This window comes from Microtetraspora sp. NBRC 13810, assembly GCF_030268685.1.
GTDB lineage: Bacteria > Actinomycetota > Actinomycetes > Streptosporangiales > Streptosporangiaceae > BSRQ01.
In genome coordinates this window covers 170590-285270 of the sequence record NZ_BSRQ01000010.1, presented here as the reverse complement: position 1 = coordinate 285270, position 114681 = coordinate 170590, and the positions used below count along the sequence as shown (strand labels likewise).

At 72.8% G+C, this 114681-nt stretch carries 101 protein-coding genes and 1 pseudogene (2 of these 102 cut by a window edge); 62 read left to right on the top strand and 40 right to left on the bottom strand.

Features of this window, described 5'->3' with window-relative positions:
* Positions 1 to 894, bottom strand: the 5' portion of a protein-coding gene (locus QSK26_RS21955) for a Clp protease N-terminal domain-containing protein (protein WP_285777092.1). 48 nt of this gene lie to the left of the window's left edge; only the first 894 of its 942 coding nucleotides appear in the window; it begins with the start codon at positions 892 to 894; its stop codon lies beyond the left edge, outside the window.
* A 349-nt stretch (positions 895 to 1243) separates the two neighbouring features.
* Here QSK26_RS21955 and QSK26_RS21950 point away from each other — a divergent pair, with 349 nt between their 5' ends.
* The 3 genes from QSK26_RS21950 to QSK26_RS21940 all read left to right on the top strand — a co-directional run bounded on the left by QSK26_RS21950 (position 1244) and on the right by QSK26_RS21940 (position 3905).
* On the top strand, positions 1244 to 2530 hold the full coding sequence (locus QSK26_RS21950; RefSeq protein ID WP_285777091.1) for a protein kinase domain-containing protein: 1287 nt from the start codon (positions 1244 to 1246) through the stop codon (positions 2528 to 2530).
* Positions 2531 to 2710: 180 nt separating this feature from the next.
* Positions 2711 to 3595 carry a TIGR03620 family F420-dependent LLM class oxidoreductase gene (locus tag QSK26_RS21945; RefSeq protein ID WP_285777090.1) on the top strand — a complete coding sequence of 295 codons (885 nt, stop codon included), beginning with the start codon at positions 2711 to 2713 and terminating at the stop codon, positions 3593 to 3595.
* Between the two features lie 97 nt (positions 3596 to 3692).
* Positions 3693 to 3905 (top strand): EF-hand domain-containing protein, encoded by a 213-nt coding sequence (locus tag QSK26_RS21940; RefSeq protein WP_285777089.1) that lies wholly within the window; start codon positions 3693 to 3695, stop codon positions 3903 to 3905.
* On the opposite strand, the gene QSK26_RS21935 is transcribed toward QSK26_RS21940, so the two are convergent.
* Genes QSK26_RS21935 through QSK26_RS21915 form a run of 5 tightly spaced genes read right to left on the bottom strand, consistent with a single transcriptional unit; the run spans position 3895 to position 8370 of the window.
* Positions 3895 to 4896, bottom strand: a complete 1002-nt coding sequence (locus tag QSK26_RS21935; RefSeq protein ID WP_285777088.1) for a branched-chain amino acid ABC transporter permease — start codon at positions 4894 to 4896, stop codon at positions 3895 to 3897. The two genes, QSK26_RS21940 and QSK26_RS21935, sit on opposite strands and share 11 nt — an antisense overlap.
* Positions 4893 to 5756, bottom strand: a complete 864-nt coding sequence (locus QSK26_RS21930) for a branched-chain amino acid ABC transporter permease (RefSeq protein ID WP_285777087.1) — start codon at positions 5754 to 5756, stop codon at positions 4893 to 4895. Before QSK26_RS21930 ends, QSK26_RS21935 begins: the two co-directional genes overlap by 4 nt.
* Complete coding sequence (locus QSK26_RS21925) at positions 5753 to 6427, bottom strand: ABC transporter ATP-binding protein (protein WP_285777086.1); 675 nt, start codon at positions 6425 to 6427, stop codon at positions 5753 to 5755. The genes QSK26_RS21930 and QSK26_RS21925 overlap by 4 nt, the downstream gene beginning before the upstream one ends.
* Complete coding sequence (locus tag QSK26_RS21920; RefSeq protein ID WP_285777085.1) at positions 6424 to 7179, bottom strand: ABC transporter ATP-binding protein; 756 nt, start codon at positions 7177 to 7179, stop codon at positions 6424 to 6426. The genes QSK26_RS21925 and QSK26_RS21920 overlap by 4 nt, the downstream gene beginning before the upstream one ends.
* Positions 7180 to 8370 (bottom strand): ABC transporter substrate-binding protein, encoded by a 1191-nt coding sequence (locus tag QSK26_RS21915; protein WP_285777084.1) that lies wholly within the window; start codon positions 8368 to 8370, stop codon positions 7180 to 7182.
* 366 nt (positions 8371 to 8736) lie between these two features.
* Between QSK26_RS21915 and QSK26_RS21910 the strand changes: the two genes are divergently transcribed.
* Both QSK26_RS21910 and QSK26_RS21905 read left to right on the top strand, forming a co-directional pair.
* The gene (locus QSK26_RS21910; RefSeq protein WP_285777083.1) at positions 8737 to 9441 is read left to right on the top strand and encodes an HNH endonuclease family protein; all 705 of its coding nucleotides are present in this window, start codon (positions 8737 to 8739) and stop codon (positions 9439 to 9441) included.
* Between the two features lie 136 nt (positions 9442 to 9577).
* On the top strand, positions 9578 to 10417 hold the full coding sequence (locus tag QSK26_RS21905; protein ID WP_285777082.1) for a universal stress protein: 840 nt from the start codon (positions 9578 to 9580) through the stop codon (positions 10415 to 10417).
* Positions 10418 to 10424: 7 nt separating this feature from the next.
* On the opposite strand, the gene QSK26_RS21900 is transcribed toward QSK26_RS21905, so the two are convergent.
* The gene (locus tag QSK26_RS21900; RefSeq protein WP_285777081.1) at positions 10425 to 11096 is read right to left on the bottom strand and encodes a pyridoxamine 5'-phosphate oxidase family protein; all 672 of its coding nucleotides are present in this window, start codon (positions 11094 to 11096) and stop codon (positions 10425 to 10427) included.
* A 40-nt stretch (positions 11097 to 11136) separates the two neighbouring features.
* Positions 11137 to 11871, bottom strand: a complete 735-nt coding sequence (locus tag QSK26_RS21895; protein WP_285777080.1) for an HAD family hydrolase — start codon at positions 11869 to 11871, stop codon at positions 11137 to 11139.
* A 134-nt stretch (positions 11872 to 12005) separates the two neighbouring features.
* On the opposite strand from QSK26_RS21895, the gene QSK26_RS21890 reads away from it, so the two are divergent.
* The gene (locus QSK26_RS21890; RefSeq protein WP_285777079.1) at positions 12006 to 14333 is read left to right on the top strand and encodes a phosphoketolase family protein; all 2328 of its coding nucleotides are present in this window, start codon (positions 12006 to 12008) and stop codon (positions 14331 to 14333) included.
* A gap of 215 nt (positions 14334 to 14548) precedes the next feature.
* On the opposite strand, the gene QSK26_RS21885 is transcribed toward QSK26_RS21890, so the two are convergent.
* Positions 14549 to 14716 (bottom strand): hypothetical protein, encoded by a 168-nt coding sequence (locus tag QSK26_RS21885; RefSeq protein ID WP_285777078.1) that lies wholly within the window; start codon positions 14714 to 14716, stop codon positions 14549 to 14551.
* A 197-nt stretch (positions 14717 to 14913) separates the two neighbouring features.
* Positions 14914 to 16407 (bottom strand): ArnT family glycosyltransferase, encoded by a 1494-nt coding sequence (locus QSK26_RS21880; RefSeq protein WP_285777077.1) that lies wholly within the window; start codon positions 16405 to 16407, stop codon positions 14914 to 14916.
* Between the two features lie 190 nt (positions 16408 to 16597).
* Here QSK26_RS21880 and QSK26_RS21875 point away from each other — a divergent pair, with 190 nt between their 5' ends.
* Positions 16598 to 17875, top strand: a complete 1278-nt coding sequence (locus QSK26_RS21875) for a monooxygenase (RefSeq protein WP_285777076.1) — start codon at positions 16598 to 16600, stop codon at positions 17873 to 17875.
* A 101-nt stretch (positions 17876 to 17976) separates the two neighbouring features.
* The gene (locus QSK26_RS21870; RefSeq protein ID WP_285777075.1) at positions 17977 to 20301 is read left to right on the top strand and encodes a xanthine dehydrogenase family protein molybdopterin-binding subunit; all 2325 of its coding nucleotides are present in this window, start codon (positions 17977 to 17979) and stop codon (positions 20299 to 20301) included.
* A gap of 3 nt (positions 20302 to 20304) precedes the next feature.
* Here QSK26_RS21870 and QSK26_RS21865 read toward each other — a convergent pair whose 3' ends face one another.
* Positions 20305 to 20850 carry a hypothetical protein gene (locus QSK26_RS21865; protein WP_285777074.1) on the bottom strand — a complete coding sequence of 182 codons (546 nt, stop codon included), beginning with the start codon at positions 20848 to 20850 and terminating at the stop codon, positions 20305 to 20307.
* A 30-nt stretch (positions 20851 to 20880) separates the two neighbouring features.
* Positions 20881 to 21330: a type II toxin-antitoxin system PemK/MazF family toxin gene (locus tag QSK26_RS21860; protein ID WP_285777073.1), complete on the bottom strand. Its 450-nt coding sequence runs from the start codon at positions 21328 to 21330 to the stop codon at positions 20881 to 20883.
* 183 nt (positions 21331 to 21513) lie between these two features.
* On the opposite strand from QSK26_RS21860, the gene QSK26_RS21855 reads away from it, so the two are divergent.
* From QSK26_RS21855 to QSK26_RS21845, 3 genes are read left to right on the top strand one after another with little or no spacing between them, the layout of a single operon-like run.
* Positions 21514 to 22716, top strand: a complete 1203-nt coding sequence (locus QSK26_RS21855) for a LolA family protein (protein ID WP_285777072.1) — start codon at positions 21514 to 21516, stop codon at positions 22714 to 22716.
* Positions 22713 to 23792 carry an ABC transporter ATP-binding protein gene (locus QSK26_RS21850; protein ID WP_285777071.1) on the top strand — a complete coding sequence of 360 codons (1080 nt, stop codon included), beginning with the start codon at positions 22713 to 22715 and terminating at the stop codon, positions 23790 to 23792. The genes QSK26_RS21855 and QSK26_RS21850 overlap by 4 nt, the downstream gene beginning before the upstream one ends.
* On the top strand, positions 23779 to 24714 hold the full coding sequence (locus tag QSK26_RS21845; protein ID WP_285777070.1) for a DUF2705 family protein: 936 nt from the start codon (positions 23779 to 23781) through the stop codon (positions 24712 to 24714). Before QSK26_RS21850 ends, QSK26_RS21845 begins: the two co-directional genes overlap by 14 nt.
* Before the next feature lie 46 nt (positions 24715 to 24760).
* Here the strand turns inward: QSK26_RS21845 and QSK26_RS21840 are convergent, their stop codons facing one another.
* Together QSK26_RS21840 and QSK26_RS21835 are read right to left on the bottom strand one after the other, a co-directional pair.
* A complete protein-coding gene (locus QSK26_RS21840; protein WP_285777069.1) occupies positions 24761 to 25516 on the bottom strand; it encodes a YcnI family copper-binding membrane protein in 756 nt (251 codons plus the stop codon).
* 98 nt (positions 25517 to 25614) lie between these two features.
* Entirely contained in the window at positions 25615 to 26181 is a 567-nt protein-coding gene (locus tag QSK26_RS21835; RefSeq protein ID WP_285777068.1) for an MFS transporter, read from the bottom strand.
* Between the two features lie 200 nt (positions 26182 to 26381).
* On the opposite strand from QSK26_RS21835, the gene QSK26_RS21830 reads away from it, so the two are divergent.
* From QSK26_RS21830 to QSK26_RS21815, 4 genes are all read left to right on the top strand, one after another.
* Positions 26382 to 26843 (top strand): hypothetical protein, encoded by a 462-nt coding sequence (locus tag QSK26_RS21830; protein WP_285777067.1) that lies wholly within the window; start codon positions 26382 to 26384, stop codon positions 26841 to 26843.
* A gap of 137 nt (positions 26844 to 26980) precedes the next feature.
* Positions 26981 to 28108 (top strand): alpha/beta hydrolase, encoded by a 1128-nt coding sequence (locus tag QSK26_RS21825; protein ID WP_285777066.1) that lies wholly within the window; start codon positions 26981 to 26983, stop codon positions 28106 to 28108.
* A gap of 198 nt (positions 28109 to 28306) precedes the next feature.
* Complete coding sequence (locus QSK26_RS21820) at positions 28307 to 29929, top strand: serine/threonine-protein kinase (RefSeq protein ID WP_285777065.1); 1623 nt, start codon at positions 28307 to 28309, stop codon at positions 29927 to 29929.
* Positions 29930 to 30276: 347 nt separating this feature from the next.
* Positions 30277 to 31104, top strand: a complete 828-nt coding sequence (locus QSK26_RS21815; RefSeq protein WP_285777064.1) for an ABC transporter ATP-binding protein — start codon at positions 30277 to 30279, stop codon at positions 31102 to 31104.
* Between the two features lie 305 nt (positions 31105 to 31409).
* Here the strand turns inward: QSK26_RS21815 and aceA are convergent, their stop codons facing one another.
* Positions 31410 to 32702: an isocitrate lyase gene (aceA, locus tag QSK26_RS21810; protein ID WP_285777063.1), complete on the bottom strand. Its 1293-nt coding sequence runs from the start codon at positions 32700 to 32702 to the stop codon at positions 31410 to 31412.
* 238 nt (positions 32703 to 32940) lie between these two features.
* On the opposite strand from aceA, the gene QSK26_RS21805 reads away from it, so the two are divergent.
* The 16 genes from QSK26_RS21805 to QSK26_RS21730 all read left to right on the top strand — a co-directional run bounded on the left by QSK26_RS21805 (position 32941) and on the right by QSK26_RS21730 (position 55551).
* The gene (locus tag QSK26_RS21805; RefSeq protein ID WP_502888730.1) at positions 32941 to 34410 is read left to right on the top strand and encodes an XRE family transcriptional regulator; all 1470 of its coding nucleotides are present in this window, start codon (positions 32941 to 32943) and stop codon (positions 34408 to 34410) included.
* Positions 34411 to 34638: 228 nt separating this feature from the next.
* Positions 34639 to 38511: a WD40 repeat domain-containing protein gene (locus tag QSK26_RS21800; protein WP_285777062.1), complete on the top strand. Its 3873-nt coding sequence runs from the start codon at positions 34639 to 34641 to the stop codon at positions 38509 to 38511.
* Positions 38512 to 38826: 315 nt separating this feature from the next.
* Complete coding sequence (locus tag QSK26_RS21795; RefSeq protein ID WP_285777061.1) at positions 38827 to 39600, top strand: IclR family transcriptional regulator; 774 nt, start codon at positions 38827 to 38829, stop codon at positions 39598 to 39600.
* 82 nt (positions 39601 to 39682) lie between these two features.
* On the top strand, positions 39683 to 40738 hold the full coding sequence (locus QSK26_RS21790; protein WP_285777060.1) for an ABC transporter substrate-binding protein: 1056 nt from the start codon (positions 39683 to 39685) through the stop codon (positions 40736 to 40738).
* 62 nt (positions 40739 to 40800) lie between these two features.
* Positions 40801 to 41646, top strand: a complete 846-nt coding sequence (locus QSK26_RS21785) for an ABC transporter ATP-binding protein (RefSeq protein WP_285777059.1) — start codon at positions 40801 to 40803, stop codon at positions 41644 to 41646.
* Between the two features lie 3 nt (positions 41647 to 41649).
* A complete protein-coding gene (locus QSK26_RS21780) occupies positions 41650 to 42447 on the top strand; it encodes an ABC transporter permease (protein WP_285777058.1) in 798 nt (265 codons plus the stop codon).
* Positions 42444 to 44153, top strand: a complete 1710-nt coding sequence (locus tag QSK26_RS21775) for a dihydroxy-acid dehydratase (RefSeq protein WP_285777057.1) — start codon at positions 42444 to 42446, stop codon at positions 44151 to 44153. Before QSK26_RS21780 ends, QSK26_RS21775 begins: the two co-directional genes overlap by 4 nt.
* Before the next feature lie 21 nt (positions 44154 to 44174).
* A complete protein-coding gene (locus QSK26_RS21770; protein ID WP_285777056.1) occupies positions 44175 to 45464 on the top strand; it encodes an FAD-dependent oxidoreductase in 1290 nt (429 codons plus the stop codon).
* A gap of 8 nt (positions 45465 to 45472) precedes the next feature.
* Complete coding sequence (locus QSK26_RS21765) at positions 45473 to 46753, top strand: aconitase X (RefSeq protein WP_285777055.1); 1281 nt, start codon at positions 45473 to 45475, stop codon at positions 46751 to 46753.
* Positions 46750 to 47160 carry an aconitase X swivel domain-containing protein gene (locus QSK26_RS21760; protein WP_285777054.1) on the top strand — a complete coding sequence of 137 codons (411 nt, stop codon included), beginning with the start codon at positions 46750 to 46752 and terminating at the stop codon, positions 47158 to 47160. The genes QSK26_RS21765 and QSK26_RS21760 overlap by 4 nt, the downstream gene beginning before the upstream one ends.
* Before the next feature lie 306 nt (positions 47161 to 47466).
* Positions 47467 to 47556, top strand: coding sequence for a K(+)-transporting ATPase subunit F (gene kdpF / locus QSK26_RS21755; protein ID WP_285777053.1), 90 nt, complete (start codon positions 47467 to 47469; stop codon positions 47554 to 47556).
* Positions 47557 to 49218: a potassium-transporting ATPase subunit KdpA gene (gene kdpA, locus QSK26_RS21750; protein WP_285777052.1), complete on the top strand. Its 1662-nt coding sequence runs from the start codon at positions 47557 to 47559 to the stop codon at positions 49216 to 49218.
* Positions 49218 to 51398, top strand: a complete 2181-nt coding sequence (gene kdpB / locus QSK26_RS21745) for a potassium-transporting ATPase subunit KdpB (RefSeq protein WP_285777051.1) — start codon at positions 49218 to 49220, stop codon at positions 51396 to 51398. Before kdpA ends, kdpB begins: the two co-directional genes overlap by 1 nt.
* On the top strand, positions 51399 to 52268 hold the full coding sequence (locus QSK26_RS21740; RefSeq protein WP_285777050.1) for a potassium-transporting ATPase subunit C: 870 nt from the start codon (positions 51399 to 51401) through the stop codon (positions 52266 to 52268).
* An 8-nt stretch (positions 52269 to 52276) separates the two neighbouring features.
* A complete protein-coding gene (locus QSK26_RS21735) occupies positions 52277 to 54841 on the top strand; it encodes a DUF4118 domain-containing protein (protein ID WP_285777100.1) in 2565 nt (854 codons plus the stop codon).
* On the top strand, positions 54838 to 55551 hold the full coding sequence (locus tag QSK26_RS21730; RefSeq protein WP_285777049.1) for a response regulator: 714 nt from the start codon (positions 54838 to 54840) through the stop codon (positions 55549 to 55551). The genes QSK26_RS21735 and QSK26_RS21730 overlap by 4 nt, the downstream gene beginning before the upstream one ends.
* Positions 55552 to 55813: 262 nt before the next feature.
* Here the strand turns inward: QSK26_RS21730 and QSK26_RS21725 are convergent, their stop codons facing one another.
* Positions 55814 to 57319, bottom strand: a complete 1506-nt coding sequence (locus QSK26_RS21725; protein WP_285777048.1) for an amidohydrolase family protein — start codon at positions 57317 to 57319, stop codon at positions 55814 to 55816.
* Positions 57320 to 57513: 194 nt separating this feature from the next.
* Between QSK26_RS21725 and QSK26_RS21720 the strand changes: the two genes are divergently transcribed.
* From QSK26_RS21720 to QSK26_RS21700, 5 genes are all read left to right on the top strand, one after another.
* Positions 57514 to 58338 (top strand): IclR family transcriptional regulator domain-containing protein, encoded by an 825-nt coding sequence (locus tag QSK26_RS21720; RefSeq protein WP_285777047.1) that lies wholly within the window; start codon positions 57514 to 57516, stop codon positions 58336 to 58338.
* A 179-nt stretch (positions 58339 to 58517) separates the two neighbouring features.
* Entirely contained in the window at positions 58518 to 59675 is a 1158-nt protein-coding gene (locus QSK26_RS21715; protein ID WP_285777046.1) for a CaiB/BaiF CoA transferase family protein, read from the top strand.
* Positions 59672 to 60490, top strand: coding sequence for a citryl-CoA lyase (locus QSK26_RS21710; RefSeq protein WP_285777045.1), 819 nt, complete (start codon positions 59672 to 59674; stop codon positions 60488 to 60490). Before QSK26_RS21715 ends, QSK26_RS21710 begins: the two co-directional genes overlap by 4 nt.
* Positions 60491 to 60521: 31 nt before the next feature.
* The gene (locus QSK26_RS21705; RefSeq protein ID WP_285777044.1) at positions 60522 to 61382 is read left to right on the top strand and encodes a DODA-type extradiol aromatic ring-opening family dioxygenase; all 861 of its coding nucleotides are present in this window, start codon (positions 60522 to 60524) and stop codon (positions 61380 to 61382) included.
* The gene (locus QSK26_RS21700; RefSeq protein WP_285777043.1) at positions 61379 to 61741 is read left to right on the top strand and encodes a hypothetical protein; all 363 of its coding nucleotides are present in this window, start codon (positions 61379 to 61381) and stop codon (positions 61739 to 61741) included. The genes QSK26_RS21705 and QSK26_RS21700 overlap by 4 nt, the downstream gene beginning before the upstream one ends.
* A gap of 70 nt (positions 61742 to 61811) precedes the next feature.
* Here QSK26_RS21700 and QSK26_RS21695 read toward each other — a convergent pair whose 3' ends face one another.
* The 6 genes from QSK26_RS21695 to QSK26_RS21670 are packed head-to-tail and all read right to left on the bottom strand — an operon-like array spanning position 61812 to position 72807.
* Positions 61812 to 64586, bottom strand: coding sequence for a discoidin domain-containing protein (locus QSK26_RS21695; protein WP_285777042.1), 2775 nt, complete (start codon positions 64584 to 64586; stop codon positions 61812 to 61814).
* 58 nt (positions 64587 to 64644) lie between these two features.
* Complete coding sequence (locus QSK26_RS21690; RefSeq protein WP_285777041.1) at positions 64645 to 65388, bottom strand: DUF7158 domain-containing protein; 744 nt, start codon at positions 65386 to 65388, stop codon at positions 64645 to 64647.
* Complete coding sequence (locus tag QSK26_RS21685; protein ID WP_285777040.1) at positions 65385 to 69641, bottom strand: glycoside hydrolase family 38 N-terminal domain-containing protein; 4257 nt, start codon at positions 69639 to 69641, stop codon at positions 65385 to 65387. Before QSK26_RS21685 ends, QSK26_RS21690 begins: the two co-directional genes overlap by 4 nt.
* A 49-nt stretch (positions 69642 to 69690) precedes the next feature.
* Positions 69691 to 70524: a carbohydrate ABC transporter permease gene (locus QSK26_RS21680; protein ID WP_285777039.1), complete on the bottom strand. Its 834-nt coding sequence runs from the start codon at positions 70522 to 70524 to the stop codon at positions 69691 to 69693.
* A complete protein-coding gene (locus QSK26_RS21675; RefSeq protein WP_285777038.1) occupies positions 70521 to 71504 on the bottom strand; it encodes a carbohydrate ABC transporter permease in 984 nt (327 codons plus the stop codon). The genes QSK26_RS21680 and QSK26_RS21675 overlap by 4 nt, the downstream gene beginning before the upstream one ends.
* Before the next feature lie 16 nt (positions 71505 to 71520).
* Positions 71521 to 72807, bottom strand: coding sequence for an ABC transporter substrate-binding protein (locus QSK26_RS21670; protein WP_285777037.1), 1287 nt, complete (start codon positions 72805 to 72807; stop codon positions 71521 to 71523).
* 175 nt (positions 72808 to 72982) lie between these two features.
* Between QSK26_RS21670 and QSK26_RS21665 the strand changes: the two genes are divergently transcribed.
* The gene (locus QSK26_RS21665; protein WP_285777036.1) at positions 72983 to 74005 is read left to right on the top strand and encodes a LacI family DNA-binding transcriptional regulator; all 1023 of its coding nucleotides are present in this window, start codon (positions 72983 to 72985) and stop codon (positions 74003 to 74005) included.
* Between the two features lie 3 nt (positions 74006 to 74008).
* On the opposite strand, the gene QSK26_RS21660 is transcribed toward QSK26_RS21665, so the two are convergent.
* Complete coding sequence (locus QSK26_RS21660; protein WP_285777035.1) at positions 74009 to 74461, bottom strand: hypothetical protein; 453 nt, start codon at positions 74459 to 74461, stop codon at positions 74009 to 74011.
* A 191-nt stretch (positions 74462 to 74652) separates the two neighbouring features.
* On the opposite strand from QSK26_RS21660, the gene QSK26_RS21655 reads away from it, so the two are divergent.
* From QSK26_RS21655 to hypE, 12 genes are read left to right on the top strand one after another with little or no spacing between them, the layout of a single operon-like run.
* Positions 74653 to 75669 (top strand): NADH-quinone oxidoreductase subunit B family protein, encoded by a 1017-nt coding sequence (locus QSK26_RS21655; RefSeq protein WP_285777034.1) that lies wholly within the window; start codon positions 74653 to 74655, stop codon positions 75667 to 75669.
* A gap of 14 nt (positions 75670 to 75683) precedes the next feature.
* Positions 75684 to 77489: a nickel-dependent hydrogenase large subunit gene (locus QSK26_RS21650; RefSeq protein ID WP_285777033.1), complete on the top strand. Its 1806-nt coding sequence runs from the start codon at positions 75684 to 75686 to the stop codon at positions 77487 to 77489.
* Positions 77490 to 77499: 10 nt separating this feature from the next.
* On the top strand, positions 77500 to 78033 hold the full coding sequence (locus tag QSK26_RS21645; RefSeq protein ID WP_285777032.1) for a NifU-related iron-sulfur-binding protein: 534 nt from the start codon (positions 77500 to 77502) through the stop codon (positions 78031 to 78033).
* Positions 78026 to 78703, top strand: coding sequence for a DUF5947 family protein (locus QSK26_RS21640; RefSeq protein WP_285777031.1), 678 nt, complete (start codon positions 78026 to 78028; stop codon positions 78701 to 78703). Before QSK26_RS21645 ends, QSK26_RS21640 begins: the two co-directional genes overlap by 8 nt.
* The gene (locus QSK26_RS21635) at positions 78700 to 78912 is read left to right on the top strand and encodes a hypothetical protein (RefSeq protein WP_285777030.1); all 213 of its coding nucleotides are present in this window, start codon (positions 78700 to 78702) and stop codon (positions 78910 to 78912) included. The genes QSK26_RS21640 and QSK26_RS21635 overlap by 4 nt, the downstream gene beginning before the upstream one ends.
* Positions 78909 to 79589 carry a DUF6084 family protein gene (locus QSK26_RS21630; protein WP_285777029.1) on the top strand — a complete coding sequence of 227 codons (681 nt, stop codon included), beginning with the start codon at positions 78909 to 78911 and terminating at the stop codon, positions 79587 to 79589. Before QSK26_RS21635 ends, QSK26_RS21630 begins: the two co-directional genes overlap by 4 nt.
* A gap of 3 nt (positions 79590 to 79592) precedes the next feature.
* Positions 79593 to 80870 (top strand): hypothetical protein, encoded by a 1278-nt coding sequence (locus QSK26_RS21625; protein ID WP_285777028.1) that lies wholly within the window; start codon positions 79593 to 79595, stop codon positions 80868 to 80870.
* Between the two features lie 5 nt (positions 80871 to 80875).
* On the top strand, positions 80876 to 81799 hold the full coding sequence (locus QSK26_RS21620; protein WP_285777099.1) for a hydrogenase maturation protease: 924 nt from the start codon (positions 80876 to 80878) through the stop codon (positions 81797 to 81799).
* On the top strand, positions 81792 to 82151 hold the full coding sequence (locus tag QSK26_RS21615; protein WP_285777027.1) for a hydrogenase maturation nickel metallochaperone HypA/HybF: 360 nt from the start codon (positions 81792 to 81794) through the stop codon (positions 82149 to 82151). Before QSK26_RS21620 ends, QSK26_RS21615 begins: the two co-directional genes overlap by 8 nt.
* On the top strand, positions 82129 to 82401 hold the full coding sequence (locus QSK26_RS21610) for a HypC/HybG/HupF family hydrogenase formation chaperone (protein WP_285777026.1): 273 nt from the start codon (positions 82129 to 82131) through the stop codon (positions 82399 to 82401). The genes QSK26_RS21615 and QSK26_RS21610 overlap by 23 nt, the downstream gene beginning before the upstream one ends.
* Positions 82402 to 82413: 12 nt before the next feature.
* The gene (gene hypD, locus QSK26_RS21605; RefSeq protein ID WP_285777025.1) at positions 82414 to 83541 is read left to right on the top strand and encodes a hydrogenase formation protein HypD; all 1128 of its coding nucleotides are present in this window, start codon (positions 82414 to 82416) and stop codon (positions 83539 to 83541) included.
* Complete coding sequence (hypE, locus tag QSK26_RS21600) at positions 83538 to 84644, top strand: hydrogenase expression/formation protein HypE (RefSeq protein WP_285777024.1); 1107 nt, start codon at positions 83538 to 83540, stop codon at positions 84642 to 84644. Before hypD ends, hypE begins: the two co-directional genes overlap by 4 nt.
* A gap of 11 nt (positions 84645 to 84655) precedes the next feature.
* Here hypE and hypF read toward each other — a convergent pair whose 3' ends face one another.
* The 8 genes from hypF to QSK26_RS21560 form a co-directional block, all read right to left on the bottom strand.
* The gene (hypF, locus tag QSK26_RS21595) at positions 84656 to 87088 is read right to left on the bottom strand and encodes a carbamoyltransferase HypF (RefSeq protein WP_285777023.1); all 2433 of its coding nucleotides are present in this window, start codon (positions 87086 to 87088) and stop codon (positions 84656 to 84658) included.
* 27 nt (positions 87089 to 87115) lie between these two features.
* Positions 87116 to 87784 (bottom strand): D-sedoheptulose-7-phosphate isomerase, encoded by a 669-nt coding sequence (locus QSK26_RS21590; protein ID WP_285777022.1) that lies wholly within the window; start codon positions 87782 to 87784, stop codon positions 87116 to 87118.
* On the bottom strand, positions 87781 to 88038 hold the full coding sequence (locus tag QSK26_RS21585; protein WP_285777021.1) for a HypC/HybG/HupF family hydrogenase formation chaperone: 258 nt from the start codon (positions 88036 to 88038) through the stop codon (positions 87781 to 87783). The genes QSK26_RS21590 and QSK26_RS21585 overlap by 4 nt, the downstream gene beginning before the upstream one ends.
* Positions 88035 to 88613, bottom strand: a complete 579-nt coding sequence (locus QSK26_RS21580) for a D-sedoheptulose-7-phosphate isomerase (protein WP_285777020.1) — start codon at positions 88611 to 88613, stop codon at positions 88035 to 88037. Before QSK26_RS21580 ends, QSK26_RS21585 begins: the two co-directional genes overlap by 4 nt.
* The gene (locus tag QSK26_RS21575; RefSeq protein WP_285777019.1) at positions 88519 to 88992 is read right to left on the bottom strand and encodes a helix-turn-helix transcriptional regulator; all 474 of its coding nucleotides are present in this window, start codon (positions 88990 to 88992) and stop codon (positions 88519 to 88521) included. The genes QSK26_RS21580 and QSK26_RS21575 overlap by 95 nt, the downstream gene beginning before the upstream one ends.
* Before the next feature lie 90 nt (positions 88993 to 89082).
* Entirely contained in the window at positions 89083 to 91074 is a 1992-nt protein-coding gene (gene ftsH, locus QSK26_RS21570; RefSeq protein WP_285777018.1) for an ATP-dependent zinc metalloprotease FtsH, read from the bottom strand.
* Between the two features lie 138 nt (positions 91075 to 91212).
* On the bottom strand, positions 91213 to 91908 hold the full coding sequence (locus QSK26_RS21565) for a response regulator transcription factor (protein WP_285777017.1): 696 nt from the start codon (positions 91906 to 91908) through the stop codon (positions 91213 to 91215).
* A 41-nt stretch (positions 91909 to 91949) separates the two neighbouring features.
* Positions 91950 to 92423 (bottom strand): DUF1003 domain-containing protein, encoded by a 474-nt coding sequence (locus QSK26_RS21560; RefSeq protein WP_285777016.1) that lies wholly within the window; start codon positions 92421 to 92423, stop codon positions 91950 to 91952.
* 103 nt (positions 92424 to 92526) lie between these two features.
* Between QSK26_RS21560 and QSK26_RS21555 the strand changes: the two genes are divergently transcribed.
* The 5 genes from QSK26_RS21555 to QSK26_RS21535 all read left to right on the top strand — a co-directional run bounded on the left by QSK26_RS21555 (position 92527) and on the right by QSK26_RS21535 (position 98560).
* Entirely contained in the window at positions 92527 to 93870 is a 1344-nt protein-coding gene (locus QSK26_RS21555; protein WP_285777015.1) for a sensor histidine kinase, read from the top strand.
* A gap of 66 nt (positions 93871 to 93936) precedes the next feature.
* A complete protein-coding gene (locus tag QSK26_RS21550) occupies positions 93937 to 94461 on the top strand; it encodes a 2Fe-2S iron-sulfur cluster-binding protein (protein ID WP_285777014.1) in 525 nt (174 codons plus the stop codon).
* Positions 94458 to 95441 (top strand): FAD binding domain-containing protein, encoded by a 984-nt coding sequence (locus tag QSK26_RS21545; protein ID WP_285777013.1) that lies wholly within the window; start codon positions 94458 to 94460, stop codon positions 95439 to 95441. The genes QSK26_RS21550 and QSK26_RS21545 overlap by 4 nt, the downstream gene beginning before the upstream one ends.
* Positions 95438 to 97522 carry a xanthine dehydrogenase family protein molybdopterin-binding subunit gene (locus QSK26_RS21540; RefSeq protein ID WP_285777012.1) on the top strand — a complete coding sequence of 695 codons (2085 nt, stop codon included), beginning with the start codon at positions 95438 to 95440 and terminating at the stop codon, positions 97520 to 97522. The genes QSK26_RS21545 and QSK26_RS21540 overlap by 4 nt, the downstream gene beginning before the upstream one ends.
* 81 nt (positions 97523 to 97603) lie before the next feature.
* Positions 97604 to 98560 (top strand): cation diffusion facilitator family transporter, encoded by a 957-nt coding sequence (locus QSK26_RS21535; RefSeq protein WP_285777011.1) that lies wholly within the window; start codon positions 97604 to 97606, stop codon positions 98558 to 98560.
* A 10-nt stretch (positions 98561 to 98570) separates the two neighbouring features.
* Here the strand turns inward: QSK26_RS21535 and QSK26_RS21530 are convergent, their stop codons facing one another.
* The 4 genes from QSK26_RS21530 to QSK26_RS21520 form a co-directional block, all read right to left on the bottom strand.
* On the bottom strand, positions 98571 to 99218 hold the full coding sequence (locus tag QSK26_RS21530; RefSeq protein WP_285777010.1) for an HD domain-containing protein: 648 nt from the start codon (positions 99216 to 99218) through the stop codon (positions 98571 to 98573).
* Between the two features lie 161 nt (positions 99219 to 99379).
* The gene (locus QSK26_RS21525) at positions 99380 to 100675 is read right to left on the bottom strand and encodes a hypothetical protein (protein ID WP_285777009.1); all 1296 of its coding nucleotides are present in this window, start codon (positions 100673 to 100675) and stop codon (positions 99380 to 99382) included.
* 17 nt (positions 100676 to 100692) lie between these two features.
* Positions 100693 to 100944, bottom strand: a complete 252-nt coding sequence (locus QSK26_RS41850) for a PfkB family carbohydrate kinase (RefSeq protein ID WP_352244370.1) — start codon at positions 100942 to 100944, stop codon at positions 100693 to 100695.
* A 532-nt stretch (positions 100945 to 101476) separates the two neighbouring features.
* Entirely contained in the window at positions 101477 to 102469 is a 993-nt protein-coding gene (locus tag QSK26_RS21520; protein WP_285777008.1) for an alpha/beta hydrolase, read from the bottom strand.
* Between the two features lie 76 nt (positions 102470 to 102545).
* On the opposite strand from QSK26_RS21520, the gene QSK26_RS21515 reads away from it, so the two are divergent.
* On the top strand, positions 102546 to 103124 hold the full coding sequence (locus QSK26_RS21515; RefSeq protein ID WP_285777007.1) for a TetR/AcrR family transcriptional regulator: 579 nt from the start codon (positions 102546 to 102548) through the stop codon (positions 103122 to 103124).
* Positions 103125 to 103228: 104 nt separating this feature from the next.
* On the opposite strand, the gene QSK26_RS21510 is transcribed toward QSK26_RS21515, so the two are convergent.
* Complete coding sequence (locus QSK26_RS21510) at positions 103229 to 103828, bottom strand: TetR/AcrR family transcriptional regulator (RefSeq protein ID WP_285777006.1); 600 nt, start codon at positions 103826 to 103828, stop codon at positions 103229 to 103231.
* A gap of 134 nt (positions 103829 to 103962) precedes the next feature.
* On the opposite strand from QSK26_RS21510, the gene QSK26_RS21505 reads away from it, so the two are divergent.
* From QSK26_RS21505 to QSK26_RS21475, 7 genes and pseudogenes are all read left to right on the top strand, one after another.
* A complete protein-coding gene (locus QSK26_RS21505; protein WP_285777005.1) occupies positions 103963 to 104784 on the top strand; it encodes an SDR family NAD(P)-dependent oxidoreductase in 822 nt (273 codons plus the stop codon).
* 186 nt (positions 104785 to 104970) lie between these two features.
* A complete protein-coding gene (gene trpB / locus QSK26_RS21500) occupies positions 104971 to 106176 on the top strand; it encodes a tryptophan synthase subunit beta (RefSeq protein WP_285777004.1) in 1206 nt (401 codons plus the stop codon).
* A complete protein-coding gene (trpA, locus tag QSK26_RS21495; RefSeq protein WP_285777003.1) occupies positions 106173 to 106988 on the top strand; it encodes a tryptophan synthase subunit alpha in 816 nt (271 codons plus the stop codon). Before trpB ends, trpA begins: the two co-directional genes overlap by 4 nt.
* The gene (locus QSK26_RS21490; RefSeq protein ID WP_285777002.1) at positions 106985 to 107740 is read left to right on the top strand and encodes a GntR family transcriptional regulator; all 756 of its coding nucleotides are present in this window, start codon (positions 106985 to 106987) and stop codon (positions 107738 to 107740) included. Before trpA ends, QSK26_RS21490 begins: the two co-directional genes overlap by 4 nt.
* Before the next feature lie 90 nt (positions 107741 to 107830).
* A pseudogene (locus QSK26_RS21485) lies at positions 107831 to 108725 on the top strand (IS5 family transposase).
* A 214-nt stretch (positions 108726 to 108939) separates the two neighbouring features.
* A complete protein-coding gene (locus tag QSK26_RS21480; RefSeq protein ID WP_285777001.1) occupies positions 108940 to 109680 on the top strand; it encodes a hypothetical protein in 741 nt (246 codons plus the stop codon).
* A gap of 395 nt (positions 109681 to 110075) precedes the next feature.
* A complete protein-coding gene (locus tag QSK26_RS21475) occupies positions 110076 to 111026 on the top strand; it encodes a carbohydrate kinase family protein (protein ID WP_285777000.1) in 951 nt (316 codons plus the stop codon).
* A 217-nt stretch (positions 111027 to 111243) separates the two neighbouring features.
* Here QSK26_RS21475 and QSK26_RS21470 read toward each other — a convergent pair whose 3' ends face one another.
* The 4 genes from QSK26_RS21470 to QSK26_RS21455 all read right to left on the bottom strand — a co-directional run.
* A complete protein-coding gene (locus QSK26_RS21470) occupies positions 111244 to 112101 on the bottom strand; it encodes a DUF3618 domain-containing protein (RefSeq protein ID WP_285776999.1) in 858 nt (285 codons plus the stop codon).
* A complete protein-coding gene (locus QSK26_RS21465) occupies positions 112098 to 112667 on the bottom strand; it encodes a phage holin family protein (protein ID WP_285776998.1) in 570 nt (189 codons plus the stop codon). The genes QSK26_RS21470 and QSK26_RS21465 overlap by 4 nt, the downstream gene beginning before the upstream one ends.
* Positions 112668 to 112936: 269 nt before the next feature.
* A complete protein-coding gene (locus tag QSK26_RS21460) occupies positions 112937 to 114112 on the bottom strand; it encodes an ROK family transcriptional regulator (protein ID WP_285776997.1) in 1176 nt (391 codons plus the stop codon).
* 6 nt (positions 114113 to 114118) lie between these two features.
* Positions 114119 to 114681, bottom strand: partial view of a carbohydrate ABC transporter permease gene (locus tag QSK26_RS21455; protein WP_285776996.1) — the 3' portion only. The gene runs 283 nt beyond the window's last position; only the last 563 of its 846 coding nucleotides appear in the window; its start codon lies beyond the right edge, outside the window; it ends in the stop codon at positions 114119 to 114121.

The window sequence follows — 114681 nt, the reverse complement described above, 5'->3', positions numbered from 1 at the left end:
CTCGACCAGGGGCCGCACCTCCTGGCGTACGGCTGCCGCCAGGGCCTTCGCGGCCTCGGGTGGCACCGCCGTACCGGCCGCCCCCTCCTGGGCCTGGCCCTGGGCGCGCAGGTGGACGTATCCGGCCAGGGCGGCCACCACGGCCCGCCGGGTCAGTCTCGGCTCGGCGCCGAGCGCGCGCAGCGCCCGCCCGCCCGCGCCGTCGGGCTCGGTGACCAGGCCGAGCAGCAGGTGCTCGCAGCCGATGTAGTTGTGCCCGAGCCCGGTCGCCTCCGTGACGGCCAGTTCCAGCGCGTTGGCGGCGTCACCGTCGAAGTGCCGCGCCACGTCCCCCTCCACCCCGGCGGCCTCTGCCCCGGCGGCGTCACCCTCGGAGGCGTCGGCCCCCGAAGCCCCGGCGACGTGATCGGACGCGGGGCCGGACGCGGGGCCGGACGCAGGGCCGGACGCGGGGCCGGACGTGGGGGCGGGGGCGGGCGCCGGGGCGGACGTCGGGGTGGCGGGGGGCTCGTTCCCGGGGTGAGGGGTGCGGCGGGTGAGTTCGGCGGCGACCTGGGCGGGGTCGATCTCCATGGCGCGCAGGACGTGCAGCGCGAGGTTGGTGCCCTCCTGGAGCATCGCGCCGAGGAGGTGTTCGGTGCCGACGCCCGGTGCGCCGCCCTCCCGGGCCCGCTGCACGGCGAGCTTCAGCACGACGCGGGTCCGCGGCGTGAAGTGGGCGAGGTGGGAGGTGGGGTCGTCGGCCTCCAGGTCGCCGAGGACGGTCTCCCGGATCGCCGTCACCCGCCGCACCGCCTGCTCCAGGGCGCGCTGGCACACCGCCGACACCGGCACGCCGGCCGCCCGCACGGCGTCGGCCAGCTCGTCCGGCAGATACACGTTGATCTTCGGCATCACATAGACCTCCACATCTTGGGGTTATGCCAGGGTTATAACCCCTGTATACCCCCACAAGGAAGCCCTGTCCATCGACACTCGACGTCTTGGAGCCCCTGAGGACCTTCACCGCCGCCAGGACTCTCGCCGTCTGAGCGCAGGAGTACGGCCCCGCCCGCTTTTGCCGACCGCCGTCGTGGGACGCCGGTCCGCGCACCTCGTGACGCGTGGCCGGACCATGCCCCGACGAACCGCGTCAAAAGCCGGAACACTTCCCGGCCACAGGATTTCCTGCCACGATCTGCTGGGGCGGAGAAACGAAACTCACGCGGTCACACGCTCATTTCCCGCGGTGAAAGGAGTGCGGATGCGGATTCTCTCCGGCAGGTATGAGTTGCTGGAAAGTCTGGGCCAGGGCGGGATGGGCGATGTCTACCGGGCCCGCGATCTCGAACTGGAGAGATCGGTGGCCGTCAAGGTGCTCCCGTCGCAGTTCGTCCGGCATCCGGAGTTTCGCACCCGATTCCGGCGCGAGGCGAGAGCCGCCGCCGGTCTGACCCATCCGGGCATCGCCATGATCCACGATATCGGCGAGGATACCGGCGGTGAACAGCCGACCCCTTATCTGGTGATGGAACTCATCGAGGGCCGGACGCTCGCCGAGGTTCTCCAGGAGCGAGGTCCCTTTCCACCGGCCGAGGCGGCGCAAATCGTGATCGCCGTACTTGACGCGCTGGAACACAGTCACAGTCGCGATATCGTGCATCGGGACATCCAACCGTCGAACATCATGCTGACCGGGAATGGGATACCCAGGGTCAAGGTGATGGACTTCGGGATCGCGAAACTGTTGCCCGACACCGTGACGGGTCTCACGGCGACGGGCTCCCTCCTCGGCGCCCCGTCCTACCTGTCCCCCGAGCAGGCCAGAGGAGAGCGGACGGACCACCGTACGGACCTGTACTCCCTGGGCTGCGTCTATTACGAGTTGCTGACCGGACGGCCGCCGTTCGTCGGGGAGAACATCTCCGTCGTCCTTTTCCAGCATCTGGAGCGCAGGGCCGATCCGCCTTCGGCGCATCGGCGGGGCATCCCCGCCCGGTCCGACTCGACGGTGCCGCGTTCCCTGGAGAAGGATCCGCGCCGCAGATACCAGAACGCGGGTGAAATGCGCGCGGCGATCTCCGCCCGGGGCGGCCCGGATCCGGACGCCGTCGCTTTTCCGGCAGGCCGCCACGCGGGCGCTTTCGAGCGGCCACGCGACGGGCGGTCCGCGTCCGGGCCGAGGCTCGCGGCTTTCGGGCGGACGGCCGCGGAGCGCGTGGCCACGCGGATGTTACGGCTTGCCACGATCATGCTCATCCTGGCCAGTCCGGGAGCCGGGAGGGAATCCCTCATCGTCCTGCTTCTGGCACTGGTGCCCACGGCGTTTGCCGTATACCAGTCCTATCGCATGTCCCGGCCCGGCTATCGGAACCTGGACGCTTTGGTGACAGGGCTGGTTTTCGTCTTCGCGTTCTATTTAGGCGCGATCGCGATCGACGGCGGCGGAGTCTTCGTGCTCGCGTCCGGTGTTTTCCTGTTGATCACCGGCGGAATCCGGGTGACCAGGTTGCTCCGGGGCCGGAATCGGTTGCGGACGCCGGCCCGCTAGCCGCGGACGGGGCCCGCCGCCGGGGCGCGGTACTCCCAAGGGGGCATTCTCCCGGCTACCGGCGGTGACCGGGGATAGAGTGATTCTTGATCGCCAGTGTCGCGATCCCAGTGTCGCGATCCCAGTGTCGCGATCCCAGTGTCGCGATCCCAGTGTCGCAATCATGGATCGGAGGATCCGATGAGCATCGGCAGGATCGGAGTCTGGCACCCCCTGTTCGGGCGCGCCCCGGTGCAGGCTGTACGGCAGGCCGCGGCGGAGATCGAAGGGCTCGGTTACCAGGCGCTCTGGTTCGGCGAGTCGTTCGGCAGCAGGGAGGCGTTCACCACGGCCGCGATCCTGCTCGCCGCCACGGACAGGATCGCCGTGGGCAGCGGGATCGCCAGCATCTGGGCGCGGGACGCCACCGCGACGGCGGCCGGGGCGGCGGCGCTCGGCGAGGCGTATCCGGGCAGGTTCGCGCTCGGCATCGGCGTGAGCCACGCGCCGCTGGTCAACGTGCGCGGTCACGAATACGGGCGCCCGCTCGCCGCGATGGACGCCTACCTGGACGCGATGGCCGCCGCCCGGCCGAGCCTGGCGATGACGGCCGACCCGCCCGTGCCCACCCTGCTCGCGGCGCTGCGACCCCGGATGCTGGAGCTCTCCAGGGACAAGGCCGACGGCGCGCACCCCTACTTCGTGCCGCCGGAGCACACCGCGCTGGCCCGGAAGATCCTCGGCGCCGGCCCGACGCTCGCGCCGGAGCAGGCCGTCCTGCTGGAGACCGACCCGGCGAAGGCCCGGCAGATCGCCCGCGAGCACATGAGCCTCTACCTCACCCTGCCCAACTACCTCAACAACCTGCGCCACCTCGGCTTCGGCGACGACGACCTCGCGGACGGCGGCAGCGACCGCCTGGTGGACGCGATCGTCGCCTGGGGCGACGCGGACAAGGTGGCCGCCCGGGTCCGCGAGCACTTCGACGCCGGAGCCGACCACGTCGCCGTCCAGCCGCTGCCCACGGACCTCGGAGGCGCCGTCACCCAGCTCGCCGAGCTGGCCCCGGTCCTGGGCGTGCGCTGAGCCCGCGGCATATGCCGGGCCGGCCGGCGGTCGAACGGCGAGGCGTGTCTGGGTTACCGTTGTCGGCGGCGGTTTGCCGGGATCGAAAGGTGACACCTTGTCCGAAGAACTCGTGGGGGAACGGCTGGCGCGGCTCAGGGGCGACTTCGCCGCCATCGACGCGGACGGCGACGGCTACATCACCGAGCGGGAGTTCCGGGAGCACTTCCCCGGGCTGCCCGCCGAGGCGCTCGGCGCGCTGAGCCGGGACGGCGACGCCGACGGGGACGGGCGCTTCTCCCTGGAGGAGTTCCTGCGCCTCATGTCCTGAGGTCCGGGTCAGGGCGGGCCGCTCGGGGGCGCGAGCGGCCACGGCGCGCGGGCAGGCGGCCGGCGACCGACGGCACCAGCCCGCGCGGCAGGAACAGCACGACCACGATGAGCACCAGCGCGTAGACCGCGTAGGACAGCACGCCCGGCGCGTAGGACGGCATGCCGGGCAGCGTCCCCACCACGTTGAGCACCTGGACGAGCAGCGTGATCACCGCCGCGCCGGCCACCGCGCCCCACACGGTGCCGAGACCGCCGACGACCGCCATGACGATGTACTCGACGGACAGCAGCACCGGGAACGACCCGGGCGCCACATAGCCGACGTAGAACGCGTAGATCCCCCCGGCGAGCCCGGCGAAGGCGGCCGACAGGGAGAACACCGCCAGCTTGTAGCGCCCCACCGGGACCCCGCTGGACGCGGCGGCCGTCTCGCTGGTGGCCAGCGCGCGCAGCCCGCGGCCGGCCCGGGAGGCGATGACGTTGCGGGTCACCAGCATCACCAGCGCGAGCCCCGCCCAGGTCAGGTACGCGTAGCCCGCCGCGCCGCCCACCTCGAAGGAGCCGGCGGAGAACTGCGGGATCCCCTGGAGCCCGATGTCCCCGCCGGTGAACTCCAGCTGCCCGGCCAGGGACAGCAGGATGAGCTGCGTGGCCAGGGTGGCGAAGGCCAGATGGTGACCGCGGAGCCGGAGCAGCGGCACCCCGACGACCAGCGCGAACGCCGCCGCGGCGACCGGCGCGGCGAGCAGCCCGGCGAGCGGCGGGCCGCCCTGGACGGTGAGGAGCCCGGCGGTGTAGGCCCCGACCGCGTAGAACGCGCCCTGGCCGAGCGAGACCTGCCCGGCGTAGCCCATCAGCAGCGAGACGCCCACCGTGACCATGGCCGCCAGGCCGAGGAAGATGTAGACGGCCAGCGCGCTGTCGTCGAGGAAGGCGGGCAGCGCCAGGGTGACGGCTCCGGCGAGGACGCCGGGCAGGGCGCGCTTCACACGGCCTCCTCGTGGATCGTCGCCCGGCGGCTCGCCTGGACGACCATGACGACCAGCATGAATCCCAGCGCGATCTCGGTCTGGTAGGCGGCGTACCCGTACCCCGCGGCCAGCGTCTCCGCGACGCCGAGCAGCAGCGCGCCGGCCAGCGCGAGACCGGGGCGCCGCAGCGCGCCGAAGACCGCGGCGGCGAAGCCGTTCACCATGAGCAGCACGTCGGTGTCGAAGGAGATCGGCCGCAGCGGCGTCACGAGCACGCCGGCCAGGCCGCCGAGCAGCCCGCCGAGCAGGAAGGCCAGCAGGCCCATCCGGGTGACGTCGATGCCGATCACCCGGGCCGCGTACGGGTTGGAGGCGCACGCGCTCAGCGCCTTGCCCGGATAGGTGCGCTCGAAGAACAGCGTCAGCAGCACGAACGTCGCGGCGGTGGCGGCCACCACCAGCAGGTGGTGGCGCTGGATCTCCGCGCCGCCCGGCAGCGTCACCGACCCGGGCAGCCCGGGGAAGGACCGGGGCTGGTCGCCCCAGGCGACGATCTCGACCGCGTAGGCGAGCACGGCCACGCCGAGGGTGATGATGAGGGAGGACTGCGGGGCGGTGCCGCGCCGGCCGATCGCCACCAGGCCGGTCAGCAGCCCGGCCGCCGCCGCGATCAGCACCGCGGCGAGCTCCGCCGCCCCGTGCGGCAGTCCCGCGCCGAGCAGCCACGACGCGCTCAGCCCAGCGATCACCGCGAACGTGCCCTGGGCGAAGTTGACCACCCCGGTCACCCGGTGGATCGCGACCAGCCCGCTCGCGATCAGCGCGATGCCGCAGCCGACCGCCAGGCCGTTGACGAGGTAGGTGAGGAACTCGCTCACGACCGGGTCCCGCCGCCGATCGCGCCGCCGAGGTAGGCGCGGACCACCCGCGGATCCCCGGCCAGCTCGGCGCACGGTCCCTGCGCCACCACCCTGCCCGCCTCCAGCACGTAGGCGCGTTCGCACATGCCGAACGCGAGCCGGGCGTTCTGCTCGATGAGCAGCACCGTGAGGCCGCGCTCGGCGTTGAGCCGGACGATGTGCCCGGCGAGGTCGCGGGTCACGTTGGGGGCGAGACCGAGCGACAGCTCGTCCACCACGAGCGCGTCGGGGCGGGACATCAGCGCCCTGCCGACCGCGACCATCTGCTGCTGCCCGCCGGACAGGACGCCCGCGCGGCGGCGGCGCGCCTGCGCGAGGGCCGGGAACAGCTCGTAGACGAAGGCGGTGTCCCGCTCGCCCGAGCGCCAGCCACCCAGCAGCAGGTTGTCCTGCACGGTGAGGTCGGGAAAGAGCTGGCGGCCCTCGGGCACGTGCGCGAGCCTGCCGCCGATCCGCACCGTGCCGGCCGCGGGGGACAGGATGCCGGACAGCGTGTCGGCCAGCGTGGACTTGCCCGCGCCGTTCGGGCCGAGCAGGGCGACCATCTCGCCGCGCCGTACGGACAGCGAGACCTGGTCCAGCGCCGTCGCCGAGCCGTGCCGCACCACCAAATCCCTGGTCTCGATCACGTGCTCTCCCCGAGGTAGGCGGAGACCACGGCGGGCTCCGAGCGGATCCGCTCCGGTGTCCCCTGGGCGATGATCCGGCCGAGGTCGAGCACGGTCACCCGGTCCACCAGCCGGGCCACGAACGCGACGTCGTGCTCGATCAGCATGATCGTCAACCCGGTGGCGCGCAGCTCCTCGACGAGCACGGCCAGCGCCTCCCGCTCGCCGGCGCGCAGCCCGGAGGCCGGCTCGTCGAGCAGCAGCAGCCGCGGCCCTGCGCACAGGGCGCGGGCGAGCTGCATCGCCCGCTGCCGGCCGAAGGGCAGCGAGCCGGCGGGGTGGCCGGCCCACTCCGTGAGGCCCACCCGGGCCAGCTCGCGGTCCGCGCGCTCGGCGATCTCGCGCTCCTCGCGCCGGTGCCGGGGCAGCCGCAGCGCCGCGGCGGCGAAACCGGCCCGGGTACGGCTGTGCGCCCCGACCATGACGTTCTCCCGGACCGTCATGCCGTGGAAGACCCGGGCGCCCTGGAAGACGATGGAGACGCCCAGCGCGGCCCTGCGGTGCGGCGGCATCCGGTCCACCCGGACGCCGTCGAAGGAGATCGTCCCCCGCTCGGCCGCGAGATGGCCGGTGATCAGGTTGAACAGCGTGGACTTGCCCGCCCCGTTGGGGCCGATGACGCCGTGCGCCTCGCCCTCGGCGACGCCGAGGCTGACGTCGCGCACGGCGTAGACGCCGCCGAAGGACCGGGAGACCCCGTCGATCCGGAGCATCTAACCGGCGGAGACGGTCTTGGCCAGCTGCTCCATGGCCCACTCGGTCGGCACGAACTTCCCGTTCTCGACGGTGTTGACGGAGATGAAGTCGGGGCTCAGCCCGGAGTGGTCGGTGGCGGAGTAGCGGAACCGGCCGTTCGGGGTGACCAGGTCCATGGTCTCCAGCGCCTGCCGCACCTTGGCGGAGTCGGTGCCGCCGGCCTTCCTGATCGCCTCGAACAGCAGCAGGCTCGCGCTGTACCCGTCCTGGGCGAACTGCGGCGGCGGGTAGCCGTGCCGCTGCTCGAACGGCCCGGCCATCTGGTCGATGACGTCCTTCTGCCGCCCGGCGGGGAGGTGGTCGCCCACCACGCCGATCGCGCTCTGCACGGTCATCCCCTCGGCCGCCGCGCCCATCGGCTCCAGCCACAGGCTGCTCGCCTGGGAGCCGGTCAGGAACAGCGGCACGTCGAGCCCGGCGGCGGCGTACTGCTTGCCGGCCGTGACGCCGGGCGCGCCCGAGCCCCAGAAGACCAGCGCCTCGGCGTCGGAGCCGGCGACGTGGGTGAAGAGCGGGCTGAAGTCGGCCGTGGTGGTCTCGTAGGGCTCGTCGACGACGATCCGCACGCCGTACCTGGGGGCCAGCCGGACCGTCCACTCGTGCCCGGAGACGGAGTAGGCGCTCTTGGAGTCGTACGCGACGGCGATCCGGGTGATGCCCTCGGCCCGCATGTACTGGAGGTAGCGCTCGGCGTACATGCTGGACAGCGCGGGGACGACGAAGACGTGCGGCCGGATCGGCTCCACCTGCTCCTGCACGGGCGCGAGGGACAGGTAGGGCAGCTTCTCGCGTTCGGCCAGCGGCTCGATGGCCAGCGCGGAGTTGGAGAAGACCGGGCCGATGAGCGCGTCGATGTCGTCCTTGATCTGGTTGAACGCGACGACGCCCTGGTCGGGTGCCGTCTTGTCGTCGCGCTGGACCAGCTCGACCCGCCGCCCGAGCAGCCCGCCCTGGGCGTTGACCTGCTCCACGGCCAGCTCGACGGCCTTCTTGTCCTCGCTGCCGAGCGGGGTGTAGTTGCCGGTCAGCGAGACGATGAGGCCGATCCTGATCGGGTCGTCGCCCGCCGATCCGCCGCCGGAGCCGCCGCCGGACCCGCAGGCGGCCACCAGGGCGAGGCAGGCGAGGGCGGGAAGGAGTCTGCGCACGTGTACCCCCTGGAGGTCCTTTCGTGGCACGGCCTCCGGCACGGCGATGGCCTCCACACCCGGACACCGATCGCCCCGAATGTAGGCAGATGAATGACGCCTGTCAATGAGATGCCTGCTGTTGACCGGCCTTCACGACGACATAAGTCCTTGTCAGCCGGGATATGGCGAAATTTCCTCCTCTGAGGGAAATGGCGTGGAGATCGCGGCATTCTTGGCAGTCGTTTTCGCGGTCGTCCGGATATATGTGTTTCGGAAAGGCGTGGGGGTGGGCATGTCAGGGGGCGGGAATCCGGGTACTCGCCGCACCGGGGTGGTCGCGGCGGGGCCCGCGGGGGATGGGAGGCGGCGCTGGGCACGCGTGGAGTGGTCATCGCGCTGGTGGCGGGCGCGATCGCGGTGTCGCTGCCCGCGAGCCGGGACGGCGGCGCGGGCAAGGCCGCGGGAGCCGTGCCGCTGGACAACCCCGACGGCACCATGCCCGGCCTGGCGCCGGTCGCCTCCGACGCCCACCGGGCCGAGGCGCTCGACCTGATCAAGGGCCTGCCCGTCGCGCAGCCCGGCGCGGTCTCCGGCTACGAGCCCGCGCGGTACGGCGAGACCTGGTCCGACAACGCGCCGGACGTGCCGTTCACCGGGAACGGCTGCGACACCCGTGACGACCTCCTCGCCAGGGACGGCGCCGACGTGCGCTACCAGGCCGGCTCCCGGTGCGTGGTGACCGCCATGACGCTCGGCGACCCCTACACCGGCGACACCGTCACCTGGCGCCGCGGCGGCTCCGCCGGCGTCCGGGTGGACCGCGTGGTCCCGCTGTCGTACGGCTGGCGGATGGGCGCCTCGGGGTGGCCGGCGGCCAAGCGGCTGCGGTTCGCCAACGATCCGCTCAACCTGCTCACCGTGGGCCGCTCGCCCGGCACGCCCAAACGCGGCGGCGGCCCGGCCGCCTGGCTCCCGCCGCTGCCCGAGGCCCGCTGCGCCTACTCCGTGCGGTTCGCGCAGGTGGCGGGCAAGTATGATCTTCCGGTGACCACGGCCGACCGGTCGGCCATGCTCGCCCAGTGCTTCTGACCGGGACACCGCCACCGGTGAAGCTACCGGTGCGTAGCGAATCCCTGTGACCACTATGACCCAAAGGGGCGCGCCCGCGATGGGGACATGTCATCGTTGGCCCCGGGCGATCTAGGCGGAGCAGCGGGAGGATTTCATGATCGTTGTGGGCGTCGACGGTTCGCGTGCCGGTCTGGAGGCCGTCGCGTGGGCGGCCGGTGAGGCCGCGCTGCGGCGCCGCGCCCTGCACATCGTGCACGCGCTGCCGGGCTGGGCGCACGAGAAGCCGGCGAGCGGCCCGTACGCGGAGGTCGCCCGGTGGATGCGCGAGTGCGCGGTGTCGGTGCTGACCGAGGCCCTGGACCGGGCCCGCGCGGACCACCCGGACCTCCCGGTCACCACCGTGATGCTGCCCGGCGACCCGCGCCCGGTCCTGGTGGACGCGGCGGCCGGAGCCGAGCTGCTGGTCGTCGGCGACCACGGGCTCGGCGGCTTCCGCGGGCTGCTCCTCGGCTCGGTGGCGCTCGGCGTGGCCGGCCGTACGCCGTGCCCGGCCGTGGTCGTCGGCGGCGTCTCCTGCCCGCCCAGGGACGAGGTGGTCGTCGGCGTGGACGGCTCCGCGGCCAGCGCGGCGGCGGTCGGCTTCGCCTTCGCCGAGGCGGAGGCCAGGAAGGCCGACCTGCGCGCCGTGCACGCCTGGAACTCGCTGGCCCCCGGCGCCGGCGTGGACCCGTTCCCGGCGGTCCAGCAGGACGGCGCCGAGCGCCGGCTGCTGACCGAGGCGCTGGCGCCGTGGCGGGAGCGGCACCCCGGGGTGAACGTCATCGAGCAGGCCGACCGCGGCCACCCGGTGGACGTCCTGCGCAAGGCGTCGGCGGGGGCCGACCTCCTCGTCGTCGGCTCGCGCGGCCGCGGCGAGGTCCCCGGCCTGGTGCTCGGCTCGGTCGGGCACGCCCTGCTGCACCACACCGAGTGCCCCATCGCGGTCGTCCCCTGAGCGGGACTCAGGAGTTGCGGATGCGGCGGCCGGACACGGTGACCGGCCGGACCCTGATGTAAAGATCGCGCCGGCCGCCCGCCCAGGAGCTGAGGCCGGTCGCGGTGCACCTGGCCAGCTCGTCCTCCTGGGAGACGTGATGGGCCGGCCCCCGGACCAGCACGTGCCACCCTTCCCGGTTCGCCTCGTCGATCCGGTCCACCTCGAAGGCGACCATGCATTCGACGCCCTCGACTCCGGTACGCAGATCGGCGTCGAGCGGGCCGCCGAAGGCGGTGCGGAACAGCACGGTCCCCAGGTGCAGCCGGTAGTTGACCGGCATGATCGTCATACCGGCGCAGCCGGTGAAGGCGACCCGGCCGATCCCGCCCGGGGTGAGCAGCCGGAGGCACTCGTCGAATTCGAGTTTCTCCAGATGGGCCCGGCAGCCGGCCCGGCCGCGGCCGGGCGGGAAGTTCACCGAGCGGCCGAGCAGATCGTCGACGCTGGTGGTGAACACCGAGGCCAGCCGGCGCATCGCGGCCATGGTGGGGGAGGCGGCGTTCAGCTCCAGGTACTCGACGTAGCCGGGGTCCATGCCGGTGAGCTCGCCCAGCTCCTCGCGGCTCAGGCCGAGCGACTCGCGGTGCCGGGCTATGCGGCGGCCCAGGTCGCCCGGGGCCGGTGTGCGTGCGGACATCGGGACAACCTCCTCACCGGGCGGTGAGCGGCGCGCGCTCTCACAGCGCGTTCACGGGCACCCGCCCGATCACTTTCAGCTCGCCGAGGTCGGCGACGAGCACGTCCGCCCCGTGGCCGGGGCCGGGCCGGCGGCCGGCGCGGTCCACCCCGACGACGAGGCCGAACCCGCGCCTGCCCGCCTCGGCGACGCAGGCGGCGTCCTCGACCAGCGCGATCCGCTCCGGGGCGGCGCCGAGAAGCCGGGCGGCCTCCCGCAACTGCGCGGGGCCGGGCCGGCAGGGACGGCCGGGCGCGGCGTCGCCGTCCACGAGCACGTCGAACAGGTGGGCCACCGCCGCGGCCGTGACGATCCGCGAGCAGTCCCCGTCCCCGGAGACGGCCGCCGTGCGGGCTCCGCGCCTGCGCAGCTCGTGCAGGAGGCCGACCGTGCCGGGGAAGGCGGCCACGCCGTAGCGCGCCAGGTGCCCGGCGAACAGGTGCTCCTCGGCCCGCGCCAGCGACCGCACGCTGGGCAGGCCGGGCGGGCCGTCCTCGGGCAGGTGCACGCCGCGGGTGGCGAGGAACGCCCGCACGCCGTCGGCCCTGGACCGCCCGTCCACATGGCGCAGGTAGTCCTCGCGGATGTCGAACGGCGCGTACGGCTCGGCGCGGCCGGCGAGGAAGGTGTCGAAGACGTGTTTCCACGCCGCCGCGTGCGCCCGTGCGGTGTCGGTCACCACACCGTCCGCGTCGAAGATCACGGCAGTGGTCGAAGTGAGGTCTATGGCCGGCATCTCGCCGCCTTTCAGTCACTGTGACATGGCTTCAGCATTCCCCGTCAGACCGGTCCAACACCCTGCTATACCCGCTCTGACCTGGGCATAGGCATCCAGGCGCCGGCGTCAGGGCCGATGCCACCGCTGATCCGGTGAATCGGGGGAAGGAGCGTGTCATGGACGTTTTGGACAGAATCGACGCCTACTGGCGGGCGGCGAACTACCTGTCGGTCGGCCAGATCTACCTGCGGGACAACCCCCTGCTGACCGAGCCGCTGGAGCCCCGGCACATCAAACCGCGGCTGCTCGGCCACTGGGGCACCACGCCCGGCCTGAACTTCTGCTTCGCCCACCTCAACCGGGTGATCAAGGAACGCGGCCAGGACATGATCTACATCGCCGGGCCGGGACACGGTGGCCCCGCCGTGGTGGCGCACGCCTGGCTGGAGGGCACGTACTCCGAGCTGTACCCCTACGTGTCCCAGGACGCGGAAGGGATGCGCCGGCTGTTCCGGCAGTTCTCCTACCCCGGCGGCATCCCGAGCCACGCGGCCCCGCAGACCCCCGGCTCCATCCACGAGGGCGGCGAACTCGGCTACTCCCTCGCGCACGCCTACGGCGCGGCCTTCGACAACCCGGGCCTGGTCGTGGCCTGCGTGATCGGCGACGGCGAGGCCGAGACCGGGCCGCTGGCGGCGAGCTGGCACTCCGGCAAGTTCCTCGACCCGCGCCGTGACGGCGTGGTGCTGCCGATCCTGCACCTCAACGGCTACAAGATCGCGAACCCGACCGTGCTGGCCAGGATCCCCGAGGACGAGCTGCGCAGGCTCCTCGAAGGGTACGGCCACCGCCCGCACTTCGTCACCGGCGACGACCCCGCCGCCGTGCACGAGGCCATGGCCGCCGCCCTGGACGCCGTCTTCGGCGAGATCACGGCCGGGACCGGGCAGCGGCCGATGATCGTGCTGCGCACGCCCAAGGGCTGGACCGGGCCGCGCGAGGTGGACGGGCTGCCCGTCGAAGGCACCTGGCGGTCCCACCAGGTGCCGCTGCCCGAGGTCCGGGAGAACGAGGAGCACCGGGCGATGCTGGTCGAGTGGATGCGCTCGTACCGGCCGGAGGAGCTCTTCGACGCCGCCGGGCGGCCGGTGGCGGAGATCCGCGGGCACGTGCCCCCCGGGCGGCGCAGGATGAGCGCCAACCCGCACGCCAACGGCGGCGAGCTGCTCCGCCCGCTGGCGCTGCCCGGCTTCCGCGACTACGCCGTGCAGGTGAAGAGCCCCGCCACGGTCACCTCGGAGCCGACCCGGGTGCTCGGCGCGTTCCTGCGCGACGTCATCACCGCCAACCCGGACAACTTCCGGCTCCTCGGCCCGGACGAGACCGCGTCCAACCGGCTGTCGGCCGTCTTCGAAGCCACCGGCCGGGAGTGGAACGCGGAGATCCTGCCCACCGACGAGCACCTCGCCCCCGGCGGGCGGGTCATGGAGGTGCTGAGCGAGCACCTGTGCCAGGGGTGGCTGGAGGGTTACCTGCTCACCGGCAGGCACGGGCTGTTCAACTGCTACGAGGCGTTCATCCACATCGTGGACGCGATGTTCAACCAGCATGCCAAATGGCTGGAGTCGGCGAACCGGATCCCCTGGCGGCGGCCGGTGGCCTCGCTCAACTACCTGCTGTCCTCGCACGTGTGGCGGCAGGACCACAACGGCTTCAGCCACCAGGACCCGGGCTTCCTCGACGTGGTGCTGAACAAGAAGGCCGAGGTCGTCCGGGTCTACCTGCCGCCGGACGCCAACACGCTGCTCTCGACGGCCGACCACTGCCTGCGCTCGCGCGACTACGTCAACGTGATCGTGGCGGGGAAGCAGCCGGTGCTCGACCTGTTCCCGATGGAGGACGCGGTCACCCACTGCACCCGCGGCCTCGGCATCCTGCCGTGGGCGAGCACCGACGCGGGTGACGATCCGGACGTCGTGCTGGCCTGCGCCGGCGACGTGCCCACCCTGGAGACGCTCGCCGCCGCCGCGCTGCTCCGGGAGCACCTGCCCGGCCTGCGGGTGCGGGTGGTGAACGTGGTGGACCTGATGCGCCTGCTCCCCGACACCGATCATCCGCACGGCCTGCCGGACCGCGGGTACGACGCGCTGTTCACCACCGACAAGCCGGTCATCTTCAACTTCCACGGCTATCCCTGGCTGATCCACCGCCTCACCTACCGCCGGCACGGTCACGACCAGCTGCACGTGCGCGGCTACAAGGAGGAGGGCACCACCACGACGCCCTTCGACATGGCGATGCTCAACGACATCGACAGGTTCCACCTGGTGATGGACGTGATCGACCGGGTGCCGGGGCTCGGCGTCCGGTCGGCGCTGCTGCGCCAGCGGATGGCGGACGCCAGGCTGCGCGCCCGCGCGTACACCAGGGAGCACGGCGAGGATCCCGCGGAGATCGCGGACTGGACCTGGCCCGGCTGAGCGAAGCCGCCGGCCGGAGCAGGTCCGGTTCGGTGCGCGCCTGGGTTCGGCGCACGCCTGGGTTCGGTGCGCGCCTGGCTTCGGTGGGCGTCCTGCGTTGAGTCCGCGCCGAGGGGGAACGGGGGGACGCCGGTCCGGGGCGGCGGGGGCCGCCGCCTCCGCCGGTCAGGGGCGCCGCGCCACGCGGGCGCGGCCGGGGCGCGGGCTCATGGGGGTCACGGCTGCGCCGCGCCGCCCTGCGGGGGTCTCCCTCCCTCCACGGCCCGGGTCAGCGCCCTTACGGCGTCGGTCAGCATGCTGATCTGCTTTTCCAGCCGGTTGATCCGTCCTTCGAGGACGGCCAGCTCGGGGGACTGGAACGCGATGCCGATTTGCCTGCTCATCACCACTCCTCACGGCCTTCTCTCCAGGTTGGTCCCTTGCAAGGATATTTGACAGCCTTCTGACCAATCATTTGCGGTTACCGGCCGTGAAGGAAACTCAACCGCTCTCAGAATCCCGCTTCCGTGGCCCAGGGCGCGCGGGGAGGCGGCCGGGCAGGCCGTATGGTCAGCCCGGGGCGCCCGCACGATAAGGAAAGTCAGCCGTAATGGTGAGAGTGGCGGAACTTCGGCCAGAGCTGTGACCACGGGCGTCTGAGGTCCCGGCACACCAGGATCGGGCGGCCCTGCTCCCGGTTGTCCAGGCCGGTGCCGTTGTCCACCCGGCCCGCCCGGTCGCATGCGGTGAACGCCTCGGCCCGCAGGGCCTCCGTCGTGCCGACGACGACCGCCGTCGTCGCGTGTTCGGGGGGCGGGCCGAACCTGTGCAGCTCGTTGTGGCCGCTGTAGACGGCGGGCAGGCCGAGGCGGGGGCCGTACAGGTCCAGCGCCCCCGCCTCGCCGTAGTTGCCGGCCAGCAGGATCGTGCGCGCGCGGTCCCGCGGCGGCAGGCCGCGGTAGACCCGGGCCACCTGCTCGGCCAGCCTGGGCCAGCCCACCGAGTCACGCACCGCCAGGTTGACCGGCAGCGGCGTCCTGAGCAGCACCTCCAGCGGCAGCACCGACAGCCCGGCGACCACGGCGATCGACGCGTTCACCGCCACCCCGGCGCCGACGAGCAGCCGGCGCCACCGGACCGCGGCCAGCCAGTCGTCGATCACGACGCAGCCCGCGACGAGGCAGAACGCCAGCAGGCTGTAGACGTAGTCGGGCCGGCCGCCGGTCGCGAAGACCAGGACGGAGCAGAACAGCGTCCCCACGGCGAAGGCGCGCAGCGTCCGGTCCCGCAGCAGCCGCACCCACCCGGCGAGCCACAGTACGGCCAGCGGCGGGCCGGGGAAGAACAGGAACTGGTCGCGCACGTAAATGGCGCGGAACTCCGTCCCCCGGTCCTCCGCCAGCGCCCCGGCCATCGTGAGCTGCGGCCAGTCGTGCGCCGCCTGGTAGAGCAGGTTCGGCGCGGCGACCACCAGGGCGAGCAGCAGCCCGAGCCACAGCCACCGGTCGAGGAACACCCGGCGCGGCCCGGCGAGGAGGAGTCCCGCGAGCAGCGCGAGGGGCAGCAGGACGATCAGGTACTTGTTGTAGGTCGCGAGCCCGCACGCGGCGCCCACGGCGAGCCACCACCGCCCGTCGCCGCGGCGGAGCGCCCGGACCGCGCACAGGATCGCCGCGGTCCACAGCGGCAGGTCGAAGACGTTGGTGATCAGGTAGTGCCCGATGCCCAGCACCCAGGGCGTGGTGCCCGCGGCGGCCGCGGCGAGGACCTGCGCCCGCCGCCCGCCGCCCAGCTCACGGGCCACCAGCCCGGCGAGCACGATGTACACGCCGACCGCGATCGGGGACCACACCCACAGGGCGCGCAGGTTGTCGCCGAAGATCTCGGTACCCGCCCAGGCGAGAAAGGGCACCAGCGGCGGCTGGTCGAAGTAGCCCCAGTCCAGATGGTCACGCAGCATGCGGAAGTACAACTCATCGCGGAGATAGCCGTACCGGACGTCGAAGACGAGCAGACCGGCGGTCACGATCGACGCCACGACGGCCACCTGCGCGCCGGCGAACCGGGGAAGGGGCCGCTGATCTTTTCCGGGCATCGGACCTCCATGCCGCCGGAGGGGGAAAGGCCGGAGCCGTCGAAGAGGCTCGGCGGGATTCGGGCGCACGCCGATGATCCTCGTTTGGGATATTACGCGGGGAAACACGAGAAGCCTGTACCTCTTTAGACGCATAAAGCCTGCTGAGAATGGCAAGTCGCGTCCGCGGTGCAGGACATAGCGTGGGGTCATGACTGGAAGCGCCGGAAGGTTTTCCGCACTTCTCCCGCCGGTCGTCAGAGCGGTAAGGCGCGGGTGGTGGCCGGCGGCGCTGGCCCTCGCCGCCCTGCTGGCGACCGCCTGCTCCCCGGCCGGCGACACCCGGGGCGCGCCGGGCGCCGCGCCTCCGGCCACCGCGTCCGGCCGGACACCACAGCCGCCGGGGACGCCGCCGGAGACCACCCGGTCCGCCCCCGCGCACGCCGGTCACGGATCCCCGGCGAAGCCGCCGCGGAGCGCGCCGCTGCGGGCCGGTGAGGAGTTCCGCACCCTCCAGCCGGCCCGCGCCTACACGCCCCGGCCGCCCAGCGGCGGAACCGACGACTACCGCTGCTTCCTCGTCGACCCCGGCCTGCGTGACCGGATGTTCCTGACCGGCACCCGGTTCACGCCGCAGAACACCGGGATCGTGCACCACGCGATCTTCTTCAGGCTCGGCCCCGAACAGGTGGCGCCGGCCAGGGCTCTCGACGCCGGCACCCCGCAGGAGGGCTGGACCTGTTTCGGCGACGCCGGTCTCGGCGGCGCCACCTGGGTCGCCCATTGGGCCCCGGGGACCGGCGAGGCGCTGCTCGACCCGGCCTACGGGCACGAGCTGCCGGCCGGCAGCGCGCTGGTCATGCAGGTGCACTACAACACGCTGGGCGCCGGCGGGCGACCGGTGGGCGCGGACCGGTCCGGCATCCGGCTGCGGCTGTCGGGCGAGGCGCTGCGACCGCTGCGGACCGACCTGCTCACCGCCCCGGTCGAGCTGCCCTGCACGGCACGGGAGTCCGGCCCGCTGTGCGACCGGGAGGCCGCGCTCGCGGACGTCGCCCGCCGGTTCGGCCCGCGTTCCCTGGGCATGGTCGACTACCTCAACCGGCTCTGCTCGGACGGCGGGCCGCCCCGCGCGGGGGCCGTCCAGCGGTGTGACCACGCCGTGTACCGCCCCGCCACCGTGCACGCCCTCGCCGGGCACATGCACCTGCTCGGCCGTTCGATCAGGATCGAGCTCAACCCCGGCACGCCGCGGGCGCGCACCCTGCTCGACGTCCCCTCCTACGACTTCGACGACCAGAGCGCGCGGATCCTCGACCGGCCCGCCCGGATCGGGCCCGGCGACACCCTGAGAGTGACCTGCACCCACGACGCCGGGCTGCGCGCGATGCTGCCCCAGCTGAGCGGCACCCCGCCGCGGCACGTCGTATGGGGCGAGGGCACCAGCGACGAGATGTGCCTGGGCGTCGTCATCGCGTCCGACCCCTGACCCCGTCCGGCGACCCGTCCGGCGACCCGCCCGGTGCCCCCGGTGACTCCGCCTGGTCGCGCCCGCTTGGCGGCGGCCGCCGGAGCGCACACAATCGGGCCATGAGCGAGGGCCTTCCTGACAACGAAGACCGGACCTACATCGGAACGCGGGCGCCCCGGCGGGAGGACGCCCGCCTGCTGACCGGGCGCGGCCGGTTCGTCGGCGGCGTCCGGCCGCCGGGCACCGCGCACGCGGTGGTGGTGCGCAGCCCCATCGCGCACGGCAGGCTGGTGCGGTGCGACGTGAAAGCCGTCGGCGCGGCGGACGGCGTCCTGGACGTGATAACACCGGCCGAGGCGGGGGCGGTCCGGCTGCCCTGCGTCTCGCTCTCCCCGGCCCAGCCGTCGGTCTCCTACCCGGTGCTGGAGGAGACGATCCGCTACGTGGGCCAGCCGGTCGCCGTGGTGGTGGCTCGCACGGCCGAGGAGGCCAGGGACGCCGCCGACCTGATCGACCTGGAGTTCGACGAGCTGCCCGCCGTGGTCGGCGTGGAGACCGCGCTGCGGCCCGACGTCCCGGTGCTGCACCCCGAGTGGGGCACCAACCTGGTCGCCGACTTCGAGCTCGGGGACGGCGCCGCCGCCTGCGAGGAGGCGTTCGCGGGGGCCGAGCACGTGGTGGAGATGACGTTCCGGATCGGCAGGGCGTCGCCGTACCCGCTGGAGCCGCGCGGACTCGTGGCCCGCTACACCGAGGGCGAGCTGACGATCTGGGCCTCCTCACAGGCCCCGCACCACGTGCGCGAGCACGCCGCGGAGGCCCTCGGCCTCACCCAGGACCGGGTGCGGGTCATCACCCGCGACGTCGGCGGCGGGTTCGGCCTCAAGGAGCACCTGTACCCGGACGAGACGCTGATCTGCCTGGCCGCCATGCGGCTCGGCGTGCCGGTGAGCTGGACCGAGGCGCCCGCCGACCGGCTCGTCGCGAGCCTGCCCGCCCGGGACGCCGTGCACCGGGCCAGGCTGGCGCTGGACGGCGAAGGGCGGTTCGTCGCCCTGTACGCCGACCTGCTCGGCGACCTCGGCTCCCACCCGTCCAACGTGGGCACGTCCCCGCTCGCCGTCTGCGCCACCATGCTGCCCGGCCCCTACCGCTTCGACCGGGCCGGCGCCAGGGTGCGCGCCGTCGTCACCACCACCACGCCCACCGGCTCCTACCGCGGATTCGGCCAGCCCGAGGCCGCCTGGACCAGGGAACGGCTGATCGACGAGGCGGCCAGGCGGCTCGGCCTCGACCCGGTCGAGCTGCGGCTGCGCAACATGATCACTCCTGGCGAGCTGCCCTGCTCCACCCGCACCTGGCAGTCCTACGACACCGGCGACTACCCGCGCGCCCTGCGCGCCCTGCGCGACCTCGTCGCCGCGCGGCCGGCCGCCGCTCCCGGCGACGGGCGCAGGCGCGGCGTCGGATACTCCTGCCACGTGCAGTCCACCGGGCTCGGCCCCTCGTCGGAGATGAAGGCGATGGGCATCCTGGCCGGCGGGTACGAGACGGCGATCGTGCGGATGGAGCCGGACGCCTCCGTCGTCGTCACCGCCGGGGTCGCCGGAATGGGCCAGGGCATCGAGACCACGCTCGCCCAGCTCGCCGCCGACCGGGTGGGAGTGCCGCTGGACCGGGTCAAGGTGGTGCTCGGCGACACGCTCGCCACGCCGTACTCCTCGCTCGGGTCGATCGCCAGCCGTTCCCTGGTGGTCGGCGGGGGAGCGCTGACCCGCGCCGCCGTACGGCTGCGCGCCAGGATCCTCGCCGTCGCCGCCCACCACCTCGAAGCCGCGCCGGACGACCTGGAGATCACCGGCTCGGCGGTGCGGGTGAAAGGCGACCCGGCGGCCAGGATCGAGCTCTCCGACGTCGCCACGGCGGCGTGGCGCGGCTGGGACCTGCCCGAGGGCGCGGAACCCGGCCTGGAGGAACGGGTCACCTACGACCCCGTCGCCAGCACCTACGCCTACGGCGCGCACGCGGCGGCCGTGGCCGTCGACCCCGAGACGGGGGCGGTCGAGGTGGAGGGCTACTGGGTGGTCAACGACTGCGGGGTGATGGTCAACCCGGCGATCGTCGAAGGGCAGATCAGGGGCGGGGTCGCGCAGGGGATCGGCATGGCGCTCACCGAGGAGGTGGCCTACACCGCCGACGGGCAGCCGTCCGCCGAGTACCTGCTCCCGACGGCGCTGGAGGTGCCGGACGTCGAGATCGTGCTCCTGGAGACCCCCTCGCCGCACACGCCGGGCGGCATGAAGGGCGTCGGAGAGGCGGGCACCATCGGCCCGCCGGCGGCCATCGGCAACGCGGTCGCCGCCGCCCTGCCGGAGATCGCGGGCGGCCTCACCGACACGCCGATCACGCCGTTCGCCGTGTGGTCGCGGCTGGACGGCGCCTGAGGTTCAGGCGGCGCGGCGCCAGCGCGGGTCGCGGTAGAGCACCACGGAGGCGCCGCGCAGGAGCTCGTCCGGCGCGGACAGCAGGACGAGCTCGCCCGCCGCCTCCAGCTGGTGCAGCACGTCGCGCACCCGCGGGCCGACCGGGAGGCGGCCGGGACGCAGGCCGAGCGTGGCGCGCACCGCGTCGGCCACCTCCGACAGCGTGAACGTGGCGGACGACTGGGCGACGATGCTCCGCACCAGGGACACGGTGATCGTCGTCTCGGCCTGGTTGTAGGCGAGCTGCCAGATGAGCTGGTCGCGCCGCCGCCCTGTGCCGGCGCACGCGACGCAGCGCCGGACGTAACCCGGCACGATTTCCTCGGTGGCCGCCCCCAGGCAGGAGGAGCACCGGTCGTGCTCCATGGCGTGCAGCTCCGCGGCGACCCGATCGGGCAGGGGCGTGCCGCACGCGCAGCCGAAACTGCGGTATCCGCCCTGGACCAGGACGAGATCGTCGGCGTCCGCCGGGATGTCGTCCCAGACGGTGGAGATGGTGTGCGTGGTCACCACCGTCACTCTAGCCGCGATCGGCGGACGTCAGCCCGCCGCCGCCCAGCCGTACTGCTCCATGAGCACCAGGGCGACCTGGACGAAACGGTCCTCGTCCAGCACGGCGCCCTCGCGCCGGATGCCGTCGTCGTCGAACTCGTAGATGCGGTCGAGGCGCAGGTAGGAGACCCGGTCCCGGCGGTCCCACGGCCCGGCGCCGAGCTCCAGCCAGTCGGCGGCCTGGTCGCGGTGGTCGCCGCCCCGGCTGGACAGCATCATGCCGAGCAGGCCGTGCCCGCTGCGGCCGATCACCAGCAGCGGCCGGTCCTTGCCGCGCGCCGGGTCGTCCTCGTAGGGCACCCAGGCCCAGACGATCTCACCGGGGTCGGCCCGCCCGTCGAGATCGGGAGAGTATTCCAGGGCCACCGCGCGCTCCACGGTGTGCACCTGCCGCACCGCGCCCCGCGCGGGCCGGGGGTCGTCCTCGAGATTCCGCACCCGCGCAGCCTACCGATCAACCCCCGCCCCGGTCTTCCCCCGGTCCGGGACCGGCCACCGCGACGGCGTCCTGAGCGGTCTCTCAGTCTCTGAGGGAGTTCTCAGCCTGTCTCAGCCTCGGCACAGGACATACCGCGCAGGCTGCTGGCAGACAGGTGAAACGACATACCGTGAAGGAGTGAGATGCCGACCTATACGAGACGAGGCCGGATCGTGAGATGGGGAGTGCCCATCGCCGCGGTGGCCGTCGTCGCGGGAGCCGTCACGGCCGGCCCGGTGATCGCCGCCGTCCAGGGCGACCCGGTGCTGCCGGAGCGCAGCGCGGGGCAGCTGCTCGCCGAGGCGGTCCGCGCCGGGCAGAGCGGCGACGTGCCGCCCATGTCGGGGACGGTCGTCGAGACCGCCTCCCTCGGCATACCGGGGCTGCCGGAGGTGACGGGCGACACCGGCTCCCCGGCCGCCCTCCTGGCCGGCTCGCACGAGGCGCGGGTCTGGTACGGCGACGCCGGGCGGGTCCGGGTCGCGCTGCCCGGCCGGATGAGCGAGACCAACCTGATCGTCAACGGCGACCAGGCGTGGCTGTGGGAGAGCGCCGGCAACCGGGCGACCAGGATCAAGCTCCCCGAGGGGCACGCCGGGGCCAGGCCCACGCCGCTGCCGTCCGTGGTCACCCCGCAGGAGGCGGCCACCCGGATGCTGGCGGGGGCCGAGGAGCACAGCGCGGTCAGCGTGACCAACACCGAGCGGGTCGCCAACCGCCCCTCCTACCAGCTCGTCCTCACCCCGAAGGACGACCGCTCGCTGGTCAGCGAGATCAAGCTCGCGCTCGACGGCGAGACGTTCGTCCCCCTGAGGTTCCAGGTGTACGCCAAGGGGTCGCTGGAGCCCGCCTTCGAGGTCGGCTACACCTCGGTCACCTTCTCGCCTCCCGCGCCGGAGAACTTCACGTTCACCCCGCCGGCGGGTGCGAAGGTCGAGGAGCAGACCCTCGGCGCGGACGCGAAGCGCGTGCCCGGCGGCCTGACCGAGGAGGGGCGCGGCGAGGTCAGGACGGTCGGCTCGGGCTGGACCACCGTCGTGGTGCTGCCCGCGCCCGACGCGGACACCCTCCGGCGCCAGGCGTCGCAGGCCCAGGCCCCGTCGTCGGCCCCCTCGTCGGACCCGTCGCCGGGGCAGGGTGAGGCGGGGCAGGCCGGGCAGGGTGAGGCGGGCGCCGGGCAGCTCGTCGCCGCCGTGCTCGACTCCGCCGAGCGGGTGCAGGGCGAGTGGGGAAGCGGCAGGCTGCTGCGGACCAAGCTCGTCACCGCCCTGCTCACCGACGACGGCCGGCTGCTGGCCGGCGCGGTCCGTCCCGAGGTGCTGTACGAGGCGGCGGGCCGGAAGTGAGCACGGCGAAGCCAGGGGAGACGCCGCTCCTGGCGGGGGATCGCGGGACCGTGGGCACGGCCGTGCCCGCGCGGTCCCGCGGCACGGGCCTCGACGAGGTCCGGGGGACGTCCGAAGGGGCGTCCCCGCCCTCCCCGCCCGCGCAGGACTGCTCGATCGTCACGCGTGGCCTGACCAAGCGTTTCCGCGGCGGCCAGGTCGCCGTGGACGATCTCCACCTCGCCGTGCCGCGCGGCTCGGTGTTCGGCTTCCTCGGCCCGAACGGATCGGGTAAGACGACCACCATCCGGATGCTGCTCGGCCTCGTCACCCCCACCTCCGGCGGGTGCGAGGTGCTCGGTGAGGAGCTGCCCGGCGGTCTCGGCGCCGCGCTGCCCAGGGTGGGCGCGGTGGTCGAGGGGCCGGCGTTCTATCCGTACCTGTCCGGCGCGGCCAACCTGCGGCGCTTCGACGCCGCCGACCCGGCCGCCGACCGCCGCACCGCGCCGGACCGCATCGGCGCGGCCCTGGACCGGGTCGGCCTGTCCGCCGCCGCGGGCAAGCGCTACCGCGCCTACTCGCTCGGCATGCGCCAGCGCCTGGCCATCGCCGCCGCGCTGCTCCGCCCGCGTGACCTGCTCATCCTGGACGAGCCCACCAACGGCCTGGACCCGCAGGGCACCAGGGAGGTGCGCGCGCTGGTCCGCGAGATCGCCGCCGACGGCACCACGGTGTTCGTCTCCTCGCACCTGCTGGCCGAGGTGGAGCAGATGTGCACGCACATCGCCGTGATGCGCACCGGCCGGCTCGTCGCCCAGGGGCCGCTCGCCGAGCTGCGCGGCGGCGCCGCCCCCAGGATCCGGATCGAGACCCCGGACGCGGCGCGGGCGGCGGCCGTGCTCGGCCGCCTCGGCCTGGCCGCGGTGCGCGCGGGGGAGGGCGAGGCGAGCGCGGAGCCGGGCGAGGTGCCCACCGAGCGGATCTGCGCCGAGCTCGTCGGCGACGGCGTCGCCGTACGCGGCCTGGCCGTGCAGCGGCCGAGCCTGGAGGACGTCTTCGTCCGCCTGACCGGGGAGGGGTTCGATGTCGACGGTTGAGGCGCGGGCCGGTGCGGAGATCGTCACCGGCGGGCCGGGAGGTCCGGCCGGTCCGGGCGCCGCACGGGCCGCGGTGCCGCGGGACGCCGGGCGGCGCGTCCGGGGGAACACCTGGCGGCTGCTCGGGTCGGAGGTGGGGCTGACCTTCCGGCGTCCGCGCAATCTGGTGATGCTGGCGGTGCTCGCCCTGGTGCCGGCGGTCATCGGGGTGGTGCTCCGCACGGTGAGCGCCGGGGGCGCCGAAGGCGACGCCGGGGCGATCATCGGTGCCGTGGCGGGCAACGGGATGCTGCTGGCCTTCGTCTCGCTGTTCGTGCTGGTGCCGCTGCTGCTGCCGGTGGCGGTCGCGGTGGTGGCCGGCGACGCTATCGCGGGGGAGGCGAGCCTCGGCACGCTGCGCTATCTGCTCGCCGCCCCGGCCGGCCGTACCCGGCTGCTGGCCGTGAAGTATGTCAACGCGGTCGTCTTCGGGCTGGCCGCGACCGCGGTCGTGGCGGCCTCCGCCCTGGTCACCGGGTTCGCGCTGTTCCCGATCGGGCCGGTCACCCTGCTGTCGGGCTCCACGATCCCGGTCGCCGAGGGGATGCTGCGGGTCCTGATCGCGGTGGCGTACGTCGGGGCCGGGATGGCCGCCCTGTCGGCCCTCGCGCTCGCCGTCTCCACGCTGACCGAGGCACCGATCGGGGCCATCGCGGGCACCGTCGTGTTCGTGATCCTGACCCAGGTGCTCTCCACGATCCCGCAGCTCGCGGTGATCGAGCCCTACCTGCTGACGTCGTACCTGCCGCGGTTCGACGGCGCGCTGCGTGATCCGGTGGCGACCGAGGAGATGACCCGCGGCCTGCTGGCGTTCGCCGCCCACATCGCCGTGTGCGGCTCGTTCGCCTGGGCGCGGTTCCACAGCCGCGACGTCACGTCCTGACCGCGCGGGCTCCCCCGGGTGCGCCCGGGGGAGCCCGCGGGGGCGGTCAGGCGCGGGAGCGGCGGAAGCCCAGGACGCCGACGACCGTGCCGATCAGGCCGACCAGGATGCCGGCCGCGGCGAGCACCCGGGCGGTGGTGTCGGAGGCGGCGGCGGCCGAGGAGGAGGCGGCGGCGACGGGGGTCACCGACGGCGCCGCCGCGCCGGAGGGCGCGGCGGCCGGGGCCGCCGCGCCGTGCCCGCCGTCACCGGACGGCGGGACCAGCTTGAGCACGGGGGCGGGACGCTCGGGCTCCGACCCGTCGGCCTTCGGCTCGTCGGCCCACTTGACGACCTCCCCGTTGGAGTACGTCTGCGTGGTGGGGAAGATCAGCTGGTCGGTGTCCTTCGGGACGCCGCCGATGGACACCTCGAACTCCTGGAACTGCCCGGGGTCGATCTCGCCCCCGGACCAGGTGATCCTGGTGACCGCCTCGGTGATCTCGCCGTACTCGCCGTTGACCGGCTTGGGCAGCTTGCCCTCGTGGACGTCGATCTTCCAGCCGTCCACCGGGCGGACGGAGACGAACGGCAGCGGGTGGTCGGTCGGGAACTCCACTTCGAGCTTGGTCGTCCTGGCGTCGTCGCGCTCGTTCGGCACCCGGAAGGCGACCTTGCTGAACGAGCCCTGCTCGACGCTGTTCGGGTTGATGGTGACGTGCGCGAGGGCGGGCAGGGCGAGGCCGAGGGTGAGGGCGGTGACGGCGGCGGTGACGGCCAGGACGCGGCGGCCGGCCACGGCGCACACGGAGGAAAGGGACAACGGATTCTCCACTTGTGAACAGGGCATGGGGACACCCGGCCCGGCTTGGACGGGCGGGCCGCGGTGGAAGGGAACGTCCTCGGAGCGAGGGATCGGGGTCAGGCGGCGGGAAGCGGAGGACCGCGCCGGATGACCGTGTGCCGCAGCACCGCGGCGGGGGAGGCGGCGGGCCGGCGGCCCGCGGCGGGGACGGGCGGGAGCGGCCGGGGGGCCGATCCCGTACGGCGCAGCAGGGCGCCGAGCCGGCGGGTGACCGCCGAGCCGAGCCGGCGCAGCAGCGACCACAGCGCGGCCTCGCCGCGGGCCAGCCACCAGCCGGTGATCAGCGTCGCGGTGAGGTGGGCGGCCAGCATGCCGACGCTCTCGCCCAGCCCCGAGCCGCCGCCGTGCAGGTGCGTGGACAGGGAGGCGGTGGAGCCGTCGAGGGCGAAGAGCTCGTGCAGGAAGAGCTGGGTCGCGATCAGGCCGACGCTGATCACGGCGGCGGAGCGCTCCCGGCCGGCCGTCGCCGTGGCGAGGAGCATGACGACGGTGCCGCCCGCCGCCACCGCCCACGCCGCCGGACCCGTGCCGCCCGCCAGGCCGTGCCCGAGGGCGGCCAGCGCCACGCAGACGACCGAGAAGGCGGCCGACCGCGCGAGGCGGAGGGGGAGACGTGCGCGCATGACGGCCACATGTTCTCACGCGGGGCGGCCGGTGTGCTCGGCCGTGGGTGACCTGTCGGGATTGACGGAGTTGGCGGGAACTAGCGGTGAAGGGGGTGTTTGTCGCTAGGGTTGCGGCGAGCGTCGGACCCGCTCGGCGAACCTCGCCCACGGGTCCGCCGCGCCTCCGGCACGCTAGGTGGTGGCTCATGCGGCATTTCATGGGATTGCTCGTAGGTGTGGTGGTCACCGCCGTCCTGCTGGCGGGCGGTGGCTGGGCGACTCAGGAGGCGATGGCGCAGGCGGCCACCCCCGCGCCCGGCGGCGCGCCGCTCTGGATCGCCCTCGGCTCCATGGCGGGGGTCGGCCTGGTGCTCGGCCTGGTGGTCGCGGGCCGGATCTCGCCGCTGGCCGCGTTCGTGCCGTCGATGGTGCTGCTGGCCTGGACCGTCGTCTACGCCCTGGACGCGAACCGCGCCCTGTCCCTCGTCCCCGGCGACCCCACCCTGCACGAGGTGATCCTCCAGGCGGCCAAGGGTGCCACGGCCCTGCTGACCACCGGCGTCCTCGGCCTGGTCGGCGTCGCGCTGTTCGTTCCGGTCCTGATGCCCTCCCGCTGGTCCGGCCGGGAGGAGGCGGACGAGGAGGACTACGAGGAGTCCACCGAGGCGGGCTACTACTAAGCGGTTCCCGGTGGACGTGCCGGAGCCGGCGATCACGCGGGACCGGGACAGGCCGCTCACCACTTGGTAGAACCCGTTCTACGAAGGGAAGGTATCCGGGAGAGGGGAATGGCTCCGTCCGGTTCGGAGGTCCAGCCATGCACCGCGAGATCGACAGGGACGTGCATCCCGACTATCCCGTGAGCTGGCAGGCCCTGGCCGCGAACACGCTGCTGCGGGGGACCATGAAACCCGTGTCGGCGGTGTTCCTGCGGCATCCGGCGGCCCTGACCGTGCTGGGGCGGGCGGTGGAGGTGGCCCAGCGCGTCCCGGTGCGCCTGCCCGGGCACGTGCGCGTCGCCACCGAGCGGTTCGGCGCCTGCGGCGGGGAATGGGTGCGCGCGGGCCGGGCGCCCGACGAGCGGAAGGTGGTGCTGTACTTCCACGGCGGCGCCTATTTCATCTGCTCGCCGGCCACCCACCGGGCGATCACCTGGCGGATGTCGGCGGCGGCCCGCCGTCCGGTGCTCGCGCTGGACTACCGGCAGGGGCCGGTGCACTCGCTGGCCGAGTCGCTGAGCGACGCGATGGCGGCCTACCGGTGCCTGCTGGAGCGGGGTTACGCGGGCCGGGACATCGTGCTGGCCGGCGACTCGGCGGGCGGGCATCTCACCCTCGCCACGCTGCTGTCGCTGCGCGACCGGGACCTGCCGCTGCCCGCGGCGGCGATCTGCCTGTCCCCGTGGACCGACCTCACCGACACGCCGCGCCGGGCCAACCGGTGGCTCGACCCGATGCTGCCCGTGGGGCGCATCGAGTGGCTCGCCCGCCGGTGGACCGACGGCCTCGACCCGCGTGACCCGCTGGTCTCCCCGGCCTACGGCGACTACACCGGGCTGCCGCCGCTGATGATCGTCACCGGTTCCACCGAGGTGCTGAGGGACGAGGGGCGCCGGGTGGCCCTCCAGGCACGGAGGGCGGGCGTGCCGGTCACGTACGAGGAGTGGCACCGGATGCCGCACGTGTTCGCCATCCTGGCCGACGTGGTCCCCGAGGCCCGTCTCGTCTTCCGGCACATGTCCCGGTTCCTGGCCGCCGTCCAGCACACCCGGGCCGGCGCCGGCCTGGACTCCGCCGGCGACCCGCTGCCGGACGCCCTGCTTGACCCGGCCCCCGCCTCCGCTTCGGCCTCCGCTTCGGACGCCGCCTCGGCTCCCGCCCCCGCTTTGGACGCCGCTTCGGACGCCGGACCCCGGCGCACCGGCCCCGGATCGGCCGCCGCCTGACCCGGGGGAGGGAGCGTGACGCCGCTGGTCACGACGGTAAATCCGGCACCTGTCACCCATCTGGTAACAGCCGTGACTATCCCTGAGGTATCAGTCGCCTTACCTGCCATACCCCTTGCCGCCACTTAGCGGCAAATATCCCCCTTATCCAGCCACAGTGTGCTTGCCGTACCCCCATGAAGGAGAGGCAATATCCGGATGGCAGGCGGTGGAACCGGTCCGAAGAACGGCATGCCGCCGGGCGTGCGACCGCTCACGGTGGGTGATCCGGTCATCATCGGACGCTATCTGCTCCTCGGCAGGCTGGGCACCGGCGGGATGGGCGTCGTCTATCTCGCCGAGCATCCCGAGGGAGGGCTCGTCGCCCTCAAGACTCCGCACGCCGTACACCTCGGCGACCCCGTCCTGCGGGCGAGGTTCACCGAGGAGGTCGCGTTCTCCCAGCGGGTGGTCCCCTTCTGCACCGCGGCCGTGGTCGAGGACGGCGCCGGGCGGGAACGTCCCCACCTGGTCACCGAGTACATCCCCGGCCCGGCGCTGTCGGAGGTGGTCACCGCCCGCGGCCCGCTCACCGCCGACCTCGCCTACGGCGTGGCGCTCGGCGTGGCGGCCGCGCTGTCGGCGGTGCACGAGGCCGGGCTGGTGCACCGCGACCTCAAGCCGGGCAACGTGCTGCTCTCCCCGCGGGGGCCGCGTCTCATCGACTTCGGGATCGCCAGGGATCTCACCGGGTACCCCGACCCGGCCGCCGCGCACACCCAGGCCGGTCAGGTGATGGGCAGTCCGGGCTGGGTGGCGCCGGAACGGCTCACCGGCGGCCTCGCCGTACCGGCCTCCGACGTGTTCTCGTGGGGGTGCGTGGTCGCCTACGCGGTCACCGGGCACCATCCCTTCGGGTCGGGCGAGCCGGACGTGGTGACCCGTCGCATCATGGTCGAGCCGCCGCGGCTCACCGGGGTGCCCGCCCTGCTCACGCCGGCCGTACGGGCCGCGCTGGACAAGGACCCGGCGGCCCGGCCGGGCGCCGCGGACCTGCTCGGCGCGCTGCTCGCGGCCGGCGGGGTGGGGGCGCCGGGCGATCCGCGCGAGGCCGTCGCCGCCGTCATGGAGGAACTGTGGGCGCCCGTGCCCTACCCCGCGGCGCGGGTCAGGCCGGCATCCGGGGGCGGCCCGGGGCCGAGGGACGAGCGCACGGGACCGGGAGCGCGGGAGGAACGGACCGGCGGCAGGCGGGGACGGGAGGAGCGGACCGGCGGCAAGCGGGCGCGGCGGCGTCCCGCCCACCTGTCGCATGCCAGTTTCGCCGCCCTGGCCACCGTGTCCATCGCCGCGGTCACCGTGATCGCCGCGAGTGGCGGCGCGACCCTGGGCGAAACCGGCCGGGAGGCGGCGCCGTACGCCGTCACGCCGGACGGCACCGCGCTGTCCACCGCCCGCCCCGCCGAGACCGGCCCGCCCGGCTCGTCCTTCGCCCCCGCGCCCGTGGCCGGACGGCGCTCGCCGCCCGCCGCCGTGGTGATCACCACCCGCCGGACGCAGGGGGAGCCCCCTTACACCACGCCGCACGGCACCTGGTCGGCGCCGCCGCCTCCGCAGGAGTCCGCGCCGCAACGCCCGGATCCGGTCCCCACCGACGAGGAGGTCTGCCTCAACCGCAAGGGCAAACCACGCCCCTGCCCCTCCGCCACCCGCACCCGCCCGCGCCCCAGCGGCGGCATCACCACCGAACCCCAGTGGGGCGGCGGCGAGTCCCCTTCCCCCACCCCCACCGACACCACCGTCCCCACCACCCCGGCCACAACGGAGTCCGCAACGTCCTGACCCCCGCCGGCGAGGGGCGGGGGAAAGACCTCCACGACTCCCCACCCGGCCCTGCCCTCGGGCGCGGCCGAAACCTCCACCACCCCCCGCCCACCCCCGCCCGGCCCTGCCACCGGGCGGGGCACTCTTCCCCGCCCGCGCCCCACCCGCCCCCCGCCTGCCACCGTTCCCGCACAGCCTCCGCCCTTCCCCGGCTGGGCGTGCGGCCGTTTCCGTCCGGCTTCCGCCCCTCCCCGTCCGGGCCTGGCACCTTCCCCGTACGGCCTGCGCCTGCGCTCCCCTGCCTGGCCCCGCCGGTCGGTGGTGGATGGGGGATCTCCTATCCTGCATGCCGGGAAGGAGCGTGGATGAGCGACGTGATCGTGCCGGATCGGTCGGGGGTCGCCCTCGACATCGCGGGGGCGGGTGTCCGGGTGAGTGGCCGGTGGCTGCTGAGTGACATCGACTGGCGGGTGGAGTACGGCCAGCACTGGGTGATCCTCGGGCCCAACGGCGCGGGCAAGACCACCCTGCTGTCGGTCGCCGCGTCGGTCCGCCACCCCAGTACCGGGACCGCGACCGTCCTCGGCCACCGGCTCGGCCGGGTGGACCTGCGCGAGCTGCGCCGGCACATCGGCCTGGTCGCCGCCAGGGGGCTGGTCGACGAGGCCCTGATGGAGGAGGAAGGGGCCACCGCGCACACGGTCGTGCTGACCGGGCACACCGGCACCGCCGCCCCGCTGTGGGACCGGTACGGCCCGGCCGAGCACGAGCGGGCGCACCGGCTGCTGGCCGACCTCGGTTGCAAGGATCTCGCGGAACGACCGTTCGGCGTGTGCTCCCAGGGGGAGCGGGCCAGGATCCGGGTGGCGCGGGCGCTGATGGCCGACCCGGCGATCGTCTTCCTCGACGAGCCGTCGTCCGGGCTGGACCTGCCCGCCCGGGAGGACCTCATCGTCGCCGTCGAGGACCTCGCCGCCGCCAGGCCCGAGCTGACCACGGTCACCGTCACCCACCACCTGGAGGAGGTGCCCGCGACCACGACGCACGCGCTGCTGATGCGCGACAGCCGGATCCTCGCCGCCGGCCCTGCGGAGGAGGTGCTCAACGGCGCGAGCCTGTCGGAGTGCTTCCAGCGCCCCCTGCACCTCGACCGCGTCGACGGCCGCTGGTACGCCCGCGCCCTGCGCGTCTGACCCGCCCGAGCGCCACATCGGCGTCATGCCCGGGCGTCACGTCGGCGTCCTCGCGGCGCCACGCCCCGCCTCGGCTGGACGTGCTCGCGCGCCACGCCCCCGCCTCGGCCGGACGTCCTCGCGAGGCCACGGCCCCGCCTCGGCAGGACGTGCTTGCAACGCCACGGCCCCGCCTCGGCCGGACCACGGGGGGCAGTGGAGTGGTCCGGTCGTGGCGGGGCCGTTTCGACCTGGTCGTGAGCCTGGCGGGGGTGAACCGTCCCATGCCCTGGAGGTTCGTTCCGCCAGGCCCGGTCAAGGCGTGGTCAGTGAGCCGCCTTGAACTGCTCCTCCTCCGTGGAGCCGGTCAGCGCCGTGGTGGAGGAGTCCGGCGAGATGGCCGTGCTGACCAGGTCGAAGTATCCGGTGCCGACCTCGCGCTGGTGACGGGTGGCGGTGTAGCCGCGCCGCTCGGCGGCGAACTCCGCCTCCTGCAGCCCGACGTAGGCGGTCATGCCGTCCTCGGCGTAGCCGCGGGCGAGGTCGAACATCGAGTGGTTGAGCGAGTGGAAGCCGGCCAGGGTGATGAACTGGAACTTGTACCCCATGTGGCCCAGTTCGCGCTGGAACTTGGCGATGGTGGAGTCGTCCAGGTGCTGTCTCCAGTTGAACGACGGTGAGCAGTTGTAGGCGAGGAGCTGGTCCGGGTACTCCGCCCTGATCGCCTCGGCGAACTCGCGGGCCACGTCGAGGTCGGGGGTGGAGGTCTCCATCCACAGCAGGTCGGAGTAGGGCGCGTAGGCCAGGCCGCGGGCGACGCACGCGTCCACGCCGTTGCGGACCCGGTAGAAGCCCTCGGCGGTCCGCTCGCCGGTGGTGAAGCGCTGGTCGCGGGGGTCCACGTCGCTGGTCAGGAGCGTCGCGGCCTGGGCGTCGGTCCGCGCGATGACGAGGCTGGGGACTCCGCAGACGTCCGCGGCGAGGCGGGCGGCGTTGAGCGTCTTGACGTGCTGGGAGGTCGGGATGAGCACCTTGCCGCCCAGGTGCCCGCACTTCTTCTCCGAGGCGAGCTGGTCCTCCCAGTGCACGCCCGCCGCACCGGCGGCGATCATGCCCTTCATCAGCTCGAAGGCGTTGAGCACGCCGCCGAACCCGGCCTCGGCGTCGGCCACGATCGGCGCGAGCCAGTGCGGGGCCGAGGCGTCGCCCTCGGACCAGCTGATCTGGTCGGCGCGCAGCAGCGCGTTGTTGATCCGGCGCACGACGGCCGGCACCGAATTGGCGGGGTAGAGGCTCTGGTCGGGATAGGTGTGCCCGCCGAGGTTGGCGTCCGCGGCGACCTGCCAGCCGGACAGGTAGATCGCGTTGAGGCCCGCTCGCACCTGCTGCACTGCCTGGTTACCGGTCAGCGCGCCGAGCGAGGCCACGAAGTCCTCCGTCTGGAGGAGGCTCCACAGCCGCTCGGCGCCGAGCCGGGCGAGGGTGTGCTCCTCCTGCACCGAGCCGCGAAGCCTGATCACGTCCTCGGCGGTGAAGGTGCGTTCGATCCCGGCCCAGCGAGGGTCGGTCTCCCACTCCCTCCGAAGCTCCTCGGCTGCTCCCTTGAGGCGATCCATCATCAATCACTCCTTCGTCGTCCCCTGGGGGCCTGCTTCTCAGTTTGTGCAGATTTGCGAAGAGATAACAGCTTGGGATCGAGAAAGATGTCCATATTTTCCGTTATACGCAAGATGCGCCGGTCTTACCCTGTGAAGAAAGCCGAAGTTTTCGCTTTGGACTAGACCAATCTTCCGATGGGTGCGGCCATCGCCGGAGGGACGCTAGAAGATGGCACGAAATTTCGCTTAGGATCGTGTTATGGGATCCTTGGTGAGCGAAGAACCGCTGTCTTTGACGCAGGAGATCGACCTGATCGCCTTCGGACAGCGGCTGCGTCACCTGCGCAAGCAGCGCGGTCTCACCCTCTCCGACCTGGGCGGGCGGGTCAGCCGCGCGCCCAGCCAGCTCTCCCTGCTGGAGAACGGCAAGCGTGAGCCGAAGCTGTCGCTGCTCAAGGCGCTCGCCGCCGCGCTGAACGTCCCGGTCGAGGAGCTGCTGCGCCGGCAGGCGCCCAACCGGCGCGCGCAACTGGAGATCGCGCTGGAGGAGGCCCAGCGCGACCCGATCTACGCCGGGCTCGGCCTGCCCAGGCTCAAGGTCTCCGCCCGGGTGCCCAACGACGTGCTGGAGCACATCCTCGCGCTGTACGAGGAGCTGCGCGCCCGGCAGGCGAAGGGCACCGCCACGCCGGAGGAGGCCAGGGCGGCCAACGCCGAACTGCGCCGCAAGCAGCGCGAGCAGGGCAACTACTTCGTGGAGATCGAGCAGGCCGCCGCCGACGCGCTGGCGGCCGTGGGCTACCGCACCGGAGCGCTCTCCCAGGGCACGGTCCAGGCCCTGGTCGCGCACTTCGGCTACACGGTGCACACCGTGCAGGACCTGCCGCGCACCGTGCGGTCGATCACCGACCTGCGCAACCGCCGCATCTACGTCAAGCACGAGCAGCTCGGCATGCACACCCCGCGCACGATCCTGCTGCAGACCCTCGGTCACCTCACGCTCGGCCACCACCGCCCGCGCGACTTCGCCGACTTCCTGCGCCAGCGCACCGAGGCCAACTACTTCGCGGCCGCCGTGCTCGTCCCCGAGCGGGCCGCGGTGACCTACCTCAAGGAGGCCAAGCAGAACCGGGCGCTGTCGGTCGAGGACCTGCGCGACGTCTTCGCCGTCTCCTACGAGATGGCCGCCCACCGCTTCACCAACCTGGCCACCCACCATCTCGACCTGGTCTGCCACTTCGTGCGCAACGACGCCGGCGGGATCATCTACAAGGCGTACGAGAACGACGGCATCGTCTTCCCCGCCGACGAGCAGGGGGCGATCGAGGGGCAGCGGATGTGCCTGCAGTGGTCCGGCCGCCAGGTCTTCCTGTCCCCGGACCGGTTCTCGGTGCACTACCAGTACTCCGACTCGCCGACCGGGACCTACTTCTGCATGGCCCACGTCGACCCGTCCAGGGAGCGCGACTTCGCGATCACGCTCGGCGTGCCGTACCGGGAGTCGCGGTGGTTCCGCGGCAGGGAGACGACCAACCGGACCCGGTCGGCCTGCCCGAACGGCGACTGCTGCCGCCGGCCGCCCGCCGAGCTGACGCAACGCTGGGAGGGCTACGCCTGGCCCTCGGCGCGGGCCAACTCGCACGTGCTGGCCGCTCTCCCGCCGGGGTCCTTCCCCGGTGTGGACGAGGCCGACGTCTACACGTTCCTGGAGCGCCACGCCGGTCTGTGAACGGCGGGCCGGAAACGGCGCCAGCTGAGCCGCGGGACATTTCCGATCATGGCCGCGGCCCGGTTTCCGCGGAGGCGCGCGGGCGGAACGCCGTGCCGCGCGGGTGGTCATGCGTTCATGAAATTGACCACTTACTCGCCATATCACCTGCTATATAGATGATGACGCGGCTCATTCGGAAGAGATTGATATTGGCAGGGAACAACTCTTCGCACGGCATCGGGGCCCATGGGGCGTCCTGAGCGTGACCTCGATCCGGACCGGGATCCGCTGCACCGGTTCGCCTTCGAGCTCCGGCAACTGCGGATCGCGGCGGGCAAACCGAGCTACCGGGAACTCGCCAAACGCGCCTACTTCTCGGTGACGGCGCTCTCCGAGGCCGCGGGCGGGCAGGTCGTGCCGAGCCTTCCCGTCACGCTCGGCTACGTGGAGGCGTGCGGCGGCGACCGGCCGGCCTGGGAGGCGCGCTGGCGGCGGCTGCTGGAGGAGCTCGACGAGGCGGCCCCGCCCGCCGAGCACGACGCCGCGCCTCCGCCGTACCTGGGGCTGATGACCTTCCAACCGGCCGACGCGCGGCGCTACTTCGGGCGCGAGCGGCTCGTGGCGGAGCTCTCCGAGAAGCTCGCGCAGACCCCCTTCCTCGCGGTGTTCGGCGCCTCGGGGAGCGGGAAGTCCTCGCTGCTGCGCGCCGGCCTGCTGCCCGCGCTGCGGGCTGGGCTGGGCACGGCCGGCGGCGGCGCCGAGTGGCCCGCCGTCGTCATGACCCCGGGCGAGCACCCGGCGCGCGAACTCGGACGCCACCTGGGAAACCCGGAACACCCGTTCCCCAGCCTGCCCGGAGCCGGAGCCGATGCCGGAGCCGGAGCAGATGCCGACACCGACATCGATGCCGAAATCGGAGCAGACGCCGACGCCGATACCGAAACCGGAGCGGACGCCGATGCCGGAGCCGATGCCGACGCCGTCGCGGCGGCACTCGGGCGGCTCGTCGCCGGACGGCCGCCCGCGGCGCACGTGGTGATCGTCGTCGACCAGTTCGAGGAGGTCTTCACCGTCTGCCGGGACGAGAGGGAGCGCGCCGCCTTCGTCTCCGCGCTGCTCGCCGCGGCGAAGGAGCCGCGCGTCCGGGTCGTGCTGGGCGTGCGCGCCGACTTCTACGCCCAGTGCGCCGAGTTACCCGCGCTCGCGGCGGCGTTGCAGGACCACCAGATCCTGCTCGGCCCGATGGCGGAAGCGGACCTGCGCAGGGTCGTCACCGGCCCGGCCGAGCACGCCGGCCTCGCCGTCGAGCCGGAGCTGGTCGAGCTGGTGGTGGACGAGGCGCAGGGCCAGGCCGGGGCGTTGTCGCTGGTCTCGCACGCGCTGCTGGAGACGTGGCGGCGGCGCAGGGGGAAGTCGCTGACGGTGGCCGCCTACCGGGCCGCGGGCGGGGTGCGCGGCGCGATCGCGCAGACCGCCGAGCGGGTGTACGGCGAGTTGGACGGGGCCGGGCGGGAGATCGTCCGGCAGGTGTTCCTGCGGCTGACCGTCCCCGGCGACGGCACCGAGGACACCCGGCGGCGGGCGTGCCGCGAGGAACTGCTGAGCGGCGCGGACGGCGAGCCGGTGGCCGCCGTGCTGGACCTGCTCATCGCCGCCCGGCTGCTCGTCGCCGACGAGGACAGCGTGACGATCGCGCACGAGGCGCTGATCCGCGGCTGGCCCCGGCTGCGCTCCTGGCTGGGCGAGGACCGCGAGGTGCTGCGCGCCCACCGGCGGCTCACCGAGGCCGCGGCCGAATGGGAGCAGCACGACCGCGACGACGCCTTCCTCTACCGGGGAGCGCGGCTGGCCGCCTGGGAGGGGGCGCTGCCCTACCGGCTCAACTCGCTGGAGGAGGCGTTCCTCGCGGCCGGACACCGCCGCGAGGCCGCCGCGCGCCGGGCCGGGCGCAGGCGGGTGCGGCTGGCGCTGACCGGGCTCGTCTCGGCCGTCGTCGCGGTGAGCGTGCTGGCCGGGGTGGCCGCCGGGCACGCCAAGGAGGCCGGGACGCAGCGGGAGGTCGCGGTGTCCCGGCAGATCGCCGCCGAGGCGCGCAGCGAGCTGCAACTCGCCCCGGAACGCGGGCTGCGGCTGGCCAGGCAGGCGTACGCGCGGTGGCCGACCGCCGAGGCGGAGTCGGTGCTGCGGCAGGGGGTCGCCGACGACCATCTCGCCGGCACGCTCAAGGGCCTCGGACGGGTGCTCGGGGTGGCGTTCAGCCGCGACGGCAGCCGGCTGGCCGCCTCGACCGCCGACGGCCTGGTGCGGGTGTGGTCCTGGTCGGGGGACCGGGTGTCGGCCGACCCGCCGGTCGTGCTGCGCGGGTACGAGGGGGAGTTGTGGAGCCCGGTGTTCAGCCCGGACGGGCGCCGCCTGGCCGCCGCCGGGCTGGACGGCGCGGTCCGGGTGTGGGACCTGGAGGGCGACGCCGGCCCCCTGGAGCTCACCGGGCACCGCGGCCCGGTGTGGGCCGTCGCCTTCGCCCCGGACGGCCGCCGGCTGGCGAGCTCGGGGGACGACGGCACGATCCGGATCTGGGACGTCGCGGACGGCGGAACCGGCGAGGGCGAGGAGCCCGGCGGGGGCGAGGAGCCCGGCGGGGGCGAGGAGACGGGCGGGGGCGAGGGGACAGGCGGCCCGGCGGGCGGCGCCTCCGTGATCCTGCGCGGGCACGAGGGCGGGGTCATCGGGGTGGCCTTCAGCCCCGGAGGGCGGACCCTGGCCAGCGGCGGCCGGGACGCGACCGTGCGGATCTGGGACCCGGCGGGCGGGACGGAGCCGCGGGTGCTGCGCGGGCACGAGGGCCAGGTGAAGCACGTGGCCTTCGGTCCCGACGGGCGGCACCTCGTCAGCGCCAGCATCGACGGCACCGCCCGGGTGTGGCCGACCGGCGGGCAGGACGCCCCCCGGGTGCTGCGCGGCCACGAGGGCACGGTCGAGAACGTGGCGTTCAGCCGTGACGGCCACCGGATCGCCACCACCGGGGACGACTCCACGGTCCGCGTCTGGTCGCCCACCGGCAGCGGGCATCCGCTGGTGCTGCGCGCCCACCAGCGGGTGGTGTGGGGCGCGGCGTTCAGCGCGGACGGGCGGCGGCTCGCCACGGCAGGCGAGGACGGCACGGTCCGGGTCTGGGACCCGCGCGGGATGGGCGACGCGTCGGTGCTGCGCGGGCACGCGGGGTCGGCCTGGACGGTGGGGTTCGGTCCCGGCGGGCAGCGGGTGTTCAGCGGCGGCGTGGACGGCACCGTCCGGGTCTGGGATCCGGCCACCGGCGCGCATCGCACGCTGCGCGGCCACGAGGGCGAGGTCCTGGGCCTCACGGTGAGCCGCGACGGCCGCCGCGTCGCCAGCGCCGGGCGGGACGGCACGGTGCGGGTCTGGGACGTCGCCGGTGAGGAGGAGCCGCTGGTCCTGCGCGGCCACGACGGGGTGGTGTGGACCGCCGCGTTCAGCCCCGACGGCCGCCAGGTGGCCAGCGCGGGCATCGACGGCACCCTGCGGGTCTGGGACACCACCGGCGCGAAGCCCCCGCTGGTACGGCGGGCCGACGCCGCCCAGATCCGCTATGCCGCGTTCGCCCCCGGCGGGCGGCACATCGCCACCGGCGGCCACGACGGCACCGTCCGGATCTGGGACACCACCGGGGCGGCCCCGCCGGTGGTGCTGCGCGGCCACGAGGGACTCGTCTGGGCGGTGGACTTCAGCCCCGACGGCCGCCGGCTGGCCAGCGCGGGCACCGACGCCACCGTGCGGATCTGGTCCACCTCCGGGCAGGGCGCGCCGCTGGTGCTGCGCGGGCACCAGAACATGGTGTGGCACGTCGACTTCAGCCCCGACGGGCAGTGGGTGGCCGGGGCGGGGAACGACGGCGTGCGGATCTGGCGGGCCGACGCGAGCGGCCCGCCGATCGCGGTCGGCGGGTTTGCCGCCTCCGTGGAGGGGGTCGCGTTCGCGCCCGACGGCCGCAGCATCGCCTCCGCGCACGGCGACGGCACGGTACGGCTGTGGCGCTGCGACGCCTGTGAGCCGGTCGGCCGGCTGCTGCGCCGCGTGGACGAACGCCTCGCGGCGGACTGACCGCCCTTCCGTTACCAGGTTGAGAGGGCTTCTTGTCCTGAAAAATCCGATAACTGCCAGAAGGTACTGAAACAGGTTCTCGCTGCGAGCACGTCGAGTCCCGGCCCGGCGACCTGGGCACGGCTCTCGCCGGATCGCGGTGCGACCGGGCGTGACGTGAGGCCGGACGTGACGTGAGGCCGGACGAGGCCGGACGAGGCAGGACAGGGCCGGGCAGGACAGGGCCGGGCAGGACAGGGCCGGGCAGGGCTGGGCGGGGCCGGCAGGGCTGGGCGGCGGGACGAGGCGGTGTGCATGGCGGGCGAGCGTCGGTCCGTGTTGCGGCGTGCGCTGCAGATTCTGGACACGTGCAAGGACGCGGCGGCGGGCCTGAGCCTTTCCGAGATCAGCCGCAGGTCGGGCGTCCCGCTCACCACGACGCACCGCATCGTGCACGAACTGCACGAGTGGGGCGCGCTGGAACGCGACGACTCCGGCGACTACCGGATCGGGCTGCGGCTGTGGGAGGTCGCCGCGCTCGCGCCCCGGTCGGTGGGCCTGCAACGGATCGCGCTGCCGTTCATGCAGGACCTCTTCGAGACGACGCACCGCGGGGTGCACCTCGCCGTGCGGGAGCAGCACGAGGTGGTGTTCGTCGAGCGGTTCGTCAGCCCGGAGACGGCGGGCGAGCGCCCGCGGGTCGGCGGGCGCGCCCCCATGCACGCCACCGCCGTCGGCCTGGTGCTGCTCGCCTTCGCGCCGCCGGACCTCCAGGAGGAGGTGGTCAGCGGGCCGCTGGAGTCCTACACCTCGCGCACCTACGCGAGCGAGCGGGAGCTGCGGCAGGTGCTCGCCGAGGTACGGCGCTCCGGGTACGCGATCAGCGACCGGCAGATCAACCCGGACTACGCCTCGGTCGCCGCGCCCATCTACGACCCGGGGAACACCGTCGTCGCCGCGCTCTCGCTGATCGTGCCGTACACCGAGTCGCACGGGCAGAACCTCGCATACCTGGTCCAGGCCACCGCCCGGGGGATCTCCAGGGCCCTCGGGGCGACTCCTCGGCAAACTCGCCCGTACGCGTCTTCCGATATGCGGAAACGTGGGTAGCCGCTACGGCGATGTGGCGGGAATCTCATTTTTGTCAGCGATGGAGTGTGAAGCTGACCTGACCGAAACTAGGAGACAGACCGTGACCCCAACCCCCCTCAGCCGCCGGTCCTTCCTCCAGCGCTCCGCTCTCACCGTGGCCGCGGCGGCCGCGGGGCCTGCGTTCCTGGCCGGATGCGGTGCGGACGACGCCTCCGGTGCCGGCGACGGCGGGAAGGTCACGTTCCTGAGCTATCTCCCGCTGGAGACGCTGTCTCTGGCGACCGAACTGCTCGCCGTCGCCGGCGGTCACTTCAAGAAGCACGGGCTCGACGTCACGCTGCAGCCGGTCAAGGGCTCGCCGCAGGCCATGCAGACGCTCCTCGCGGGCATCGCGCCCATCACCCGCCTCGGCCAGATCGACGTCATGACGGCCGTCGCCGAGACCGGCCAGCCGCTGGTCAGCATCGGCACGCTCAGCCGCGGCTCGGCCCTGCGCGTGGTCTACAGCAAGAAGACCCACCCGCTGGCCAGGCCCGAGGACTTCGTGGGCCAGACGATGGGCGTCCCGTCCGAGGGCGGCACCAGCGACAAGGTGGTCTCGCTGGTGCTGGCCAACGCCGGGCTGGACCCGGCCCAGACCAAGCGCCAGGTCGTCGGCCTCACTCCGGGCACGTTCAACCTGGTGGAGCAGGGCCGGCTGGCCGGGTACGTCGTCAGCGTCGACACCGCGAACATCCTGACCGCCCAGAACCCCGACGTCGGCCTGTTCAACCCCGGCGAGACCGTCAAGTCCGACCTCCAGGTCTACGTGACCAGCAAGGACGCGCTGCAGAAGGACAAGGAGGTCCTCCAGGCGTTCATGGCGGGCATCCGGGACTCGCTGGCGGCGATGGTGGCCGACGAGTCGCTGGACGAGACGATCAAGCAGTTGCGCGGCCAGTACTCCTTCGCCACCCTCGACGACGACAAGATCGCCAAGGCGAGCCTGACCATGTTGCGCGACACCTGGACCGGCGGCGACGCGAGCAAGCCGCTGCTCGTCACCGACGAGGCGGCGTGGACCGCCGGGTACAAGGAGCTGACCGACGCCGGCCTCGCCAAGCCCGGCGGCGCCGCCGCCTCCTGGTTCGACAACAGCCTGCTCCCCACGGCCTGAGCCCCCGTCCCCCCGTCTGGGCACCAGTCCGCGCACGGGCCCGACGTATTCAAGGAGGTCAGATGCCCGCTCACAGCACAGAGACGCTTGAGCAGGACAAAGGCGCCCAGCGGGCGCCGCGGCCGGCCCCGGCCAAGCTCGAACTGGCCGGGATCGGCAAGGAGTTCCGCACGAAGCGGACCGTCACCCAGGCCCTGTCCGGAATCGACCTGACGATCGGGGACGGCGAGTTCGTCTCCCTGATCGGGCGGTCCGGGTGCGGGAAGACGACGTTGCTGCGCATGCTGGCCGGGCTGCTGAGCCCGTCCAGCGGGCAGATCCTCGTCGAGGGCAGGTCGCTCTGGAACGGCGCCAAGGTCGACTCCTCCGTGGTGTCCCAGCTCGGCGTGGTGTTCCAGGAGGCCAACCTGTTCCCCTGGTACTCCGTGGCCGACAACATCTCCCTGCCGCTGCGGCTGCGCGGCGACGGCAAGGAGGAACGCAGGGAACGCGCGCACGAACTGGCCGAACTGGTCGGCCTCAAGGGGTTCGAGAACTCCTACCCCAGGGAGCTGTCCGGCGGCATGCGGCAGCGGGTCGCGATCGCCAGGGCGCTGAGCATCCGGCCGAAGCTGCTGCTGATGGACGAGCCCTTCGGCGCGCTGGACGCGCTCACCCGGGAGCGGATGAACCTGGAGTTGCAGCGCATCGCGCTGGCCACGAACGCGACCGTCGTCTTCGTCACCCACGACATCACCGAGGCGGTCTTCCTCGGCGACCGGGTGGTGCACCTGACGCCGCGGCCGGGCCGGATCCGGCAGGTCAGGTCCATCGACTTCGACCGGCCGCGCAGCATCGACGTGCAGACCGAGCCGGCGTTCGGCGCGATCGTCCGCGACCTGCGCCACGCGCTCGACGAGGAGGGGTGACCGATGAACCGGGAACGCTCGAAAAGGCTGCTGCCGTGGATCAGCACGCCACTGATCCTCATCGCCTTCTTCGTCGCCTGGGACCTGTTCGTCCGGATCAACGACGTCTCCGAGCTGGTGCTGCCGCCGCCGCTGACCGTGTTCGAGAGTCTCGTCGAGGTGGTCACCGAGGCGTCCACCTGGGAGCACGCGCTGGTCACCGCCACCGAGACCATCGGCGGGTTCCTGATCGCGCTGGTGTCCGGGGTCGCCGTGGGCGTCGTGCTCGGCAAGGTGGCCTGGCTGGAGAACAGCCTCCGCCCGCTGATCGTCGCCTCCCAGGTCGTGCCCAAGGTGGCGCTGATCCCGCTGTTCGTCATCTGGTTCGGCTTCGGCATGACCTCCAAGGTGATCATGTCGGCGATGCTGGCGTTCTTCCCGATCATGCTGAACGTGCAGCTCGGCGTCCGCTCGGTGGAGGCCGGCCAGCGTGAGGTGATGCGCAGCCTCAACGCCAGCAGGTGGCAGACCTTCCTGCACCTGGAGCTGAAGAGCACCATGCCGTACGTCTTCGCCGGGCTGGAGGTCGGCATCGTCTTCGCGATCATCGGCACGATCGTCGGCGAGTACCTCGGCGGCAGCGAGGGGCTGGGCTACCTCGTGGTGCGCACGCTCAACGAGCTGGACGCCCCCGCGCTGTTCGCCGTGATCATCCTGCTGTCCGTGCTGGGCCTGCTGCTGTACTTCGTCGTGCACGGCCTCAAGCGGTTCTTCATCCCCTGGCACGAGTCGGTCTACGGCCAGCAGGACGTGAACCGGTGACCCTGCGCAGCAACCTGCCCCCGGGAAGCCCCCGCTGGGCCACCAGGCGCGCCCAGTGGCACGCGCTCGGGCTGGGCGAGGAGGACCTCGTCAAACCCAAGATCGCGATCGTGAACTCGTCATCCGGGCTGGCCCCCTGCTTCAGCCACCTGGACCCGATCGCCGCCGCGGTCAAGGAGTCGGTCCGGGCGGCCGGCGGCGTCGCGTTCGAGGTGCGCACGGTCGCGCCGACGGACTTCATCATGGCCGCCGGCGGCGGTGGCGGCTACGTGCTGTCCAGCCGCGACCTGCTGGCCGCCGACGTCGAGGCCGTGGTGGAGGGCGCCCAGCTCGACGGGATGGTGTGCCTGGCCTCCTGCGACAAGACGACCCCCGGCCAGCTGATGGCCGCCGCCCGGCTCGACGTGCCGGCCGTGGTGGTGCCCTGCGGCTACCAGAGCAGCGGCGTGCTCGACGACGGCGAACGCGTCGACATCGAGGACGTCTTCCTGCGGGCCGGGCGGCTCAGGTTCGGCGGCATCACCTTCGAGGGCCTGTGCGACCTGAGCGACCGGGCGATCACCGGGCCGGGCGTGTGCACCGGGATGGGCACCGCCAACTCGATGCACATCGTCGCCGAGGCCCTCGGCATGACCGTCCCCGGCGCGGCTCCGGTGCGGGCGAACAGCGAGCCGATGTGGCGGGCCGTGCGGGCGAGCGGCGAGGCGATCGTGGCCGCCGTGCTGGCCGGCCGCACGCCGCGCTCGATCCTCACCCGGGCCGCGTTCGGGAACGCGGTGATGGCGGTGCTCGCGGTCAGCGGCTCGATCAACACCGTCAAGCACCTCCAGGCGATCGCCCGCGAGGCGGGCACCGACGTGGACGTGTACGCGCTGTTCGAGAGGTACGCCGACACGATCCGGCCGCTGGCGGCGGTGCGCCCCAACGGCGAGGACACCATCGAGGACTTCGAAGACGCAGGAGGCGCGCTCGCGGTCCTGGCGCAGCTCGGCGGCGTCCTCGACGCCGGGGCGGTCACCGTCACCGGGGAGAGCATGGGGGAACGCCTGGCGCGGGCCGCGGCTGCCGGCGTCGTCCGCGACGAGCGGGTGATCCGGCCGCTGTCCGACCCGAAGGCCGCCCACCCGACGGTCGTGGTCGTGCGCGGCTCCCTCGCGCCCGGTTCGGCGATCGTGAAGCTGTCGGCCGCAGAGGACCGGGCGATGACCTTCGAGGGCACCGCCCGCGTCTTCGGCGACGCGCCCTCCTCGATCGCCGCCGTCGAGGGCGGCCTCGTGCGGCCGGGCGACGTCCTGGTGCTGCGCGGGCTCGGCCCGGTCGGCACGCCGGGCATGGGCATGGCCTCCCAGACCGTGTTCGCCCTCGACGGCGCCGGCCTGACCGGCCAGGTGGCGGTGGTGACCGACGGGCAGCTGTCCGGACTGGTCAACAAGGGCGTCGTCGTCGGCGAGGTGCAGCCGGAGGGCGCGCTGCCCGGCCCGCTCGGCGTGGTGGCGGACGGCGACCGGATCGCCATCGACCTGCACGAAAGGCGCGTGGACCTGCTCGTCGAGGACGCGGAGCTGGCCCGCCGCCAGGCCGGGCGCGCGCCGCACCACGTCCCCGGCGGGGAATCCGGCTGGCTTCCGGTCTACGCGCGGTCCGTCGAGCCACTCGCTCGCGGCGCCACGCTGCGCGGCAACGACCTGCCCGCGACCCGCGCCTGATCGACCACACCAGGAGTAGCAATGCCTCACCCGCTCACCGAGCTGAAGATCAATACCCTGACCAAGCCGGGAGGAGATCCGGCCGAGGAGCTGACCGCCGACGTCTGCGTGGTCGGCGCCGGCATCGCCGGCCTGTCCGCGGCCGTGGAGGCCCGCCGGCTGGGCCGGTCCGTCGTGCTCGTGGACGCCCTGCCGGTGCTCGGCGGCCAGTGCGTGAACTCGCTGATCGGCCTGTTCTGCGGCGTGTACGGCAACGGCCCCGCCTACCGCAGGCTCACCCACGGCATCTTCGACCCGATGTTCGAGGACCTCGCCAGGACCGGCGACATCCACTTCAACCGGACGCACACCATCACCGTCGCCTACGACGAGGTGGCGCTGAGCCGGTGGATCGAGAACCTCGTGCACGAGCTGGGCATCCAGGTCGTGCTCGGCTCCTCGGTGCTGTCGGTGGACGCGGACCAGGGCCACATCCGCTCCACCACCTTCGCCTCCCGGCACGGCCTGGTCCGGGTGCGGGCCACCGGCTTCGTGGACGCCAGCGGCGACGCGTCGCTGACCTGGGAGGCCGGCATGCCGTGCCGGGTGCCGGAGCGCACCGTGTGGGGCTCCCAGCAGATCCGGCTGGAGAACCTGCGCGAGGAGTTCAGGCCGGAGCCCGCCGAGCTGGCCGCCAGGGTGGGGGAGAAGGCCGAGGAGTACGGGCTGGTCCGGCGGGACGGGCTGGCGTTCTTCTTCCCCGGCAGGAACACCGCCGTGATGAACATGACGCACGTCGAGGCGCCGCTGTCGGCGGTCAGGGCGGCGCGGGCGCAGCTGGAGGGGCGCGCGCAGGCCGACCGGGTGGTGGAGTTCCTGCGCAAGGAGTTCCCCAGGGCGTTCGGCGAGGCGAAGGTGCGCCTCTACGGGTTCCCCGGCCGCCGGCAGACCCGCTGGATCGCCGCCGAGCACCAGCTCACCGTGGACGAGGTCAGGTCCGGGTTCCGGTTCGAGGACGCGGTCGCCCGCACCGCGTGGCCCATCGAGCTGCACGACCGGATCGAGGGCTACGTGTGGGAGACCTACGACGCCGACCACGTGCACTACGTGCCGCTGCGCAGCCTGATCCCGATCGGCGCGCACAACGTGGTCGCGGCCGGCCGGTGCGTGGACGGCGACGCGGCGGCGCTGTCCAGCGTCCGGGTGATGGGCCCCTGCGCGGCGATGGGCTTCGGCGCGGCGCACGCGCTGGACCTCGCCGGCGAGGGCAGCGTCCGCGAGGTCGACCCCGCCGAGCTGCGCGCCCGGGTGCACGAGAACGTCGACAGCTAGGAGGCGCGATGAGACTCGCCGACGACGAGAAGGCGATGCTGGACGGCGCCGAGGGCCCCGCCGTGGCCGCCGCGATGGACCTGCTGGTCAGGTACGGCGAGGCGCTGGGCGCCGCGCGGCTCTGCGACACCCGCAACGTCGCCGGCACCATGACCCAGCCCTCCCCGGTCAAGGCGCGGCTGGTCCGCGAGCACGGCTGGGACAAGGCGTTCTCGGTGATCAACCTGGACAGCGACGGCGACTTCCCGATGCCGCGGATGCGGGTGCCCATGTGCCAGCTCCAGCACGGGTTCGGCGACGACGCGCTCGGCGTCGCGCCCTACCCGGCGGAGATGGTGGCCCTCCAGGGCGACGCGGAGGCGTTCTACGCGGGCCACGGGGTCAACATCCTCGCCACCTGCACGCCGTACCAGGTGGGCAACCTGCCGGTGCGCGGCGAGCACGTGGCCTGGATGGAGTCCTCGGCGGTGGTGTACGCCAACTCGGTGCTGGGGGCGCGGACCAACTGCGAGGGCGGCGCCTCGACCGGCGCGGCCGGGCTGACCGGCAAGATCCCGTGCTGGGGCAACCATCTGGCCGAGAACCGGCACGGCACCCATCTCATCGAGGCGGGCGTGCCGGTGGAGGGGTTCCTCGACTGGGGGATGTTCGGCTATTTCGTCGGCGACGTCGTACAGGAGAACCGGCCGGTGGTCACCGGCGACCTGCGGCAGCCGGACCTCGCCGACCTCAAGCACTTCGGCGCGGCGACCGCCTCCTCCGGCGGCGTGGAGCTCTACCACATCCCCGGCGTCACCCCCGAGGCGCCGACCCTGGAGGCCGCCTTCGGCGGGCGGCCGGTCCCGGAGAAGGTCACGTACGGCGAGCGGGAGCGGCGCGCGGTCTACGAGACCCTGAACAACCAGGGGGAGTCCGCCGACGTGGACTTCGTGCTGCTCGGCTGCCCGCACGCCTCCCTGGACCAGATCGCCCGCGCGGCCCGCGCCCTGGAGGGACGCAGGCTCCACCCGGGCACCGAGCTGTGGATCATGACGCCGCGCGCGCTGCGGTCGGTGGCGGACCGCAACGGCTACACCGAGATCATCCGGCGGGCGGGCGGCCAGGTGCTGACCGACTCCTGCCCGGCCATGTCGAGGTCGGCCCCGGAGGGCACCCGGGTGTTCGCCACCGACTCGGCCAAGCAGGCGCACTACCTGCCCGCCATCCTCGGCATCGAGGCGTGGTTCGGCACCCTGGAGGAGTGCGTCGACGCCGCCGTCACCGGAACCTGGCGAGGGGAGCTGCGATGACCTTCGAACTCCGCGGCCGCGGCATCGTGCCCGGCCGCGCCGAGGGGGAGGCCCTGGTCTCCAGGGAGACCATCTCCGGCTGGGGCGGCATCGACCCGGCCACCGGCACCGTGATCGAACGCAGGCACGAGCTGTTCGGCGTCTGCTTCACCGGGAAGGTGCTCGTCTTCCCCGGCGCCAAGGGCTCGTCGGGCTGGTCGGGGTTCTTCCAGAGCACCCGGCTGCTCGGCACCGCGCCGCTCGCCATGGTGTTCACCACGCTGTCCACGAAGTCGGCGCTGGGCGCGGTGGTCACCCGGGTCCCCGCCGTCTCCGAGCTGGACCGGGATCCGGTCGAGGCGATCCGCACCGGCGACTGGGTCGTCGTGGACGCCGACAGCGGCGTCGTCACCGTCACCTCGCGTTAGACCGCGCACGCCCTCGCGCCCCGGCCCCGTCGGCCGGGGCGCGACGCGTTTCCCGGCGGTGTCCGGCCGCTTCGCGCGACCGCGTACGGATCACGTCAATTCTGAGCGGGAGTTCGTATGAAACCCGTCAAGAGTGACAAAAACTCCTCGATCTCCGGCTTTGCTGGTCTTGTTGCTGCCCGTCTTGGGCACGCGAATGACATCTGTCCGGATATGAGGAGTGGGGATGGCCGACGTCATCTTCGTCGTCCTGACGATCGCGATCTTCGTGATCTTCGGGCTTGTGGTGCGGGCGGTGGAGCGCCTGTGAGCGCGATCAACGCCACCGGTCTGGCGGTGACCGTCGGCTTGGTGATCTTCATGGTCGCGGCGCTGCTCTTCCCGGAGCGATTCTGAATGAGCGACAACACGGCCGGAATCCTCTTCATCGCGTCGCTCGTCGTCGCGCTGGTGCTGACCCACAAACCGCTCGGTGACCACATGTACCGGGTGTACTCCGGGGTCAGGCACAGCGCGGTCGAGCGCGTCGTCTACCGCCTTCTCGGCGTGCGCCCCGAGGCCGAGCAGAAGTGGGGCGTCTACGCCCGCAGCCTGCTCGCGTTCTCGGTCATGTCGCTGCTCTTCCTGTACGGCCTCCAGCGGTTGCAGGACAAGCTGTTCCTGAGCCTCGGCTTCCCGCCGGTCACCGGCCACCTCGCGTGGAACACCGCGGTCAGCTTCGTGACCAACACCAACTGGCAGGCGTACTCGGGCGAGTCCACCATGGGCCACCTGGTGCAGATGGCCGGCCTCGCGGTGCAGAACTTCGTCTCCGCCGCGGTCGGCATGGCCGTCGCCATCGCGCTGGTGCGCGGCTTCGCCAGGAAGAAGTCCGAGACGATCGGCAACTTCTGGGTGGACCTGGTGCGCGGCACGCTGCGCATCCTGCTGCCGATCGCCTTCGCCGGCGCCATCGTCCTGATCGCCGGCGGAGTGGTCCAGAATTTCTCCGCCCCGCACACGGTGACCACCCTCACCGGCGGCGTCCAGCACATCACCGGCGGCCCGGTGGCCAGCCAGGAGGCCATCAAGGAACTCGGCACCAACGGCGGCGGCTTCTACAACACCAACTCGGCGCACCCGTTCGAGAACGCCACCTCCTGGACCAACTGGGTGGAGATCTTCCTGATCCTGCTGATCCCGTTCGCGCTGCCGCGCACCTTCGGCAGGATGGTCGGCCAGCTCCGGCAGGGGTACGCGATCGTCTCCGTGATGGCGATCCTCGCCCTGGCCGGCGTCGTCCTGACCAATGTCTTCGAGCTGTCCGGCGACGCCACCGTCCCGCAGGCCGTCGGCGCGGCCATGGAGGGCAAGGACGTCAGGTTCGGGGTGTCCAACTCGGCGACGTTCGCCGCCGCCACCACGCTCACCTCGACCGGCGCGGTCAACTCCTTCCACGACTCCTACACCCCGCTCGGCGGCATGATGACGATGTTCAACATGATGCTGGGCGAGGTCGCGCCGGGCGGCGTCGGAGCCGGCCTGTACGGCATGCTGGTCCTCGCCGTGATCACCGTCTTCGTGGCCGGGCTCATGGTCGGCCGCACGCCCGAGTACGTCGGCAAGAAGATCGGCGCCCGTGAGATCAAGCTGGCCTCGATGTACTTCCTGGTCACGCCGGTCCTGGTGCTCGTGGGCACGGCCGTGGCGATGGGCAACCGGGCGGGCCTGGCGGCCATGCTGAACACCGGCCCGCACGGCCTGTCGGAGATCCTCTACGCCTTCACCAGCGCCTCCAACAACAACGGCTCGGCGTTCGCCGGCGTCACCGTCAACACGCCCTGGTACGACGTGGCGCTGGGACTGTGCATGATCTTCGGCCGGTTCCTGCCGATCATCTTCGTGCTCGCGCTGGCCGGCTCGCTGGCCGGGCAGGCGCCGGTTCCCGAGTCCGCCGGCACGCTGCCGACCCACCGGCCGCAGTTCGTCGGCATGGTCGTGGGCGTGACGGTCATCGTCGTCGCGCTGACCTTCCTCCCCGCTCTCGCGCTGGGACCGCTCGCGGAAGGAATCCACTGATGTCCACCCCAGTGCTCGAAGCCCCGGGCCGCGCGAACCCGGCGCGGGACCACGGCAGGATCGGCGGCGGGCTGCTCGACCCCAGGCAGCTCCTCACCTCGCTGCCCGGCGCCGTCAAGAAGCTGAACCCGGGCACGCTGTGGCGCAACCCGGTCATGTTCATCGTCGAGATCGGCGCGGTCTTCACCACCGTCCTCGCCGTCCTGGATCCCTCCTTCTTCGCCTGGGCCATCGTCGGGTGGCTGTGGCTGACGGTGGTCTTCGCCAACCTGGCCGAGGCCGTCGCCGAGGGGCGCGGCAAGGCGCAGGCCGCCACGCTGCGCGCCGCCAAACGCGACACCACGGCCCGGCGGCTGAAGAACCGGTCGGCCCCCGGCCAGTGGGACACCGTCGGCTGGGACACCGTCGGCGCCGGCGAACTGCGGCAGGGTGACTTCGTCGTCGTCGAGGCGGGCGAGACCATCCCCGGAGACGGCGACGTCGTCGAGGGCATCGCCAGCGTGGACGAGTCGGCGATCACCGGCGAGTCCGCGCCGGTGATCCGCGAGTCCGGCGGCGACCGGTCGGCGGTCACCGGCGGCACCAAGGTGCTGAGCGACCGGATCGTCGTCCAGATCACCCAGAAGCCCGGCGAGAGCTTCATCGACCGGATGATCGCCCTGGTCGAGGGCGCGTCCCGGCAGAAGACGCCGAACGAGATCGCGCTGAACATCCTGCTGGCCGCGCTGACGGTCATCTTCCTGGTCACCACCCTGGCCATGCAGCCGCTGGCGATCTACTCCAAGGCGCAGAACCCGGGCGTACCCGACTCACTGGCGCTGACCGCCGACGGCGTCAGCGGCATCGTGCTGGTCTCGCTGCTGGTCTGCCTGATCCCGACCACGATCGGCGCGCTGCTGTCCGCGATCGGCATCGCCGGCATGGACCGGCTGGTACAGCGCAACGTGCTCGCGATGAGCGGGCGCGCGGTCGAGGCCGCGGGCGACGTCAGCACCCTGCTGCTGGACAAGACGGGCACCATCACGCTGGGCAACCGGCAGGCGTCGGAGTTCGTCCCCGCCACCGGGGTGGGCGCCGACGAACTCGCCGCCGCGGCGCAACTGGCCAGCCTGGCCGACGAGACCCCCGAGGGCCGGTCGATCGTGGTCTACGCCAAGCAGTGGTACGGCCTGCGCGAAAGGCAGCCGGGCGAGCTGGCGCACGCCGAATGGGTGCAGTTCACCGCACAGACCCGGATGTCCGGCGTGGACCTCGCCCCGGACCCGGGCACGCCAGGCGCCGGCGCCCGCCTGGTGCGCAAGGGCGCGGCCACCGCCGTCATGAAGTGGGTGCGGGAGAACGGCGGGCACGCCACCGAGGAGGTCGGCCACATCGTGGACGGCGTCTCCGCCTCCGGCGGCACCCCGCTCGTCGTCGGCGAGATCAGCGGCGGCAAGGCCCGCGTGCTCGGCGTCATCCACCTCAAGGACGTCGTCAAGCAGGGCATGCGCGAGCGGTTCGACGAGATGCGCCGGATGGGCATCAGGACCGTCATGATCACCGGGGACAACCCGCTCACCGCCAGGGCGATCGCGGAGGAGGCCGGCGTCGACGACTTCCTGGCCGAGGCCACCCCCGAGGACAAGCTCGCCCTGATCAGGAAGGAGCAGGAAGGCGGCCGGCTGGTCGCCATGACCGGCGACGGCACCAACGACGCCCCCGCCCTCGCGCAGTCCGACGTCGGCGTGGCCATGAACACCGGGACCAGTGCCGCCAAGGAGGCCGGCAACATGGTCGACCTCGACTCCAACCCGACCAAGCTCATCGAGATCGTCGAGATCGGCAAGCAGCTCCTCATCACCCGCGGCGCGCTGACCACCTTCTCCATCGCCAACGACATCGCGAAGTACTTCGCGATCATCCCGGCGATGTTCGCGGCGGTCTACCCCGGTCTGGACACGCTGAACATCATGCGCCTGACCAGCCCGCAGTCGGCGATCCTGGCCGCGGTCGTCTTCAACGCCGTGGTCATCGTCGTCCTGATCCCGCTGGCCCTGCGCGGGGTCCGCTACCGGCCGTCGAGCGCCTCCAAGCTCCTCAGCCGCAACCTCTACATCTACGGCCTGGGCGGGATCATCGCCCCGTTCATCGGCATCAAGGTGATCGACCTGCTCATCCAGTTCCTTCCGGGGATGTCATAAATGGAACGCCTGCCAGGCTGGCTCCGCCGGCACCTCGCCGCGATCCGCGCGGTCATCGTCCTCACCCTGGTCACCGGCGCCGTCTACCCGCTGGCGGTGACCGGGATCGGCCAGGCGCTGTTCCACGGCGACGCCAACGGCTCGATCGTCCAGAAGGACGGCAGGGACGTCGGCAGCGCGATCGTCGGCCAGAACTTCACCGCCAAGGACGGCGCCGCCGTCCCGGCCTACTTCCAGAGCCGCCCCTCGGCGGCCGGAGACGGCTACGACATGCAGTCCACCGCGGCCAGTAACCTCGGCCCCGAGGACGTCGTGGACGTGCTGCCCAACCCGGCCGGCGCGGACAAGGCGGCCAGGGAGGGCAGGCGGTCGCTGCTCACCCAGGTCTGCGCCAGGTCCAGGGAGATCGGCGAACGGGAGGGCGTCAGCGGCGCCCGGCCGTACTGCACGCCGGACGGCGTGGGCGCGGTGCTCAAGGTCTTTCCCTTCGCCGGCACGCCGACCCGGGTGGTCAGCGTCAACCAGGCGTGCCCCGCGGCCCCCTTCGTCGCCGAGTACCGGGGCGTCAAGGTGGAGTGCGGCAGGCCCGGCGAGGACTACTCGGCCGGCCGTACCGTCCCGGTCCGGGGCGAGGTGACCGGCGTCAGGGTGCCCGCCGACGCGGTCACCGCGAGCGGCTCGGGGCTCGACCCGGACATCTCCGTCGCCTACGCCGAGCTTCAGGCGCCCCGCGTGGCCAGGGAACGCGGCCTGCGGCCGGACCGGGTCCAGGCGCTCATCCGGCAGAACACCACGGGCCGCGCGCTCGGCTTCATGGGCGCCCCCGCGGTGAACGTGCTGCAGCTCAACCTGGCCCTCGACAAGGAGTAGTGGTCGCCGTGCCGCGCGGGCGGCTGAGGGTCTACCTGGGCGCGGCCCCGGGCGTCGGGAAGACCTACGCGATGCTCAGCGAGGGGCGCAGGGCGCTGGAGCGCGGCAGGGACGTGGTCGTGGGTCTCGTCGAGACCCACGACCGGGCCCGCACCGCCGAACTGCTCGACGGCATGGAGGTGGTCCCCCGCAGGAAGCTGCTCCACCGGGGAGCCACGTTCACCGAACTCGACGTGGACGCCGTCGTCGCCCGCCGGCCGAAGGTCGTGCTGATCGACGAACTGGCGCACACCAACGTGCCCGGCTCGAAGAACGTCAAGCGCTGGCAGGACATCCAGGACGTCATCGACGCCGGGATCGACGTGATCTCCACGGTCAACATCCAGCACCTGGAGTCGGTCAACGACGTCGTGCAGGAGATCACCGGCATCCCGCAGCGGGAGACCGTGCCCGACGAGGTGGTACGGCGGGCCGACCAGGTCGAGCTGGTGGACATGTCCCCGGAGGCGCTGCGCCGCCGGATGGCGCACGGCAACGTCTACCTGCCGGAGAAGGTGGACGCCGCGCTGTCGAACTACTTCCGGATCGGCAACCTCACCGCGCTGCGCGAGCTGGCCCTGCTCTGGGTCGCCGGCAAGGTGGACGACCAGCTCGACCGCTACCGCGCCGAACACGGCATCGCCACCACCTGGGAGGCCCGCGAGCGGGTGGTGGTCGCCCTCACCGGCGGCCCGGAGGGCGACACCCTGGTACGGCGGGCCGCCAGGATCGCGGCCCGCAGCAAGGGCGCCGACCTGCTCGCCGTCCACGTGACCAGGGCCGACGGCCTGACCGGCGGCGACCCGGCCAACCTGACCCGGCAACGGGGACTGGTGGAGAACATGGGCGGCACCTACCACCAGGTCGTCGGCGACGACGTGCCGCGGGCGCTGCTCGACTTCGCCCGCGGCGTCAACGCCACCCAACTCGTGCTCGGCGCCTCCCGGCGCGGCAGGTTCGCCCAGGTCTTCGCCCGCGGAGTGGGGGTGGAGGCCACGGCGCTGTCCGGCTCGATCGACGTGCACATGATCACCCACGAGGGGGTCAGGAAGGGGCGCAGGCCGGCCCGTTCCCGCGCCGCGCTGACCCGGACCCGCCGGCTGTCGGGCTGGGCCGTCGCCCTCGCCGGGGTGCCGCTGCTGACCGCCGCGCTGGTCCCGTTCCGCGACGTGCTCTCGCTGCCGAGCGAGATCCTGTTCTTCCTGGTCATGGTGGTCGTGGTGGCGCTCGCCGGTGGCATGTGGCCGGCGATCACCGCGGCGGTCGGCGGCTCCCTGCTGCTCAACTACTTCTTCACGCCGCCTATCAACGAGTTCACCATCTCCGACCCGGAGAACTTCTTCGCCCTGACGGTCTTCGTCGTGGTCGCCGCCGCGGTGAGCGCCATCGTGGACCTCGCGGCCCGCCGTACCAGGGAGGCGGCGCAGGCGGGGGCGGACGCCGAGCTGCTGTCCACCCTGGCCGGGCACGTGCTGCGCGGCGAGGCCGCGGTGCCCTCGCTCCTGGCCCGGATCTCCGAGACCTTCGGGCTCGGCTCGGTCACACTGCTGGAGCGGCGGCCGGAGAGCGGGCAGGGGCCCGCCGACCTGTCGGACCCGGAGGCGTGGCGGATCGTCGCCACCTCCGGCGGCTCCCCGTGCACCTGCCCCGCCGTGGCCGACACCGACGTGGTCATCGACGACAACCTCGTGCTCGCGGCGCGCGGCCGGCTGCTGGACGCCGCCGACCGGCGGGTGCTGGAGGCGTTCGCCGCCGAGACCGCCGTGGCCCTGCGGCAGGAGCGGCTGGAGGAGGAGGCCGAGCAGGCCAAGCCGCTGGCCCGGGCGGACAGGATGCGCACCGCGCTGCTCGCCGCCGTCAGCCACGACCTGCGCACGCCGCTCGCCTCGGCCAAGGCCGCGGTGGAGAGCCTGCGCAACACCGACATCACCTGGTCCCCGTCCGACCGCGCCGAACTGCTGGCCACCGCCGAGGAGTCGCTGGCCAGGCTGGACCGGCTGGTCGTGAACCTGCTGGACATGAGCCGCCTCCAGGCCGGGGTGCTCGGCCTGTCCCTCCAGCCGGTGGGCCTGGAGGAGATCCTGCCCCGGGCGATCGACGACCTCGGCCACGCCAGTGACCGGATCGAGGGCGACGTTCCGGTGGATCTGCCGGAGGTGGTCGCCGACCCGGCCCTGCTGGAACGGGTGCTGGTCAACCTGATGTCCAACGCCGTCCGCTACAACCCGCCGGACAGGACGGTCCTGGTCACCGCGAGCTGGCACGGCGACAACGTGGAGATCCGGGTCATCGACCGGGGACCGGGCATCCCGCCGGAGGCGCACGACCGCGTCTTCATGCCCTTCCAGCGCCTCGGCGACCGGGACAACCACTCGGGCGTCGGCCTCGGCCTGGCGCTCTCCCGCGGCCTGTCCGAGGCGATGGGCGGCACGCTGGTGCCCGACGAGACCCCAGGGGGAGGACTCACGATGATCCTGACACTGCCGATGACACCGCCGATCTCGGCCCGCTCGCAGGCCGTGGTGGAGCCATGACCCGCATCCTGATCGTGGACGACGAACCGCAGATCCTGCGCGCGCTGCGGATCAACCTCGCCGCCCGCCGCTACGAGGTGGGGGTCGCGCCGGACGGCGGCGCCGCGCTGAGGCAGGCCGCGGACTGGCATCCGGACCTCGTCGTCCTCGACCTCGGCCTGCCCGACATCGACGGCGTGGACGTCATCCACGGCCTGCGCGGCTGGACCGACATCCCGATCATCGTGCTGTCCGGCCGGGCCGGCAACCAGGACAAGGTGGACGCCCTCGACGCCGGCGCCGACGACTACGTCACCAAGCCCTTCAGCATCGACGAGCTGCTGGCCAGGGTACGCGCGGTCTCCCGCAGGGCCGCCGTGCACGAGGCCGAGCTGGCACACATCCGGATCGGCGACCACGTCGTCGACCTCACCGCCAGGACCGTCTTCGGCGAGACCGTCTTCGGCGAGACCGTGTCCGGCGAGACCGTGTCCGGAGAGGTACGGCTGACGCCCACCGAGTGGCACATCCTGGGAATCCTGCTGCGCAACCCCGGCAAGCTGATCAGCCAGCGCTACCTGCTGACCGAGGTGTGGGGCGCCAAGTTCGTCAAGGAGTCCCACTACCTGCGCCAGTACATGGCCCAGCTGCGCCGCAAGCTCGAACGCGACCCCGCCCACCCGGCCCATCTGATCACCGAGCCGGGCATGGGCTACCGCTTCGTCCCGTGACCGGCCCCTCCGGTCCCGTCAGCCCGCGGTCGTCTCCCGCGTCCGTGCCCGCGATCGTCGCCTCCGCCTCATGCCCGCGGTCGTCGCCTGCACCCCGTGCCCGCGGGCCGGAACACCGAGGACCGGCACCGGTTGACGGTCGTCGGCGGCCCGGCCGCCCGCCCACCCGAACGGGCAGGCCGCCCGCCCACCCGGCGCCCTGCCCGCCCACCCGAGCGTCCTGGCCGCCCGCCCGCTCGGCGCCGGGGACTCCGTGGGCGGATCAGCCGGCCTCGGGCGCGGGGGAGGGCGGGGCGCCCTTCCACCGGGCGTCGCGGGCGTCCCAGTCGGTGTAGGTGTAGGGATTGTCCTGGATCTTCGTCTCCGGGACGTCCGGGTTCATGCCCTTGGCCCAGGCCTCCTCGCCCAGGGTCTCCCGCAGGTAGCCCACGGTCTCCTCGACCGAGCGCCTCGCCCGCGCGAGGTCCACGCCGAGCAGGCGGTGCTCGTGCTTGACGACCCTGCCGTCCACCATGACGGTGTGCACGTCGCCGCGCTGCGCCTGGAAGGCCACGTGCCCGTAGGGGTTGAGCAGCGGGAACATCACCGGCGACCGGTCGTTCTTGATGAGCACGACGTCGGCCTTCTTGCCGGGTTCGAGGCTGCCGATCGCCGAGTCGAGGCCGAGCGTCCTGGCGCCGCCGCGGGTCGCCCACTCCACGACGTCCTCCGCCCGCAGGTGGCAGTGGGTGACCGTGCCCTGCCCGGCGTGCGCCTCCATGTGCTCGCGGGAGCGGTCGGCGCCGAGGGTGGCGCGCATCGCGGAGAACAGGTCGCCGCTCCACCACACGCTGGTGTCCATGGACAGCGACACCGGGATGCCGTGCCGGCGCAGCCGCCAGGTGGGCGGATAGCCCTGGCCCGCGCTCTGCTCGCTCTCGGTGGACACCGACACCGATCCGCCGGTGGCGGCGATCCGGTTGTAGGAGTCGGCGGTGAGGGTGGCGGCGTGCACGTACACGGTCTGCGGGGTCATGAAGCCGTGGTCGTACATCAGCCGGATGCCGTCGTCGTTGGTGGCGCCCCACACGCCGGCGTGCGTGGTGACCGGCACGCCGAGGTCGCGGGCCACCTCGAAGGCGGCGCGCTCGGGGAAGGCCGGGTCGCCGGTGACGTCGAAGGCCATCTGGAAGCCGAGCATGTCCCCGCCCCCGTGCATCCGCCGGGACACGAAGTCGCGGAACTCCGGCGTCGCCGACCACTCCCACGGCCCCTGCTGGATGTTGCCGTAGGCGAGGACGAACCGGCCGGGGACCGCCTCCAGCGCGTCCACCGCCGCGTCCGCGTGCTCGACCGTCCGCAGCCCGTGCGACCAGTCCACGGTGGTGGTCACCCCCGCGTCCAGCGCCTCGACGGCGCCGAGCACGTTGCCGGCGTGGATGTCCTGCGGCCGGAAGACCCTGCCCCACTCCAGGTAGTACCAGACGAAGTACTGGGTGAGCGTCCAGTCGGCGCCGTAGCCGCGCATCGCCGTCTGCCACAGGTGCCGGTGGGTGTCCACCATGCCGGGCATCACGATGCCGTCGCCGGCGTCGATCTCCAGCGTCCCCTCCGGGACCTCCAGCCGGTGCCCGACGGCCCGGATCCGCTCGCCCACCACGAGCACGTCGGCGCCGGGCAGCACGCTGCGCCGGTCGTCCATGGTCAGCACGAGTCCGTCGCGGAACACGACGGGGCGGCCGGCCGGGATCCCATCGTCGCGCCCGCTGTGGGCGGTGGTGGCGCTCAAGATGCCCCATCTCCTACGGACATTCGTCCGTATGGCGGTCACAGGAAACGTGGATGCAACAATGAGGGCCGTCGCCGCCGCTGTCAAGGGCGCCGGAAGCGGGATCGCGGCCATGCCGGAACCGTTGCCGCCGCTGTGCGGACAACCGGTCGGTAGAGTCGGACCCGCACGCAGCCGAGCAGGAAAGAGCCACCATGGCCCGCACGCAGACCGGACCGGACTTCATCGAGGCGCTCGCCCGCGGGCTCGACGTGATCAAGGCGTTCCGGCCCGGCCGCCCGGTGATGTCGCTCACCGAGGTGGCCGCCGCGGCGGACCTGGCCAGGCCGACCGCGCGGCGGATCCTGCTCACCCTCCAGGAGTTGGGTTACGTCCGCGCCGGCGAGGGCGGTTTCGCGCTCACCCCGCGGGTGCTGGAGCTCGGCGTGTCCTACGTCCGCTCGCTGGGGCTGTGGGAGGTGGCCAGGCCGCATCTGGAGCGGCTGGTGGCGCAGACCGGGGAGTCCTCCTCGATCGCCCAGCTCGACGGGTCCGACATCGTCTACGTCGCGCGGGTGGCGGTCCCGAAGATCGTCACCCTGTCGGTCACCATCGGGACCCGCTTCCCCGCCCTGCAGACCTCGCTGGGCAAGGTGCTGCTGGCCGGGCTCTCCCCGGGGGAGGTGGAGCGGGTGCTGGCCGAGCCGAGCAGGTCGGGGATCGAGGCCCGCTGGCGGCCCGACCCCGCCGAGCGCGAGGCGGCGCTGCGCGAGGTGCGGGCCAGGGGGTGGGCGCTGACCGACGAGCAGCTCGCCCCGGGCATCCGCTCGGTGGCCGCGCCGCTGCGCGACGGGCTCGGCCGGGTCGTCGCGGCCGTCAACGTCAACGCGCACGCCGCGGAGACCTCGCTGGACCGGCTGATCGAGGAGCATCTGCCGCCGCTGCTGCGCGCCGCCGGCGCGATCAGCGCCGACTGGGCGCTGTACGAGTCCGTCCCCCAGGCCACCGCCCCCGTCGCGGGCGCCGCCACCGTGTCCTGAATGCCGCCTCCTGAAGCCGCGTCCTGAGAGCCGCCCCCTGAAAGCCGGGCCTTCTTCCCGAAAGAGCTCCCCGGCTTTCCGGAAAGAGGGCGCCGCCCTTGACACCTCATCGGCGGCCACACAGACTCTTCCCTGTCGGACACATGTCCGTCACGCGGACGAGAGGATCTCACCCGTTCATGTCAGCCTCCAGCCCTTCCGGCCCGCTGGCCGGCCTCCTCGTGGCCGACTTCTCCCGGGTCCTGGCCGGGCCGTACGCCACGATGCTCCTGGCCGACCTCGGGGCGGAGGTGATCAAGGTGGAGAGTCCCGGCGGTGACGACACCCGCAACTGGAAGCCCCCCGTGCACGACGGCGTGTCCACCTACTACCTCGGCGTGAACCGCAACAAGCGGTCCGTCGCCCTGGACCTCGCCGACCAGGCCGACCTCGCGGCGGCCAGGGAGCTCGCCCGCCGCGCCGACATCATGGTGGAGAACTTCCGGCCGGGCGGGCTGCGCAGGTTCGGCCTGGACTACCCGTCGGTGCGGGAGGCCAACCCGGCGGTCGTCTACGCCTCGATCAGCGGCTTCGGCTCCGGCGGCGGCGCGGCCCTGCCCGGGTACGACCTCATCGTGCAGGCGATGTCCGGCCTGATGAGCCTGACCGGCGACCCCGACGGCCCGCCGTACCGCGCCGGGATCTCGGTCTTCGACGTGATGGCCGGGCTGCACATGACCATCGGAGTGCTCGCCGCGCTGCGCCACCGGACGGAGACCGGGCAGGGCCAGCACGTCGAGGTGAACCTGCTGTCCTCGGCGCTGTCCGGCCTGGTCAACCACTCCAGCGCCTACGTCGCCGCGGGCGTGGTCCCCTTCCGGATGGGCAACTCCCACCCCAGCCTGTTCCCCTACGAGCCGCTGCCCGCCGCCGACGGCGACCTCATCGTCGCGGCGGGCAACGACGGGCAGTTCCGCAAGCTGTGCGACGTGCTCGGCGCGCCCGAGCTGGCCGCGGACCCGAGGTTCGCGAGCACGCCCGACCGCAACGCGAACCGCGAGGCCCTGCGCCCCCTGCTGGTGGAGCGGCTGCGCAGCCGCCCGAAGATGGAGTGGTTCGCCGACCTGACCGCCGCCGGCGTGCCGTGCGGCCCGATCAACACCGTGGACGACGGCATCGCCTTCGCCCGGGAGCTGGGCCTGGACCCGGTGGTCCGGCCGGGCGAGGGCGACGAGGCCGTCCCCTCGGTGCGCAACCCCATCACCTTCTCCGAGACGCCGCCCGGCTACCGGCTGCCGCCCCCCGGACTGGACGAGCACGGCGCCGAGATCCGCGCCTGGCTGGCGGAGGAGCGATGACCACCCAGGAACGGAGCACCAACGTGGACGGCCCGACCTTCCCCACCTCGATCGGCACCTCCGACGCCGACACGATCCACCTGCTCGGCCAGGACCTCGCCGCCGACCTGATGGGCAAGGTCGGCTTCGGCGAGCTGGCCTTCTGGCTGGCCGCGGGCCGCCGCCCGACGCCGGGGCAGACCCGGGTCTTCGAGACCGTGCTCGTCGCGCTCGCCGACCACGGCTTCACGCCCACCGCGATCGCCGCGCGGCTCACCTACCTGAGCGCGCCGGAGTCCGTGCAGGGGGCGCTCGCGGCCGGGCTGCTCGGCGGCGGCTCCCGCTTCCTCGGCGTCACCGAGGACTGCGGGCGGTTCCTCGCCGACGCGCTCGCCGAGGCCGGGGGGCCGCCGCCGGAGACCGACGAGGGCTGGGACGAGATCGCGCTCACCGCCGTCACCGCCGCACGGAAGGCCGGGCGGCTGGTGCCGGGACTTGGGCACCCCGTGCACAAGGTCCGCGACCCGCGCACCCCCGCCCTGCTCGCCGTCGCCGAGGAGGAAGGGCTGCGCGGGCCGCACCTGCGCCTGCTGGAGGCGGTCGGCCGGGTGCACCCGCGGGTGCTGGGCCGTACGCTGCCGCTCAACGGGGCCGGGGTGTGCGGCGCCGCGCTGGCCGACCTGGGCCTGCCGGTGGACCTGCTGCGCGGCTTCGCGCTGCTGGCCCGCGCGGCCGGGCTGCTCGGCCACCTCGCCGAGGAGCGCCGCCGGCCGATCGGCATGGACGCCTACCTCACCATCGACAGAAACGCGACCTACGTGCCGGACGAGAGCTGAGTCTCGCCCTGCCCGACCACGGGAGGTTCCCATGGCCACGCTGGCCGCCGTGATCGCATCGACCCACCATCCGTTCTACTACCGGGCCAGTACCGCCGTCGGGGAGGACCGCCCGCCGTTCGCGGACGAGTGGGTCGCCAAGATCACCGCCTTCCGGGAGACGCTCACCAGGGCGGCCCCCGACGTGCTGGTGATGGTCGGCTCCGACCACTTCCACCAGCTCTGGCTGGACAACATGCCGCAGTTCCTGGTCGGCAAGGCGCCCTTCTACGACGCGAACTTCTACAACGAGGAACGCGAGTTCGGGCTGCCGAGAATGCTGCTGAAAGGGCAGGAGGACCTCTCGGCGCACCTGCTGCGCGAAGGGCTGGACGCCGGGTTCGACCTGGCGTTCAGCAACGAGCTGCGGATCGACCACAGCATCACCTGCCCGATCATCACGCTGCGGCCGGAGGCGGACCTGCCGATCGTGCCGGTCTACACGAACATCTTCGCCCCGCCGCTGCCCAGGCCCGGCCGCTTCGTCGAACTGGGCAGGGCGATCCGGCGGATGGTCGAGTCCTGGCCGGCGGACCTGCGGGTCGCCGTGATCGGCACCGGCCATCTGTCCCTGGAGCTGGGCGGCCCGCGCCAGTTCGGCGCGCACGGCCCCGACCCCGAGTTCGACCGCAGGGCGGTGGAGTGGATCTCCACCGGGGACATCGAGGGCTGCCTGTCGGAGGTGACCCTGGACAGCCTGTGGACGCCCGGCAACGCCACGCACGGCTTCATGGACTTCATGCTCATGATGGGCGTCGCCGGCGAGGGGGCCAAGGCCGACTACGTGGACACCCTCGACCTGTTCCACACCATGGAGGCCTACTTCACCTGGTACCCGGGAGCGCGCGCATGAGCAGATACCTCGTCGACAAGTTCCTGTTCACGGTGGACCGCGACCCCGAACTCGTCGAGCGTTACCGGGAGGACCCGGCGGGCACGGTCGCCTGGTGGGAGCGCGACCTGGCCGGCAGCCTGCTCAACTGCCACTCCGGGGAGGCGACCACCTGGCTGCGGTTCGAGGACGCCGAGCGGGAGGCGCTCGCCGCGCACGACTACGTGCGGCTGTTCGAGCTGGGCGCCCACCCGTTCCTCACGCTGACGCTCTTCATCGCCATGTTCGAGCGCGACCACGACGAGCCGCTCGGCTTCCAGAAGGAGTACGCCCGCAGGCTCGCGCACTTCGGCCTGCCGTATCCCGACATCGCGACCTGAGCGCGTCCCGGGAGGCCCCGGGCCGCCCCGGGCCGCCGCCCGCGCGCGCGGACGGCGGCCCGGGCCCCGCTCAGGCGGGGGTGACGCCGTAGGTGCTCCCGGCCTGCGCCGGGAAGGAGATCACGTCACCGGCGACGGTGTGCGCCACCGTGCCGCCGCCGACCCTGGTGACCACGACGTTGCGGCCCTGCCACGGGTTGCGCAGCCGTACGGTGCCGCCCGCCTCGGCCGTGATGTCGGCGTAGGTGACCTGGCCGCCGGCGTACGCGCTGGAGACGACCAGGCCGCCCTTCTCGCGGAGCTTGACGAAGGAGGCGTCCCGTCCGGCCGGCCACACCGGGAACAGCCGCAGCACGCCGCCGTCGCTCTGCAGCAGCAGGTTGTCCACCGCCTCGATCGCGCCGGCCTTCTCCAGGCCGTGGTGCGGGTCCACCACCCGCAGGTTCGCGGCCGTCTTGGCGTTGAGCTGCGCCTTGAACCGGTCGATCAGGCTCTGGGCCGGGTAGCCCACCCGGGCCGCCTGGGTGAACACCTTGGGGAAGCTGTTGTCCTGCCCCCAGGAGTTCATCACGTCGAGCGTCGTGATGGCCACCTGCCGGTCCGCCGCCGGGGAGTTGATGCCTAGTTGCTCGGCGGGGTGGATGAACTCCAGGTTGACCGTGTTGTCACCCGGCCGGATGTTGCGGGTGTCGCCGCCGGTGACGGTGCCGGGATCGGCCAGCGCGTACACCGTCTGCCCGTTGTACGTGGTGCGCGGGGTGGCCGGCAGCCGGTTCAGGATGTCCTGCCAGACCGGCCGGTCCGCGGCGTCCACGCCGAGCTTCACGCTCGCGTCGATCAGCGCGGTCAGCAGGCGCTTGAGCAGCGCGACATCCGGGCTGGAGTTGCGCGACCAGGTGCCCTCGTGCGGCCCCGCGTACAGGTTGTAGCGCTGCGCCCCGGCGTCCCACTCCAGGTAGTGCCGGAAGAACGTGGCCACCTCCTTCATGAACGGGTAGCCCCGCGAGGACAGGAACGCGCGGTCCTGCGTGTAGTCGTGGTAGGCGATGTACTGCGTGACCGTGAACAGCGCGTTCGCCACCTGCTGGTGGTAGTTGTCGTCCGCGGTCGCCCCGAACGGCGCGATGCCCACCGGGAAGAGCACCCCGCCCGGCACCCCGCCACTCGGGAAACGCGCGCCGATGTAGTCGGGCTTGACCCGGTTCAGGTCCTGCTGCGCCCGCCGCCTGGCCTCCGGCAGGTAGGCCGACACCAGGTCGAAGTACGGCAGCGCCAGCTCGGGCCGGTTGCTGGAGTAGACGCCGTAGAAGTTGGCCATCCAGTTGTAGTTCAGGTGCATGTCACCGCTGAACTGCGGGAAGTCCGTGGTGGCCCAGATGCCGTACAAGCCGGGAGCCGTCTTGCCCGCCCGCGACGCCGAGCCGAGCAGGTACAGCGACCCGTAGTAGAACCGTTCCAGCACGTCGTCGCCGAGGTCCACGTAGGACTTGAGCCAGTACTGCTTCCACCACTCGACGTGCCGGTCGTACAGCGTGGTGAGGCCGCCCGCGTTCTGCGCGCCGGCCAGGGTCCGTGCCGCCGGGGCCGGGTCGGGCGGGTTCTGGCCGCCGCCGGCGACCGCGGTGACCACGTGCGCGGTCTGGCCGGGCGGCAGGTCGAAGGTGATCCGCCCGGCGGCCCCGCCCGCCGTCGGGGCGCCCACCGGGGTGCCGCCGACGATCCGGGTGGCCAGCGAGGCCCGGGAGACCCACCGCGAGCCGGACGCCGTCTGCCGGGTCGCCCACACCGTGTCCCCGGCCACGCCGGAGGTGCTGGTGAACCCGCTCCGCGCGTCCGGCGAGCCGGTCGAGGTCTGCGCCTGGAGCCGGACGGTCGACGAGCCGAGCGACTGGATCCTGGTCACCATCAGGTTGTCCGAGGCGGCGGTCCAGGTCCGCATCGACACCGGCGTCCCGCCGATCGTCATCGACGTGTCGATGTCGCCCTTGAGGATGTTCTGCTCCTCGGTGAACGGCGCCGCCGGCGGAGGCGTCGTGCCGCCCCCGGCGTACAGCTCGAACTGGCCGATGCGGGCGCGCGGGTTCGCGGCCGAGTCCGGGGTGGTGCCCTGGGTCGGCTCGGTGACGGTCAGCCGCACGTACCGGGCGCCGACCTGGGCGATCGTCCGGTCGGTGACCGCGGCGGTGTTGCCGGTGACGGTGTCGCGGGTGGTCCACGCCGAGCCGTCGGGGCTGGTGGCGAGGGAGAAGTTCCTGGTGTTGTGCGCCGTCTCCGCCGGGCGGGCCGCCGCGTCGTGCCGCAGGACGTAACGGCTGAACGTCTTGGCCGAGCCCAGGTCCAGGGTGAGCGTCTGCGGCTTGCCGACCTGCGACACCCAGCCCTCGTAACCCGGTCCCCACTGGCCGCTGACCGCCCTGCCGGGCGGGAAGGCGCCGTCGGAGCTGGACGCCGTCGCCGTGGCGCCGAGCGCGAGGTTCGCCGGGCCGGGACCGGTCCCGGACGCCGGGGTGATCGTCACCGCGCCCAGTGCGACCAGGGACGGGTTGGGGTTGCCCGTCCAGAAGTCGTTCTTGGACACGTAGAAGGTCTTGTACCCGGTCCCGCCGCCGGAGGTGACGCCGATGTCGCCGTTGCCGAGCAGCGCGGTGTCCGGCATCGTCCGGCTGATCGCGCCGGTGTAGGACTGGTTCGTCCATCGGCCCTTGATCGCGCCGACGAGTTGCTGCACCTGGGCCCACTGCTGCTCGGGGGTGGGCGTCGCGGCCGCGACGGGCCCTGCGGTGAGCGTCGTGCCCAGCAGGGCCGCGGCCAGTGCCGCGGGTAACAGCCTGGTGGTGATCCTCATGCGATGGCCTTTCGGTTGGGGGGTGATCGCCGGAAGGTTCGACAGTGGTCGGTTCGGGTCAGTGCCGGTGGGTGTGGTCGGGGTTGTCGATGTCGGCGGGGTGCTCGAAGCCCGGCATGAGGACGGCGCGGGCGCAGCGGCCGTCGGCCCACAGCGCGAAGCGCCGCCGCCGCCGGGCTTCCAGCAGGGCGGCCCGGATCGCCGGCGCGGCGTGCTCGAAGGCGACCACGCGCGGCCGGTGCGGCCCGACCGTGAACGTGTGCCGCTCGATCGGGCCGACCGTGGCGCCCTCCGGTGCCGCGAAGACCGCCCGGTCCACCGGCCCGGCGAGCTCCCCGGCCGCCACCAGGTAGCCGCGCCCGCCGTTGACCGGGCGGCCGTCGTACCAGTGGGTCACCAGGCGGGCGGGCGGCAGCCGGTACAGGTCGGGGTTGGCGGCGAAGTAGCGGCGCACCTCGGTGCCGGAGACGGTGACGTCCGCGGTGAGGTCGCGGTACAGCGCCTGGGCGAGCGGGTCGCCGGACAGCACGGCGGCGACGACGCTGCCGAGCTCCAGCCGGGCGGTGGCGTCCAGCTCCAACGGCGGGACGCCGGGGAGCGCGGTGACGCCGCGCGCGGCGGCCTCCGCGGCCACCACCCGCTCGGCGACGAGGATCTGCACGACCCACCGCCGGAGCTGGCGCCCCTCGGTGGTGCCGTCGGCCGGCAGCAGCGGCCCGCGCGGCCCGCCGCGCAGCAGCCGCATCCGCTCCTGGACCTCCGCCACCGTGACGGGAACCCCGTCCACCACGGCCGCGATCATCGGACGCCCCTGACCAGCAGCGGCACGGCGGGGGAGTACGACACCCGGCCGAACCACATGCACTTGACCAGCAGCCACCACGAACCCGGCCGGGCCCCCGGCGGGACGTCCACCCGCACGGCCAGCTCCGCGGCGGATCCCGCGGGCACCGCCACCGGGTGCACGGCCGGGCCCACCAGGTCCCACGTCCCCCACGGGCTGATCACCTGGGCCTCGCCCCTGATGTCGAAGCCGGCCAGGTTGCGCAGGCCGACGGTGAACCGGCCGTGCTCGCCGGGGGCGAGCGCCACCCCCCGCGCGGGCACGTCCACGGCGAGCAGCTCGCCGCCACCGGCCCGCGCGGGCCGGCCGCGCCCGTCCACGAAGATCACATCCTCGTACGCCTGGCCGCCGTGGGTGAGCCGGACCGCGACCGGCCACGGTCCCGGCGCGGCGCCGGGCGGCGGGGCGAGGGCGACGTCGAAGGCGGTCCAGCCGCCGGGGCGCAGCCGTACCGGCCGGTCGGAGGGGGAGGCGTCCCAGCCGGCCGGCGGCAGCACCAGCACCTGGCCCTCGGCGTCGGCGTCCACGAGGTCGCTGGCCACCGACACGCGCAGCCCGGCGGCGGTGCCGTCCCGGTCCGGCGCGGGACGCACGTGCACGCTCATCGGCTGGTAGCCGAGCGGAGCCGAACCCCTGTTGTGCAGCCAGAACCGGGAGTAGACGGGCTGCGCCGGCTCCGTCTCGCGGCCCAGCCGCTCGCCGGGCCCGGCCGGGTCGCCCGCGCCGGTGCGCAGCACGAACGTCGCCACCTGGGAGGGGCCGAGGCCGGCGTGCAGCACGCCGTCGCGGACCTTCGCCTCGCTGCTCTCCACCTCCAGCACGTCGGCGACCGCCGCCTCCACGAAGGGCACCTGCGAGCCGAGCCGGACCGACGCCTCGCGGCCGTGCGGCTCGTACAGCCGGACGCTCACGCCGCGGCGCGGGTCCGCGGGCACCGCGCGCCCGTGCGCGGTCGGATTGCCCGCTCCCTTGAAGGCGGCCATGACGGCGGCGCCCGCCGGTTCGACGGTCAGCAGCGAAGCCGACGGCGGCAGCGGGCCGTCGTGCGGCTCCTCCACGACGGCCCGGAGCGGGCGGCTGAAGTCGTGCGCGCGGGCCACGATGCCCGCCTCCCGCCAGTCGCCGCCGCCCGAGGCCAGCGCGTAGTCGAAGGAGTGGCTCCAGTGCTGGAGCTGGAAGCCGCTGCCGTCCGGCGCGGTCCGCCGCGGCGGGTCGATCCACACCCCGGACGGCCAGCCGGTGCACGAGCGCATGAGCGACAGGTGCAGGCGGCCCGCCGCGTCCACCGCGAAGCCGGGCACGCCCCGGTTCAGCACGGCGACGGTCCGGTGGTCGAGCGGGTCCTCGCCCGCCGCCGGGTCGCCGGTCACCTCGATCACGTGGTCGTCCAGGTCCCGGACCACGGCGGCGACCGCCTCCCCGAGGTCGCCGGCCGACGCGATCACCAGCACCGGCAGGTCGCCGGGGGCGCGCAGGTCGGCGTCGGGGCGGAAGGTCTCCCCGGCCGCCGCGCGGGCCGGCACCCACACCAGCGCGGGGCCGCCGCCGGCCAGCGCGCGGTCCAGGTCCTCCCGGTACCGGGGGTCGGCGGCGGCCAGGACGGCCTCGGTGAACGGGTTGTCCGCCGGGCCGCCGACCGCGATGCGCACGTCGGGCAGGTTGGAGTCGAAGGACAGCAGGCCGTACCGGTTGCCCTCCGCGTGCGTGCAGGTGGCCGTCACGCCGGAGCGGGCGAGCCGCACGGCGAGGTCGCGGCCGAGCGCGGCGGTGTCGCTCTCGCGCGGCACGACGATCTCGGCGACGCCGAAGGCGCGCAGCCCTGCGGGGCCGCCGCCGGGGGCGCGCAGCGCCACCCTGGCCGCCGAGCTGAGCCCGAACCACTGGTAGGCGGGGTTGTCCAGGGTCCACGGGTGGCGGGCGGTGTCCACGTCGGGGTGCGCGAACGAGCGGCCGACCACGGCGTGCCCCACCTCCGACACCGGCTTGGCCCCGGGGACGGCGCACGGCCAGCGCAGCCGCACCAGCTTGTCGGCGCCGTCGAAGTCGTCCACGTGGGTGGTGCAGTCGACCCGGTCCACGCCGTGCCACAGCGTGATCACCTGGGTGTAGGCGAGTGGGCCGAGCACGCCGGTCACCGTGATCCGCTCGCCGAGGGAGGAGCGTTCCGCGGTGACGGAACGCGCGGGCGCCGCCGCGGACCCGGCGGAGGCGCCGGTGGGCAGCAGGTGCCAGGGACCCTCGCGGAACCTGGGGTGCTCGACGTACTCGTCGTAGACGACGATCTCGTTGCCCACCTCGCCCGGCGTGATCAGCTCCTGGCCGGTGCCGAGGTCGGTCAGCCCGCAGACGGCTCCGCCGCGCGCCGGGTCCACGGTCAGCCGGTGGTGGTCGTTGGCGATGGTGAGCGTGCCGAGCGGCTCCCAGCCGGTCTCGCGTACCGGTCCCGAGGCGGCCAGCCGGTAGCCGCGGTACCCGGTCTGCGGCACGTCCGCCGCGAGGAAGGCCAGCTCCACCCGGGTCTCGTCGGCGTGCTCGACCACCGCGGGCACCTCGGCGCCGGCGTCGTCGGTCAGGCCGCGGAACGGCGCGGGCACGGTGACCCGCACCACGTCGGTGCGCGGCCAGGCCAGGGCGTTGAACACGACGATCCCGCGGCCCTCGCCCCGGGTGTCGATCCGGGCGGACAGGTGCCGCAGCGCGTTCTCGTGCACCTCCTTCGCCAGGTCGAACGACTCCCGCCAGCCGGCCAGCAGGTCCAGGTAGACCTGGTCGGACTCGGTGCCGGTGATCGCGTCGTGGTGGGCGCCGTAGACGAGCTGCCGCCACGCCTTGTCCAGCGCGGCCTCGGGGTAGACGGCGTCCCCGGTCAGGCAGGCCAGCGCGGCGAACTTCTCGGCGTCGAGCAGCTCGTTCTCGGCCGCGCGCTGGGCGAGCTTGGTGTCGATGTAGGAGACGTCCTTGCCGGTGTAGACCGGGTTCATGTCCCTGGTCTGCGGGGACAGCCGGGTGCCGGAGGCGGCCAGCTCGGCGGAGACGGCGGAGAAGAAGTCCCTGGGCAGCGCGCACACGAACCGCGGCCACAGGTAGCGGCTGTTCCAGTCGCGGTGGATCTCGGTCAGCCACTTGTTCGGCGGGCTGTAGTCGGTGCCGACCGGGACCAGCACGTTCCGGGTGGCGGCGACCTTCTTCATCCGCAGGAACAGCCGGTACACCGACTCCTCGGCGTCGGGCAGGGTCTGCGCGGAGTCCATCGACCAGCCGGCGCTGTAGTGCGCGGCCATGTAGTGCGTCAGCAGCCCCCGGCCGCTCGGCGCGATCCACTCGAACTCGCTGCGGAACTGCATGCCGGACGGGTCGCCCTGCGGGGTGTCGTAGGTGCCCATCTCCAGCGTCGGCCCCCACTGGTGGAACGGCCCGCGCGCCCAGGCGCTGGAGGTCAGCCCGGCGTCGGCCATCAGGCCGGGGAACTGCGGATCGTGGCCGAAGGCGTCGAGCTGCCAGGCGGTGGCGGGCACGCCGCCGAGGATGTCGCGCTGGAAGCCGACGCCGTAGACGGCGTTCCTGATCGTGCTCTCGGCCCCGGTGAGGTTGGTGTTGGGCTCGTTGTAGGTGCCGCCCATGATCTCCAGCCGGCCCTCGGCGACCAGCCTGCGGATGATCTCCCGGTTCTCCGGGAACGCGTCCCAGTAGGGCTTGAGGTAGTCCACCTCGGCGAGCACGAACTTGTAGTCCGGGTCCCGCCTGGCGAGGTCCAGATGGGCGTCGATGAGCTGGAACGCGGTGAACTGGAAGCTCATCCGGATGTCCTGCGCGTCGGGCAGGTCGTCCCACTCGCTGGCGTAGCCGGCCTGCGTGTTCCACCACACGGGGTCGTAGTGGAAGTGCGAGACCAGGTGGACGGTCCAGCCGGGTTCGGCGACCACGAGGGTGCCGGTGGCGCTCGCCGTACCGGCCTCGCCGGAGACCTCCACCGTGACGGCGAGCTCCGTGCCCGCGGGCACGTCCGCGCCGGCCGTCACGGGCACCTCGTGGGTGCCCGGACCGGCGACCGCGGGCAGCGAGCCGTGCGCTCCGCCGGACACGGTCACGTCGAACGGACCGGCGGGGGAGGCCGGGGACGCCGCGGAGACGGTCACCCGCAGGATCTGGCGAGGGGCGTCGCCGGGACCGACGAAGAGCTCGGTGGACTCGACGGCGTCGATGGTGAGCATGGCGGACCTTTGCGTGGAGGGGAAGGACTGGGCGGGGACGGGCGGGCGGCTAGCCCTTGACCGCGCCTCCGGTCAGGCCCTTCACGAAGTTCTTCTGCAGGGCGAGGTAGAAGACGAGGATCGGCAGCGTGGCGAGGAACATGAAGGCGAAGACCGCGCCGAAGTCCGACTGGTGCTGGCCGATCGCCCGGTAGACGCCGACCGTCACGGTGGTGCCGCTGTCCGGGCCGAGGATGATGAGCGGGGTGAGGAAGTCGTTCCAGATCCACACGCCGAGGAAGATCAGCACGCTGGCCGAGGCCGGGCGCAGCAGCGGGAAGACCACCTGCCAGAAGACCCGCACCTTGCCCGCGCCGTCGAGTTCGGCCGCCTGCTCCAGCTCCAGCGGGACGCTCCTGACGAACCCCATGAACAGCAGCACGCCGAACGGCACGTAGTAGCCGACGTTGACCAGGATCAGGCCCTGCAGCGTGGTCATCATGCCCAGCGACTTCAGCACCGCGGTGATCGGCGAGAGGATCACCGGCACCGGGATCATCAGGCCGCAGATCAGCATCACCATGACCACCTTGGCCATCACGTGCCTGGACCTCGCCAGGTAGTGGCCGAGCATGGCGGAGAGCACCGTCACGATGGTGATCGACAGGGCGGTGACCGCGATGCTGTTGATCAGGCCGAACAGGAAGAGGTGGTCCGGCCGGGAGAACACGGCGGCCAGGTTGGCCAGGGTCGGCGGGGCCGGCAGCCCGGCCGGGTCGGCGACGATGGCGGCGCTCGGCTTGAACACGTTGACGAGGACGAGGTACAGCGGCAGGAAGAAGACCACGCTGAGGAACAGCGCGACCAGGGGCCGCAGCCAGGCATGGGTCCGGCCGTCCGTCACTGTGACACCTCGCGTCGCTGGAGCAGCCTCAGCACGACCACCGAGACGCCCGCCACCAGCACGAGCATCACCGCGGCCATCGCCGAGGAGTATCCGATCCGGTTGCCGGTGAAGGCGGTCTGCACCACCTGGAAGGCCATGGTGGCGGTGGTGCCGGTGCCGGGGCCGCCGTTGGTGAGGACCTGGACCTGGTCGTAGGCCTTGAACCCGGTGATCAGCAGCATCACCGTGTTGATGGTCAGGGCGGGGGCGAGCATGGGCCAGGTGACGTTGCGGAACCGGGACAGCGGGCCGGCGCCGTCGATGGCCGCCGCCTCCTGGAGTTCGCGCGGCACGCCCTGGAGCCCGGCCAGGTAGACCACGACGCAGAACCCGAGCATCTGCCAGGTGATGATCCAGGCGATCGAGTAGAGCGCGAGGGAGGGGTCCGACAGCCAGCCGGGCGGGTTCTCCACGCCGAGGCGGCGCAGCAGCACGTTGAGCAGGCCGTCGTCGGTGAGCAGGGCCTGCCAGATGACGCTGATCACGACGGAGCTCAGCACCACGGGGGTGAAGAAGACGCTGCGCAGGGCGAGGTAGAACTTGCCCCGCCGGTCCAGCAGCATCGCGATCAGCAGGCCGCCGCCGTTGGCCAGCACCGAGACGATCACGGTGATCACCACGGTGTTGACCAGCGCCCGCAGGAACTCCGGGTCGCCGAACAGCTCGCCGTAGTTGCGCAGGCCCACGAACCGGGTCGGCGGGTTGAAGGGGTTGCGGTTGGTGAGGCTGTAGTAGGCCGTCATCCCGATCGGGATCAGGACGAACAGCACGTAGGCCACCAGGCCCGGGAGGGCGAAGAGGGCGAACCGCCCCAGGACGGGGGCGAGAGGGCGCCGGGCCCGGGCGTGCGCCCGGTGCCCGTCGCCCCTGCCGTCGTGCGGCGGGCGGGGGGTGCGCAGGCCGTCCCGGCCCCGCACCCCTTGCTCGGTCTTGGTCATGACTGCGTGCCAGGCCCTACTCGGTCGCCTTCGCCCACTGGTCGTCGAGGTAGGCCGCGAACTCCGTGGCCGACTTCTTGCCGGTGATCAGGTCCTGGACGCCCAGGGCGGCCTTGTCGGCCAGGCCGGGCGGCAGCGAGCCGTCGCCGGTCTCCTGGGAGAAGGCGTTGACGATCGAGTTGTCCTGCATGCCCTTCTGGTAGATGTCGACGGTCGCCTGGTAGACCGGGCCCATGTCCGCCGGGGGCGTGTACCCCTTGATCGCCGGGATGGAGCCGTCCAGCTTGACGAAGGCGTCGTTGTTCTCCTTGTCCTCGTCGAAGGCGAGCGCCCACTTCTTGGCCAGCTCCACGTCCGGGGCGGAGGCGCTGACCGAGGTGCCGCCGCCGGTGAAGGTCGGGGTCACCGGGGAGCCGTCGTCGGAGGGCCAGGGGAAGGAGCCGATCTCGAAGTCGGGCTTGGTGTTGTCGGCCGAGGTGGCGAACCAGGAGCCCATGGGGTACATGGCGCCCTTGCCGTCGCGGAACGCCTGCTCGGTGTCCGCGTAGGACCGGCTCAGGCCCGCCGGGTCGATGTAGCCGGCCTTCGCCAGGTCGGCGACCTTCTGGGCGGCCTTCACGAAGTCCGGGTCGGTGAACTTCACGCTGCCCGCGGCCCGTCTGGTCAGCCAGTCGGGCGTCTTCTTGTAGACGTCGGTGGCGACGGTCCCGGTCAGCGGGTACATGTCGGCCCAGGTGTCGGCGCCGCCGCCGCCGACGACGAACGGGGTGACGCCCGCCGCCTTCAGCTTGGCGGAGACGTCGAGCAGCTCCTTGTAGGTCCTGGGCGTCTCGGTGATCCCGGCCTTGGCGAAGGCGTCCTTGTTGTAGTAGATCACCGGGATGACCTGGGTGTTGTACGGCAGCTGGTACACCTTGCCGTCGATGGCGCCCGCCTTGGGGGCGATGAAGTTCTTCAGCTCCTCGTCGGTGAACGGGGCCAGCTTGCCCGCCTGGGCGAAGCCCGCCGGGTTGACCGACTGCAGGATGTCGGGAAGGTTACCCGCCGCGTCGAGCTGCTTGGCGTAGCCGGTGCGGTCCACGTTGGGCGTCACCAGCTTCTTGATGGTCACGCCCGGCACCTTCGCGGAGGCCCGCGCGATGGCCGCGTCCCAGAACGCCGCGTTCAGGTTGGGCGTTTCGAAGACGAGGAAGGACAGCTCGACCTTCCCGCCCGCCGCCGGGGTGGCCGACGGCTGGGCGCCCACCCCGCATCCGGTCACCGCAAGCAGTGTGACCAGGGAAAAAACCAGGGATCTGCGCACTGCACAGCCCTCCTTGCTCCTGTTTCGGCTCCCCGAGGCCGGGTTGAGATAACGTTATCCCGAAGGTTAGAGTGTAACCACCAGGTTTCAAGAGCGAGGTCGGCAACGGATTGGTCACGACATCTGAAACGCGCCGGAGATGGCCAAGAGCGACGATCACCAAGATGATGTCCCCATGGTGGGAGAGGTGAGCGACCGGCGCAGGGGCCGCCGGCCGACGATGGTGGACGTGGCCCGCGAGGCCGGGGTGGCGCTGCGCACGGTGTCCCGGGTGGTCAACCAGGACACCACCGTGGGCCCCGAGCTGGCCCGGCGGGTGCACGCGGCCATCGCCGCCCTCGGCTACCGCCCGGACGAGCGGGCCCGGCAGCTGCGCCTCGGCGTCAGCGGCACCCTGGGCGCGGCCGTCCGGCGGCTGTCGCACGTCAACCCAGTGCTGCGGGCCGTCGAGCAGGCGGCCAGGGCGGCCGGGCTGATGGTCCTGGCGGCCTCCACCGAGGACGACGAGCGGCTCGAACGGCACGTCGTCGAGTCGATGTGCCGGCGCCGGTTCGACGGCATCGTCCTCGAACCGATCGGCGAGGACCACGCCTACCTCGTTCCCGAACTGTCCGCCGGGCTGTCGCTGGTCGCGGTGGACCGGCCGGTCCTGGGCCTCGACGTGGACTGCGTGATCTCCGACAACGCCGCGGGCATAGAGGCGGCCTTCGCGCACCTCGTCCGGCACGGCCACGACCGGATCGCCTACATCGGGGACGACGAGCGCATCTACACCGCGCACGAGCGGGCGCGCGCCTTCCGGTCCTGCCTGACCGGGCACGGCAGCCCGCAGGACGGGATGGTGCACACCGGGGAGGTCGCGCCCGAGCGGATCCACGCGGCCGTCCGCGCGGCGCTCGGCGGCCCGGCCCCGGCCACCGCGATCGTCACCGGCAACGCCAGCATCAGCGTCGAGGTGCTGCGCCGGCTCGGCCCCGACTCGGCGAAGGTGGCCATCGTCGGGTTCGACGACTCCGAACTGGCCACCCTGCTGCGGCCGGACCTGACCGTGGTCGCCCAGGACGACACCGCCATCGGCAGCACCGCGATCGAGCTGCTGCGCGCCCGCATCGCCGACCCGAGCCGCCCGGTCAGCCGGGTGACCGTGCCGGTGGAGCTGCTCGTCCGGGGATCGGGGGAGATCTCGCCGGTCAGCTGACCGTCAGTCCCGGTGCGGCCACGGCGAGGCGGCCACCACGATCCCGTACAGCAGGTGGTCGGCGAGCAGGACGCAGCGCTCGACGGCGGTCCCGCGTCGCCTCGGCACGCCGAGGAGCGGCGCGATGCCCGCCTCGAACACGCCCCAGATCGCGACCCCGTAGGCCGGTCCGGCCCACGGCCGCTCGCGCACGGCGCGGGGCAGGAGGCCGAAGAACGCGCCGCCGCCCGCGCCGTACGCCCAGTGCACGAACTCGATCATGGCCTGGTGCCGCTCCTGCGGCACCAGGCGGAACAGGCCGGGGACGGTGCGTTCGAGGACCGCCTCCGGCGGGACCGTGTGCACCAGGCCGAGCGACGTGGCGGCCTGCCGCATGCCGGACATCGCCATCGCGCCGATCGTCCCGCGGACGCCCGCCCGCAGCGCGGTGGCCCCCGATGTCTCGCTAGCCGGCATTCTGCGCTTCCCGGATTCCATGGGCTCGACCTTCCACTGGACGGCTTCCCGGTCTCCCTGCCCACGTCGGCGACTACTAAGTGCGATCGGCACTTACTCAACGTGTCCGCGGGTTGATAGACACGACGTGATGCCCAAGTTGGCCGACAAGGGGGCTCAGGGCTATGAGTGCAGCCAGAACGGACACAGCTGTGCAAGAGGTTCACATCCTGTGGACCTCCGAGGGAATGAGCTGCGACGGGGACACGGTCTCGGTCACCGCGGCGACGCTGCCGAGCATCGAGGACGTGCTGCTCGGCCTGGTCCCCGGACTGCCCAAGGTGCACCTGCACAACAAGGTGCTCGCGGCGGAGGTGGGCGAGGAGTTCATGACCGCCTTCAACAAGGCGTGGCACGACGAGCTCGGCCCGTTCATCTTCGTGGTGGAGGGCTCGATCCCGAACGAGAAGATCAACGGCGAGGGCTACTGGACGTCGATGGGCAACGACCCGATCACCGGGCAGCCCATCACCGTCAACCAGTGGATCGACCGGCTGGCGCCGAAGGCGTGGGCGGTGGTCGCGGCCGGCACCTGCGCGACGTACGGCGGCATCCACGCCATGGCCGGCAACCCCACCGGCTGCATGGGCCTGGCCGACTACCTCGGGAAGGACTTCCGGTCGGCCGGCGGGCTGCCCATCGTCAACGTGCCCGGCTGCCCCGTGCAGCCCGACAACTTCATGGAGACCCTCACCTGGCTGCTCTACCAGGTCGCCGGTCTCGCGCCGATGATCCCGCTGGACAAGGAACTGCGGCCCACCTGGCTGTTCGGCAAGACCGTGCACGAGGGCTGCGACCGGGCCGGCTACTACGAGCAGGGTGACTTCGCGCTGGACTACAACTCGCCCAAGTGCCAGGTGAAGATCGGCTGCTGGGGGCCGGTGGTCAACTGCAACGTCACCAAGCGCGGGTGGATGGACGGGATCGGCGGCTGTCCCAACGTCGGCGGCATCTGCATCGGCTGCACGATGCCCGGCTTCCCCGACAAGTTCATGCCGTTCATGGACCAGCCGCCCGGCGCGACCGTCTCCGCCACCCTCACCGGCGCCTACGGGACGCTCATCCGCAAACTTCGCGGCATCACCAACAAGACGGTCAACAAAGAGCCCAAGTGGCACCACAACCGTCCGGAACTGACGAGCGGCTACGAGCCGAGGCAGATCTTCTAGAAAGGGGGCGCCCGGTGGCTATCCGCTCGGAGGAGGCGCAGGAGACCCGGCAACTGGTGGAGATGTCCTGGGATCCGATCACCCGGATCATCGGCAACCTGGGCATCTACACCAAGATCGACTTCAACAACAACGAGGTGGTCGAGTGCAAGAGCACCTCGTCGCTGTTCCGCGGCTACAGCGTCTTCATGCGCGGCAAGGACCCGCGCGACTCGCACTTCATCACCAGCAGGATCTGCGGCATCTGCGGTGACAACCACTCGACCTGCTCGATCTACGCGCAGAACATGGCGTACGGCATCAAGCCGCCGCCGCTGGCCGACTGGATCATGAACCTCGGCGAGGCGGCCGAGTACATGTTCGACCACACGCTCTTCCAGGACAACCTGGTGTTCGTCGACTACTGCGAGCAGATGGTCAAGGAGACGAACCCGAGCCTGCTGCGCACCGCGGAGGTGACCGAGGCGCCGCGCGGGGACATCCACGGCTACCGCACCATCGCCGACATCATGCGCGCGTTCAACCCGTTCACCGGCGCGATGTACCGCGAGGCGCTGCACATGAGCCGGCTCACCCGGGAGATGTTCTGCCTGATGGAGGGGCGGCACGTGCACCCCTCGACGCTCTACCCGGGCGGCGTGGGCACGGTCGCCACCCCGCAGCTGTTCACCGACTACCTGGTCCGGCTGCTGAAGGTGCTCGACTTCGTCAAGAAGGCCGTCCCGATGAACGACGACGTCTTCGACTTCTTCTACGAGGCCCTGCCGGGCTACGAGGAGGTCGGCCGGCGCCGCGTCATGCTGGGCTGCTGGGGCTCCTTCCAGGATCCGGACGTCGTCGACTACGACTACCGGACGATGGGCGACTGGGGACAGTCGATGTTCGTCACCCCGGGCATCGTCCTGGACGGCGAGCTGCTCACCACCAACCTGGTGGACATCAACCTCGGCATCCGGATCCTGCTGGGCAGCTCGTACTACGACGACTGGGTGAACGAGGAGACCTTCGTCAGCCACGACCCGCTCGGCAACCCGGTGGACCAGCGCCACCCGTGGAACCAGACCACGCTGCCCAGGCCGCAGAAGCGAAACCTCGACGACGGCAACTACAGCTGGGTGATGAGCCCGCGCTGGTACGACCAGCGCACCGGCGACCACCTCGCGCTGGACACCGGCGGCGGCCCGCTGGCCCGGCTGTGGACGACCGCGCTGGCCGGCCTGGTGGACACCGGCACCGTCAAGGCCACCGGGCGCAGCGTGCAGATCAACCTGCCCAAGAGCGGGGCCTACCCGGAGATGACCTTCGAGTGGAAGATCCCCCAGTGGTCCAACACCATCGAACGCAACCGCGCCCGGATGTACTTCGTCGCCTACTCCGCGGCGATGGCCGTCTTCTTCGTGGAGAAGGGGCTGGAGGAGGTGCGCGCCGGGCGGACCAAGGTCTTCACCGACTTCGAGGTGCCGGAGGAGGCGATCGGCTGCGGCTTCCACGAGGCGGTCCGCGGCGTGCTGTCGCACCACATGGTGATCCGCGAGGGCAAGATCGCCAACTACCACCCGTACCCGCCCACCCCGTGGAACGCGAGCCCGCGGGACGTCTACGGCACTCCCGGCCCCTACGAGGACGCGGTGCAGGGGATGCACATCTTCGAGGAGAACGGCCCGGAGAACTTCAAGGGCATCGACATCATGCGCACGGTACGCAGCTTCGACCCGTGCCTGCCCTGCGGCGTGCACATGTACCTCGGCCCGGGCCGGGTGCTGCGCCAGGTGCACTCCCCGACGCTCGGCGCCGCCGTCTCCGGCCAGGGCCGGTCGTGAGGGTCCTGACATGACGGCACCGGAGGAGGAGAAGGCCGCCGCCCTGGTGGCGCGGGTCGAGGAGCTGCTGGACCGCATCCAGCGGCTGCCCGATCCGGAGCCCGCCGTCGAGCTGGTCCGCGCGGTCCTCGACCTGTATGGGGAGGGCCTGGCCCGGATCGCCGCGGCCGGCGGCGAGCGGCTGACGGCCACGCTGGCCGACGACGAGCTCGTCGAGCACCTGCTCCTGCTGCACGACCTGCACCCGCTGGACACCGCCGCCCGGGCCGCCAGGGCCGCGAAGCGGGTCCGGCTCCGCCTCGGCGGCGCGGTCGTGGAGGCGGTCGAGGTGTGCGACGGCGTGGCCCGGGTACGGCTGCGCCGCCGCCGGGGCGGCTGCGGTTCGGGGGCGCGCCCCGCCGACGTCCTCGCCGAGGCGATCCGGCAGGCGGCCCCCGAACTCGACCGGGTGGAGGTCGAGGAGTGCGACCCGCCGCCGGTGGTGATCTCCGTGGACAGCCTGACCCGCGGCCGTCCCGGCGTCCAGGCGGCCGCCGGTGAGTGAGCGGAGGGCGGGCGGCGGCCTGCGCGCGATCCTCGACCGCCCGGCCGGGCCGCCGGCCGGCGGCGGGCCGGGCGGGGAGCCCGCGCACCGGTGCGAACTGTGCGCCGCGCCGATCGCCGAGGAGCACCGCCACCTGGTGGAGCCGGGCGTGCGCGAGCCGCGCTGCGCCTGCCGGCCGTGCGCCCTGCTGTTCGACCGGCCGCCCGCCGCCGGCGACCGGTACCGCCTGGTTCCGGACCGCCGGTGGCACCTGCCCGGCTTCGCCCTGGACGACGCCACCTGGGCGGCGCTGAACATCCCCGTGCGGATGGCGTTCGCCTACCGCGACTCGGCCGCGGACCGGACGGTGGTCCTCTACCCGAGCCCCGCCGGGGCGGTGGAGGCGCCGGTGGACGGGCGGACCTGGGCGGCGGTGGAGGCGGCCAACCCGGTGCTGACGCGGCTCGCGCCGGACGTGGAGGCCCTCCTGATCGACCGTACGGACGGCGCGCGGGACCACTGGCTGGTGCCGATCGACGACTGTTACGCCCTCGTGGCCCTGCTGCGGACGCGGTGGCAGGGCCTCGCGGGGGGCGCGGACGTCTGGCGCGCCGTCGCCGGGTTCTTCGCCGGTCTGCGCCACCGGGCCAGACCCATGCCGATCGGAGAGCAGAAAGGAGTCCCACGATGACGAACAGCATCAGGACGGGCCGGCCCGACGTGCGCCCCGACGCCCCTTCGCACACCGCCAAGGTCAGGCAGGGCAACGAGGTCGGCGGCTACGAGCGGATGTCCGGCCACGAGATCGACGGGCGGGCCTCGGCCGCCCGGTCCACCGGGATCAACCCCGAGGACCGCGAGCCCATCGACCCGGCGATGCCCGGCCTCTTCCCGGCATGAGCGCCGCCGTACGGCCGGCCGCCGGCGAGAAGGGCTGCCCGCCGGCACTGAAGATCGGCCTGGTGGGCGCGGCGGCGGTGGAGTTCGCCGTCGTGCCCACGCTGGGGTTCACCCTGCGGATCGGCGCCGGCGGCACGGCGCCGATCCGCGGCGTGGCGCTGAACGCGCAGATCCGCATCGCCGTCGCCCGGCGCGCCTACGACCCGGCCACCAGGCGGCGGCTCGGCGAGCTGCTCGGCCCGGAGGGCCCGCACCAGCGGCCCGCGCCGAGCATGCTGTGGGCGCACGCCGCCGTGCAGGTGCCGCCGTTCGACGGCGAGACCGAGGTGGAGCTGCACGTGCCGTGCACGTACGACTTCGAGGTGGCCGCCGCGAAGTACCTGCACGTCCTGCCGGACGGCGAGGTCCCGCTGGAGTTCCTCTTCACCGGGACGATCTTCTACCTGGAGGACGGGCTGCTCCAGGCCGCGCTGATCCCGTGGGACACCGACGTGGACTTCCCGATGCCGGTCGCCGTCTGGAAGGACGTCATGGAGCGCTACTTCCCGCACAGCGCGTGGCTGCGGCTGGACCGGGAGACGTTCGACCGGCTCTACGCCTACAAGGTCAGGCACGCGCTGCCCGGCTGGGACGACGTCGTCGCGAGCCTGCTGCCGGGCACGCGGGAGGGACTCTGACCGATGGACGACACGAGGGACGGAGCGGCGGAGATGACGGGGACGGGGGAGCCGGTGGCGACGGACGAGGTGACCCGGGTCGCGCGGGCCCTGCTCTACGAGGGATACCTGCTGTGGCCCTACCGCCGCTCCGCCCTCAAGAACAACCGCCGCTGGACGCTCGGCGGCGTCCACCCCCGCGGGTACCGGGACGCGGGCGACTCGTGGCTGATGCGGACCCAGATCCCGATCGAGGCCGGCCCGGACGACACCGTGGACGTGCTGGTCCGCTTCCTGCACGTCGTCAGCAGGGATGTGGCCCGCCCGGCGGCCCGCCGCTCCTCCGGCCAGGCTCCCGGAGCGGCCCCCGGAGCGGGGCAGGGGCCCGGATCGGGGCTCGAACCGGTGGTGGAGCTGGTCGCGGGCGGGGAGCGGTACGTGCCCAGGGAGGAGGCGGCCGAGCGCGAGTTCGGCGCGTCCGGGCTGGTCCTGGCCGACCTGGTGCGCGAGCCCGCCGTCGTGGAGATCGACGTGCCGGGCGAGGAACAGGTCGAGTGGGTGGAGGATCCGCCCGGCCGCCGTGCCGGCGCCCTGGTCCGGAGCTGCCGGCCGTTGCGCGGGCGGGTGGTGGTGAGCGCCGAGCGGATGACGCCGGACGTCTGCCGGATCACCGTCGAGGTGGTCAACACCACCCGCTGGGCCGGCGACAGCCGTACCGAGGCGCTCGAGCGCGCGTTCGTCTCCGCGCACACCATCCTGCGCTCGCCGCGCGGGCGGTTCGTCTCGCTGATGGACCCGCCGGACGCGCTGCGCGAGGTGACGCGCGGCTGCGGCAACGCGGGCACCTGGCCGGTCCTGGCGGGGCCCGAGGGCGACCGGCACACCGTGCTGTCCTCGCCGATCATCCTCTACGACCACCCGAAGATCGCGCCGGAGAGCCCCGGCGACCTCTTCGACGCCACGGAGATCGACCAGTTGCTCACCCTCAGCGTGCTCTGCCTGACCGAGGACGAGCAGCGGGAGATCCGCGAGGGGGACCCGCTGGGCCGGGAGATCCTGGACCGCTGCGCCGCCCTGCCGCAGGACCGGCTGATGCGGCTGCACGGCACCTTCCGCGCCCCCGGCCCCACGAACCCCGCGACCGGCTCCGCGACCGACCGTGCGACCGGTCCCGCGTCGGACCGGGCGACGAGCCCCGCGACCGACCGTGCGACCGGTCCCGCGTCGGACCGGGCGACGAGCCCCGCGACCGGCCCTGCGACGGACACCGCGACGGGCACCGCGGCTGGGGGTGGCGCGTGAGCGCGATGGACTTCTGGCGGCGGATGGAGGGCCGCGGGCCGGACACGGTGACCGTGGCCGGGGTGTGCGTCGGCGCGGGCAGCAGGGTACGGCTGCGGCCCCGGTCGCGTACGGACATCTTCGACCTGGCCATGGACGGCCGGGTCGCCATCGTGGAGGGCGTCGAGCAGGACGACACCGGCGCCCTGCACCTCGCCGTCACCCTGGAGGACGATCCCGGCCGTGACCTGGGCGAGGCCGGGCTCCCGGGGCACCGGTTCTTCTACTCCGTCCAGGAGGTCGAGCCGCTGGAGGACGACCCCGGGGCGCCCGCCCGGCCGCGCGTCCTGGTGGCCGGCATCGGCAACGTCTTCCTCGGCGACGACGGGTTCGGCGTCGAGGTGGCCCGCCTGCTCGCCGAACGGCCGCCGCCGCCGGGGGTGGACGTCGTCGACTTCGGCATCCGCGGCATGGACCTCGCCTACGCCCTGCAACGCGGCTACGACGCCGTGCTCTTCGTGGACGCCGCCCCGCGCGGCGTGGCGCCGGGAACCCTCACCGTGCTGGAGGCGGAACCGCCCGGAGACGGCGTGACGGTGGACACCCACGGCATGGACCCGGTGAAGGTGCTGCGCCTCGCCAGGGAACTGGGCCGCACGCCCGGCCGGGTCCTGGTGCTGGCCTGCGAACCGGCGACGGTGCCGACCGGCGCCCCGGACGAGGACGTGTGCGTCGGGCTCAGCAGCCCGGTGCGGGCGGTGCTCGGCCAGGCCGCCGAACTGGCCCTCGCACTGGTCGACGACCTGTTGGAAGGAGGTGAACGGGATGAGAAAGACGAAGATCGTGGCCCTGCTGACGCTGGGCGCGGTGACGGTGCTGGTCGTACGCCAGTGGCCGGAGATCGAGCGGTACCTCAAGATGACCAAGATGTAGGTGTATTCGATGCATGAGCATGGCATGTGCGAGGGGCTCGTCGACCTGGTGCAGCAGGAGGCGGCGGGGCGGCGGGTCACCGGCGTCCGGGTCCGGATAGGCGCGGGACACGCGGTGGTCCCGGAGGCGTTCGGCCAGGCCTTCGCGCTGGCGGCGGGCGGCACCGCCGCCCAGGACGCGGAGCTGGACCTCGTGGTGGTCCCGTTCACCCTGGACTGCCGCGGCTGCGGCGGCCGGACCGAGTCCGCGGACGCGCTCGCGGCCTGCCCGAGCTGCGGCGGCGACGTGGACGTCACCGGCGGCGACGAGCTGGTCCTGGAGTCGATCCGGCTGGAGGGCGGCGCCGATGTGTCTCGGCATCCCCGGTGAGCTGGTGGGCCCCGCCGAGGAACACGCCGATCTCGCGGTCGTGGACATCAGCGGGGTCCGCCGGCGCATCAACGTGGCGCTGCTCGCGGGGGAGGACCTCAAGCCCGGCGACTGGGTCCTCGTCCACGTGGGCTTCGCCCTGTCCAAGATCTCCGAGTCGGAGGCCAAGGCGGTCCTGGACATGCTCCTCGGCACCGGGCAGGCGTACGACGACGAGATCGACGCGCTGAAAGGGTCGGACATCACATGAACGGGGTGGACCATGCGGTTCGTCGATGAGTACCGCGACGCCGCGGCGGCCCGGGCGCTCGCCGCGCGGATCGCCTCCCGGTGCGAGCCCGGCAGGGAGTACAAGTTCATGGAGGTGTGCGGCGGGCACACCCACACCATCTACAAGCACGGCCTGGAGGACCACCTGCCGCCGGCCGTGACGCTGGTGCACGGGCCGGGCTGCCCGGTGTGCGTCATCCCGATGGGACGGGTGGACGACGCCATCCACATCGCCCGGCGGCCCGACGTGATCATGACGTCGTTCGGCGACATGATGCGGGTGCCCGGCGGTGAGGGGTCCTTCCTCGACGCCAAGGCCGAGGGCGCCGACATCCGGATGGTGTACTCGCCGCTGGACGCACTCAAGATCGCCAGGGAGAACCCGGACCGCAACGTGGTCTTCATGGGGATCGGCTTCGAGACCACGACGCCGTCCACGGCGATGACCGTGCTGCGCGCGGCCGAGGAGGGCGTCGGGAACTTCTCCGTGTTCTGCAACCACGTCCTGATCATCCCGGCGATCAAGGCCATCCTCGACTCGCCCGACCTGCGGCTCGACGGCTTCGTCGGTCCCGGCCACGTCTCGGCCGTGATCGGCTGCGAGCCGTACCGGTTCATCGCGGAGGAGCACGGCAAGCCGCTGGTGGTCGCCGGGTTCGAGCCGCTGGACATCCTGCAGTCGGTGGACATGCTGCTGGCCCAGGTGGGCGAGGGGCGCTCCGTGGTGGAGAACCAGTACGCCCGGGTGGTGCCGTGGGAGGGCAACCGGATCGCCCTGGAGGCCATCGGGAAGGTGATGCGGGTGCGGCCGCACTTCGAGTGGCGCGGCCTCGGCTTCATCTCCCATTCGGCGCTGGAGATGTCCGACGAGTACGCCGCCTTCGACGCCGAGCGGATCTTCGACGTGCCCGGCGCGCGGATCGCCGACCCCAAGTCCTGCCAGTGCGGCGAGGTACTCAAGGGCGTGCTCAAACCGTGGGAGTGCAAGGTGTTCGGCACCGCCTGCACGCCCGAGACGCCGATCGGGACCTGCATGGTCTCCTCGGAGGGCGCCTGCGCCGCCTACTACAACTTCGGCCGCTTCAGCCGGGAGCGGGTCAGGGAGGCGACCCGCGCATGAACTCCGATCCCATCGCCGTGGAGGCGCGAGGCGCCAAGGAGTCGCAGGTCCTGGCGCGGGTGGAGCGCGCGCGGCGGCGCAAGGCGGTCGTCCGGGAGGAGCGGATCACGCTGGCCCACGGCGCGGGCGGCCGGGCCACCCGGACGCTGATCGACGCGGTCTTCCTGGAGGCGTTCGGCAACCCGCTGCTGGCGCCGCTGGAGGACGGGGCCACGCTGCCGCTGGACGGCGCGCGGGCGGTGTTCACCACCGACTCCTACGTGGTCTCGCCGCTCTTCTTCCCCGGCGGCGACATCGGCGACCTGGCCGTCAACGGGACCGTGAACGACCTCGCGGTCTGCGGGGCGAGGCCGCTCTACCTGTCGGCGGGGTTCATCCTCGAGGAAGGGTTCCCGGTGGCCGACCTGCGCCGGATCACCGCCTCGATGTCCGCCGCGGCGCGGGCGGCGGGCGTGTCCATCGTGACCGGCGACACCAAGGTCGTCCAGCGGGGCAAGGCCGACGGCTGTTACGTCACGACCTCCGGCGTCGGGCTCCTGGAACGCCCGTCGGCGCCGTCGCTGACCGCCGCGCGGCCGGGCGACGCGGTCGTCGTGTCCGGCCCGATCGGCGACCACGGCGCGGCGATCATGCTGGCCCGCGGCGAGTTCGGCATCGAGTCCGGCCTGCGCTCCGACACCGCGCCGCTGCACGACGTCGTCGCCACGCTGCTCGACGCCGTCCCCGGCCAGGTGCGGACGCTGCGCGACGCCACCCGCGGCGGGGTCGCCACCATCCTCAACGAGGTGGCCACCGCCGCCCGGGTGGCCGTGGTGGTGGAGGAGGACGCGGTCCCGGTACGGCCCGAGGTCACCGGCGTGTGCGAGCTGCTCGGCATCGACCCGCTCTATGTCGCCTGCGAGGGCAGGTTCGTCGCCGTGGTCGCCGGGGAGTGCGCCGGGCGGGCCGTCGAGGCGCTGCGCGGGCACCCGCTGGGCGAAGACGCCGCCGTGATCGGCACGATCAAGGACGATCCGCCGGGCCTGGTCCTGCTCAGGACCGCCTTCGGCGGCACCCGGATCGTCGACGTCCTCGTCGGAGACCCGTTGCCCCGCATCTGCTGACCACGCCGCCGTCAGGGAGGCGGCCGGCCGACGGCGCCGCGGCGGGCGTCGAGCGCGCCCGCCACGGCGGCCTGGCCGAGGCTGACGCCGCCGTCGTTGCCGGGGACCCGGCGGTGGAGCAGGACGCGCAGGCCCGCGCGGGCGAGACCGTCGGCGACCGCGCCGAGCAGCAGCATGTTGCCGAACACCCCGCCGGACAGGGCCACCGTGCCCAGATCGGCGCCCGCCGCGACGCGGGCCGCCGCGGTCACCACCGCGGCGGCCAGCCCGTGGTGGAACCGGGCCGCGATCACCGCGGGCTGCACCCCCCGCCCCAGATCCTCGACCACCCCCCGGACCAGGTCCGTGCCACGGATCACCAGCACGTCCTCCCCGGCGGCCGGGGCGGTCGCCGTCACACTCACCGGGTAGCCGTCCCGGACGGTGCGGTCCGCCCGCCGTTCGAGCTCCATCGCGGCCTGGCCCTCGTAGGTCACCGTGTCGTGCAGGCCGAGCAGGGCGGAGACGGCGTCGAAGAGGCGGCCGGCGCTGGAGGTGAGCGGGGCGGCGGCCCCGGCGGCGGGTCCGGCCGCCAGCAGCGCGGCGACCGCCGGCCAGCGGGCCGCGTTCCGCCGCACCACCCCGAGCCCGCCGACCGGCGCGGAGCCGTACGGGGCGTGCCGGCCGGCCGTGGGGCCGTGGCTGTGGCCGTCGTCGTTGTCGGCGGCGGGGCCGTAGGCGGTGTGGAGGTAGGCGGCGGCCATCCGCCAGGGTTGCCTGATGGCGGTGACGCCTCCCGGCATCCGCACCGGCTCCAGGTGCCCGGCCCGCCGGAAGCCCGCCAGGTCCGCCACCAGCAGCTCCCCGCCCCAGATGGTCCCGTCAGGGCCGTACCCGGTGCCGTCGAGCGCGATCCCGACGACCGGTCCCGTCTCGCCGTTGTCGGCCAGGCAGGAGGCGATGTGCGCGTGGTGGTGCTGCACCGCGACCGTCTCGACGCCGGGCAGGCCGAGCGCGTACTTCGTCGAGAGGTACTCCGGGTGCAGGTCGTGCGCCACCACGGCCGGGTCGATGCCGAAGAGGCGGCGGAAGTGCTCGATCCCGCCGGTGAACGCGCGCAGCGTCTCGTAGTTCTCCAGGTCGCCGATGTGCGGGGAGAGGAACGCGTGCCGGTCCGTGGCCAGGCAGAACGTGCTCTTCAGCTCGGCGCCGCAGGCGAGCACCGGCCGGGGCAGCGGCCGGGGGAGCGTGATCGGCTCCGGCGCGTGGCCGCGGGCCCGCCGTACCGGGACCTGCGTGCCGCGGAAGACGCGGACCACCGAGTCGTCGGCCGGGACGTGGATCGGCCGGTCATGGGTGAGGAACGCGTCCGCGACGGCGCCGAGCCGGGCCAGGGCGTCGCCGTCACGGTGGGCGATGGGCTCGTCCGCCACGTTGCCGCTGGTCAGTACGAGCGGCCGGCCCACCTCCCCGGTCAGCAGATGGTGCAACGGCGTGTACGGCAGCATCACGCCGAGCACGTCGTCCGACGGCGCCACCGAGGGCGCGACCCCGCCGCCCGGCCGCCGGGGCAGCAGCACGATGGGCCGCCTCGGGCCGGTGAGCACGCCGGCCACGGAGTCCCGGAAACCGTCACCGGAGCGATGGTCACCGGAGGTGAGGGGGGCGGGGAGGTCGAGGTGGCAGAGGAGGGAGACGGCTGTGAGGTCGGGGAGCATGAGGGCGAACGGTTTGTGCGGGCGGTGTTTGCGGGCGCGCAGGGTCGCGACGGCGCGCTCGTCGGTGGCGTCGGCGGCGAGATGGTAGCCGCCGAGGCCCTTGATCGCGACGATCCCGCCGGCGGCCAGCAGCGCCGCCGCCGCGCCCACCGGGTCGCCGGGGATCGCGGCGCCGCCGGGCGTGACCAGGGACAGGACGGGACCGCAGGCGGGGCAGCAGACCGGCTGGGCGTGGAACCGCCGGTCGGCCGGGTCCTCGTACTCCGCCCGGCACGCGGGACACAGCGGGAAGCCGGCCATCGTGGTCGCCGGACGGTCGTACGGCAGCGCGGTCACGATGGTGTACCGGGGACCGCACCCGGTGCAGTTGACGAACGGGTACCGGTACCTGCGGTCGGCCGGGTCGTTCAGCTCGGCCAGGCAGGCGTCGCAGGTGGCCGCGTCCGGCGGGACGAGGGTGCGGCCGCCGCCGTACGGCAGGCTGGGCACGATGTGGAACCCGGCGGTCCCGGTCGGCGCGATCGGCGTCACCTCGACCCGTTCCACCACGGCGAGCGCCGGAGCCCGGTGGCGCACGTCCTCCACCAGCGCGCTCACCGCGGCCACCGGCCCCTCGGCCTCGATGAACACGCCGCCGGGATCGTTCCCCACCAGGCCCGCCAGCCCGTACCGCACCGCCAGCGCGTGCACGAAAGGCCGGAACCCGACCCCCTGCACCACCCCCCGGACCCGGACCAGCGATCGCACCGGGCCGGTCGCGTCCTCCGCCACCGGTCAGGTCGGCTCGGCCAGCGATCGCTGGACGAGCTCCCACAGCACGTGGCACATCGTGGTCTGCGCCTCCTGGACGCGGTGCACGGACGCGGAGGGGACGACGAGGAGGTGGCCGGTGACGCCGGCTTCGGCCATCCGGCCCCCGCCGGAGCCGGCGAGGCCGACCGTCACCATGCCGCGGCGGCTCGCCTCCTCCAGGCCGAGCACGACGTTGGCCGAACCGCCGCTGGTGGACAGGCCGACGGCGATGTCGCCGGGGGCGCCCAGGGCGGCGATCTGCCTGGCGAAGATCACCTCGAAGCCCACGTCGTTGCCGAGCGCGGTCAGCAGGGCGACGTCACCGGTGAGCGTGACGGCCGGCAGCGGGCGCCCGGCCCGGCGGGGGGCCAGGAACAGCTGGGCCACCGCCTGGGCGTCGGTGCTGCTGCCGCCGTTGCCGAAGGCGAAGAGCCTGCCGCCGCCCCGGAACGCGGCGGTCATCGCGTCCGCGCACGCCGACAGCCGGGGGCCGAGCTCCCGCAGCACGCGCACCCGCAGGTCAAGCGCCTCGTGCGCCTTCTCGGCGGTGGACCTGACGACCTCGGCGAACACCGTCTCGTCGTCCCCGCCGCCCCGGTGCGGGAACGGGTACACCGACCCGTTCGCGGGCCGCCCGACCGGGCCGGTCACGAGGGGGCTCCGGCGGAAGGGGGCCGGCCGAGGACCGCGATGGCCTCCTTGGCGTGCACCATGACCACGTCGCCGACCCCGGCCCTGACCAGCGCCACGCTGATCTCCTCGATCCCGGCGCCGGTGTCGGCCAGGGCCAGCCCGCCGGGCAGCAGTTCGGTCACCGTGACGGGGACGGCGGTGTCGGAGCAGGTCACGCAGACGTCGCCGGGGCAGGACGATCCCTCGCCCGGCGGATGGCGCGGGCCGGTCACCGGGACACCCGGGCGGAGTGTTCGAAGAACATGTGGACGAGTTCCCACAGGAGGTGATAGGTGGTCACGTGCAGTTCGCGGGTGATCAGCGGGTCGTCGCTGCCGGCGGCGAGCAGGTGGTCCGCGGTCACGCCCGCGGTGGCCTGCCCGGTGAGGGCGACGGTGAGCATGCCCAGCTCGCGGGCGGCGGCCAGGGCGGTGCGGACGTTCTCGCACGGGTCGCCGGCGACGATGCCCACCGCGACGTCCCCCGGGCCGCCCAGCAGCCGGAGCTGTGCGGAGAAGGCGGCGGCCTGACCGCCGAGACGGGCCAGGCCGGTCACCGCGGCGGCGTCGCCGGCCAGCGAGATCGCCGGCAGGGCGCGCTTCCCGACGCCCACCGGATGGGAGAACTCCACGGCCAGGTGCCCGGCGTCGGCGGCGGCCGTGCCGTTGCCGAAGGTCAGCAGCCTGCCGCCGGCGTGGAAGCGCTGCGCCATGTCACGGCAGGCGAGGGCGATCCGCTCCGCGTCCAGGGCCAGGGCCCGGTGCGGCGCGGCGCGGGACTCGCACGCCTCCTCGATCAGCGGGACCATCCGCGTTCCCTTCCCCCGGGCCGATCCCGGCGCCGGGCGGCCGGTGCTGCTTGATGAGCGGCGTGAGCCGGCGCAGGCAGTAGTCGAGCCTGGTGCGGGTCTCCTCCAGGGTGCCGAGCCACGCCGACAGCTCCGCGTGTCCCTGGGCGGTCAGCATGTAGATCCGCCGCGCGGGGCCGGAGTTGGAGGGCGTCCAGTCGGAGCTGAGGCAGCCGCGCCGCTCCAGCGCGCGCAGCGCCCGGTAGACGCTGCCGGTGTCACCGTCGGCGACGCCGAAGGGACGCAGCCGCTCGACGAGGTCGTACCCGTGGTCCGGCCGCTCGACCAGGAGCAGCAGCAGGCAGGAGCTGAGAAAGCTCCTGGGTTCGAGACCACCCACTCCTTACCACCGTTCCGGAGACAGCCGCTTGGGTAGGGTTCATTCCGCACGGTGGCGCCTGGGTAATCGCGCCTAACGGTATGCGCAGGTTCAAGGGCGTCCGGCGATCCCGGTCGAGGGTCCCGGGTCGTCCGCGGCGTCCATCGGCTCCCAGACGGTCTCCCCGCTCGGCAGGCAGCCGACGATGTCGTAGACCTCGCAGCCGTCGAGGGTCTCCTCGTCCAGCAGCCGCCGGGTGAGCTCGTCCAGCGCCTCCCGGTGCCGTTCCAGCAGCGCCGCCGCGCACTGCTCGGCCCTGCGGAGCAGCCTGCCCACCTCGGCGTCGATCACCCGCTGGGTGGCCTCGGCGTAGGGGCGCTCCAGCGGGTCGCCGTTCGCCTGCGGCAGCGCGCCGCCGGGGTAGGCGACCGGTCCGAGCTGCGGGGACAGCCCGTACTCGCGCACCATGCGCACGGCCAGCTCGGTGGCGGTGGACAGGTCGCGGGCGGCGCCGGTCGAGGACTGCTCCAGGACGAGCCGCTCGGCGGCCCGGCCGGCCAGCCTGACGGTCAGCGACTCGGTCAGGTACTCCTCGGTGTACAGGCGGCGCTCGTCCCTGGGCAGCTGGTGGGTCACGCCCAGCGCGACGCCCACCGGCAGGATGGTGATCTTCGTGACCAGGTCGGCCGTCGGGCACAGCGCCGCCGCGACGGCGTGGCCGCTCTCGTGCACCGCGACGGTGAGCCGCTCGTCGGGCAGCAGCGCGGTGGAGTCGTCCCGCCTGCCCAGCAGCAGCCGGTCCCTGGCCTCGTCGAAGTCGGCCGCCCGGATCTCGTCCCGGTCGTTCCTGGCGGCCTGCAGCGCGGCCTCGTTGACCAGGTTGGCCAGATCGGCGCCGCTCAGCCCGGGGGTGCCGCGGGAGACCACCGACAGGTCGACGTCGCAGGCCAGCGGCTTGTCCCGGGCGTGCACGTCGAGGATGCGCAGCCGGTCGGCCTGGCCGGGCAGCGGCACCTGCACCTGGCGGTCGAAGCGCCCGGGGCGCAGCAGGGCCGCGTCGAGCACCTCGGGCCGGTTCGTGTTGGCCAGCACGACGACCATGCTGTCCCGGGTGAACCCGTCCATCTCGGCGAGGAGCTGGTTGAGCGTCTGCTCGCGCTCGTCGTTCTTGTTCGGCCCGGCTGCCGTACGGCGGGCGCCGACGGCGTCGATCTCGTCGATGAACACGATCGACGGCGCGTGCGTGCGGGCCTCGGCGAACATCTCGCGCACCCGCGAGGCGCCGAGGCCGACGTAGACCTCGACGAAGCTGCTGCCGGTGGCCGCGAAGAACGGCACCCGGGCCTCACCGGCCACGGCGCGGGCCAGCAGCGTCTTGCCGGTGCCGGGCGGCCCGACGAGCAGCACGCCGCGGGGCCCCTGCGCGCCGGCCCGGCGGTAACGGTCGGGGTGCTGGAGGAAGTCGACGACCTCGTGCACCTCCTGCTTGACGCCCTCGTAACCGGCGACGTCGTCGAACCGCACGGAGGGCCGCTCGGCCTCGGTGAGCCGGGACCTGCCCCGGAACACGCCGCCCATGGCGCCGCTCCCGGCGGCGATCACCTGCTGCATCCGGCTGCCCACCCAGACCAGGGCGCCGAGGAAGAGCAACGTCGGCAGCAGCGACGTGACCAGCCTGCGCAGGGTGTCGTCCTGCTGGTGGGCCGAGATCTGGACGCCCGCCGCGGTGAGGCGGGAGGCGAGGTCGCTGGTGTTGAGCGCCCACACCGGGGCCTGGGTGGCGTAGTCCTGCCCGGTGGACAGCCGTCCGGTCAGCTCTCCGCTGCTGCCGACGGACACCGTCGCCACCGCGTGGCGGGTGAGGTCGCCGAGGAAGCCGCTGTAGGTCAGGTCGTCCGTGGTCATGGCCGCGTAGATGTCCGGGCCGAAGAACACGAGGAAGAAGAACGCGGCGACGAGGGTGAAGATCCAGGCACGGGACCAGGGGATGCGCGGCTGTGGCGCCGTCGGCCGCCCGGGGACGGGCCGGCCGCCGGATTCGTTGCGCCCCGTCGCGCCGCCCGGGTCGGGCGGGCCTGCGGTGTGGATGTGTGGGGCGTTCATGTCTGCTCCGGTGCTCCCAAAGAGGGGTCGAGCTGTTCACCTACCACTTTGCTGAGTGTCCGATGAGGGCACGATGAAAGTTGTATACAGTATTCTATATTTGATTCTTCGCCTCCCGGTCTCACCTCCGGGTCGGGGTCAGCCGCGCTCCGGCGCGTGCGCGGGCGAGGTGTGCAGGCGGTAGCCGGCGCCGCGCACGGTTCTGATCGTGTCCCGCCCGAACGGGCGGTCCACCTTGTCCCTCAGGTAACGCACGTAGACGTCGACGATGTTGGACCCGCCGTCGTAGGCGAAGTCCCACACGTGCTCGATCAGGAAGGTCCGGCTCAGCACCTCGCCAGGCCGCCGCATGAGCTCCTGCAACAGGGCGAACTCCTTGGCGGACAGCCGGATCTCCGTCGCGCCGCGCCGTACCGAACGGGTGCTCGGGTCCAGGGTGAGGTCGTCGACCCTGAGCACCGGCGGGCGCTCCCGCGGGTCGCGCCTGGTCAGCGCCCGGATCCGGGCGAACAGCTCGGCCAGCGCGAACGGCTTGGTGAGGTAGTCGTCGGCGCCGCTGTCCAGGCCGCGGATCCGGTCGGGCACGCCGCCACGCGCGGTCAGCATGATCACCGGAGTCCACCGGCCCTCGCTGCGCATCCGGCGGCACACCTCGAACCCGTCGGGCGCCGGGATCATCGCGTCGAGCACGACGGCGTCGTACGGGTTCTCCGTCAAGCTCCACAGGGCGTCGGCGCCGTTGTTCACGGCGTCGGTCGCGTAACCCTCTCGGCGTAGCCCCCGGGTGAGCAGCGCGGCCATCCCGGGGTCATCCTCGACCACGAGCACCCTCATACCGTCAAGCCTAGGCTCACCTGCGGGTTCATGGCTCGCGCTCACTTGTAGTCCCTTTCCGGCCGGTGGCCGCACTCCCGGCAGGACGTCTCGACCCGGGCGGTCAGCCGGGCGAGGTCGAGGTGCAGCCGTTCCATCTCGTCCCGCAGCTCGATCGACACCGCCTCGGTACGGCGGGCCGCCCGCCGGTCGTGCAGTGCCTGCTCGCCGTTCACCAGGTCCGTACGGCGGGCGGCCATGAGGATCAGCGCGAGCTCCACCACCGCGACCGCGGACAGCGTGAGGTCGAGCACGACGGCGAGGTCGGTGCGCTGGCCGCGGATCACCGTCGACCCGGCGACGGCGACCACCGCGATGACCGCCGCGCAGATGAAACGCCATGAGCCGAGGACGTCGCGTGCCGTCTCCGCGGCCTGTTCGCCGCGAACCGGGCGGCGCCCGGCCCGCGCCTGCGGGTACGGCTCCCAGCCGTCGTGCCGTCGCAGGGGCCGAGTGGGTGAAGGATGCGCCGACATGGGGGAACCTTCCTCTGAGAGGGACTGCCTGACCTCATGCGAACAGGCTGCTCAGCCCAAGATGAGAAGATCATGAAAGAGCGGGGGTGCGACCGTGCGGCCGATGCCCGGATCGCTGCGGGTGCGCCTCGTGCTGGTCTTCTCGATCGGCGCCTTCGCCGCGCTCGCCGCCTGCCTGGTGCTGCTCTACGTGCTCCTCGACCGGCAGTTGTGGGACGCGCTCGACACCGACCTGCGCCGGCGCGCCGACGATCTGTCCGCCGCCGTGGCGCAGGGCGACCTCGGCGTGCTCGCCGCCGACCCGATGGCGCAGCTCTACGCGCCGGACGGGACCGTGCTCACCGGCTCGACGTCGGTGGACGGCCTGCAACTGCTCCGGCGGGACCAGGTGCGCGCCGCCACCGGGACGGCGAAGTACGCCACCGAGTCGCTGCGGGTGCGGCCGGGGGAGGGCATGCTGCGGGTGCGGCTGCTGTGGCAGCGGATGCCGGACGGGCGGGTGCTCGCGGTGGGGCTGTCCGCGGCGGCGGCGCAGGACTCCCGGCGGCGGCTGCTGTCGGTGCTGCTGCTGGCCGGTCCGCTGCTGCTCGGGCTCACCGCCGCGGCGGGCTGGCTGGTGGTACGGGCCGCGCTGCGCCCGGTCGGCCAGCTCACGGCCGAGGCGGCCGAGATCTCCTCGCTGGACATCGGCCGGCGGCTCCCCGAGGTGCCCGGCGACGATGAGATCGCCCGGCTGGCTCGCACCCTGGACGACATGCTCGCCCGGCTGCGGGTGTCCTTCGCCCGTGAGCGGGCCTTCGTCGACGACGCCAGCCACGAGCTGCGCACCCCGATCGCCGTCCTACGCGGGGAGATCGAGCTGGCGATGTCCGCGGCCGGTGACCGCGACGAGGTGGAACGCTCGCTGCGCGCCGCGCTCCGCGAGGTCGAGCGCCTCTCCCGGCTCGCCGAGGACCTGCTGCTGCTCGCCCGGCAGCGGGCCGGCTCCCTGGTGATCCGCAGCGAGCCGGTCGACCTCGCCGACCTGGTCGCCGCCCAGTCGCGCGCTCTCGAACCGGTGCTCGGGCTGCGCATCGAGGCCGCCTGCGACCCGCTCATCGTGGAGGCCGACCCGGACCGGCTGCGGCAGGTGCTGGTCAACCTGGCCGCCAACAGCGCCGCGGCCGGGGCCCGGGTCATGCGGATCACCGCCGTCCGGGAGGAGGACATGGTCCGGCTGGAGGTGGCCGACGACGGGCCCGGCTTCCCGGCGGGCCTGCCGGAGTCGGCGTCCGAGCGCTTCGTCCGCGGCGACGAGGCGCGTACGGCCGGCCGGTCGGGGGCGGGGCTCGGCCTGTCCATCGTCCAGGCCCTGGTCAGCGCGCACCACGGCAGGCTGGAACTCACGAACGGCGGCCCGCTGGGCGGCGCCGTGGTCACGGTGCGACTCCCGGTCAACGGCGGGTAATACACCAGACAGCTTCATATGGGCAGAAAGGTGATATCAGGCGCAAATGGGTAGGGGCACCCCGTGATGGATGGAACCAATCTACCCGAGACCGCGACGATCACCCTGGACGTCAACGGGGTGGACCACGAGATCACGGTGGACACCCGGTCGTCGCTGCTGGACGTCCTGCGGGAGCACCTCGATCTCATCGGGGCCAAGAAGGGCTGCGACCACGGCCAGTGCGGCGCCTGCACGGTCCTGGTGGACGGCAGGCGGATCAACGCCTGCCTCCAGCTCGCGGTCGCCCTGCACGGCTCCTCCATAACCACCGTCGAGGGGCTGGCCGACGGAGACGGGCTGCACCCGATCCAGCGGGCCTTCATCGAACACGACGCCTTCCAGTGCGGTTACTGCACGCCCGGCCAGCTCTGTTCGGCGGTGGGCGTGCTCGCCGAGGCCGCCGCCGGATGGCCGAGCGTCGTGACCCAGGACCTCAGCGCCACGCCGGCGCTCGACGGCGACGAGATCCGCGAGCGGATGAGCGGCAACCTGTGCCGCTGCGGCGCCTATGTGAACATCGTCGCGGCGATCGGGGAGGTGGCGGAATGAGACCCTTCGTCTACGAACGCGCCGAGGAGGCCAGGTCCGCGGTGGCCGCGGTGGCCGACCGGCCGGACGCGATGTACCTGGGCGGCGGCACCAACCTCGTCGACCTCATGCGGCTGGGCGTGGCCGAACCCGCCCGGCTGGTGGACGTCAGCCGCCTGCCGTACGACACGGTCGGGGTGCGGCCGGACGGCGCGCTGCGGATCGGCGCGGCGGTGCGCAACAGCGACCTGGCCGCGCACCCCGCGGTGCGCCGCGCGCATCCGCTGCTCGCCCAGGCGTTGCTCGCCGGGGCGTCCGGCCAGGTCAGGAACATGGCCACGGTCGGCGGCAACCTGTTGCAACGGACCCGCTGCGCCTACTTCCAGGACATCACCAAGCCGTGCAACAAGCGGAACCCGGGATCGGGCTGCCCGGCCCGCGAGGGCGACCACCGCAACCTGGCGATCATCGGCCACTCCGAGGCGTGCGTCGCCACCCATCCCTCGGACATGGCCGTCGCGCTGGCGGCGCTGGACGCCGTGGTGCACCTCGAAGGACGGGACGGGCCGCGCACCCTGCCGCTGACCGAGCTGTACCGGCTGCCCGGCGACGACCCGCGGCGCGACACCGTGCTGGACCCGGCCGACCTGATCACCGAGGTGACGGTGCCCGCGCTGTCCTTCGGCGGGCGTTCGCACTATCGCAAGGTGCGGGACCGGGCCTCGTTCGCGTTCGCCGTCGTCTCGGTGGCCGCCGCCCTCGACGTCGCCGGCGGTGTCGTGCGGGACTGCCGGATCGCCTTCGGCGCGATCGCGCCCGTGCCCTGGCGGGCCCGCCGGGCCGAGGAGGCGCTGCGCGGCGCCCCCGCCACCGAGGACGCCTTCGCCGCCGCGGCGCGGGCCGAACTCGGCCAGGCGAGGCCGCTGCGGGACAACGCCTTCAAGGTGCCGCTCGCCCGCAACCTGCTGGTCCGCACGCTCACGGAACTGGTGGTCGCATGACCGTCACCCCCACCAGGGCGGTCGGGACGGACTTCGACCGGGTCGAGGCCGCGGAGAAGGTCACCGGCACCGCCCGCTACGCCTACGAACACGCACCGGACCGGGACACCGTCTACGCCGTGCCGGTCCAGTCGGTCATCGCCCGCGGCGAGGTCGTCAACGTCGACACCGACGGCGCGCTCACCCTGCCTGGCGTCATCGCGGCCGTCTGGCACGGCAACGCGCCCAGGCTCGGCCCGGCCGACGATCCCGAACTGGCGCTCTTCCAGTCGAGGCGGGTCGCCTACCGGGGACAGCTCGTCGCCGGGGTGATCGCCGAGACGCTGGAGACGGCCCGGGAGGCGGCCCGCCGGCTGCGTGTCGAGTACGCCCAGGAGCCGCACGACGTGGTCCTGCGCGTCGATCATCCCAAGATGTACAAACCGTCGAAGGTGAACCCGGCCTACCCGACGGACACCGAGTACGGCGATCCGGACGCGGCGCTGGAGAAGGCCGCCGTCACGGTGGACCTGACCTACAGCACGCCCGCCGAGCACAACAACCCGATGGAGCCGCACGCCACGGTGGCCGTCTGGGAGAACGACGGCCTCGTCGTCTACGACTCCAACCAGGGTTCCTCGGCGGTCCGCGACACCCTGGCTGGCCTGTTCGGGCTGCCGCCGGACGCCGTGCGGGTGATCGCACCGCACGTCGGCGGCGGTTTCGGCTCCAAGGGGACGCCGCGTCCCGGCGTGGTGCTCGCCGCGCTCGCCGCCAAGGTGACCGGCCGGGCGGTGAAGGTGACGATGACCAGGCAGCAGATGTTCGCCCTGGTCGGCTACCGCACGCCGATCATCCAGCGGGTGCGCCTGGGCGCCGACGAGGACGGCACGCTGAGGGCCATCGTGCACGACGCCTTCGAGCAGACGTCCACCGTGCAGGAGTTCGCCGAGCAGACGACCACCCCGACCCGGATCATGTACGCGGCGCCGAACCGGCGCACCACCCACCGGCTGGCCCCGCTCGACGTGCCGACGCCGTCCTGGATGCGGGCGCCCGGCGAGTGCCCGGGGATGTTCGCCCTGGAGTCGGCGATGGACGAACTGGCCATCGCCTGCGGGGTGGACCCGATCGAGCTGCGGATCCGCAACGAGCCGGAGACGGACCCGGAGAGCGGCCTGCCGTTCAGCTCGCGCAACCTCGTCGCCTGCCTGCGGGAGGGCGCCGCGCGGTTCGGCTGGGCGGACCGCGACCCCGCCCCCGGCGTACGCAGGGAGGGCCGCCGCCTGGTCGGGACGGGCGTGGCCGCCGCGACCTATCCCGCCTACCGGCTCCCGTCGCGGGCCACGGCGCGGGCGGAGCCGGACGGCGGCTTCACCGTGCGGATCGCCGCCGCCGACATCGGCACGGGGGCGCGCACCGCGCTCACCCAGATCGCCGCCGACGCGCTGCGCACCGCGCCGGAACGGGTGCGCGTCGAGGTCGGCGACAGCGCCCTCCCCACCGCGTCGCTCGCCGGAGGCTCCAGCGGCACCGCCTCCTGGGGCACCGCCGTGGTGCGGGCCTGCGAGGCGCTGCTGCGCGAGCTCGACCGGTACGGCGGCAGGCGCCCGCAGGAGGCCGCGGCCGACACGACCGCGGAGGTCGAGGCGGCCGAACGGCTGTCCAGGCACGCCTTCGGCGCGCAGTTCGCCGAGGTCGGAGTGGACGTGGACACCGGCGAGGTACGGGTGTCCCGCCTCCTCGGCGTCTTCGGCGTCGGCCGGGTGATCAACCCGAAGACGGCGAGGTCGCAGTTCATCGGCGGCATGACGATGGGGCTCGGCATGGCGCTGATGGAGGAGGGCGTCATGGACGTGGAGTTCGGCGACTACCTGAACCACGACTTCGCCCAGTACCACATCCCGGCCTGCGCCGACGTGCCCGACATCGAGGTGCACTGGGTCGACGAGGTGGACGACCGGCTCAACCCGATGGGTTCCAAGGGCATCGGCGAGATCGGCATCGTCGGCACCGCGGCCGCCGTGGCCAACGCCGTCCACCACGCCACCGGCGTCCGGGTGCGCGACCTGCCCATCAGGCTCGACCGGCTGGTGGGCTGACTACGGTGTAGAGAGTCCCGCGCATGGGTAGTGGCGATCATCGTCCCTGGTGCGGGGCTCTGGAACGGGGGTGACGGCGGCGTGGCGAAGGACGGCGGCACGGTGGCCACGATCGCGGCACTGGCGGCGAACGCCGGCATAGCGGTCAGCAAGTTCGTCGCGTTCCTCTTCACCGGGTCCTCGGCGATGCTGGCCGAGGGCATCCACTCGGTCGCCGACACCGGCAACCAGGGCCTGCTGCTGCTCGGCCGCAGCCGGGCCGCCCGCGGGCCGAGCACCGCCCACCCGTTCGGCCACGGCCGGGAACGCTACTTCTACGCCTTCCTCGTCTCCGTCGTGCTCTTCTTCGGCGGCGGCCTGTTCGCCCTGTACGAGGGATATGAGAAGGTCACCCATCCGCATCCGCTGGAGAGCTGGCCGTGGGCGATCGGGGTGCTGCTCGTGGCCGTCGTGCTGGAGTCGCTGTCGCTGCGCACCGGGGTGCGCGAGTCCAACCTGGTGCGCAGGAACCGCTCGTGGGCGCAGTTCATCCGGCAGGCCAAGGCGCCCGAGCTGCCGGTGCTGATCCTGGAGGACACCGCCGCCCTGCTCGGCCTGGTGTTCGCGCTGGCCGGCGTCGCCGCGACGGTGATCACCGGTGAGCCGATGTTCGACGGCCTCGGGTCGATCGCGATCGGCGTGCTGCTGGTCGCCGTGGCGGTCGTGCTGGCCGTGGAGACGAAGAGCATGATCATCGGCGAGTCGGCGTCCCCCGAGGTGCGGCGGGCCATCCGGGAGGTGCTGGACGCCGATCCGCTGATCCGCGACATCGCCCAGCTCCGCACGATGCACCTGGGCCCGGACGAGGTGCTCGTCGCCGCCCGGGTCGTCCTCGCCCCCTCGGCCGGCGGCACGGAGACGGCGGCAGAGGCGCTCGCCGGGACGGAGAGCCGGCTCCGGGACCGGGTCCCCCTCGTCTCCTCCGTCTATCTCCAGCCCGCGACCGCGTCCGTGGCGGGCGACGGCGAGGAGGAGGACACCGGGCGGATCCAGGCGTGAGACCGCCCGGTCATTCCGGCCACGGTGAGCGCAGGATCGTCTCGACGAAGTCGCCCCGCCGGAATCCGGGGACGAAGTGCGCGAGGACATCCGCCTTCACGTTGCCGAAGGTGGTCTCCGGCCTCGGGGCGATGCCGTCGGTGAACGCCTGCAGGATCCGCCGCTTGAAGTCGGGGCGCGGATGCAGCGCGGTGATCTCGGCGCGGGCCTCGGGGCCGATGTCGTCGTAGCCGATGCCCAGCACGTCGTACTCCACCCCGGCCGTGACCAGCGCGACCTCCGGCTCCATGAACTCGGGGATGCCGGGCGTGGTGTGCAGCGCGATCGCCGTCCACACCCGCCGGACGCTGTCCTCGGGCACCCCGTGGGCGTGCAGGAAGCGGCGGGCCTCGTCGGCGCTGTCCACCTCGAACCGCCGGCCGCTGCCGTGGAACTTCACGCCGAGGCCGAGGTCGTGGAACATCGCGCCGATGTAGAGCAGTTCGGGGTCGAAGCTCAGGCCGCGGTTGCGGCCCTGGAGGCTGCCCCACCAGTAGACCCGGCGGGAGTGGTGGTAGACCAGCTCGCTGGTCGTGTCGCGGACGAGTTCGGTGGCCGCGGCGGCGAGGTGCGTGTCCGGCACGGTCACGCCGGCCGCGGAGGTCTCCTGCGTCGTCATGGCTGACTCCTGATCCTCCGGGAGGGACCCGGTGGCCCCTGCGACATCTCCAGCCTGCCCGACCGTTTCGCCGGGTACCCAGCCACAGATGGACAGGATCCCCACAAATCAGGACATGTCGTGACCAAGGTTTCCCTGAGGGGGTGGCGCCGTGCGGATTCTCAGGCCCTTCGAAAACCGGTGATCTCCCGGTCGCCGAGCTTCACCGACACGTCGATGTCGCGGAGATTCCACCAGTGGGCGCCTACGGCGCTGAGGCTGGGGGCAATCCCCGCGATCAACAGGATCACGGTGGTGAGGCGCGAGCCCAGGAACTCGGTGAGCATTCTGGCCTGGGGATTCAGCTTGCCCGCCTGCCCGAAGGCGACGATCGCCGCGCCGGCGACCGTGGAGAAGAGCATGGCGGCCCAGTGAACCCCCTTCAGCGCGTCGACTGTCTCGGCGAGTGCTCGCGAGAGGCGGGCCACCCGCTCGGTGAGCACGTTCCCCGCCGCGATGAACTCCAGCAGGCGCCGGGCGGCGTCCGAGCTCGAAGCTCCCTGCCACGAACTCAGCACGGCCTCGCGCACGGCCGCCGTGTCATGGCCGAAGATCTCCCCGAGGTCCCAGGCGAGCTTCTGCCATCCGAGCACCGCCTGGTCCAGGGTCTCGTCGGACGGGATGATCAGCGAGGCCCACGCGAGCCCGGCCGCCACCGTGGCCCAGCTGAACGTGCGCGTCGTCTTGAGGTTACGCTCGGTGGTCGCACTCCACTTGGCCAGATCGGACTTGGCCTGCGCCAGACGATCCTTCGCGTCCGCCACCCCGGGGAAGTAATGCCGCTCGAAGTGGGGGTCGCGGAGGGGCTCCTCCCATACCCCGGAAGATCTTCTGAGCGACTCCTTCATCTTTGCCTCTTTGTCGATCGCTCTCTCATTCAGCCGGTCGATGTTGTACATCAGGCTGTGGCGTCTGCCGGACACCTCGACGTTCCAGTGGCCGGCGGCGGCCCGCAGGCCGGCTCCGCTGAGCGCGCCCGCCGTTCCGGCGAGCCACGGCGCGATCGTCATGGCGGCGTCGCCGAGGGAGTCGGAGAACGATGGATACTCTTCTCGACCATCCCAGGGGTCATCGTCTTCAGCGGGGCGCTCTCCGGCAGCCCGAGACTTCGTCACCGCGTTGAGCACCCCCTGTACTGCGGCGCCCTCTGCTTCTTTGTACGTACGGCGAGTCTCTCGCAGCAGGTCGCCGATCGTCGCGGCCTCCTTGTTGCCGTGCTGGAACTCGTCCGCCAGGGTGTTCCAGATCTCGGTGTACTGATGCCGCGCCGGCCACTCCCCGGCCACGCCGAGAGCGAGCGTCGGAAGTGTCACCGAGTTTCCCGAGTAACGGAGAAGAGAAAGGTTTTCGCCCATCTCCGTGAGCCTCCGTTCCGCCTCTTCGAAGCCATTGCCACCGAGATCGAAGCTCAGGGACATGTGTACCCCTTTCTGCACTATTGGGAAATTTGTCCCGTCAATATGTCGGGAACGCCGCGTTCGCGATCATGTCCTCGTCCACCGTAGCCCGGTGGGAGACCAGCTCGACGGCGCGGCGTGCACTCTGCCGCGCCGAGGTACGCGAGGCAGGCGGCGGTGAAGGCGTCGCCCGCGCCGACCGTGTCCACCACCCGCACGGCGGGCGCGGGACAGGCGATCACGTCCTCGCCGAGGACCGCCACCGCGCCGTCGCCGCCCCGGGTGACCACCTACCGGCCGCCGCCCGGACGGCCCCGCCCAGCGCCGGGCCACGTCGAGGTACGGCTCGCCGGGATACAGCCAGTCGAGGTCCTCCACGCTGGCCTTGACCAGGCTCGCCCGCCGTACGCACTCCGTCACGGCGGCGACCGCCTCCGCGTGGCCGGCGAGGAGCGAGGGCCGGATGTTCGGGTCGTAGGACACCCGGACCCCCGCGCCGGCGGCGCCTGCCATCAGGTCCCTGACCCGCGGCGCGCCCGGTCCGGCGAGCGTGGCCAGCGACCCCGTGTGCAGCCAGGAGACGCCGTCGAGCGGGACCGGCCCGCAGGAACGTCATACGCCCTCCCCTCACGAGGGCCACATGGTGGCACCGGCGGCGCCGCTTCGGCAACGCGCCGTGGAGCACCCGGCGAGGTCACCGGCCGGGCCCGTCCACGGGGGATCGGCCCGCACGGCCGTCTCGTACGACATCTGGTGGAGGGTCTTTCCCCGTGTCTCGGCCGGCCCGATGACGTGGAACAGAAACCGGCAGGCCGGGACCTGTCACCCGGCGAGGGCCACCCGAAGGAACTCGGCGATCTCCGCTCGCGCGGCCTTGGCCTGCGGCACCACGCCCGGCATGCTGAGGAACGCGTGCGTCGCTCCGGGATGTTCGGTGAGCCGCGCGGGCGTCCCGGCCGCGCGCAGTGCTTCGGCGTAACTGCGGCCGTGGTCGGCCAGCGGGTCGATGGTCGGCACCACCACGAGCGCTGGGGCCAGCCCGCTCAGATCGTCGGCATACAGCGGCGACATCGCACGAGGATCCGTTCCCGGCGGAACGGCGAACCGGTGGAGCAGCCGCATCTGCGGCACGGTGAGGGTCGGGCTGTGGGCGTGCCGGGTGATCGAGGCGTGCTCGAACATCGTCGAGGTCAGGTCGACAACGGGGTTGACCAGCACCTGCGCCCGCAGGGGCAGATCGGACTCCCTGGCCCGGATCGCGACCAGGGCGGTGACCATCGAGCCGGTGCTCTCACCGAAGACGGCGGTCCGCGCCGGGTCGATTCCCCACTGCGCGGCATGCCGTACCACGCGCTGGAGCACGTCCCAGCCGTCGTCGACGGCGGCCGGCAGCGGAGTCTCCGGGTCGAGGAGGCGGTGCTCGACCGAGACGACGACCGCGGGCAGCCGCGCGGCGAGGTGGCTGTTCACCCAGTCGCTCTGCACCGCCGTGCCCACGAACCCGCCTCCGTGCACGTGGAGCACGAGCGGCAGTCCGGCCCGGCCGGCGCCCCCGCCGCGCCCGGGCGACGGCCGGTACACCCGGACCCGGAGGTCGCGGCCGGGCAGCGCCATCTCCTGCCATTCGATCGTGGCGCCGCGGTCCGGGAACCCGGTGATCACCCGCGCCAGGCGGGATGCCCGCTTGCGGTTCTCCGCGTCGCTGTAGGCGACCAGTTTCTCGGCCGTCATCGCCGACCAGTCCGGCTCTTTTCCCAGGGCATGCAGTAAGCGGATGCCCAGCGGCGGCCGCTCCGTACCGGTGACCTCGCTCATGTCTCCTCCTTGGCCGGATAGTTTCGCTACCAAAGGTATCGATACCAAGCGTAGCGCAAGTCGTTATCGTGTGGCCATGACCCGATCGACCGCATCCGCCAGACCACCCGGTCGCCCGCGCTCCGGCGTCAACGCCGTGGTCTTCGCCGCAACGCTGAGCACGGTCAACGAGCTCGGCTACGCGCATGCCACCGTCGACCGCATCGCCGCCGCGGCCGGCGTCGCGAAGACGACGATCTACCGTCGCTGGCCGTCGAAGGGCGCGCTGATCGTGGACTGCCTCCTTGACGCGTTCGGCCCGATGCCGCAGGAGGGCGCCGGCCGAGCCGAGTTCATGTCCTCGGCCATCCACTGGATCGCGGCGAAGATCAGCGAGCCCGGGGTGGGCGACGCGTTCGCAGGCGTGTTCAGCGACGCCGTCAGCGATCCGGCCCTGCGCGAGGTCCTGTCCGCGCGGTTGCAGGACCCATACCGGCTCGCCCTCCAGGAGGCGCTGGGCGAGCCGGAGAACCGGGTCCTGTTCTTCATCGACGTCGTCGTCGGAACCCTGCTCCACCGGATGGGCATGACCGGCGAGCCGATGGTCGACGCCGACGTCGCCAGACTGGTCGAGATGGTTCTCCCGCACTTCACCGACGATGCCGATCCGGCCTAGCCCCGCCGTCGAATCGGCGATCAGCCCCGACGACGACGCGCCCAGAGCCCGGCACTGCGGCGCCGGATGCCACGTCTGTCGCTCTTCGGGCAGGTCAGGGTTTCTCAGGGGCGGAATGCCCTGAGTGTGAGGTCCACGAGGGCGTCGGCGTACTCGGGCGTGAGCGGCCCGGAGCGGTTCAGCCAGCGCTGGTAGAGGGGGGCGTAGAGCAGTTCGAGCACCAGGTCGAGGTCGGCGTCGGCCGCGATCTGGCCCGCTCGCTGTGCGCTGCGCAGCCGGGCCTTCTTGGCCTCGTCAACAGGACCGGCCAGCTTGTCGCGGTACTGGGCGGCGAGGTCGGGATCGTTGATGATCTCCGCGTTGAGCGCCCGGATCGGCGCCTCGAAGTCCGGATCGGCGAACTCGCTGACGGTCGCCCGCATGACGACTTTGAGATCGGCCTCGATGTCGCCCGTGTCGGGGAGCTCCATCCCTTCCCCCTGGCTCGCCTCGCTGAGCGCCAGGAAGGAGTCGAAGACCACGGCCGCCTTGGAGCGCCACCACCGGTAGATGGTCTGCTTGCCCGCGCCCGCCCGTGCGGCGATGGCCTCGATCGAGACGTTGGCGTACCCCACCTCGGAGATCAGCTCGCGGGTGGCCTCGAAGATCGCCTGCCGGGACCGCTCGCTGCGGCGGGCGGGGTTCGGCTTCTTGGCGGTGGACATGCCGGTGAGGCTAGCAGGAACCCGAGACAAGACGGTCCGTCTTGACAGGTGGAGGGCGCGGTTGCAGGATTGGGGCCGCAGTACGGCGAGACGAAACGTCTCGTCTTGTGACGATCCCAAGGAGGTGAAGGCCAGTGACGACCGCCCGAGTATGGTTCATCACCGGCGCGTCCCGAGGTCTGGGCAGGGCATTCGCCGAGGCCGCGCTGGCCGCCGGAGACCGTGTCGTGGCCGCCGCCCGCAATGTCGATCCGCTCGCGGATCTGGCCGAGAAGCATCCGGGCAGCCTCGTACGGCTACCGCTGGACGTCTCCGACCGCCAGGCCGTGCGGGAAGGGGTGGACCGGGCGGCGGCGGCCTTCGGCAGGCTCGACGTCGTGGTCAACAACGCCGGCGGACTGCTGTTCGGCATGGTGGAGGAGGCCACCGAGGAGCAGATCCGGGCCCACCTCGACGTCAACCTCTTCGGCGCGATCTGGGTCGCCCAGGCTGTCGTCCCGTACCTGCGGGCGCAGGGGTCCGGGCACATCCTCCAGGTCACCTCGATGGGCTCCGCGGGCGGTTTCGCCTCCGTCGGGTTCTACGGGGCGGGCAAGGCGGCGCTCGACTCGGTCAGCCAGGCGCTGGCGATGGAGGTCGAGCCCTTCGGCATCAAGGTCACCATCGTCCAGATGGGCGGCTACAACACCGGGCTGTTCACGGCGGGCACCACGACGACGGAGGCCCATCCGGCCTACGAGCCCCTGCGGGTCAAGCTGGCCGAGATGTGGGGCGAAGAGGCCGGCCCCGACCCGAGCACGGCCGCTCCCGTCATCATGGAACTGGTCGACCTGCCGAAGCCGCCGCTGCGGCTGATCGTCGGCAGCTACTCCTACGACCTCGTCCAGCAGATGGACCAGGCCCGCGCCGAGGAGTACCGCGCCTGGGAAGACCTCAGCCGCAAGGCCGCAGGCTGACCGGCGGCAGTCGGGTCACCGTCCACCACGGGCTGCGCCACGGCCACGACCGGTCGACGGCACTCGCCGACCACGCGACGGCGTTGAATGCCGTGCCGAGCACCGGTGGTGGCGTGTCCGCGCCGCGCATGCCACACTCACTGTTATAGAACTCATTGGAGAGTTATAGAACGATCGGAGTGTGGCATGCGAGACGTGCTGCCGTGGTGTGAGCCGGTCCTGCTGGACGGGACGATGGGCGAGCCCCGGGCGCGGGGCCGATTCGGCGAGTACGGCGGGCGGTACGCGCCGGAGTCCCTGGTGGAGGTGTGCCGCGAGGTGGACGAGGCGTTCCGGGAGGCCTGGGCGGATCCGGGGTTCCGCGGCGCCCTGGCGCGGCTGCTCGCCGTGCACGCCGGGCGGCCGACCCCGCTCACACCGGCCGGCCGGCTGTCGGAGGCGCTGGGCGTGCGGCTGTACCTCAAGCGCGAGGATCTCACCCACACCGGATCCCACAAGATCAACAATGTGCTGGGCCAGGCCCTGCTGGCCACCCGGATGGGACGGCGCAGGCTGATCGCCGAGACGGGAGCGGGCCAGCACGGGGTGGCCACCGCGACCGCCGCCGCGCTGCTCGGGCTGGAGGCCACGGTGTTCATGGGCGAGCGCGACATCGAGCGGCAGGCGCTGAACGTCTTCCGGATGCGCATGCTGGGCGCCGAGGTGGTCCCGGTGACCGCGGGCAGCCGTACCCTCAAGGACGCGACCAGCGAGGCCATGCGGCACTGGGTGGGCGCGACCGGCGACTCCCACTACTGCGTCGGCTCGGTCGTCGGGCCGGATCCCTACCCATGGATGGTCAGGGAGTTCCAGCGGGTCATCGGCGACGAGGCCCGCGGGCAGTGCGCCGCCGAGCTGCGGACCGGCGTCCCGGACTACGTGGTCGCGTGCGTCGGCGGCGGCTCCAACGCGGCCGGCACGTTCGCCGGATTCGCCGACACCCCGGCGCGCCTGGTCGGGGTCGAGGCGGAGGGCGGCGCCGGGGCGGCCCGCGGCCGGCTCGGTGTCATGCACGGCTGCCGCTCGCTGTTCCTGCAGGACGACGACGGGCAGATCACCCAGGCGCACTCCATCGCCGCCGGGCTCGACTACCCGGGAGTCGGCCCGGAGCACGCCCACCTGCGCGACCTGGGCCGGGCCCGCTACGTCACGGTGACCGACGACGAGGCGGTCGGCGCGGCGGTACGGCTGGCGCGCACCGAAGGCATCGTCCCGGCGCTCGAATCGGCGCACGCCCTCGCCTGGGTGATCCGCGCGGCGGGCGGCGGCGACCTGCCCGCGGGATCGACGGTGCTGATGACGTTGTCCGGCCGGGGCGACAAGGACGTCTCAACCCTGAAGGAACTGCTGTGACGAACCCCACCCTGGCCGCGGGCGCGGTCGAACGCCACCTGCGTGCCCGCAGGGACACCGGCCGCGGCCTGCTCATGCCGTACGTCACCGGGGGGATCACGCCCAGTTGGACGGACTACCTGCGGGCGTTCGCCGCCGCCGGGGCGGACGCGATCGAGGTCGGCCTGCCCTTCTCCGACCCCACGCTGGACGGCGTCACCATCCAGCAGGCCGGTGACACGGCACTGGCCCGGGGGGCGAGCACCCGCCGGATCCTCGCCGAGCTGTCCGGCATGCCGGACCTGGGCGTGCCGCTGGTCGCCAGCACCTACTACAACCTGGTGCTGCACGACGGCGCCGAGGCGTTCTGCGCCGCGCTGCGCCGGGCCGGCGTCGGCGGCCTGATCGTGCCCGACCTGCCGGTGCACGAGGCGGACGAGCTGACGGACGTGGCCGCCGCCGCCGGGATCGAGCTGGTCCTGCTGGCGTCGCCGGTGACGCCGCAGCCGCGGCTGGCGGAGATCTCGTGCCGCAGCCGCGGATTCGTCTACGCGGTGTCGCTGATGGGCACCACCGGTGAGCGGGCCGCCCTCGCCGCTTCGGCGGCGGAGCTCACCGAGCGGATCAGGCGCGTCACCGACCGGCCGGTCTTGCTAGGATTTGGCATTTCCACCCCGGACCAGGCACGCGAAGCCCGCCGGCACGCCGACGGCGTGGTGGTCGGCGCCGCGGTCATGCGGCGGGTGCTCGACGGGGCTGGGCCGGACGACCTGCGGGCCTTCCTCGCGACCCTGCGGCAGGCCCTCGACCAGGAGTGTGACCGACCACGATGACCCCCGACGCCGGGCACGAGGCGAGATACCGCGCCATCGCCGCCGACCTCGCCGCGAAGATCCGGTCGGGACACTACGCCCCCGGTGCGGCCCTGCCGCCGCAACGGGAGCTGAGCGCCTCCTACGGAGTGACCCTCATGACGCTGCGCCAGGCGTTGCGGGAGCTCAGCGACGAGAGGCTGATCGTGCAGCAGCCCGGCAGGGGCACGTTCGTCGCCCCGCCCCACCTGGCGTACCAGCTCGACTCGCTCCGCAGCCTGGTCGACGACCTGCGTAAACAGGGGCACGACGTGCGTACCGCGGTGGCCGGGCGGGCGGTGCGCCGGGTCCCCGCCCGGATCGCCGCGGAGCTGCGGCTGCGTCCCGGCGACACCGCCCTGCGGCTGGAGCGGGTCCGCGAGTTCGCGGGACGTCCCGCCGTGCACCAGGTGTCCTGGGTCCGCCGGCCGGTGGCCGACCAGATCCGCGACCACGACTTCACCGCCGTCTCCCTCTACACGGCCCTCGCCGACGCGGGAGTGACGGTCGCCCGGGCGTCCGAGGTGGTCCGGCCCGGTTTGCTCGACCCCGCCGCCGCCCGCCACCTGCACGAGCCGCCGGGCAGCCCGGTGCTCGTCAGCACCCGCATCACCTACACGCTCGACGCGACGCCCGTGGTGTCCGACCATGCCACCATCCTCGGCAGCATGATGGAGATCCGCACCGAACGCGCCGCCACCGGCCTCTCCCTCACCTGGGGCGCCACCAGCTGAGAACCCGTGTGCGGTCCGTCCCACCGTGGCGTTATGGCGGGCCTAGGGTGTGTTGCGAAAGTGAATCTTGGTCGTAGATGATCACGTGCCGTGGGGCGTGGTGATCTAACGAATAGCCAGTGGGCCAGGCTGCAGCCGTTGCTGCCGCAGGGCAAGAAGCCAGGACGGCCAACGACCTGGCCCAGACGGCAGCTGCTAGACGGCATACGGTGGCGAACGCGGACTGGAGTCCCGTGGCGGGACGTGCCCGAGCGATACGGCCCGTGGGACCGGATCTACGACCTCTTCCGCCGCTGGCAGCGCGACGGTATCTGGGCGCGGATCGTCACCCAGCTCCAGGCGCAGGCCGACGCGAAGGGATTGATCACCTGGGACGTGAACGTCGACTCCACCGTCTGCCGCGCCCACCAGCACGCCGCAGGGGCCGTTAAAAGGGGGATCTCCAGAAAGAACCGCCCGGTGGTGTCGCCGTCGAGCCGCCTGATCACAGCCTCGGACGCTCCCGAGGCGGACTGACCAGCAAGATCCACCTCGTCGTCGAACAAGGGCAGAAACCCCTGTCGGTTGTGATCACGGCCGGCCAGCGCGGTGATTCTCCGCAGTTCGAGCGGGTCCTGGAGGCGATTCGGGTGCCCCGGCTCGGCCTGGGGCGGCCACGCAGGCGACCGGACCGAGTGCGAGCTGACAAGGCGTACGACTCCCGTAAGAACCGCGCCTACCTGCGCAGACGCGGGATCAAGGCGACGATCCCGGTTCCTGCGGACCGCGCCCGCAACCGCCGCAAGCTCGGCTCCCGCGGCGGCCGGCCACCGAAGTTCGACAAAACCGACTACCGCAAGCGTCACGCGGTCGAATGCGGCATCAATCGACTCAAGCGTAATCGCGCCGTTGCCACGAGAATCGCGCCGTTGCCACGAGATACGACAAGCTCGCCGTGCGCTACGAGGCCACCGTTCAAATCGCGATCATTAATGAGTGGCTGTGACCAGGGCTTTCGCGGGGCTTAACACTGCCTTGCCAAACTGGTTGTGCTTGAGGCCGCCCCGAATTCGGTACCCCTCGGACGGCCTGGGCCATAGAGTTCACACGTGCGTTGATCTTCCGAGCGGCGGCCAAGTGCCGCCGCGGACGGTGCGGGCGACCCCGGCAGGTAGGGCCGCCCCAGCAGGCGTACCCGTCACCATCCCACCGGAGATCACATGATGCCCACGCAGCAGCCCCTCACCTACCAGGCGTTCGTCGAACTCGCCACCGCCGACCCCGCCGTCGTCGGCCTCGTCCTCAAGGGCTCCCGCGCCCACGACGACATGACCACCGAGCACTCCGACCACGACCTGTACGTCGTCCTCACCGACAACGCGACAACCGGCCTCACCCGGTTCACCGGCCACCGCATTCCCGAACTCGACCTCGTCATCGTCTCCCTCGCCGAGTTCCGCGCGGCAGGAATGCCCGGCTTCGAGCGCTACGCCCTCGCCCGTGCCAAGATCGTGCTCGACCGGCTCGACGGAGGCATCGCCCAGATCCTGGCCACCAAGGCACGGCTCGACGCCGATGAAGCATTCCGGGACTCCGGTGAATGGCTCGACGCCTATGCCAATTCCCTCTACCGCTCCGTCAAGAACGACCGTGACGGACATCCGCTCGCCGCCCGCCTCGACGCCGCCGACAGCATCCGGTTTCTGCTGGAGTTGCTCTTCGCCCTCGACCGGCGCCCCCGTCCCTACAATAAGTACCTAAAATGGGAACTCGCCCGATACCCGCTGCCAGGCTGGGACACCGGCATGCTGCTGAATGCTGCGGACCGCATCTCAGGAACGGGCGACGTGCCCCTACAACGGCACCTCTTCGCCCGTGTCGAGACAGCGGCCCGGCGCGCCGGGCACAGCGCGGTGCTGGACGCATGGGGCAAGGACCTCGACCTGATGCGACCGCAATAGGGGACATCGCGAAAGGCTCCCGCGCAACTATGGCGCCGCTTGAGAATTTCGCAACAGGCCCTAGCCCATTGTGAAATCTTTGACAGCAAACCCAACCGGGGCGAACTTGTGCGTATGACCAAACGCCGATGGCTGCAACTCACTGTCGCCGGGCTGGGTGTACGACAGCACCGGTTGGCAGACTGCGGACTCCGTCCACCTCGTGGTCGCGGGATTCGCGATCTACACGCTCATGCTCGGCATACACGCCCACGATGTCTTCTGGAAACGGACCTACTGGCGCTTCTGACGGCACCACTTCGGTGACGGCGCCGGGCACGGCCCGTGACGGAGGCCGCAAGTCATGATCGCCGTATGGTGGAGGCGGCGAACGGCTGACGGGAGGGACGCGGCTGATGGGCGACTACGACGTCCTGGTGGTCGGTGGCACCGGGGTGGACACGATCGTCAGGGTGGACACGCTGGCCGTGCCGCCGGGGGACGCCGTGGGCGTGCCGCCGATCATCGACTACGTGGGCCACTCCGGGAACGGCGTGGCGCTCGGCTTCCACGCCCTCGGCCTGCGCACGAAGTTCGTCGACTTCGTCGGCGACGACGCGCAGGGGCGGCTCGTCCTCGGCAGGTACGCCGCACTCGGCCTCGACTTCGCCCATCTGCCCGCGCCCAACGGCACGCCGCGCAGCGTCAACCTGGTGGACGCGCAGGGACGCCGCTTCTCCTTCTACGACGGGAGGCACCCGGTGGACCTGCACATGCCGCCCGAGTTCTACCTGCCCTTCCTCGAAGCCAGCCGGCACGTGCACATCGCCCGCGCCTACCACCCCGGCACCGTGTTCGACGACGCCGAGCGCCTGCGCCGGTCCGTCTCGACCGACCTGCACGCCTGGGACGGCCTGGACCCGTGGGCACGGCCGTACGCCTTCCGTTCCGACCTCGTCTTCATGAGCGCGGCGGCGGCGGGGGACGGGGTCGAGGACGTGATGCGGCTCATCGTCGAACAGGGCCGCGCCGCCGTAGTCGTCGCCACCGAGGGCGCGGCGGGCTGCCGGGTGCTCGCCCGCGCGGACGGCGTCGTACGCGCCTTCCCCGCGGTCGCGCCCGAGCGTCCCGTGGTGGACAGCAACGGCGCCGGCGACGCGTTCAGCACCGCCTTCACCCGCTCCTGGCTGGCCGGCGCCGACCTCGGCGAGTGTGTCCTGGCCGGCGCGGCCTCCGGCGCCTATGCCTGCACCCGCGCCGGCACCCACGAGGACCTGATCGACGCGCACACCCTCGACACCATCCGCACCCGCCTCCGCCCGGACTACCCGGCCACCCGCCCGTCCGCCACCACGGAAACCGTCTGAACCCTTAACGGGAACCGACTGAACCACTCACGGGAACCGTCTGATCACTCCGGTCACGCACCGGCGTCCCCGTCACGATCGGCAGCCCGTACGTCCTCGGCCGGTGCCCGCGCCCGTTGAGGTGGATCGCGCCGTCGGCGGCCTGGGCAGGGCCGCGTCCGCCGCGGGTGCGGGCCGGGCCCGCGTGGTGAGCGGGCTCCGGCCTCGGGGTGCCGCGTCAGCAGTCGCGGGTGAAGCCGGAGCGCATGCGGGTCATGGCCGTGTGCGGTCTCGGCCGGTAGCCCGCGCCGGTCACGGCGCGCAGCCATGCGCGCAGCCACTGCCGGTAGTCGCCCGCGCCCGGCATGGGACCGCCGCGCCCGGAGACGGCCCGCGCAGGACCGAACCTGGAGCGGGTGCCGCGGCCGGAGACCGGACGCCCCATGCCCAGGCCGGAACGGGCACCGCCGCGCCCGGCCGGGAAGAGACCGGAACCGGAGCCCCCGCGGGCGGAGAGCAGACCGCCCCTGCGGGCCGGGAAGAGGCCGCGGGTGCCGCCGTGTCCGGTCGGCAGGAGGCCCCGGCGGGTGCCCCGGCGGACAGGCCGGCGGGTGCCCCGGCGGACAGGGAAGATCCTTCCGGTGCCGGGGAAGAGCGACGAGCGGGCCCCTCGACGGGTGGCTCGCATCGTCGTGCGGCGGGTGCCGCGGCGGGACATGACGGCCAGGGCGGTGCCCACCGCGGCGGACGCGAGGAGGCCGCCGACGGTGAGCGCGCGGGCGTTCGGTCCCCTGTGCGCGCGGCCCTCGCCCGTCGTTTCCTGTACCGCGGCCTCGCCGGTGGCCTCGTGGCCGGGTGGCCGTCCGGCGGGTTCGCGGCCCAGCGAGCGCCGGGTCCGGTCGGCGAGGCCGGCCTTCGCCTGCCGCGCCTTCTGCCGGGCCCGGGACCGCACGTCCATCTTGGCGGCGAGCGCCTCGACCGTGGCCGCGAGTTCCTCCCGGGTGTGCGCGATCTCCTCGCGGAGTTCCCTGGTGCTGGTGGCGGGAGTCTCCCGGGTCGTCGTGGAGCTCCCGTCCGGGCCGGTGTGCCTGGTCATCGGTGTGCCCTCTCCTTGATCTCCGTGACGTCCTGCCTGGTGCTGGTCAACGCCTGCCGGGGCACCGGCGGCATCGCGCGGACGACCTGCCCGCGCCCCGTCACGCCGAGCAGCCCGGCGAGGACGAGGAGCAGCACGCCGATGATGAGCGCGGACGCCCACACCGGCAGGACCAGGGACAGCGCCGCGACGGCGGCGGCGACCAGCGCGGCCCCGCCGTACACCGCCGTGACGCCCGCGCCGCCGACCAGACCCGCGCCCACCCTGGCGTGCCGGCCCTTGGCCTTCAGTTCGGCCACCGCGAGTTGCATCTCCAGCCGCACGAGGTCGGAGACCTGCTGGGACGCCTGGCCGATCAGCTCGCCGACCTTGTGGTCGTTCCGCGTCGGGGCCGGTTCCTCGCGGGTTCCGGCGGGTGCGGCCGCCATCCGGTCGTGGCCGCCGGTGCGCGGGGCGGGCGGCGTGAACCGGTCGCCCGCGGGCATGGCCGGCGGCTCGCCGCCGGGCCGGGCGGGCGTGGCCGGCGGCACGTTTCGGGTGCCCGTAGGCGTTTCCACCGTGCTCATGGTTCTACTCCTTGCCTTGGGCGGAGTCCTCGGTCCCCTGCCCGCCGCCGGGGCCGTAAACGAGCACCGGCCTGGGCGGCGAGCTGGGCACGGTTCCGTACGCGGCGCGGCTCGGTCCTGAATCCCGTAGCCCAAGCGGGTGAATATATGCCTATAAATCCCGATTTATCCGATCTCTCGACCGAGAGATGAGCTGCTCATGGCACCCAGGGCTCAGGAACCCGGGGCAGCATCCAGGGGGCGTTCAGGCCGGTGTTCAGGGTGGCCGTTCAGGGGGCGTTCAGGCCGGTGTTCAGGGCGGTGTTCAGGGCGGTGTTCAGGGCGGCGTCCACCGTGGCCGGCGACAGCAGGTGCTCGGCCACCATGACCGCCGTGCCGACGACGCCGGCGCTTCGGCCGAGGGTGCCGGTCGCGATCTCCAGGTTCCTCGTGGCGTACGGCAGGCTCCGCCGGTAGACGCTCTCCCTGATCCCGGTCAGGTAGTGCTCGCCGGTCTCGGCCATGTCCCCGGCGAGCACCAGGACGCCGGGGTTGAGCAGGCTCACCGCGGCGGCGAGGACGACGCCGAGCGTGCGGCCGGCCTCCTGGGTGAGCGCGATCGCGGCGGGGTCGCCCGCCTGGACGAGACGGACGACGTCCCGGCTGGTCGTCCGGCCGAGCCGTACGGCCAGGGCGTGGCCGCCGGCGACGGCGGCGACGCAGCCGCGCGAGCCGCAGGTGCACACCCGGTCGTCGTCGCCGAGCCGCACGTGGCCGATGTTGCCCGCCGCCTCCTCGACGCCGCGGTATATCCGGCCGTCGAGCACGATGCCCGCCCCGATGCCGGTGGACACCTTGACCAGCAGCAGCGAGGGGGAGTCCCGCCAGGCCGACCACCACTCGCCGAGCGCCATCGCCTTGGCGTCGTTCTCCACCAGGATCGGCACGTTGAACGTCTCGCCGACGACCTCCCTGATCGGGCGGTCGTCCCAGCCGGGCATCACGAACGACCTGATCACCCGGCCGGTGTCCTGGTTCACCGAGCCCGGCACGTCGAGGCCGACGCCGCCGACCCGCGCGGGATCGAGCCCGGCCGACTCCAGCAGCCGCAGGAACGCCCGGCACACCTCGGCGAGCACCCGCTCCGGGCCGCGGTCGACGGGCACCTCGATGTCCTCCTGGGCGAGCGGCCGGGCCGCCAGGTCGGTCACCGCCACCGTGGCGTGCGCCGCGCCGAGGTCGGCGGCGAGCACCAGCCGGCCGCCCATGTCGACGTCCAGCATCATCGGCGGCCGGCCGCCGCCGGACACCCCGGCGTTGACCTCGCGCAGGTATCCGGCCTCGATCAGCCGGTCCACCCGGTCCGTGACCGTCGACCTGGACAGGCCGGTCAGCTCGATGAGCTCCTTCCGGGTACGGCAGGAGCCCCGCCGGACGAGCTGGAGCACCTGCCCCGCACTCAGCATCTCGGTCTAGCCCTTCTCGGCGCCCGCGGTGAGGCCCTCGGTCAGCAGCCGCTCGCCGGCGAAGAACAGCACCACGATGGGCAGGGTCAGCACCACCGATCCTGCCATGAGAACGGTGGTCGGCACCTCGATACCGCCGGACAGCTGGGCGAGGCCGAGCGAGACGGTCCAGCTGTCCCGCTTCTCCACCAGGAACAGCAGGGCGAACAGGAACTCGTTCCAGGCGATCATGAAGATGTAGAGCCCGGTGGCCGCCAGCGCCGGTTTGGACAGCGGCAGCACCACCCGCCAGATCGTCTCCACCCGGCCGCAGCCGTCGATCGCAGCCGCCTCCTCGACGCTGCGCGGCACCGACTCGAAGTAGTTGCGCAGCATGTAGACGGTGACCGGGACCGTCTGGGCGATGTAGACGAGGATCAGCCCGGCCAGCGAGCCGCGCAACCCCATCATGGTGAACAGCGTGAACAGCGGGATCGCCAGCACGATCGCCGGGAAGAGGTAGACGGCGAGGAAGAGGAAGTGCACCTGCCTGCGGCCGAAGAAGCGCAGCCGGGCCACCGCGTACGCGC

Coding starts and splice junctions, on each gene's coding strand:
- QSK26_RS21950 (WP_285777091.1), top strand. CDS start 1,244: ATGCGGATTCTCTCCGGCAGGTATGAGTTGCTGGAAAGTCTGGGCCAG.
- QSK26_RS21945 (WP_285777090.1), top strand. CDS start 2,711: ATGAGCATCGGCAGGATCGGAGTCTGGCACCCCCTGTTCGGGCGCGCC.
- QSK26_RS21920 (WP_285777085.1), bottom strand. CDS start 7,179: ATGCTCCGGATCGACGGGGTCTCCCGGTCCTTCGGCGGCGTCTACGCC.
- QSK26_RS21905 (WP_285777082.1), top strand. CDS start 9,578: ATGATCGTTGTGGGCGTCGACGGTTCGCGTGCCGGTCTGGAGGCCGTC.
- QSK26_RS21900 (WP_285777081.1), bottom strand. CDS start 11,096: ATGTCCGCACGCACACCGGCCCCGGGCGACCTGGGCCGCCGCATAGCC.
- QSK26_RS21895 (WP_285777080.1), bottom strand. CDS start 11,871: ATGCCGGCCATAGACCTCACTTCGACCACTGCCGTGATCTTCGACGCG.
- QSK26_RS21885 (WP_285777078.1), bottom strand. CDS start 14,716: ATGAGCAGGCAAATCGGCATCGCGTTCCAGTCCCCCGAGCTGGCCGTC.
- QSK26_RS21880 (WP_285777077.1), bottom strand. CDS start 16,407: ATGCCCGGAAAAGATCAGCGGCCCCTTCCCCGGTTCGCCGGCGCGCAG.
- QSK26_RS21875 (WP_285777076.1), top strand. CDS start 16,598: ATGACTGGAAGCGCCGGAAGGTTTTCCGCACTTCTCCCGCCGGTCGTC.
- QSK26_RS21870 (WP_285777075.1), top strand. CDS start 17,977: ATGAGCGAGGGCCTTCCTGACAACGAAGACCGGACCTACATCGGAACG.
- QSK26_RS21855 (WP_285777072.1), top strand. CDS start 21,514: ATGCCGACCTATACGAGACGAGGCCGGATCGTGAGATGGGGAGTGCCC.
- QSK26_RS21845 (WP_285777070.1), top strand. CDS start 23,779: ATGTCGACGGTTGAGGCGCGGGCCGGTGCGGAGATCGTCACCGGCGGG.
- QSK26_RS21835 (WP_285777068.1), bottom strand. CDS start 26,181: ATGCGCGCACGTCTCCCCCTCCGCCTCGCGCGGTCGGCCGCCTTCTCG.
- QSK26_RS21830 (WP_285777067.1), top strand. CDS start 26,382: ATGGGATTGCTCGTAGGTGTGGTGGTCACCGCCGTCCTGCTGGCGGGC.
- QSK26_RS21825 (WP_285777066.1), top strand. CDS start 26,981: ATGCACCGCGAGATCGACAGGGACGTGCATCCCGACTATCCCGTGAGC.
- QSK26_RS21820 (WP_285777065.1), top strand. CDS start 28,307: ATGGCAGGCGGTGGAACCGGTCCGAAGAACGGCATGCCGCCGGGCGTG.
- QSK26_RS21815 (WP_285777064.1), top strand. CDS start 30,277: ATGAGCGACGTGATCGTGCCGGATCGGTCGGGGGTCGCCCTCGACATC.
- aceA (WP_285777063.1), bottom strand. CDS start 32,702: ATGATGGATCGCCTCAAGGGAGCAGCCGAGGAGCTTCGGAGGGAGTGG.
- QSK26_RS21805 (WP_502888730.1), top strand. CDS start 32,941: ATGGGATCCTTGGTGAGCGAAGAACCGCTGTCTTTGACGCAGGAGATC.
- QSK26_RS21800 (WP_285777062.1), top strand. CDS start 34,639: ATGGGGCGTCCTGAGCGTGACCTCGATCCGGACCGGGATCCGCTGCAC.
- QSK26_RS21785 (WP_285777059.1), top strand. CDS start 40,801: ATGCCCGCTCACAGCACAGAGACGCTTGAGCAGGACAAAGGCGCCCAG.
- QSK26_RS21780 (WP_285777058.1), top strand. CDS start 41,650: ATGAACCGGGAACGCTCGAAAAGGCTGCTGCCGTGGATCAGCACGCCA.
- QSK26_RS21770 (WP_285777056.1), top strand. CDS start 44,175: ATGCCTCACCCGCTCACCGAGCTGAAGATCAATACCCTGACCAAGCCG.
- QSK26_RS21765 (WP_285777055.1), top strand. CDS start 45,473: ATGAGACTCGCCGACGACGAGAAGGCGATGCTGGACGGCGCCGAGGGC.
- QSK26_RS21760 (WP_285777054.1), top strand. CDS start 46,750: ATGACCTTCGAACTCCGCGGCCGCGGCATCGTGCCCGGCCGCGCCGAG.
- kdpA (WP_285777052.1), top strand. CDS start 47,557: ATGAGCGACAACACGGCCGGAATCCTCTTCATCGCGTCGCTCGTCGTC.
- kdpB (WP_285777051.1), top strand. CDS start 49,218: ATGTCCACCCCAGTGCTCGAAGCCCCGGGCCGCGCGAACCCGGCGCGG.
- QSK26_RS21740 (WP_285777050.1), top strand. CDS start 51,399: ATGGAACGCCTGCCAGGCTGGCTCCGCCGGCACCTCGCCGCGATCCGC.
- QSK26_RS21730 (WP_285777049.1), top strand. CDS start 54,838: ATGACCCGCATCCTGATCGTGGACGACGAACCGCAGATCCTGCGCGCG.
- QSK26_RS21720 (WP_285777047.1), top strand. CDS start 57,514: ATGGCCCGCACGCAGACCGGACCGGACTTCATCGAGGCGCTCGCCCGC.
- QSK26_RS21715 (WP_285777046.1), top strand. CDS start 58,518: ATGTCAGCCTCCAGCCCTTCCGGCCCGCTGGCCGGCCTCCTCGTGGCC.
- QSK26_RS21710 (WP_285777045.1), top strand. CDS start 59,672: ATGACCACCCAGGAACGGAGCACCAACGTGGACGGCCCGACCTTCCCC.
- QSK26_RS21705 (WP_285777044.1), top strand. CDS start 60,522: ATGGCCACGCTGGCCGCCGTGATCGCATCGACCCACCATCCGTTCTAC.
- QSK26_RS21700 (WP_285777043.1), top strand. CDS start 61,379: ATGAGCAGATACCTCGTCGACAAGTTCCTGTTCACGGTGGACCGCGAC.
- QSK26_RS21695 (WP_285777042.1), bottom strand. CDS start 64,586: ATGAGGATCACCACCAGGCTGTTACCCGCGGCACTGGCCGCGGCCCTG.
- QSK26_RS21690 (WP_285777041.1), bottom strand. CDS start 65,388: ATGATCGCGGCCGTGGTGGACGGGGTTCCCGTCACGGTGGCGGAGGTC.
- QSK26_RS21685 (WP_285777040.1), bottom strand. CDS start 69,641: ATGCTCACCATCGACGCCGTCGAGTCCACCGAGCTCTTCGTCGGTCCC.
- QSK26_RS21675 (WP_285777038.1), bottom strand. CDS start 71,504: ATGACCAAGACCGAGCAAGGGGTGCGGGGCCGGGACGGCCTGCGCACC.
- QSK26_RS21665 (WP_285777036.1), top strand. CDS start 72,983: ATGGTGGGAGAGGTGAGCGACCGGCGCAGGGGCCGCCGGCCGACGATG.
- QSK26_RS21660 (WP_285777035.1), bottom strand. CDS start 74,461: ATGCCGGCTAGCGAGACATCGGGGGCCACCGCGCTGCGGGCGGGCGTC.
- QSK26_RS21645 (WP_285777032.1), top strand. CDS start 77,500: ATGACGGCACCGGAGGAGGAGAAGGCCGCCGCCCTGGTGGCGCGGGTC.
- QSK26_RS21635 (WP_285777030.1), top strand. CDS start 78,700: ATGACGAACAGCATCAGGACGGGCCGGCCCGACGTGCGCCCCGACGCC.
- QSK26_RS21630 (WP_285777029.1), top strand. CDS start 78,909: ATGAGCGCCGCCGTACGGCCGGCCGCCGGCGAGAAGGGCTGCCCGCCG.
- QSK26_RS21625 (WP_285777028.1), top strand. CDS start 79,593: ATGGACGACACGAGGGACGGAGCGGCGGAGATGACGGGGACGGGGGAG.
- QSK26_RS21620 (WP_285777099.1), top strand. CDS start 80,876: ATGGACTTCTGGCGGCGGATGGAGGGCCGCGGGCCGGACACGGTGACC.
- QSK26_RS21615 (WP_285777027.1), top strand. CDS start 81,792: ATGCATGAGCATGGCATGTGCGAGGGGCTCGTCGACCTGGTGCAGCAG.
- QSK26_RS21610 (WP_285777026.1), top strand. CDS start 82,129: ATGTGTCTCGGCATCCCCGGTGAGCTGGTGGGCCCCGCCGAGGAACAC.
- hypD (WP_285777025.1), top strand. CDS start 82,414: ATGCGGTTCGTCGATGAGTACCGCGACGCCGCGGCGGCCCGGGCGCTC.
- hypE (WP_285777024.1), top strand. CDS start 83,538: ATGAACTCCGATCCCATCGCCGTGGAGGCGCGAGGCGCCAAGGAGTCG.
- QSK26_RS21580 (WP_285777020.1), bottom strand. CDS start 88,613: ATGGTCCCGCTGATCGAGGAGGCGTGCGAGTCCCGCGCCGCGCCGCAC.
- ftsH (WP_285777018.1), bottom strand. CDS start 91,074: ATGAACGCCCCACACATCCACACCGCAGGCCCGCCCGACCCGGGCGGC.
- QSK26_RS21565 (WP_285777017.1), bottom strand. CDS start 91,908: ATGAGGGTGCTCGTGGTCGAGGATGACCCCGGGATGGCCGCGCTGCTC.
- QSK26_RS21560 (WP_285777016.1), bottom strand. CDS start 92,423: ATGTCGGCGCATCCTTCACCCACTCGGCCCCTGCGACGGCACGACGGC.
- QSK26_RS21555 (WP_285777015.1), top strand. CDS start 92,527: ATGCCCGGATCGCTGCGGGTGCGCCTCGTGCTGGTCTTCTCGATCGGC.
- QSK26_RS21550 (WP_285777014.1), top strand. CDS start 93,937: ATGGATGGAACCAATCTACCCGAGACCGCGACGATCACCCTGGACGTC.
- QSK26_RS21545 (WP_285777013.1), top strand. CDS start 94,458: ATGAGACCCTTCGTCTACGAACGCGCCGAGGAGGCCAGGTCCGCGGTG.
- QSK26_RS21540 (WP_285777012.1), top strand. CDS start 95,438: ATGACCGTCACCCCCACCAGGGCGGTCGGGACGGACTTCGACCGGGTC.
- QSK26_RS21530 (WP_285777010.1), bottom strand. CDS start 99,218: ATGACGACGCAGGAGACCTCCGCGGCCGGCGTGACCGTGCCGGACACG.
- QSK26_RS21525 (WP_285777009.1), bottom strand. CDS start 100,675: ATGTCCCTGAGCTTCGATCTCGGTGGCAATGGCTTCGAAGAGGCGGAA.
- QSK26_RS21520 (WP_285777008.1), bottom strand. CDS start 102,469: ATGAGCGAGGTCACCGGTACGGAGCGGCCGCCGCTGGGCATCCGCTTA.
- QSK26_RS21515 (WP_285777007.1), top strand. CDS start 102,546: ATGACCCGATCGACCGCATCCGCCAGACCACCCGGTCGCCCGCGCTCC.
- QSK26_RS21510 (WP_285777006.1), bottom strand. CDS start 103,828: ATGTCCACCGCCAAGAAGCCGAACCCCGCCCGCCGCAGCGAGCGGTCC.
- trpB (WP_285777004.1), top strand. CDS start 104,971: ATGCGAGACGTGCTGCCGTGGTGTGAGCCGGTCCTGCTGGACGGGACG.
- QSK26_RS21490 (WP_285777002.1), top strand. CDS start 106,985: ATGACCCCCGACGCCGGGCACGAGGCGAGATACCGCGCCATCGCCGCC.
- QSK26_RS21480 (WP_285777001.1), top strand. CDS start 108,940: ATGATGCCCACGCAGCAGCCCCTCACCTACCAGGCGTTCGTCGAACTC.
- QSK26_RS21475 (WP_285777000.1), top strand. CDS start 110,076: ATGGGCGACTACGACGTCCTGGTGGTCGGTGGCACCGGGGTGGACACG.
- QSK26_RS21470 (WP_285776999.1), bottom strand. CDS start 112,101: ATGACCAGGCACACCGGCCCGGACGGGAGCTCCACGACGACCCGGGAG.
- QSK26_RS21465 (WP_285776998.1), bottom strand. CDS start 112,667: ATGAGCACGGTGGAAACGCCTACGGGCACCCGAAACGTGCCGCCGGCC.
- QSK26_RS21460 (WP_285776997.1), bottom strand. CDS start 114,112: ATGCTGAGTGCGGGGCAGGTGCTCCAGCTCGTCCGGCGGGGCTCCTGC.